The following is a 115,343-nucleotide window of genomic DNA, read 5'->3' as shown; positions in this document are numbered from 1 at the left end:
GCTTGTATCAATTCTTCTGGGGTAATGCGAAACATCTTCAAACGCTTCGCTAATTGTTTGCCATTGGTGTAGCCAATTCTTAGCTCATCTCCAAGTATTTCTCTTTTTTCTTTGGCCTGTGCTCCCGCTATTAAACCATAGTCCAAAAGCATCTGTCTAGGGATTTCGTTAAACTCTTCCTCGCTAGGTGTCACAACTTTCTTCAATGCTTCAAGAATTGCTTCATTGCTTGCGTGTTCAACACCTAAACTGCCCTTTTTCTTTGGCTGAGCTTGCTTCCGAGGTAAAAAGGCGTGTTTCGCTTGGGGCACGACTTCCATAATTGTTTTACGGATTTTTTCGCCTGAAAAATCTGGGTCCGTAAAAACAATCACCCCTCTTGTTTCTTGTGCATGCTCGATCTGCATCAAAATCGCTTCATTGATTGCGGAACCAATTGTTTCAATCGTATCTACATTCACGACTTCTTGCAATCGTCTCGTATCGTCTTTTCCCTCAACGACTACAATTTCTTCAATAGTCAATTTACTCATTTTCTGAAATCCCGAATAAACGATGTGCATTGTGCCATGTTTGTGTTGCAATTTCTTCAAAAGGTACTTGACGAAGTTCCGCAATTTTTTCGACCGTATAGTGAGTATACCCAGGTTCATTTCGTTTACCACGATAAGGTACTGGTGCAAGATAAGGTGCATCCGTTTCTACCAACATACGATCTAAAGGAACATTCATTGCAGCTTCTTGGACGTCTAACGCTTTTTTGAAAGTCACAACACCACTAAAAGAAATATGCATACCAAGATCAAGAAAACGCTGCGCCCATTCATAATCCCCACTAAAACTATGCATGATTCCACCAATATCATGAACTTTTTCTTCTTTTAAAATTTGGTACGTATCTTCTATCGCATCACGCGTATGGATACTAATCGGTAAATTCATTTCTTTTGCAATCGCAATTTGACGACGAAAAATTTTTGCTTGAACTTCCTTTGGATCTTCCATCCAATAATAATCCAAACCAATTTCTCCTAATGCCACAACTTTAGGTAACGTCAATCGTTCTTGTAATTGTTGTTCAACTTCTTTCGTATAACTGCCAGCCTCAGTTGGATGCCAGCCAATGATACTATAAATAGTTTGGTAGTCTTGACTAAGCTGTAAAGATTTTTCAATCGTTGGTTGATCAAAGCCAACTACAGCCATTTTTGTCACGCCCAACTCCTTAGCACGCTCAATCGTTTCGGGAATATCTTCATTGAATTGTTCCGCATTTAAGTGAGTATGAGAATCAAATATCATTCAAATCGCTCCTTTTCTTTCCTACTTTAGCACATAAACGGTTGAGACAGAAGTCAGATGGAAAAAAAGATGATAAGAGCTTCGCAACTTCCAGTTTTTTCATTCTAGCAAACAAAAATTCTTTCTAAAAATCATTCCTTTTTTTATTTTTCAGGTAACTGCCTACTGAACACCATTCCGTTTCAACACTTTTGATCACGAAAAAAGGGTGCTAAAACAGGAAATTCCAACACCTCCACTTTAGGTTTAATCATCCATTGAACAAATGAAAAAGAGATTGAGACTTAGCTCAACCTCTCATGATTATTTTTTATTTTTATATAAATAAACTGGAATTCCTAATAACGTTACACCGATTCCAATCATCGCCAGTGTTGTTTGCGTTAAGATCGTCATTCCTAAGATAAAAATCGCACCAATAATCGCAATTAGCGGGATTACCGGATAAAGTGGTACTTTGTATGGGCGATTCATCTCTGGTGCTTTCTTTCGTAAAACGAAAACAGCGATAAATATCAGTAAGCTAAACAACCACATTACAAAAATCAGCATATCTGTCAAAAAATCAAATGAGCCCATCGTCATCATGATACAAGCAATCACTAACTGAAACATTGCCGGCACGTAAGGAACTGTGAATTTCTTTGATAATTTTGTTAACTGATTACTAAATGGTAATTCGTTTTCCAAAGCCATCGCGTAAGGAACACGAATTCCTGTCAATGTGTACCCATTCAACGCACCATAAACAGAAATCAGGATACCAATCGTAACTAATTTCCCACCAAATGAACCAAAAATTACTGCTGAAGCATCCGATGCAGCGTTCAAGTTACCGGCAATTCCTTCGATTGGTAAAGTCTTCAAGAAAACAAAGTTAATCAATAAGTAAACCACGGTCACAAAACTTAATCCTAAAATAATTGCTTTAGGCAAATCTTTTTCGGGCTTTTTCATCTCACCGGCAATTGCTCCGACACCTAACCATCCATCATATGCGAACAAAGTAGCCAGCAACGCACTACTCAATCCTTCCATAAAAGAAACATCTTTCCCTGCTTCAATTGGAAAAAGTTGAACCGTACCGGAACCAGGAACCATTAATCCCCAAACAACAATAACTGCAATCGGGATCAATTTAATAATAAGGGTAGCCGACTGAACAGTCGCACCAACTTTAGTCCCCAATAAATTCAATCCTGTCACTGATAAAGCAGTTACAGCTGCAATCAATACCAGATAATCAGTGGATAGCTGAAAAAGATTTGTCAACTGTGTAGCAAAAATAATTGAAAGAGCTGCAATGTTTGCTGGAAAATAAATCAGACTTTGCGCCCAACCTAATAAGAAACTTGGTAATTTTCCATACGCAGCCTCTATGTATTTGACTGCTCCGCCTGTTTCTGGAATCGCTGTGGCTAATTCTGCAACAGTCAACCCAGCACAAATGGTCAAAAAGCCGCCCAATAACCATACAAAAAGTGTCAAACTCGATGATTGTGTGCTGGCAGTTACCGAAGCGGTCTTAAAGAAAACTCCTGCCCCAATAACAGTTCCCATAACCGTTGCTAATGCGCCAAACAAATTAATTTCACGTTTTAATTTATTTCCCATTCCTCATCCTCTTTCCTATTTTTTTATTAATATAATTGCTAGTATAACCGAGTTTTTTCCCCTTGGCTATGCACAAATCCAATAAAGGGTTTTCAAAAAAATCCCCCTTAAGTCGGATGCTTTTTCTTTTATTTTTGATTACAATTTAGCTAGTTTTTATTTAAAGGAGGTTTTGCTTTTGGACTTTCAGCATTCACATCCAAAATTGGCAAATTTTCTCACAAATCATTTTTCGATTACACGAAAAGAACAGCAACAATCCCGTTGGCACTGGGCTACGTTGATTCTTTTTGGTCTTTTGACTATCGCTTCGTTTAGTCAACAACTCCTTCTTCTGACAGGTCTAGTGATTTTGGTTGCGTTATTCAGAGGTCCAGGCTTGATTCTATGGAGCATCGTCTATTCTTTTTTCGTCGGTCTTTTCCCACCATTAGGAATTGTTTTATCCGCAATTTTCTTTTTGCTCAACATTGGAACCTTTACTAAAAATTGGCGCATCACTTTCGTTGGAATCTACTTTTACCTTTATCCGGTGTTAGTCATGAGCTTACGTTATTTCAAATGGGATAATCAGTGGTTTCTCGCTGGTTCATTGATTGTTGGCTTGTGCTTACTTCACTTAATGTTAACAAATCTCTATCAGCGATATGGTATCGGGCGAACGATTTCTTGGTATATCTTTGCGATTCCTTTTGCTGTCTTAAGCGCCCTATTACCAACTTGCTTGAAAAAGCGAGTGAAAAGATATCCTTCAATAAAATGACACTAGGTAACCTCTATGTAAATACAAAAAGGAATCCAATCATGATGATTGGATTCCTTTTGTATTTACGCGATTTCTGAACCGTTTGGCATTCCTTTTGGCGCTTCAACTACTTGTAATGAACCATCAGGTGCTTCCGCTGAGAGAATCATTCCTTGGCTGATTTGGCCACGCATCTTACGCGGTTTTAAGTTTGCCACAATCACAAGTTTTTTACCGATTAACTCACTTGGATCAGGATAATATTCTGCGATTCCAGATAAAATTTGACGGTCCTGATTATCCCCTGCAGCTAAACGGAATTGCAATAACTTATCTGCACCTTCCACTTTTTGACAGTTGATTACTTCAGCAACTTTCAATTCAACTTTGTCAAATACATCAAATTTGATTTGCTTTTCTTTTGAAGAAACAAATTCTGTTTCTTCTGGGTCCCACTTCACTGTGTCCTCTGTACTTTGTGTACCTTCAGACATTTTCATTTGGATATAAGCAACTTCTTCGTCCATATCTAAACGTGGGAAAATCGGTGTACCTTTAGCAACAACTTTTGTTTCAGAAGGAAACTCACCAAAGTGTAAGCCTTCCAAGTTCATGGATTCAGCATCTAATCCTAATTGCTTAAAGATCTTGACTGGTGTTTCAGTCATGATTGGTTGCAACAAAATAGCTGCAATTCGTAAGGTTTCAGCCAAATGAACCATTACGCTATCCAATTCATTTTTCTTTTCTTCGTCTTTTGCTAATACCCAAGGCTCTGTTTCATCGATGTATTTATTCGCACGGGAAATCAATACCCAGATTTCAGCTAAGGCCGTGTTAAATTCCATTTTTTCCATAGCATCATGGTAACGTCCAACTACGTTTGCAGCTGTCGTTGACAACTCGCTATCAAAAGGTGTCACTAATGAAGCATAATCAGGAACAATCCCGTCACAATATTTGTTGATCATCGCAACAGTACGGTTCAATAGATTCCCTAAGTCATTAGCTAGATCGTAGTTTACGCGAGAAACAAAATCTTCTGGTGTGAAGACCCCGTCAGAGCCAAAAGGAACTGCACGTAATAAATAATAACGTAATGCATCTAAGCCATAACGTTCAACTAGCATTTCAGGATAAACAACATTTCCTTTTGATTTAGACATTTTACCGTCTTTCATCAATAACCAGCCATGTCCAAAAACTTTTTTAGGCAATGGCAAATCTAGTGCCATTAACATAATTGGCCAATAAATTGTGTGGAAACGAACAATTTCTTTCCCAACCATGTGAACATCTGCAGGCCAGTATTTTTCAAACAAGCTATCATCATCTGAACCATAGCCTAACGCTGTAATATAGTTTGATAATGCATCGATCCAAACATATACGACGTGTTTTGGATCACGTGTCACTGGGATTCCCCAGCTAAATGTCGTTCTTGAAACAGCTAAGTCTTCTAAGCCAGGTTTGATAAAATTGTTGATCATTTCTTTTTTACGTGATTCAGGTTGGATAAATTCAGGATGCGCTTCGTAATACTCAAGCAAACGATCAGCGTACTTACTCATGCGGAAGAAATAAGATTCTTCTTTGACCAATTCCACTTCGTGTCCACTTGGTGCTTTCCCACCAATCACATTGCCTTCATCATCTTTGTAAACTTCAGCAAGTTGGGTTTCTGTAAAGAATTCTTCATCAGAAACTGAATACCAACCTTCATATTCACCTAAATAAATATCGCCTTGTTCTAGTAAACGATCAAAGATTTTTTGAACAGCTGCTTTGTGATAATCATCCGTTGTTCGAATAAATTTATCGTAGCTGATATCAAGTGTTTTCCATAATTTTTTCACGTCTGCAGCCATTTTATCCACATACTCTTGTGGTTCAACACCTAGTTCAGCTGCCTTTGTTTCGATTTTTTGACCGTGCTCATCCACCCCAGTAAGATAAAACACATCAAAGCCCATCAACCGTTTGTAACGTGCAACAGCATCGCAGGCAATCGTTGTGTACGAGTTACCGATGTGCAGTTTGCCACTTGGATAATAGATTGGCGTAGTAATATAAAAAGTTTCCTTTTCTGCCACGGGGCTCCTCCTCCTTTATCGCATGATGCGAATTCGTTTCCTTGCTAGTATACCACAAAATAATCTTAATGTTAGCGAATTTTTGAAAAGGAAATTCGGCAGCAACGCTTGTCTTCCTAGCTGGAAAAGAGGACAAATTCAGGACACTTTGTACGTTTATTCAGTTACGTTTTTTTGGAAAATTTTTCCTCGCTATTTTTCTAAAAATGAATCATGTATAATAGGAACTGAAAAACCAACGAACAAAGGTAGGAATGATTATGCAGAAAAAACACACGATTTTTATGATCAGTATCGCAGTACTGACAATTGTTCATTTATTTTTTAGTTATTTTTATATAAGGATGTATGGTTACTTTAATTTAAACGGCAACTTGAATAGTTTCCTTCTTGTGTCCAATCTCTTCCGCATCGCATTAGATCTATTTATTATCATTTGCGGATTTCTTGCACTTCGTGAAGAAAAAATGAAATTTTTGCCTTTTTATTTACTGTTCTTTTTAGTCAACTTAGTTTTGCCCTTCCTCTTCCATCTTTGATAACCACGAAAGTTTGCGGGAAGTCCTTGGTTTTTTCCGAGAGTCTGCTACAATAAAGTAAAATGTACTTTTATCGGCAGTGGAGGTGTCAGAATGAAAGAATTTACTTCTAAAGAAGAAGAAAAATTATATTATGAACAAGAAGCCAGTGAAGAAGATTTTTTAACTTGGTATCAAGCACAAGAACGTCCTGAATACGACAAGCCTTCTTTGACTGTCGACATCGTTTTGATGTGTTACAACAAAGAAGAAGATCAGTTGAAAATTCTTTTGATCCAAAGAAAAGGACATCCTTATCGAAACTCTTGGGCATTACCTGGTGGCTTTGTCCAACGAGATGAGTCAACTGGTGAAAGTGTCTTACGCGAAACACAAGAAGAAACGGGAGTCATTATTTCTAAAGAAAACATTGAACAACTTCACACATTTAGCACGCCTGACCGTGATCCACGTGGCTGGGTCGTAACTGTCAGTTATCTTGCCTTTATTGGTGAAGAACCTTTGATTGCAGGAGATGATGCCAAGGAAGTCCGCTGGTTCACTCTAGAACGACAAATGAATCAAATCCATTTGACCAGTGGCGATGTCTCAATCGCGCTTGATTTAACAACTGGCCAATCAACTGGAAAAGATAAGTTGGCATTTGACCATAGCTTTATCGTGTTAAAAGCCTTTAACCGCATCGTCAATAAAATGGAACACGAACCACAAGTCCTCCAAGTATTAGGTAAAGATTTTACAATTACTGAAGCTCGCAAAGTGTTTGCTAAATTTTTGGGAATTGATTTTAAATCCATTGACCACTCAAATTTTAAAAAAGCAATGTTGCAATATTTTGACGAAATTGGTGAACGCCCCGTTGGAATCGGTCGTCCATCAAAAATCTATCAGTTGAAGCCTGAACACCATCCAAAAATGGAAGATTAATCGATAAAAACCAAGGACTGTAACAAAAATCATTACTGATTTAAGTTACAGTCCTTGGTTTTTGGTTTCTCATAATTAGTGAGCTTTTCCTTTAAGCGAAAAGAAAATTCCTAGAAACAAAAGTTTAAAAACTTTTTATTAACAAGGCGAACTCTGGCGCTCCTACCAGTTCAGACATCAAAAAGTAATTGTTTCCCAATTCGTTCCAACAGCCGACTCTTTTCTTGCGCAGAATGACTGTGGATGTCCTGTGTATTAATCAAGATAAAGGTTTTCTGATACCATTCTGCTTTATACCTCAATTTGGTCAACAGTTTGTGCCAATCTTGTACGGAAAAATCAGAAGCAAGCTTCTCATCTGGCAATGATTCAATAAACAAATAATCAAATTTATTCACCAGAACAGCCGAAAGTTGTTCTAAGTAATCTTCCCGTTGATATTTTTGTTTTTGATAAAGATTCAGCACTTTTCTTTTTTGTTTTTGATAATTTTTTGCTCGTTCTAAAGCCTTTTTTCGTTGTTGAGCTGCTTTTGCTCGAATACTCAATTTTCTTTCTGCTACAGCGATTTTTTGATTTGTCACCAAAAGTTTAGGTGCAATAACCTCGATTTTCTGCGAAGTTTCGACTAATCCTTTGGGGCAATACGCGATTCCCACCCATTCATTGGTTTTCTGTCTTTTATTCAGCGGAACTTCACATAAAAAGGAAACATAAAACTCTTCATTATATCGTGAAGAAATCGTAGCTGAACGAATCGTACCTTCGATTGGTCGGTGGACATGCACGTTGAACAACTTTTTTTGTTTTGGTAATTTCAATTGATTTCCTTCTAAATAAATGGTGTGTCCTTGGTTATTTGTGGTATAAGACTGCCACATACTCTTCTTACTTTTCAACTTTGGAAAGCTCGCTCGTCCTTTAAAATAATTGCGAAACGCACGATCCAAATTCAACTGAGCGTTGGCTAATGCCAAGCTATCTGCCTCTTTTAAAAACGCATAACGCTTTTTCAAGGCAGCTGGCGTCAACGAATAATCAATCACACCTAGTTGCTTATAGGTTTCTTGTCGTGAAAGTAATAAGTGATTATAAGTGAAACGAACACAACCAAAATTTTGAATCAACCATTTTTTTTGTTCATCGGTGGGATACATCCGGAATTTAAAGGCTTTGAGCATCAGCACTTACCCCCTAGTTTGCTACGAGTAAGTTTTCTTTTTTTCGTTGCAATTTTTTCGCGTAATAAGCAACTTCTTGTTCTGTTGCGTACACAAAATGTTCTGGTGCAATCTCTCTTAACGTACGTACTTGATTATCATCTGGCTCTGGCTGATATTTGATCCGACGACGTTGTCTCTCATGATCTGGATCTGGTAATGGAATAGCAGACAATAGACTTTCTGTGTAAGGATGAACACCAAAGTTGTAAATTTCATCACTTGTGCCCATTTCCAACAATAAGCCATTATGCATAACGCCAATGCGATCACTAATGTGTTTCACCATTGATAAATCATGGGCGATAAATAAGTAAGTTAAATTTTGTTCTTCTTGTAAATCTTGTAATAAGTTCACTACTTGAGCCTGAATCGACACATCTAGTGCAGAAATAGGTTCATCACAAATAACAAACCGCGGATTGACTGCTAACGCTCGAGCAATGCCAATCCGTTGCCGTTGTCCACCTGAAAATTCATGAGGATAACGTGTTCCGTGACTGGGATTTAACCCAACTGTTTTTAGCAACTCATCAACTTTTTGCGCACGTTCTTGCGGTGATTTTGCTAAACCGTTCACATCAATGCCTTCAGCAATAATGTCACGAACTTTCATTCTCGGATTTAAGGATGCATAAGGATCTTGAAAAATCATTTGGACTTCATGACGAAATTTCGTCATTTCTTTTTTTCCTTTGATTTTCGTTACATCTTGTCCATCAAATAAAATCTCACCGTCAGTTGGTTCATTTAAACGAATGATCGTCCGACCAGTCGTCGACTTTCCACTCCCAGATTCACCAACTAACCCAAACGTTTCCCCTTCATAAATGTGGAAACTGATATCGTTCACCGCATGCACTTCATTTTTTTTGCCAATGTTGAAATATTGTTTTAGACCTTTAACCTCGAGTAGCTTGTTTTTCATCCACTATTCCCCCTTGGCTCCCTTGTTTTTCTTTAAAAATTGCCCAACGACGTTGAATTTCTTCTGGTGGCAGAACTTTTGGTGCTTGTGGTGCTAACAACCAAGTTGCTGCTTTGTGTGTCGCAGATAATTCAAAAAATGGTGGTTCTTGCTCTGCATCAATTTGCAAAGCATATTCATTACGTGGATAAAATGCGTCCCCTTTTGGTGGATTCAACAAATCTGGAGGTGAACCAGGAATTGCATAAAGCTGTTTACTTGCGCTTTCCAACGTCGGCATTGAACCAAGTAAGCCCCAAGTATAAGGATGTTGTGGATTATAAAAAATTTCTTCCGAAGTTCCTACTTCGATGATTTTCCCACCATACATAACAGCCACTCGGTCAGCGACATTTGCCACTACACCAAGGTCATGGGTAATAAAAATAATTGATGTATCAATTTTTGTTTGAATTTCTTTTAGTAATTCTAAAATTTGCGCTTGGATTGTTACATCTAACGCGGTTGTTGGTTCATCTGCAATTAGGATTTCTGGATAACAAATCAAAGCAATCGCAATCACTATCCGCTGACGCTGTCCACCTGAAAACTGATGGGGGTAGCTTTTGATTCGTTTTTCAGCTTCTGGAATTCCAACTAAATTTAGTAGGTCAAGCGCTGCTTTTTCGCCATCTTTTTTCGATACTTTATTATGTTTACGTAAAGATTCTGCTACTTGCTTTCCAATTGTCATCGTTGGATCTAATGATGTCATTGGATCTTGGAAAATCATTGCAATTTCTTTCCCGCGAATTTTTTGCATTTCTTTTTCGGATTTGTTCACAATGTCTTCCCCTTTAAATAGGATCTGACCAGCATCAATGTTGGCATTACTTGACAGAAGTCGCATGATACTTCGAGTTGTAACAGATTTCCCACTCCCAGATTCACCAACGATTGCCAAAGTTTCCCCTTTATTCAAGTGAAAATTAACACCGCGAATTGCTCGAACTTTACCAGCATAAGTGTCAAAAGAAATTTCTAAATCTTTCACTTCTAAAATTTTCGTCATAATTCTCACTCTTTCATTTTAGGATCGAAGGCATCACGTAATCCATCAGCTAATAAGTTAAAGCCAATCATGATAACCGATAAAGTTGCTGCCGGAATCCATAATAGATACGGCAGATATAAGAATGTTTTGTAACCATCACTTAGCATGGTTCCTAATGAAGCAGACGGTGGTGTTAAACCTAACCCGATGAAACTTAAAAAGGCTTCGAAGAAAATAGCAGATGGGATACTAAACATCATTTGAATAATAATGACACTTGAGATATTCGGTAAGATATGTTTGAATGCGATTTTCAACTTTGATTCACCCAAAGTCAAACCAGCTAAAACATACTCTTGATCTTTTAATTTCAATGTCTGTGCACGAACAATCCGTGCCATCGGAATCCAGTTCGTGATTGCCATCGCCGCTACGATTGAAAAAATTCCTGGTTCAAATACAACCAACATCAAAATCATTACAACTAAGTTCGGAATCCCAGATAAAATTTCTAAAAAACGTTGCATTGCATTATCTACACGTCCGCCTAAAAGACCAGAAACCAGTCCATAAGCAACACCAATTGTCACGTCTAAAATGGCTGCAATAAATGCAATCAATAGAGAAATTCTCGTCCCCATGAACAAGCGACTCAACACATCACGACCTAGGCCATCTGTTCCCAAAAGAAAGTTCACATTTGCTGGGACATTTGCCTGTGCGTATTTATCGACTAACTCGCCACCAACCATTGCTTTTCCGTTTAGACCATCAATGCTAATACCAGGAATACGTGGCGGTAAGTTGATATAATCAACATTTTGTGCAGTTGGATTATGTGGTGAAACAAAGATTGTCACGATTGAAATCAAAATGATTGTCGTTAATAAGACCATCGAGATCACTGCGGCTTTATTTTTCTTCAATCGACGCCAAGAATCTTGTAAGAAATTCAGCGAAGGAGCAGAAATCTGTTCACGCTCGGCTTCGGTATTCTTTTGTAAAGGAAGAAACTCGTCTGCAGGAATCTCAGCAACTGTTTCATAGCGTTTCGGTACCATTTCCATTTATCCTCGACTCCCTTCAGAAACACGAATTCTTGGGTCAACTAACCCGTACAATAAGTCAACGACTAAGATAACAAAAATCAACATAAATGAGTAAAGAATAGTCACAGCCATGATTGTCGGGTAATCATTTGTAGTAATTGACTTCACAAATTGTTCCCCGATTCCAGGAATGGCAAAAATATTTTCAACTACTAATGAACCAGTCATTAACGCAACAGCCAGTGGTCCTAATAAAGTCATCAATGGAATCAAACTGTTTCTTAAGCCATGTTTGAAGGCAATTTCCCAACGACTAAGCCCTTTTGCTCTAGCTAATTCAACATAATCGCTATGAAGAACTTCAACCATTTCGGTCCGAATAAAGCGGGCGGAATCGGCAAGTGGCGACATCGCTAAAGCAATTGTTGGTAAAATGGTATAGACGAAACCATCCCATTTTGCGATTGGTAAAATGTGTAACTTCATTGCAAACACATATTGGAGTAACACTGCAAACACAAAGTTAGGAATCGAACGTCCCAAGATTGCAATTAAGGTCGATGAACTATCCACCCACGTGTTTTGCTTCATTGCAGAAATCGTTCCTAAAATCGTTCCAACAAACGTCCCAACGATAATTGCTTGTAATCCTAATTGTAAAGACGGTCCAATTCTGCCTGCTAATAAATTAGCCACAGGTTGGTTTTTAAATTGGAAAGAAATACCAAAGTCACCCTGAAGTAAATTAGAAAGATAAATTCCATATTGAACAAGTACCGGTTTATCTAAACCTACTTGTTTATTCAACATTTCAATCGTTTCAGGACTCAAACGTTCCTGATTGGTATACGGCGTTCCTGGTAATAACTGCATTAAGAAAAAAGTGATTGTGGCAATCAGCCACAGCGTGATCATCATGAAGAAGACACGTTTTAAAACATATTTGATATAACTATTCACAAATGTTTCCCCCTAGCTTTTGACTTCTGACAAATGTTTCGCTACATTATTAAGTAATGAACCAACTGATAAAGGAGCAAAAAAATGAACAAAAAGTATCTTCCTTATGCCATTTCCATTTTGTTGATGGTCCTCATTTTCATAAAAAATTTTTTAACCAATCAATTAACTTTTCTACAATTATCAAATGATTTTTTCTTATGCGCGTTGCCGTTTTTGATTATCGGCGGATTTTTATGGGTTTTTTCCTCGGGTTTCTTTGATCATTTTCAACGATCGATTCATCTAGCTAGAACAAGAAACCGGAAGAAAAAACCAGAGTTCTCGCTGCTTTCATCTGCCAGCCATGGTATGTACAGCTTTTGGCTGATTATTGCCGGGATATTACTTATTTTTTCCATTCTCTTCATGTTTTTCGCTCTTTTATAATTGTTGATGAGAACAGGGTGTGTCGTTGGATCAATGACCTACCCTGTTTTTTCTCATCTTCAATTGTTAACGAATAGAAGTGGTTATTCTTCGATATATGTCCACTTGTAATCCCATGAAGCCCCAGCTGCGTGATGCACGATTCCTTTGACTTTTTCATTAACTAAATGACCTTCAGCCTTTTGGTAAACTGGTGCAACACCCATATCGTCAGCAATGATTTTGTTTGCTTCTTGCAAATCGTCCCAACGCGCTTGTTCATCGCCGGCATCAGCTGAAGAAGATGCTTTGACTACTTTGTCATATTCTTCATTGCTCCATTGTCCGCGGTTATAAGAGTTCCCTGTTACGAATAGATCTGTAAAACTACTTGGATCTGCGTAATCAGCACCCCAACCACCTAATACTGTATCGAAATCACCTGATGATGAACGATCCAAACGAACAGAGAATGGGACTGGAACTGGTTTGACTTTCACGCCATCTAAGTTTTCTTGAATGGAGTTTTGGATATACTCAATCACTTTCTTCGTTGAGTCATCATCTGATGCCATCAATTCAAATTCAAGTGAGTCAATGCCTAGTTCTTTCTTTGCTTTTTCCCAATGTTCTTTTGCTTTGTCTTTATCATAAGAAACTAAATCGCCAGCTTCTTTTGCAAAGTCTTCGTTTGTATCAGGATTTTTTGTCATATCTGCTGGAATTAGTCCAGTTGATGCAACTGAGCCATCCCCCATCACTTGTTTTACTAACGCATCGCGATTGATGGAATACGAAATTGCTTTTCGCAAATCAGCATTATTGAAAGGAGAGTCTTCTTCACGTTGATTAAACTCGAGATAACTTGTACGAGCTTCTTTCACAGATGTATAAGCTGGATCATTTGCATTTTGTTGTGCTAACTCACCTGATAAAATGACATCATCTGCTTGTCCATCTTTAAAGAGATTCAATGAAGTAGAAGATTCTTTTACTACACTTACTTTGACTTCTGATAGCTTCACTTCATCTTTATCCCAATAGTTATCATTTTTCTTGTATGTCCACTCTGTATCAGTACCAGGGCCATCAAAGTCTTCTAATGTAAATGGACCATTGTAAACTGCTTTGTCACTTGCTGAAGCATAAGCATCACCATTTTCTTCAACAACTGCTTGACTTTGTGGGAAGAAAGATGGGAAAGCTAATAAATATTGGAAATAAGGTGTTTGTTTTGTTAGTGTGATCTCTAATTCATGATCACCATTTGCTTTGATGCCTAATTCTGATTTATCTTTTTTACCAGCGGTAATATCTGCTGCATTAGCAACTGGTTCAAATAGATACGCATATTCAGATGCTGTTTTTGGATCAACCGTACGTTGCCAGCCATAAACATAATCTGCTGCCGTTACAGGTTCACCGTTCGACCATTTTGCATCTTCACGTAATTTGATTTTATAAGTTAAACCATCTTCGCTGACATCTGCCAACTCACTTGCACCTGCAGGCTGTGGTTTACTATCTTTATCAAGACGATAAATTCCTTCATATACATTATTCAACGCTGTAAAACTAATTGTATCTGTCGCAACAGATAAATCAGCTGTTGGCATTTCTTGAGGTACAACTAAATTAAATACGCCGCCTCCACTAGCAGAACCACTGCTTTTTGTATCACTGCTCCCTGTATCTGAACTACCACCATAACAGCCAGCAAGGACAAGGCCACAAACCGCAACAAAACCAAAAGTTACTTTCTTCTTCATCTTTCGTACCCCTTTTATCGGAATTTTCAGAATAATTAAATATTTCTGAAGTTGTTTAAGAGTTTAATGAATAATTATTAAAAAAGCAACTACTTTTTTCTCTTTTTTCTAAAAATAATCTCTTTAATCAGTATTTTTCGTTATATTTTTCAGAAAATTCCCTTTATTTATAAAGAAAATAACAATTTTTTGTTTTCAATAAAATAATACGTAAAAAAGATTTGATTTCTTCAAAAAATGCTTTAATGTTCGGTTTTTGCACAAAAAAAAGAGTCGTACAAGTAATTTTCTTGCACGGCTCTTTCTCATTTTTCTTCTTTTTATGTGGTTGGTCTCGGCACAAGACCTTTTGCCATCCAAATATCAGGTTTATTCCAGCCATTTGCATCTGGGATCACACCAACAATTTGATAACCCATTTTCTCATAAAACTCATAAGGGTGACTTTTTAAGTTTTGAATAGCTTGTGCTTTATCAAAAGTATGCTCAAATAAATTGTCATAACTTAATGTTGTTCCATGATCCAGGTCATCTGTACCTAAATACATCGTGATCCCACCTTTTGATGTCACTTCTTTTTCTAAATAGGTTACTAACCTTGTCCCAATTTGATTTCTTCTTCGAGTACTTTCTACTACTAAGGGATGTAATTCCCAGCCTGTGAATCGGTATTGAGGAATCGCTCCAACGAAGCCAATCAACATATCTCCATCTAAGGCAGAAACAGCAATACGATCTGGTTCCATCAACTGGTCAACTTCTTTTGTCGCATTGGTCCCGTATTCTTCTGGCCAAGTTAATCTTAAGAGATCTGCAAGTTGATCCCGCAAATCGAGATTGTCACGATCGAATTCAGTAATAATCATTTGTTTCCCCCCATTCCAGCTCATTTTAGCAATGATTATGAAAAAAACCAAAGATTTCTTCTTGAAGGGTTAGAACTGATCGTTCATTTTAGATCAAACAAAAGAAGACGTGAACATGACACGTCTTCTAAAATAAACAGTCGTTATTTGCTTACTACCTTTTTTTCTTTCTTCATTTGCTTACTACGCAATTGTCCACAAGCCGCATCAATATCTGTCCCGTGTTCTTTACGAACGACACAGTTGACGCCATTTTTCTTCAAGACATCATAAAATTTCAAAACATCCGCTTTAGGGCTCCGTGAATATTGATCATGTTCGCTCACTGGATTATATGGAATCAAATTGACATACGCTAATTTTTTCTTGTCTTGTAATAAATCAGCTAATTGCTGTGCATGTTCTGGTCGATCATTCACGTTGTTCAACATAATGTATTCAAACGTGATTCGACGATTCGTTTTCTCAAGATATTCATCAACTGCTTCCATCAATTTTTCAATTGGGAAGCTTCGGTTGATTCGCATGATTGACGTCCGAACTTCATTATTTGGTGCATGCAAGGAAATTGCTAAGTTTACTTGCAACCCATTATCGGCAAATTCTTTGATTTTATTTGCCAAACCACTCGTTGACACAGTGATGTGACGTGCCCCGATTGCTAGTCCCTTCGCATCATTGATAATATGCAAGAAATCCATCACGTTATCATAGTTATCAAACGGTTCACCAATCCCCATGACAACAACGTGAGAAACTCGTTCGCCCTCTCCGCGTTCATCAAAATAATGTTGAACCATCATGATTTGAGCAACGATTTCTCCTGCGGTCAAATCACGATTTTTTTTCAATAATCCACTGGCGCAGAAGGTACAGCCAATATTGCAACCAACTTGAGTTGTAACACAAACGGACAAGCCGTATTCCTGACGCATCAAGACTGTCTCAATCATGTTCTTATCTGGTAATTCAAATAAATATTTGACTGTTCCGTCAGCTGCTTCTTGTACAACCATTTGTTTTAATGGATTAATCACAAAGTTTTCTGTTAGTTTTGCAATCAGATTTTTTGATAAATTGGTCATTTCTGAAAACTCAGTTACCCGTTTTTGATAAAGCCATTCCCAGACTTGGGCAGCACGGAATTTCTTTTCGCCGTTGTTGATAAACCAATTTGTTAGTTCTTCATTCGTCAAGCCATAAATGGACGTTTTTTCCAAAATTATTTCCCTCTTTTTCTCAAAGTTTCGCTACATACTATAACTGATTCTATCTGGGAATGCAAGGAAGTTTGCGAGAACCTTCACTTGTTCTTTTGTAATAAAGGTTCACTAAATAAAACCAGCCAACACAGGAGTATTCTCTGTGTTGACTGGTTTTTTGTGTACATATAACTTTTTGTTTCTATTAATTATAGACGATCTTCTGGCTGCCCTTCTGGTAAATCGTTCATAGGCTCTTCCAATTGTTCAATAAAGACTTTTCTTGGCTTACTTCCTTCTGATGGTCCTACCACACCATGCGTTTCTAGTTCATCTACTAGACGTGCTGCACGATTATAGCCAATTCTGAATCTTCTTTGTAATAAAGAAATACTTGCCGTTTGCATCTCAACAACTAAAGCTTTGGCTTCGTCATATAATTCATCTTGTGGTTGTTCTGGAGTACCGGTTGACTCCACTTCATCCGTTGGCATCATTTTTTCTTCGTAACGTGCTTCTTGTTGGGATGTTACAAAGCTTACAACGCGCTCAACTTCATGATCCGAAATAAAGGCACCTTGCACGCGGATTGGTTTATTTTCTCCCATCGGTAAGAAGAGCATATCGCCACGTCCAAGTAATTTTTCTGCCCCATTTGAATCAATGATCGTACGAGAATCAGTTCCACTAGAAACTGCAAAAGCCATTCGCGAAGGAACGTTGGCTTTGATAATCCCCGTGATAACATCCACACTCGGTCTTTGTGTTGCTAAAATCATATGAATCCCGGCAGCCCGAGCCATTTGTGCCAAACGAATGATTGCATCTTCCACTTCATTACTGGCAACCATCATCAAGTCTGCTAATTCATCAACGATCACCACGATAAATGGTAAGGTCGGATGCTTCGTGCCATCTTCTACATTCTTTTGTTGAATAAATTCATTGTACCCAGAAATATTTCTAACTCCTGTAGCGGCAAACTTTTCATAACGTTCTTCCATTTCTTGAACCACTTTTTGTAAAGCTTGCGCTGCTTTTCGTGGATTTGTCACAACGGGTGTTAAAAGATGCGGAATCCCATTGTACATATTCAATTCAACCATTTTTGGGTCAATCATCATCAATTTGACTTCATGTGGTTTTGCCTGCATCAAGATGCTTGTGATAATACCATTGATTGCAACAGACTTCCCACTCCCTGTAGAACCTGCCACAAGTAAGTGAGGCATTTTGCTTAAATCAGCTGTCTGTACGCGACCAGATACGTCACGACCTAATGGTACTTCCAACAGTTTATCTGGATGTTTTGGTTGTGCTTCGATCACTTCTCTAAAGGAAACCATACTGATTTTGCCATTAGGAACCTCGATCCCAATCAAAGATTTACCTGGAATTGGTGCCTCCATCCGAACATCTTTTGCTGCCAAGGCTAAGGCAATATCATCAGTTAAGTTAACGATTTTACTTACCTTTACACCTACAGCAGGCTGTACTTCGAATTTCGTAACGGATGGACCAAGACTCGCTTTTACCACTTTGGCATCTACGCCAAAACTTTGGAAAGTTTGTTCTAGCACACCAATGTTTTTTTCGATTTTCTTATATTCATCACTTTGGTCAACCGCTGGAATTGAATCTAGCAAATCAACAGATGGTAATTCATACGCATGATTTTCTTCTTCAGCGGCAATTTCAAATTCTAAAACAGAACCATCATCTTCAGGCACTTCTTGTTCAAGGCCTTCATGCCCATCAATTGGTAGCGTTGTTTGTGTGGGTGTATGTTCAATCGGTGGCTTTGTCTGCATTTGTTCTTGGAAGCTATTGATTGGTACAAAATTTGCTTCGTTGGTTTCTGTCGCTGGTAATTCATCTGGTTCGTCGTATCTTGTTTGTTGACGTTCCCGATTTTTTTCCATTTCGGCTATTTCTGCCTCTGCTGCTTCTTGAGCGGCCAAACGTTTTGCTTCTCTTGCCTGTGCTCGTTGTTCTTTTCTCTCTGCTTTTTCGGCTTGTTTTTTTGCTTGTTTTGCTGGATCGCCTTCCAACAATCCTTGTAGTTTCTCCCCTAATGTTTGGATGCCTTCCAGTAATTGATACCCTTCAAGATTGCTAAATAAAAATGCGCCGACAATCAATAGTAAAACAGCAACCAGATAACTGCCTGGCTGAGCAATCAGAAAGTAAGTGAAATGATATAAAATAGCTCCAATCATCCCACCACCGACATTACGACTGACTTGACTTTGCTTAATATCACTTGCTAATAAATCCCAAGTAGTGCCAAGAATATTTGGTTCTCCACTGTGGAGTTTTCCAAATAAGTGAGCGTGGAAGAAAAGTAAGATTCCTAGATAAAAGAAAATTCCTCCTACCAAACGTCGAGGTTTACCAATCTTTAACTCCGTATTCTTGATAATAATCCAGAATCCTGTGATGGCTAATAACAAACAAAGAATTGGATAAGTGTTACCCGCAAATATTCGAAAGCCGTTGGCAACTAAGATTCCTAAAAACCCTAATCTTAAAAAGCCAAACACAGCAAATAAAATCAATGTAAACCCGACAAAGATCGTCAAAAGTTGCTCTTGTTGTTGCTTTTGCTTTTTCGTCTTTTTCTTTTTCTTTGCAGGACGTTTTTTCTGCGCCATTATTTATCCCTCATTTCATTCCCCATTATACAAAAAAAAGGGAGGGAACTAAAGTTTTGTTTCAAAGAACTCGTTTCTTTCTTTTCATTTCGTCATGTTTTCATAAAAACGTGAAAGAAATTTGATCATACCGAAGAGCAAAGGGAATATTCTGCTACTTTTTGATTATCAAAAATAGATCATCTGTTTAAACTTATGTTCACTAAAAAAGTTGAAACAACAGCTAAACAGCTATCGTTTCAACTTCTTGATTTCGTTTTTTCTTATTCGATTGATTCGCCATTTTCTTTGATGACTGATTGATACCAATAGTAGCTATCTTTTTTGTAACGTTCAAGCGAACCTTCTTGTGTTTCATCTTGATCCACATAGACAAAGCCATAACGTTTTTGGTAACCATTCAACCAACTTAATAAATCAGTATAAGACCATGTACAGTAACCTAAAACCATTGCACCATCAGAGATTGCTTCTTTGATTGCTTTCACATGGTTGGCCAAATAATTAATTCGATACTCATCATGGATTTTTTTGTCTTCAGTTAACTTGTCGTATTCACCTAATCCATTTTCGGTAATCAAAATAGGTGTTCGGTAACGACTAGTGATTCGACGAAGAGCAATTCTCAACCCTTCCGGATCGATTTCCCAATCCCAGTTTGTTCGTTCAACAAAAGGATTCTCAACTTTTTTGTACATTCCTGGCACGCCTGTTTCTTCAGAGGAACCTTTTTTACCACTCGTATTCATTTTACCTGCGCCTACACCATCTAACGGGTTAAACGCATTTGTTGCTGTCTGATAATAATTGATACCTAAAAAGTCCGGTTTTGCTGATTGTAGCAGTTCTTCGTCTCCCGCTTCAATCGTTGGTGCCCAACCTTGTTCCTCTAAAAATTTCATTGCAGCAATTGGGTACTTGCCCCACATATAGACATCCATCCAGTAGTTTGCCATTAGGTCTTCTGCATTTTCAGCAGCTAAAATATTTTTAGGATCACTATTGATTGGATAGTTCGGCGTATACGCAAAACTTGGTCCAATCTTCCCTGGCATATTTAATTCATGGAATTTATTGATTACAGAAGCATTCGCTAAATTTGCGATGTGATTCACTGCATACATTCGTTTCGGATCTGTTACACCTGGTGGATGAACAGCCAATAAGTAGCCCAATGAAGTGAAGACATTTTGTTCATTCAAACTAATCCAATAATGAACTTTTCCACGAAAAGCTTCAAATAATGTTTCGGCATAATTGGTAAAATCCTCAATAATTTGACGTGATTCCCAACCTTTATATTCATCTTGCAATGCTTGTGGCAAGTCCCAATGATACAAAGTAACCATTGGTTCAATGTCGTTTTTGATCAATTCATCCACTAGCTCTTGATAAAAAGCTAATCCAGCTTGATTGACTTCTCCACGTCCTGTTGGAAAAATTCGAGTCCAAGCGATTGAAAAACGATAAGCTTTCAATCCTTGTTCCTTCATTAAAGCAATATCTTCTTTAAAACGGTGATAATGATCGACCGCTAAGTCACCATTGGTACCTTTAAATGTTTTACCTGGTATCCGAACAAACTGATCCCAGACCGACTCTCCTTTACCATCTTCTTGCCAAGCACCTTCGACTTGATAAGCAGCTGAGGCAGATCCCCATAAAAAATCGTTTGGAAACGAAGTTAATGTTTGATGTTCCATTGTCTACTTCCTCTCTTCCTTCATTCAATCCTTACAACCTTAGAATAACACGAAACCCCTTTCGCTTCAAAGAATTTCCCCTTAAAAGTCTAGACATTAAAAAATAATCAACTTCCTATTTCTTTACTACTAACTTAAAAAAGCTTCCTGATAGTTGTATATACATGATACAATGGTTTCAAGTAACAATGTTACCGTTTTCTTTCACTATAAAATAGAATGGAGTTACCATGATGAATCCTAATCCTCATAATATCCAGCTAGTTGCTGTTGATATGGACGGAACTTTTGCACGAAGTGACTATACGTATGATATTTCAAGATTTAAAGATATTTTAGCTAGAATGGCTGCTGTAGGTTGTCGATTTGTTGTTGCTAGTGGCAACCAGTATCATCAACTACGTTCACTATTTCCTGACGATGCTCACGAGTTGAGTTTTGTCGCAGAAAATGGTGCCTTAGTAATGGATCAAGAAGAACTTCTCTTTGCAGCAGATATTAAGGAAGAAGCAATCACGAAAGTGCTCTCCTTATGTAAAAAATATCCCGAAATAAAAAACGTGATGTGTGGATTTAACAGTGCGTATTGTGAACGTGGAAAAGTCAGCGAAGATTTTTTCAACTTAACAAATATTTACTACCACAAATTAAAGTGGGTCGATGATTTTTCACAAGTTGATGATCGTATTCTAAAATTTGCACCCACTGTTCCCGTAGAAAAAACTACCTATTACTGTGAATTATTTGGTGAAAACTTACAGGGAATGTTAGTTCCTACCAGTAGTGGTCATGGTTCAATTGATTTGATTCTTCCTGGTTGTCATAAAGCAGCTGGTTTGCAAAAATTGGTACAACGTTGGGGTATCACACCTGACCAATGCGTCGCTTTTGGCGATGGTGGAAATGATCTTGAAATGTTAAATTATTGTGGGCTTAGTTACGCGATGGCTAACGCGCCTGATGAAATTAAAAAATCAGCTAGCCACGTCTGTCCTTCAAATGACGAGGATGGTGTCTTAGTCACACTTGATAAACTATTTCCTAAATAAGTTTGAACAACTCTCCCTCAATCACTCTCTCTGACCGTCAACAATTACTACTGAATTAACTTTGTGTTTTCTACGAATTTTATTAATGATTCGAGCCAGATTTTATTCGCCCATTTCTTTTTCTAGATCACTGAATCATTTTAGCTAATACTTCCACACCAATAGCTAAACAATGGGTTAAAAATGGCAATGGTTGGGTTGGATTTTATTATCAAAAAGGTTATGATACTGGAAGAAAAGTCATAACAACAAAAGCTAAAACAGAAGAACTGGATTGAGGTCTAAAATGTCAATTGCATATAATAAATTCAAAAAACGCCACCCGTATCTCAACCTGATAATCATTTTTATTGTAGCTAGTTTACTAGGTATTTTGATCGAATATATCATCAATGGAGATTTCATTGGTTCGGGATTCTACACAGCTTTATTTTTAATGATCATTTATTTACTAAAAGCATGGCTTGAACAAAACAATAAAAAACGGAAAAATTAGCTTAACAAAAGCAAGTAACAAATGAAAAAGAGGAATCCTTATTGAAAGGATCCCTCTTTTTCATTTGTTTTAGATTCCTTGAGTCGTTTTCCTATCCACCGTATCAAATAAATGCCACGCCATTTCAGTAAACCTCGATTATGATAACTTTCAGCATAATAAATTACTCTATTAAGCTCCACTTAACTGGATGATAAAATTCCACATGCCTAATTTCATCATAATTCACTTTGCTAGAACCTACATAGATTCCTAACTCATCATGTCCTAAAACAAGACCAACAATATCGTTAGGATAATAGCCTTCAGAATCCCGTTCTTCGATTTGTATAGCAACAGATTCTTGTTTAATGATAGCAGTATTCAACACTTCTGAGATTGCTTCAGTTGTCATTTGTGTTTTTGCCACATTGACCTGAGCAGTTTCTTTCGTCTTACTAGCAATTTTTTCAGTATGGTCAGATAAATACATTCCTTGCCATTTGATAATCCCCCGATCTTCATAATCAAACATGGTCGATTCCTCCATTTCCCCCAGCATGCCCACCAACCAAATGACTTCGGTCAATACTTCTTGCACCTTCAAGATAAGAAGATGCATGAACAATTGAACTAAATCCATATTTCCCACGAATTTTATCAATGATTCGATCTAAATTTTCTTCTCTCATTTGTTTTTCTGGATCACTAAATAAATCTAGTTGCATGGAATCGGTGTACACCAACTTGCTATAAGCTATAGAAACATGTCGGACTTCTTGTCCATCATAAAATTTATGAAATAAATACATACAATACATTTGAAGTTCTTTTGTGTTATTTGTCAAAGGTATTTTCATTTGGCGCGAAAATCCCTCTTTTTCTTCTAAAATAGACGTACCAATCCCTACATGGATACAACTGGTTTTACAACCCTGTTTTCTAATTCTGATTGCCACTTGTTCAGCCATTTCTTTCACGACAATCTCAATCTCTTCTTTTCTAGTATAATCTCTTGGCAAAACTTGAGAGTTTCCATAGCTCTTTTCTTTTGTTTGAGGTGGGACGACTGCGATGTCTGTACGATCAATCCCATTAGCATGGAAATATAATTGTAATCCCATCACACCAAATTTGTTTTTAAGTGAATAAGGTTTCCAATTTGCTAACCCTTCAATCGACATGATCCCCATTTGATTCAATCGTTTTTTGGTGCGTGAACCAATCCCCCAAAAATCAGTCATTTCTCTGATACGCCATACTTTGTTAGGAACATCTTGATATGTCCACTCAGCGATGAATCCTTCATTTCTTTTTGCTTCATTATCTAATGCTAGTTTAGCAAGTAAAGGATTATCCCCTATTCCTACAGTGGCAATCAATCCCATTTCTCGATAAACATGTCGCTGAATTTTTCGAGCCAATTGTTTCCGTTGGTCGCTACGACTTTTCCCTTCCGTCGTAAATAATTTCATTGAGCTAGTGACTTTCAAAATCGATTCATCAATTGAATAAATCAGTAAGTCCTCATCTGCTACATACTTTCTAAAAATATCATTTACTTCCATATTTCTTTTGATGTACAAATTCATTCTAGGCGCAGCAATAATCAAACTGTCAGGAAAAGGGGAAGGCAAATCTCTTGGTCGGCTAACATTAGAGATTCCATACTGTTGTTTAGCCATTGGCGAAGACGCTAGAATCAGACCTGAACCAGTATTATCAGCTTGACTCATAACAACCAGTTCTGTTGTCAAAGGATTCAATCCACGTTCGATACATTCAACTGAAGCATAAAAACTTTTCATGTCGATCATGAAGTAATCATTCACAGGTTCATTTGAATAATCTAGCATGTCGTTACACCTCACTTCATGCTCATTATACAAACGTATGTTCGCTTTGTAAACTAATTATACTAACTTTTTTCGTGAAAAAGTAAAAACGAAGGCACATAGTTTAGTCCTTCGTTGTTGTTTTTTTATTTTTTATTTTTTATTTCTATCACAGCTATTCCCTTTGTTCTGCTGAAACAATCCTTTTATGTTCGTATGTTCTATTATTTTTTAAGAGGTTCTTTTCGTTTTAGTCAATAAATTGGAATTATTTTACTAATCGTTCATTCGTGATTCAATAAAATTTTTTTGATTTGTTCCCAGTAAGTGTTCTTTCCGATAATCAGCGATAACTCCCCCGTCAGACCATAACGATCCACTATTTTTTTATTTGATTGTAATCGCCCTTTGATCAAGTAAAAAACGCCTTGTTCGTTTGTAGTACTAGTTTCAGGTATTTCTGTTATCTCTCCATCAAGTGTTGTTGCTACAGCTTTTCTATCTAATTTGAAGTGAACGAGCATTCCTGTTTTGATATGTGTCATTTCATTTGCTGGTATCCTAGCAGTAAATGGTATTTCATTGTCTTGCATGGGTGGATAAATTTCTGCTAAAAGTGTTCCTTTTGGTAGGAAGGTTTGTTCATTTACTACATCATTCAAATGGAGAATACCGTCTTTTTTGGCTCGTACTGTTCCTAAATCGATTTGTTCGTTTACATTCTCTAAAAGTATTTTCTTTTTCTTTTCAAACTCATCTAATTCAAGTATCTTTTGCTTCGTTTTCGCCAAAATTTCTTCCTTACTTTGTGCCAACCTTTCACGTTGTGAGTTGATTTCATCCTCCGGTGTAACAGGTTTGACAAGCGTTTCTTGTTCCATTTGTAGTTGTTTAACTTCTTTTTTTAAGTGGCTGATTTGCTCATCAATGGCTGTCAAAGTAGTTGCTTGGATTTGCTCTTTTTTATCTTCTGAATCATTTTTTAGTTCCATTTGCCATACTTGATATTTAGCTTCGATTGCTTCTGAAACATCTCTAATTGTTTTTTGATCTTTCCATGCTGTTCTTACTTTTTCCCACTCAGATTGTTCATTTTTTCGTATAATAATCTCCTGACTATGCTGGTCCATATTTTTCCGATATGTTTCTTGCTCTTTCTGATTTGCTACCAGCATTTGTTTTGATAAAGACTCACTAGCTTCTTTTTCTGCAAAGAAACTTTTTAATTGGTTGCTATAACCAAAAGCATCCTCTACTTTAAAAAAATTTTTTCCTTCAGCTAAGCTATCAAGAAAAAGCTGCGCTGCTTCTTTTTGTTTTATAAAGTTCTCAATTTCTGTTTCCAATTGGGCTTTCTCATTAGCTAATTCCTTCGTATTAAAAATAACTAGAGATTCTCCACTTTTCACTGTTAAGTTCTCTTGTAATCTATTTTCTTTAATCTCTGCTTCTATCGGTACTTGAATCTTTTCTGTGGATAAAGGAGTTATTTGTCCTTGTGCTCGTACAACGATTTCATGTTTAGCAAATGCTAAGAACAAGCCAGCGAACAGAAAAAAAATCATAATAGGATAGAGGATCCAACGATAAAAAGTTTGATGTTGTTGTCGATATACATTTGAGTGCTCAAGCCAATCTTTATTTTTCATTACTTCCCCCACCATTGTTAAATCTCCCATAGTTTTTGATACATACCACGATTTGATCTTAGCTCCTCATGCGTCCCTTCTTCAACAAGTTTACCTTCGTGAAGTACAAGAATCTGGTCACAAGCTTTCGCAATTGGCAAATGATGAGCGATAAAGAGGATTGTCTTTTCTTTTAAACCCAGCAGATATTCTAAAATAGCATGCTCTAATAATGTGTCTAGTCCACTGGTTGCTTCATCTAATATTAAAATATCTGAATTTTTCAATAATGCTCGAGCAATTGCTAGTCGTTGACGTTGCCCACCTGAAAGATTCGCGCCCCCTTCTTCTATCATCATTTCAAATCGTAAAGGTTGTTGATTAATATAGTCATTTAGTTGAACAACCTCACATACTTCTGAAATCCGTTCAAAGTTCGGTATATTCACTAACCCAAATGTCAAATTTTCAAGAATAGTACCACTGAAAAAAAATGACTCTTGTGGAACATAGGTCACATTCTCTCGTAATTGTGCGTAGTCAATATCTAAATGATTGATTTTGCCATAACTAATTGCTCCATCAGTAAGCGTGTAAAAATTCACAAGTAACTTTGCCAACGTGGATTTTCCTGAGCCGCTTACGCCTACTAAAGCGACTTTACTGCGTGCAACAATGTGACAGGAAATATTTTTTAATACTGGAGTTTTCATAGTATAGGAAAAAGCTACGTTCTCCAAATGAATCCCATTTTGAAATATTTCTTTAGTGATTGTTTGTTTCGTTGAGCTTTCCTTTTTTTCAGGCTCAATTGCTAGTATTTCGTTCAATCGTTTATTTGCTACCTGAGCCGTTTGCATTTTGACCTGTAAATTAATAATATTCTGCAAAGGATCTGTAAAAAAAATCAATAATGCGTTATAGGTAATTAACTGACCCAAACTAATTGTTTCATCCATCACATAAAATGAACCTAACCAGAGAATAAGCGCACTACTAATCAATTGAATGCTATGTTTGATTCCTTGCTGTAGATTATTCAAAGTCACTGTGCGAAAAGATTTTTTCATCAACTTAACGAATTCATGATCAACTCGATGATAAACTTTTTCTTCACTGTTATATGCCTTGATTGTCTCAATTCCTTTTAGACTCTCTATTATACTTGAATTTAATGCTGCACCTGCCATCATTTCCTCTTGATTTGCGCGTTCATAACTTTTGACAAAAGTAAAAATCGTCAGAACATAAAACGGTAACGTTCCCAAAGTAATCACGAAAAGCATACTGTTTTGAATAGCTAGTGTAACGCCAACAAGCAAAACCATTCCGATATCTAAAAAGATTGAAAGTGTCGCACTTGCTAAAGCATCAATAATCTTATTTGCATCAAGAAATCGAGAAATAATTTCCCCTGACTTTCTGGTAGCAAAAAAATTCATTGGTAGTGAAAGAACATGTTTAAAATAGTGTAACATGATAGCTATACTTAAGCGCTGACCCAAAACAACTAATAAATAGTTCCTACTATACTCAAAAAGAACGCGAAATAAGTAGACAAAAATCAGACCAATGGAAACAATCGTTAATGTCGATCGCGCTTGATTTGGGATGAAATAATCTAAGATTCCTTGAAAATAATAGGAGCTTCCTATTCCAAATAGCGTAATAAATAATGAAGCAAGTATGATATGTGCAACTAAATTTTTTTGTTGCCAAATAATTGGGAAAAAAGAACTTAGCCCAGCAACTTTTTCTTTACTTGGCTGATAGGAATCCTTTGGTGTTGGTAAAAGTAAAACACCTGTCCATTCTTTTGAAAATTCTATTATCGTTTTCTTTATTTTTCCTTTTGCTGGATCGGCAATCAATAAGAAATCATTTTTCACACCATATACAACTACATAATGCATATAGCTGTTATTGACACAAATGTGTGCAATTAGTGGCGTGGGCAACTCTGTTTCCTTCCAAACTTCACTATCTGCTTGAACAGCTAAGCAATCAAATTCCACTTTTTCCAAAGCCATTTTCAAGCCAAAAGCTGAAGTTCCTTCTAAATCTGTTCCAGAAAATTCACGTAATTTATAAATAGGAACTTCTGATTTATAAAAGTTTAAAATCATTGCCACACAGGCAACGCCACAATCTTTTTCGTCTTGCTGTTGAATCCAAGAAAAACGCCTCATATGACTTTTCCTTTCTCAAAAGTATACATTTTTTTTATGTAGGTGAATGTTTTATCAAACTTGTCACATTAATCGAATCCTGCGATAAATCATTTACCATTTAACATAACTAACTAACACTAGTATGCCATTTGCCTTAAACTGATAATCAATTATGTCTTGAATCATGGGAAAAATACTCCTGAGTAAAAAAACAGCTGGTTTCTCTTTTATTCAAGCTAGAAATCATATACTTCAAGACATTTTTTATCGATAGAGAAACTTCTGTGCTATATTTTCAGCGTAGTAAAAATCGCTGTATAAAGGTCGAGATAGAATCATGCAAAAACAACGCATCTGCTATTTAAAAAGACAAATGCACATCGTTAACTGCATACAAAATGGAAATTTTCAAATAACCGATCTGATTAATCTGAGGTGTACTCAATGATAGAAAGAATCTGGCAAAAATATCTATGGCTAATCAAAATCCTCTTAAAAAGAATCATTTGAAGCTCTTTCACTTTTGGACATTCATGAGGCAAATTATGTGAAGCTATTTGATAGCGTCACCATGTGATGAGTGCCGATAAAAGAATGGAACAACTCAAGTAATTTGCAAATTTCCTTGCTGTATCCTCTTTTAAAAAAGAAAGATGACACAAAAAGAAGAAACCGACTGGCAAACTGAATCCCCGGTCGGTTTCTTCTTTTTTGATCTACTTATTCTCTCGGCTAAATTGATTAAATCGAAATTTTTTTATGTTCTAAAGGCTTGCGAGTGCCTCTTTGATCTTTTTAGCTTTTCCAATTGCAAACGTTCTGAAAAGGTCTGGGCTAAAATAAACAAATCGATTTTTATAGTTCACTTCTTTGACGTTGTTTAAGTTAACTAAACATGATCGGTTTATCTTAAATAAAGTTGGATACTTATCCGACAATTCACTCAATTTCCCATAAAATTCATATTGACCATCTGCAACATAAAGAATTAAGCGATGGGGAATGTCTGAGGTCTCGATAAACCAAACTTCCTCTAAATCTAAAGTAAACGTTTGGGAACCTATTGAAAAAACAAAATAGTCAGAGACATGCAAAATAAGGACAGAGGATCTTAGTACTTCTAATTTTATCTCGCTTGGCAGCTCGTCTTCTAAAATAGCTAATAATCGTCGCACTGTTTTCTCTGAGGAATGAATATGTTTCGCAGTAGCTTGTATGGTTTTTGGGCCTGTTAATAAGTAATTCAGCATTGCCATCTTTCTTTTAGTCGCCTTGTTCAGCACTAAACGTCCGCCAATTTTATACATGTCGTTTCCTCCTTACTTGTTTACTTTCCATAACCCATACCAATTCTTTCTATTTTGTGTAGACGTTTACACGACTCCTAAAATTATCATACCATGAAATAGGATAACCCTCTTTCATTAAGGCTTGTTGGTAACTATCTTTCTGTGACTCACTTCCTAACAAATTAGAGATAACACTAAAATAGCCATAGCTAAGATCTTAGATGAAAGTTTTAACAACCGATCATTAGCTATGGCTTCTTCGATACTACTTTATGGTCTTGCTAGTTGATCTATTTATGGTTATCGCATGGATTTATGTTGCTTTCCAAGAAATTACTCAACGAATCAAACCACACGTTTATTTGATTCATTTCCTTAACTTTTTAAAGTATTCATCGGTCGTAAAAAAGAATACATCTATGGGCCCGTAACTAATTGCCAATGAACAGTTGTTTCGTAACTATTGACCCCGGTTTTTCCTGGTACTCTGAGAGACATTGGATTTTTTTCGCTTTCCATGCCCATTGAGACAATTCCCGCTGGATTTGGTTGCTCAGTGTTTGTTGTTCCTGCGAAGCGTTGAGGCGCATCATTTAAAACTAACTCTGAAGACGCTTCTATGAGCAAATTGTCTTGATTGGCTTGATGAACATATGGATTTATCACTATTTCTGCCCCATTCATAAATAGCGCATCCTGACTCACCAACAATTCCCAACCCGAACGTTCTGCTATAGGGCGCATGTCTTGCACAGTTACCATTGGTCGTTGATCTTGATTAGCTAATAATAGCGTTTGATCAAGTAAACTAAACGGTGCAGAATTGAAATGCATGTCACTTGCATAACGAATCGATAATCCTTCAATATCCGGATTCACTTCTTCTGGGAATACAGGAGGCTCACTTGGATCAATCGAGGGGATTTCCGGTTCCATTTCTGGCTTTACTTGTAGCTGTAAATCAGGAAAGATCATTCCATCGACGATTGCTCGATAGACGCCACTGTCTGATTCTTGCACATTTACCAGTTCTAAAATGGTAGAAGACGCACCTTCAATAGTCGTTTCATCTTTTTCCCATTGTACGTCAGGTGTGTAGCTATCCCAGACTCGGCTTTCAGTTGAGCGAAGTTGATATTGTGGTGCAATCGCAAAACCAACTGTTTCTCCAACAAATACAGATTTTTCATTTTCTGTCCCTACTTCATAGTCTAAGGCTCGAAGGATTGTTCTTTCAGTAACTCCTGTCATCGCAAGTTGGGTTAATCTAATTCTTAAGCTATTTACATTCCCTGCAGAAGTCTCTACATAATGTAATGGATTATCCTCAAAAATTTCACTCTGCATTAAAAGAATATTACTCGGAATGAAAATATTTGTAAGATTATTTCCACTAAACACTCTCTCTTCCAAGGTTTGTAAACTATTTGAAAGTGTTAGACTTGTGAGATCATTGTTTTGAAATGCTTCTATCCCCATATGAGTGACACTATTAGGAATAATCACCGATGAAAGTTTATTCCCAGCAAAAGCCTGTTCACCTATAGTTTCAATACTATTCGGGATGTCGACACTCGCAAGATTTTTATTATAAAATACCTCATTTTTGATTTCTGTCACTGGCGAAGGCTTGTCCCAACCTTCTTCATTATTCAGAACCTCTGATGGAATAATAACGTCTCCACCTTCGCCGTTATAACGGATAAGAGTTGCAGTTGACTCGTCCTCTGTTCCACTAAATTCAAAGTCAAATTCAGCTTGCTCTATGCTTTCGTCTATTACTTCCAAGGTAAGATCAGGAAATCGTTCTCCATCAACTACCGCATGATACACGCCACTATCTCCCGGTGTAACTGATTCAAGTTGTAATAACGGATTTGTTTCTCCAGATAAACTAGTATCATTCTTGAACCACTGGACTGTAGGTGTATATTCTTCCCAATTAAGGGGAAGATTTGCACTTACTCGGTACTGTTGAGAGATTTCGTAGTTTACTTCTTCCCCTTTTGTTAGCACTAGTTCTCGTTCAGTTTCCGATTTGTAATCTACTACGCGCAAAATCGTTCTCTCCGTAGCACTTCCTCCTATCAAAGCCAATATTCCAACACCTGCTAGCACCTCTACATTGTTTACTTCCGTCTCCATATACTTCAAAGGATTATAGTCAAAGATTTCTCCCCCCCCTGAATTAAAGGAAGGAGGGATTGTAACCCTCGTAATATTGTTCATCCCGAACGCTCGAGCCCCTATAGTAATTACGTTATCTGGGATTACTAACTCCGTAATAAAGTTATTATAAAATGCGTTATCAGCTATAATTCTTAGACTAGATGGTAGAAACACATCGCTTATATTAGTAGATTGAAAAGCACTCGGACCGATTTCTGTCACATCGTAGTCCCAGTTCTTCCAAAAAACAGTTGCTGGAATGTCCACCTGTCCACCCGCGCCGTGGTAAGCTGTGACCTTTGCTGTGTCATCTGTTTGGTTTAGTTCAAACTCAATTCCATTCTCTATGACAGCAGTTACCCCTACAACTGTATCAGAGTCACTTAGTTCCTCTTCTAGCGTTTCGTCTAGTGATTCTGCATCCCCCATTTTCTCTGGCACATCACTATTTTCTTCCTTGTTGGTTGGCTCTTCCACAATGGTTGGATTCTCTTCCTCTAAAACAACTGGCTCATTTTCTTCAACGACAGGCTCTATTTGCTGATTCCCCTCTTCGATAGATAGTTTCTCATTAGATACTTGAACATCCTTAGAAGTTTCTTCTGCCATTTTCTCAGTGCTTACTTCTGTTTCACTTGTGGTAACGATTTCTGTTGCTTGCACGATACTTGGCATCATCAAAGCTAAAACCATACATAGGACGGAGACTTTCCGCCAGATTTTCTGTTGCATTTTTTCACCTACTTCGTTTTTCGTTTTGAATACACTAACCAAGCAATCACCAATAACAACAACACAACCACACCACTGGCTATTGCCAAGTAAAGACTGGTTTGATTCGTTTCTAAATTCACCGCTTGCTCATTTAATTCTCTCGCTTTTTGTGCGGTGATGGTAAAATCCTTTTCAAATTCCCATTCTTCTTCGCCAGAAGCAACCACCATTTTTAATCGATAATTACCGGCCTGTAATGGTTTCGTGCCTGTGCTAATCCCAAAAGGTAAGGTCGAATTAGGAGCCATGCGCATATCTCCTCGTGTTTCTACATAAATGGGTGTCTCATTTCCTTCTTCAAACACTTGTGCTTCCACCTGCACGTCATTCAAAATCATCGGCGCTTGATTTTGAATCGAACCAACGACAAAACTTCGTCGATTTCGTTGGTCAACGGTTACTTGTGTTAAGTCCACTGTCGGCGAGACGTCTTGGTCTGTTTGGTTAATAACCACCGCTAAGGAATAGGAAAAGCGATTTGTGATTTGGCTTTCACTTTCTGGCACTTGTTCAGAAACTGTGATTCCACCCAGCAAGATACCATCAAAAGATTGTTCTGGCATTATCACTTTCGCTTCAATCGTACGTGTCTCCTTTGCATCTAGTGTGATTGATTGTTCTTCAAGTTCAACGATTTCAGCAAAATTGATTGGCAAGGTAGCATCTGGTTCTGCTTCATTAAATCCATAATTGATTACGCCATTGCTATTGGTTGTTGCGGTATTCACACCGATGTCCAGTGCCATTTCTTCTTCTGAATTGTTTGTCACTTGAACTGCCAAAGTCTCTTCTTGTTTTGGCTCTAAGGTGAGATCAAAATACGAAACGTCTTCATTTGTTTGGCTTTCGGGCAACACTGCTTGTACACTAAAATCAGGTGAACTTGCTTCTACTAAATTGCCTCTAGTCAAAAACAAACCTACTACAGAGGCTAAACAAATCAATCCCACTACTACTCGTCGCACGTATGCATCTTCCTTTCTTTTTTAGCTGTGTTTTTTACTGATGAACAGAACAGGGACAGCTCTCTTTCCCTGTTTTTTGTCTTACTCTGGTCCGTTTGTCAAATTCCACATCAAGGTTGTTTCGTATGCACCAACACCTGCACGTGCAGGCACATCTAATGTGACATTCCCCATCCCCATCGAAATCACACCTGCATCTGCCTCTTGATTATCTGCTTGTGCAAAAACTTCATCTTCTGTATTTACGATTAATGAACCTGAGGCAGTCGTTACACCAAAGTCATTTTCTACCACATGAGGATTTATCGACATCACAGACCCGTTCATGAATTCCGTTGCTTGACGAACCGTCAATGTCCAGCCATCTCGTTCACCACGAATGTCTTCTACCGTGACCATGTTTTCAAATTCTTGTTCTTCCAACTCTTCATCGATTCCAGAATCAGGTTTTGCAGTTAGACGTTGTGCTTGCGTTGAAAATTCTGCGCTTCCAAAATCAAGTGAGGAAACATATCGAATCGATAATCCATCTCCACGATCCGGATTCATCTCCCCCGGATCAATTGGTGGTTCTGGTTCTCCCGGGTCAACGGGAGGAATTTCTGGATTTCCCGGATCAACTGGCGGAATGGTAATTTCTGCTGTGACAGAAGAATTGGCATCAAGAGGACCATCATAAGTTGCAGCTGACACTTGGACACCAATGCCTACGAATGTTGCTATTAAAGTGAACGTACTGAATAATTTGATTGATTTCATCTTATTTTCTTCCTGCTTTCTGATCTTTATTTTTCTAATTTCAGTATTAGTCTTTTCCTAAACAGTTCTTTCATAAGGAGTTTTAATGTGAGTGATCAAGTATTTAGCCCAATGGACCATCCGTTAATTCCCAGACAATCGTCGTTGTATACTCTCCTGAAGCATAATCTTCACCAGGAATAACTAATTGAACAGCTTGATCTGGTTGCGCCATTCCCATAGAAACAGTGTGACGGGCGTACGGTACTTGACCAGCTTCCGCAAATATTGTTGCGTTGGTACTTAATGCAATTTCTCCACCAGGATCAATACCAAAATCTTCCTGATTGCCACTATGAATATATGGATTCATTTTGATTTCTGCACCATCTAAAAAATCATCTTCATACCGAACCGTTAAAGTCCAACCCTGACGTTGAGCATCTGCTCGACGATCTTGAATTGTGACCATTGGCGAAAATGATTGCCCCGCTGTGTCTACGTCATCTGCTGCAGCAATCACTTGTTCTTCCCCATTAATCACAACTGTGCCAAAGTCTAAAGGAGATACGTATAAAATATCTAATAAACCCGGCTCTAGATTTGGGTTACCTGGATCAATCGGTGGTTCTGGGTCTCCTGGATCAACCGGAGGAATGATTACTTCGCCATCATCTTCAATCAATACGCGTACTGAACTTTCTGCTTTTCCTGCATCTGGAAATTCTGTTGTGGCTTGTACAACAACATTACCACCTGTAATAGCTAAAATACCGACTGCTGTTAATCCTACTTTTTTCATCAATTTTATTCCTTCTTTCTTTTTCTATTTTTGATTAAATATGCTCCGCTTAGCAGTAGTAAAATACCACCAAAGAAAAGCTTGTTATTTGCAACGCTTCCTGTTTTGGGAAGCAAGTTGTTCTCATTATTGACCAACTCGCTATCCTGTGGGTTGACGATTCTCACACGCACTTCGGATTCTTTTTGGACAGCTGTTCCGGCGTCTGCTTCTATGGCATAACCCAAGGTCAGCGTACAAAGAAATACTAGAAAACATGTACGAATAAATTTACACACTGTTTTCCTCCTGTCTTCTTTTTTAACACCTTAGTGAAATTAAGTTACCAATATATGACATCTCGCTCGATTTCATCAATATATTCAATGGCTAAGATTCTCCCCATACGAGTAAGCAAAACCGTTTTGATTTCTAACTCAGTCATCTCTGGCTCAAATGCAAAAGCTCGTTCTAAATGTAACAACCCACCACCTTTTCTTTGACTACAAAATCCCACACGATAGACGTTAATATTTTTCATTTCCATTCCCATGTTGCTTTCCCCCTTTCACTTTATGGATGGTTGACAAATCAAGCATCTTAACTCTAGAATTTATGTTAACAAGCTCTGGAAATACCCGCATTTTTCTTTTGTCCTAAATTGTCCCTTTTTCTGTAGAAAGCAGGAAATTTGCTTTTTTAACGACCAAAACCAGCCATTTATTCCTAAATAGATGGCCAAATGATTTTAAATGGAATTTCTTCAGTAAGGACTAGTAAGATAATCCATTTTTTTCTACAAAACAAAAACCTCTTTTGCTCACACAAAAGAGGTTCCAGACTGTAAACAAAGTCCCAAAAAAGGGATGACGTCTACAGTTTTTTATTTTACGCTTAATATACGAAAGTGCTTTAAAGAAACGCGAAAGAAACATGTCAAAACACGCAATGAATGAAATAAATCAATACATGATGGTTTCCTTGTTGGAAAAAGTCGCAGTGCATACGAGGCTAATTTTTGCTGCCATGAATTTAAAGAAGTTGGCCCTATGGGGCTAAAAGAAAAGCTTTCACTTTTCTTTTTTTACTTTGATACTAAGACAAAAAAATACGTTCAACACTCTATTTTCTAAATGTTGAACATATTTGTCTACAGTCTGAGGGACTATCTATTGAAGGTAGTTCCTTTTATCACGTAATACATAAAGACCTTAGCATCTAAATCAGCTAAACTCTTTCAATACCATCTATTCTTGCAAACTTACCTTTAAAGCTTTAACCTCAGTAAGTGTCATCAAAACTAGCAAACTAACTAGATAAATACTACTTAAAAAAATGATAACTGCGGTCAAATCATAATGATCCATCAAAAAACCAATAATAATAGAAGAAAAACCACCAACTGCACGTCCTAAGTTCATAATGAAATTATTCGCAGTTGCTCTAATTTCAGTTGGATATAAACTACTAATAATTGCACCGTACCCGCCATACATGCCGTTGATAAAATAGCCAACGACAACTGCAGCTGCGATTAAACTCCATTGACTGTGAGCCATTACCAGTAGGAAGACTGACAATGAAGAACAAATCAAAAATAACGTAAATGCAGTTCTAGGTCCTAATTTGTCCATAATGATACCAAAAGTCAACATTCCTAGTGACATCCCTGCAATCGTACTAACCATCCATATGGAAGAACCTGAGACAGATAAACCTAATTGTTTCTGCATAATGGAAGGTAACCAATTCATCAAACCAAAGTAACCAGCAATTTGCACTGGCAGTACCCCAATAACATACAACATTTTCCAACCGAACAAAGGAATAACGAGAGCTGCTAAAATAGCTGCTAAAGCAGCCCCTACCTGAGCGCCAATTCCTGCAATCGAAGAAGCTCTTCCAATTTGTTTTTTCGAAAAGCTTTCAGAAATTAAGGACATACATGCGCCATATTCTCCCCCTGCACCAATCCCTGCGATAAAACGAAAAAGATAAACGAGATAGATATTTGAAGCAAAAAACATCAATAATGAAGCAATTGAGAATAAAATGACTGTTTGTGAGAATACTTTTACTCGTCCATATTTATCTGCCATGAGCCCAAAAAAAATACCTCCAACGAGCATCCCCAAATTAGTGATTGTAGCGATCATTCCCGCCTGTGTGCCACTAATATGAAAAGTTGCAATCATTGAAGATAAAGAAAAAGCTAAAAACATGATATCCATATTTTCTAATGCGATTCCCGCTGATGTTGACAATAAAACTTTCCGTTGATACTTTGACATTTCACCTTACCCCTTTTCCTGAAAAATAACCCTAAATTATCGAAATTATACATATAAACGAAAGAAAATGCAAGTATTTTTGAATTTTCAAATGAGTATAATTTTAGCAGTCCAAGTTGAATAAACGACTCACTCATAACTATCGCTAATTAGTGCTTTAACTGACTAAATTGTCAATGAATTGTTGCAAGCTTGTCGGTATAGTGATTTCAACTAAAAAAAGCTTTTCACTTGAAGTTTCCTCCTCTCCTAACTGATTATTCTATTAAATAAATGAGTATGGTTGAATTAACTGTTGCGTAATTCAACCATACTCATTTTCTCATTATATATTGCGGTAAACTGCTAATCTTAGCTGGTGATTTTACACCTTCATCACCAGCGATAGTTGTCCTTAAATCTACATAATTTTGCAAAGAAACATCTTTTAAATAAAATGAAGTTTTCCATCACTAACTTCGGCATTTAGAATCAAAATTTCAAACCCTGTAATCGAATTGGCTAAGCCAATTTTCCCAGTTCGTTTTTTCAGGATCTACATCATTTAATCACCTCAAAAATTGTCCGATTGTTTCTCGCGATTCTACATTCCAATTCTAGCTGTATTGCTATTTTCGTCTGCTATATCACTAACTATTAATCTTAGATACAAAATACATCATTAAAATAATAGCGTGTTGAGCGTGTTTGTCTACAGTCTGAATCTCTTTTGCTCACACAAAAGAGATTCATTCTTTTCTTAATTAATATTCAAATTGACGATAATAACGACGAATATCTAGTGGATGACAATTTAGTTTTTCAACGTGAGCATCTATTCGTTGCGTCACGCAGTGCATCAATAAATGAGATAATACTCTCCCTCTATTTTTTTCACTAATTCCTTCGATAGGATAGTCTTTTGAATCAATAAACGTATAATTTCCACAGATACGTGGTAATAGTTTTTTTACGCGTTCAGCTAGCGGCCGTTGCTCATCTTCGCCTAGGAATAAAGTTACTGGTGTTGTTTCATCAACGATTTCTAATGTGCCATGTAAAAATTCAGCTGCATGAATTGACTTGGATCGCAACCAACTTTGTTCTTCCCAATAACACATTGCATACGAATATACACCTCCCCATTGATTACCAGCACCAATGAAATAATGCATTGTATCGTGGCGATGTTTTTCCGCGAATGCTTGACCAAAAGTATCTGCCTGCTTTTCTGCCTCAACTAATCCTTTGGCTAAATGACCTTCTAGTTCCGCGTAATATTCTTCATAGTCAGGAAAATCACCATTGTTATTCATTAGTCGATCAGCTACCATAAAGAATTTGATTTGTTCTGTACCAGGTGCAGGATAAGTGATTACATAGTCACAGCTTTCAGCAAGTGGTGTATCTTTTGTATCAATAAATCCTACTAATGTTGCCCCAACTTTTTCGATTTCATTAACTGCTTTAACGACTTCTTCCGTTGTTCCAGTAACAGATGACAAAATCACAAGTGAATCTTTCGTTAATCTCCGATTTCCTGTCGTATAATATTCGGCAGCGTGTTGAACGTAAACTGGTAAATTACTATGTCCCTTAATGTACGTTTCCGCTTGTAGTGCTGAAGCGTATGTTCCTCCAATTCCTAAATAAAAAATGTTATCATATCCTTTTTTGCAAATCTTATCTACGATGTGCTCTACGTGTGGACGTAAGTTTAATGCACCTTGAATATCATCAACTTGTTTTTGTTCATTAAATTTCAACATTTTTAACTCTCCTCAACTTTTTCTATTTTACTTTTTAATATTGAATCAAAATCATTAAAAATTCGTTTGCTTAAATCTATCCCTTTGGTTGTGGCTATACGATAAGCTAATACTTGAAACGGAATAACTAGTAGTAGTGGAGAAAACTCCTCAGAAACAGCAATATTCAATGCCAAAGTATCACTATCAGGGCTGTCCTCTGTTGTAATCTTGAACAATTTACCAACATAATTAGCCATATAATTTGCTAATGCGTATGACCGACTTTTGTTACAACTTGGCGTTTCAACAAAAAACAGCGTATGTTCCCAGTTTGCCTCCAAATAAGGACCGTGCATGTATGACTCTAGCTCAAATCCTTGGCTAGGACGACGAACTGTTTCAGTGAATTTCGTTTCAAATTCTTTTACCGTTCCCCAATTCGGTCCATAACCTAATGCAACGAATCTTCCACCAAGTTTCAATATTTTCTCGTGTTGTTCAAAAAAAGCATTCGACTGGTCAATCACTCCTTGAAAATGACTGATTAGCTCATATAATTCTTTTTTTAATTCGTTTAGTCGGTGACTATCAATCTGTTTTTTAGAAACGCCAACACGAATGGCAAGTAGCATAAGATGTAGCACCGTTGCTGAAAAACCTTTTGTCACAAACCCTACTGTCTCAACTCCCATATTCAAATCAATTACATAATCAGCTATTTGTGCAATGGGACTTGTTAAATCACTTGTTAAAATAATTTGTTGTATCTCACTACTTTTTAAGTTTTTGATAGCATCCACAGTAGAAGCACTTTTCCCGCTTTGTGAAACACCGATAATCGTATCTGTTCCCGCTATTAGTCGTCCATAATGATTAAAATGATACGGCTCTTCAATCACAATCGTAGCATCAGCTATTTTTTCAAATGCCATTTTAGCGGATAAACACGCATTATACGAAGATCCTGTAGCCAAAATTGTCACTGTTTTCAGCTTTGTCAATCTGGGATCTAACGTAAAATCATACTCATCTAAAATTTTAGACAGTGCTTTTTGTTCCTCATTGATATAGTGAAGCATTGTCATTGGTTCCATTTTATTTCCCCCATTCTAAAAAAAGCCGACCCATGAACCAAAAATCCCAAAGATAGCTAAGCCTAATAAAATCGTTAATGCTTTGACTTCCTTTTTAAGTAAGTAAAAGACCACACCGAAAGCGCCAAGCGATAAAATTTGAGGAACAATATCGTCAAAAATACTTTGAACTGTTACTGCATTTTCTCCTGTGCCAATTTTTAATGGAATATTGATATCAATCATTGAAGCTGTCATTCCTCCCACTACCATCAAACCAATGATCGAGGCTCCCAATGTCAAACTTCCCATCATGCCATTTTCTTGAATTTTCTTTAAGAACCCTGTTCCCAACTTATATCCCCAAGATGTTGCAAAATAACGAAATAGTAAATGAGGTATGTTGAAAATAAGTATAAATAGAATAGGTCCTAATATATTTCCTTGCATTGCTAACGAAGTACCTACACCAGTAGCAATTAAACGTAGTGTTCCCCAAAAGAAAGAATCGCCGATGCCTGCCAATGGGCCCATAAGTGAGGTTTTGATATTATCAATCGTGGACACATCAAAATTGGGATCATTGGCATTTTCTTCTTCCATCGCTGCATTGATTCCTAAAATCAGCGTAACAATGTGTGGTGTTGTATTGAAAAACTCCAAATGGCGTCTCAAAGCATTGGCCATTTCATTCTTAGTTTTGTAAAGTTTTTTCAAAATAGGAATCATTGCATAACAATAAGCAAGATTCATTTGTCGCTCATAATTCCAAGAAAATTCCATCTGAAATGAACGCCAAAATACTTTGCTCAGTTCTTTCTTAGTGATTTTCAACTCATTATTCTCATTAGAAGTCCTCATCAACTATCCCTCCTGTTGAAGTTTGGGCGCTGTTTTCTTGATTACCACGTACATTCATAATGTTAACAACTACGACCGCTACGATAGCGCCAAAAATTGCGATTCCAGTAACTGGAATTTCTAGATAAGCAGCTAAAGCAAAACCTAGGAAAAAATACGGTGCTACTTCTTTATTGATTAAAAGTCGTGCTAGCATAGCAAATCCAAGTGCTGGAATCAATCCCGTTGCTACAGATAATCCATGCTGAATGAAATCAGGAATCATGTTTAATAAATCACCGATTGTTTTACTACCCACCACAAATGAAACCATGACCACTAAACCTAGCATCAATGATAGACCAAACCCTGCAGTCAAATGCATTCGCTCAACACCTTTATAGTTTCCTTCTAGAGCGTATTTGTCCGCTTTTTGGTTCATGATTGGAATCAAAAGACCAAGATAGACGTTCTTTAAAATCAAAGTCAATGTCGCAATAGGTAAGCCCAATAGCAAAGCTGTTTCTGGTCCCGCATCAGCAGTAATGGCGAAAGCTGTTCCTAACACACCACCAGTAACGACATCTGGTGGAATCGCTGCACCAACAGAAAATGAACCGATAAATGCTAATTCTAGCGTAGCTCCCATAACGATTCCAGTCTTCAAATCACCTAATACTAGTCCAGTAAATAAACCTGTAACGATTGGCCGTGACAGTAACGATGTTCCTAATGCATATTCCGACTGGGCAATAAATGCAACAAGTCCGAGTAAAATTGCTTGAATGAACATTTTTCTTCAACCTTTCTTTTAAAGAACTTCAGTAACAATAACTTTTTTATCAGAGGGTACTTGTCGTATTTCTACTTCGATTTCTTTATCGACCATTTCTGCTAATAGATCTTCTTCTTCCGGTAAAACATTGACTGCTTTACCCAGACTTCGTGTTCCTTCTTTTGCTTTGATTCCACCCAAATTGATTTTTTTGATTTCTGGATAGCCGTCTGCTAATTTCTTGGCATCAGCAATTGACTCCACTACAATAAAAAGTTTGTACTTATCTGTCACACCACTTTGTAATGCTGAAATTGAATCTTCGATATTTTTGATAACCAACTTTACTCCTTGTGGTTTAGCTAACTTGATTGTCGTTTTCCGAATTTCATTTGTTGGTACATCATCATTTGCGATCAAAATACAATCTGCCCCCAACCCTTGTGTCCAAGAAAATGCCACTTGTCCATGTAATAAACGATGATCCACTCTTGTTAATAAAATCATTATTTTTCCTCCATTTATTTCATGATTTAAAACTCTTCTTCCTCTACTTCGTTGCTGATTAATGAATTACAAAACAGAATCGTTTGTTTCGTTTTCTCTAAAGTTTCTTTAATTAAACTTGGGAGTGATTCTGTTATTTGAAACTGCATAGTTAACTCAATTAAAAAAGGTAAATTCATTCCTGTAACTAAATAAAAATTATCTTGTTGAATATACGTTAAAAATTCATTGTTCACACTCCCACCAAATAAATCCGTCACAACTACTAACTGATGATCTTGGTGGCGTTCCATTATTTTTTTGACTTCCTTTTCTAAATTAAAATCTTCACTCAAGTAGCAATCTAGTGTTTCAATTTCTTTTTCTCCACAAATCAAATCCAAAGAAGATTTTATCCCAGATGCTAACTTTCCATGTGATGCTAAAATCAGCTTTCTTTTCAATAGTTTTCACCTCTCCGTCCTTTACAGTTAAATAAAAGCAAGCAGTGTGCCAACTTTTAGTGGCGTACTGCTTGCTTTTCTAAAATTCTTTAGTTTTCATTGAGGTGTCAGTGTTTCTATAGACAATATCAAAAATATAAGCAACTTCAGAATCTGGAATCACGACACTATAATCACGTTCAATGACACTAAAAGCTTTTTTAAGGCTCTTCAAGTGTTCCTTTTGACACTGATCAAATATCAAGGGCCCCTCATAAGTTTCGATTGGGATATTTCGAATCAAACGCTCAATCAGACAGCTAACATGGACATATAGTGCTAATTTTTTTGCATTTGATAACTGAATCAAGTTAACTAATTCCAGGTCACGTATAAATAAATCAATTTCACTCATCACTTTATCCGTATCAAGAATTGTGACTGAATCAATCACTCTTTCTAATGAAAAATTTCGGACGATGTTTGTATTAAAAATCTGCTTTTCTTCTGGTGTCATCACTTGACTTAGCCATTCATTCAATTTCTGATGCTCATCTCCTGAGATCAGTTCTTCTAAAGATAGGTATGCTACACCTTCAATTGCTGGATCATCTGTACCAATAATCCCTAAGACGTCATAAACAGAAAAAACAATCTCATTTACTTTTCTTTCATTTAAAATCCGATATTCTTGTGGCAAAATTTTTAGTTTGCAGGAATTAGGTAAACTTTTTTCTAATAACTGACTAATCTTAGTTGCCGTTCCGATACCTGTTTGACAAGTGGTTAACAAGGCTTTTGGTCGATTTTCCTCTGGATAGATGATTTCCCAATCAAAATGTACTTTATCAACAGACTCACTTGCTATTTCATTTAAAGTTCGTTGGTTCTTAATGTTTTCACCTACTAAAATCGCTAGTGGCGTTGTCACATTGTTCATAATGACAATTGGTACATTGATTTGCTTCGGAAAATACTGATAGATCTCTTTGAGGCTGCCCATATCCACTAAAATGACTAGTCCATTAGAAATATCATTGTTTTCACTGTATACTAGGATTTCTTCTGCAATTTGCTGTGGTGTTACATCTAAAGACATATCAAATGATTCAAAAATATTATGTTCTAAAAAACGGTTCGCAACATTTGCAATACTACTAGCTGTCGCATAACCATGGGCGACAATAATTGCTTTCGGTATTCCCTGTTTTTTGATCCAATCTGCTTTTTTTAAATATAGGGTCAGAACGATTCGATCCATTACTGATACTTCAATATCAACCTTTGGTTTGCATAACTCAAGGATTCTTTCAACATAATGATAGCTTGCTGGATAGGCTTCCAAGAGCTGTGCTTCCAGTTGATAGACTAACCCCATAATCTGTCGATCCTCAGGTATCCAACGACTAGCACCACGTTGAAATAAATAATACCCAACTGCGTATACGCTATTCCCATTAAACTTTATCTGATAAGCATTTTCCATTTGTTGAAAAGTTTCACGAATATATTGCGTTAGGTATAGCAATGTCTCATGTTTTTGGTTACGGTCTGTTTTAAATAGCAAATAGTCAAATAACCGATCAACTATTTCTTTTAATTTTAAATGGCACTCGTTCAAATGCCCATGAGCTTTTTGATATTCTAAAATGATAGTTGATAAAAAGTCATCCACTTTTTCTTGATTGTGCGTATTTGGCATCATTAAATTTTCTACTTTAGATTCACTATGAATGTCTATTTCTTCTGGAAATGATGTTTGTAAGTTGTAACTATGTTGCGAAAACAATCTTTCTGGTAGCTGATAAATGGTCAATTTGAGTGGCTGTTCTTTCATCGATTCAGAGAAAGCTTTAGCCACCATGACCTTAATAATATTTTTTAATTCCCCAATATTCCCTTTAAATTTTCCATTAGCCAGTAATTCAAGTGTTTGACCACTAATCAAAAGATCGCGTTTGATTTTTGTTTGTTCATTAATCAGAAAAGAATAAATTAACTCGACTCGTTCATTCTTCTCTCGCTGTTGTAGTGAAGGAATTGTCACTTGGATCGGGATTCGCCGAATAAATGTATTTAAGAAATTACTAGTTAGCTCTTCTGTTGTTGCAAAAAATAACCTTGTTTGAACATTAATTGGATTACTTGTATCTCCCATTCGATAAATTAAATGCTGATCTAAATAAGTAAATAATTTTTCTTGACCTTCAGCAGTCAAGCGATGCACTTCATCTAAAAATAAAATCCCGCCATTTGCTAATTCAAATGCGCCTTTGCGATCGTCATCCGCCCCAGTATAAGCTCCTCTCACATGTCCAAAAAGATTACTAGTCAGAAGTTCAGGATTATTCGCATATTGTGCACAATTCAATGTCACAAAAGGTGCGTCTTCTGCTATAAGATCATTTTGGATACAGTAATGATGAATCAATTTAACCAAATAGCTTTTTCCTGTACCACTTTCTCCATTAATCAGGACAGGTAATCCACCATCAGGATAGTTAAGTGCTGCCTTGATTTGTTCAATTACTTGATGCAAACTCTTATCGTGACCGATTAGAAGAGAAAATAAATCTTGTTTTTTACCAAACAAGGGTTGCTCAGATAAAACTTGTTTAGCGTTTTCATAATAGTTTGCGCGCAACGTAAAAAACTGTTTTTCGAATGCTTCTTTGTGAAAATAATAAACTGGACGTGAATTTATCTTCACTAACTCACCAGTTTCTGTCATAAGATTTAAATATTGACTAACTGTATTTCGTTTCACTTTAAATATTTCAGCCAACTTTGAAGCAGTGAAGATATCACTTAAATCATTCAAATTGAGAAATGCCGTTTGGTTCTTCAAATAATTCAACAATTCTTCTTTCATGTACTCCCCCCTTCTCTTTATAATAGAAAAAAAGCCTTCAAAGTCAATCCTTGTTTTTCTTTAGAAAAGTAGCTAATTATCATATATTAGTCGCTTCAAATGCGTTACTTTCCTATCCCCTTCTGGAAATAGATCCACAAACTATAACCATTCTCCTGCTCATTTTCAAGCGATTGCCTTTTAACTTTCATTTTTTTATTTTCAATCAGGTGGCTAATTCATAAAAGAATTGGACTGGAACAAAAAGTAACCTAAATAGAAAAACGCCCAAAATTCGTTTTGAAAACGATAATTTTAGGCGTTTTTTAAATTGGAAAATATGTTAAGAACGGCTGGATTTTAATTTTGTCCCTGTCTCGTCTTTTACTTATTTTACAACTACTGCATATTTTCTTGCATTGTAAATATTCTCAAATGTTGTTCGGCTTAACCAATATGACCCGCTGATTGGATCAGAAACATGAACTTGATTACTGCCTTTATTGTAGCCATCAAGTGTTACTGCATGGTTATTATTGGCAGCTATACCAAAATTCCAATTGCCCCAACGTATCGGTTGGAAATTAATCGTTACCCAAGCAACTACTGGGTTACCGCTTTTCACTTCATTTAAAAGAGTATTCATCGAACTTCCAGAAATATTTTGCACATTACCATACTTTTGTCCCCAAGTTGTTAGTGGTGCAGGATAGATTGCGGAATAGGTCCAAGAATTTTCCACAAAGGGGCTACCAACAAAACCTGTATTTGGATTTCCATTTGTGGATTTAGGAATCGTATTTAAAAATTGGGTTAAGCCCCAGTTGGTGATTTTTCCTTTGTATTGTAAAGCTTGTAATAGTGAAGCACCTTCACAACCACTTGGTGCGCCCAAAGCATATTGGTTGTAATTTTTTACACCAAGAAGCTTATAGTCATCATTCGTTTGTTGACCATTTCCTACTGCGTACCAGCCTACACCTTCATATGCCCAGCCTTGTTTACTAATCACATTTTTCTCGTTTTCGTCTAGCGTGTAGTGATGCCAATTGACTCGTTTACTATACAGACGACTAACAGGGATTCCATTTGAGCCAGTGTACGAGTACCAACCAATACCTTCATATTTCCAACCATATTTCGTGATGTTGTCGCGCTCTTTCGCATTTAACGTGTAAAAATGTTCCCCATTGTAACGGTTGTACAAACGATAGACAGGCGCACCCGTTGTTGGTGCTTGCCAACCGATTCCTTCATAATTCCAACCAATTTTTCTCAGTTTATCACGCTCACCAGTATCTCTTGTGTAAAAATGTTCCCCACTATAAGGATTGAACAAACGATACATTGGGAATGTTTTAACTGAACTACGTGCATAAAGACTTGGTCCACCTTCTTGTAGCTCTTCTTTTGGCGCCTCCGTTGCCTCTGCTTCAGCTTGCCCTTCTTTGGCTGGTTGTTCAACAGTTACTTGCTCCCCATTGACAATAGCTGTCTGCACTTCTTCATTCATTAGGTCATTCTCTGTAACTGTACTACTTGTCGTCTGTTTCTCCCCATAAGTAGACATTACCGTCTGCTCATCCGTTCCTGTATACGTTGTTGTATCCATTGTTTCTTCAGCAAAAACACTTGTCGTTGCTAACATCATTGTCGACAATAACGTCACACAGGCGAAATACCCTACACCCTTTTTCATTAAACCGTTCCTCCGTAAAAGATATGTTTCATTAATGATAACATTCTTTTTTATATTTATAAAAAAAGACACAAGTAATTCAAATGAGCGCCTATCTGTCCTCATCTCCCTAGGTTCAAATACTCTGGTCACTTTATATAGCGTAAACTTCCCTCTCTTTCTATTTATTTACTTAAATATAAAAATAGCTTAAGAAACCCCTCACTGATTTCTTAAGCTATTTTTCATTTAGTCATTTTGGCGTCACATTTTCCCCAAACCATCGCTTCGACAGTTTTTGAAATTCACCTGACGCTTCCAACTGGTCAAAGGCCTGATTGATTTTGGTCACTAATGTCCGATCTGACTTTCTCGCACCTACAGCAAAGTCCTCACTTGCATATTCCCCAGTTAAAATGTGATAATCTTGCAATTGATTTTTTTGTTTCAAATAATAATTTGCATACACACGGTCCATCAATAATCCATCAATTCGACCACTTCTTAAATCAATCAATGCTTCATTAAAGCTATCATATAACACAGCTTCCTGATCTTTTACATAATCTTTTAAAACTTCTGGTTGTTTCGTAAAGACATCATAACCGGATGAACCATTCTGAGCGCCTAAAATTTTCCCCTTCATGTCTGCAAAGTTTGCTATTTCAGAACTTTTAGGGGTTATCAAGACTTGCGCATTCTCCATGTATGGCTGCGTGAACTGCACTTTTTTTTCACGTGCAGGTGTCTTCGAATAGCCGTTCCAAATCAGATCGATCGTTCCATTGGTCAACTCAAATTCCTTCATTGACCAATCAATTGGTTGAAAGTTGACTTTGATTCCATATTCTTTGAACACAGCTTTAGCTAACTCGATATCAAAGCCAGTTAACTTGCCTTCTTTATCACGAAACCCCATAGGGACAAACGTATCATCTAAACCAATTGTTATTTCTTTTTCTTGATTGATTGTTGACCAACTGTCTTCTGTTGGCTTTCGTCCACAACCAGAAAGTCCGAGTAAAATAAAAAGAACTAAAAATAATGCCCGAGTAAATTTTTTCATCTATTTTTTCTTCCTTTCTTTTACTGGTTTGGTGTTACTTTTAATAACTGATCACTCACATTTTCTGCAAAAACTAAATCATGGGTCACGATAATCTGAGTTACGCCTTCTTCTTTCAAAGATACAATTAACTTCTCAACTTGTTGACGTAACTCGGGATCAAGTGCACTTGTTGGCTCATCATAAGCCAACACTCTTGGATTCATAGCTAACGCACGGGCAATTGCCACACGTTGTTTTTGTCCACCTGATAATTGGAAAGGATAGCTGTCTAATAAATCACTGATACCTAAAGATTCTGCTAGCTCTTTTGCCTTTTGGGTATACACTTCTTTCGACTGCTTTAATACATTCTTAGGTGCTAAAGTGATGTTATCAAAAATACTTAAGTGTGGAAATAATTGAAAGTCTTGGAACACAACACCCACTACTTGTTCTCGATTTTTTAGTTCTGCTGGATTAAATGGTTCTTGATCTAAATAAAACTCGCCACTATCTGCTTTTTCAAGTCCAGCTAATACGCGAAGGAGCGTTGTCTTCCCACCACCTGAAGGACCAACGATAGCGAGTGTTTTACCATCAGGAATGACTAAATCTAATTCTTTGATTACTTGCTTTTTACCAAATGTTTTACTTACTTTTTTTAACTCAATCATCTTTTTTTCCTCCTAGCGATAATAGTTCAACTTCTCTTCTACTTGTTTCATCACCAAAGTCAAGATTCCTGTTAGCGCAAGATAAATTCCTGCTACCCCAATCAATGGTAATAAACTAGCATCACGTTCCATAGCAATCTTCCCTGCACGCATAACATCTCCCAAGCCTAGAATATAGACTAACGAAGAATCTTTCACCAAGTTGATAACTTCATTTCCTACTGAAGGAAGAACAATTTTTATTACCTGTGGGATAACGATTTTCGTTACTGTTTGAAAAGGACTAAATTGTAAAACTTGCGCTGCTTCATACTGTCCTTGTGGAATAGATTGGATCCCACCGCGAAAGATTTCGGCAAAGTACGCCGCATAATTCAATACAAAAGCTAGTAAAGCTGCTTCAAAACGATCAAAAACAATTCCTATCGTTGGTAATCCATAAAATACAAAAATCAATTGTAAAAGTAATGGTGTTCCTCGCATAACCCAGACATACGTTTGAAGAAGATAACGAATTGGCTTAAAGTTGAGCGATAACCCCAACGCTAAAATCAATCCGAGTGGTAGCGAACCGACCAATGTCAAACAAAATAATTTCAAGGTTGTCAGTGCGCCAACTAATAATTGCGGCATAACTTCAATTAAATCTTTCATTGTTTTTCCTCCTTTAAATAAAAAAAGCCCTCTTGGCTTAATGCCAAGAGGACGTTCACACGTGATTCCACCTCTGTTTGCTTTTTCCTTGCAGAAAAAACCTCCAGCGGTCATGTTCCCAGAAAATAGTGAAAAAAAAAGCCTTCGGTCGTTATGACCAAAGGACGAATAAACGTGGTTCCACCTTTTTTTGTCGGCGCTTCACAGTCAGCCAACCTCATCTGGTCATCAAACAATGACCGCAGCTATAACGGGCTACCCGGGTTCTCCTACTTCTCGATTTCAGAAAACCGACTCCAAGATGTGTTTCACAATTAGTCGCTATCTCTTCGCACCAACCAGAGACTCTCTAAAAACTGCTAATGGCTACTCTTCTTTTCGATGTCATTTCATTTACTTACGTTGTAATTTACAGGATTAATTTTCATTTGTCAAATTTTTTTTACCTGTTAAAATAAAAAGAAATGAAGGAGGTCGAATGAGCCATGTCCCAAGCAACTGAACAAGAAGCATATGATTTACTTTCTCACCTCAAAATTTCTTATCAAAAAGTTGATCATCCAGCAATTACATCTGTCAAAAATTTGACATTTGATTTACCTGGTCCTCAAGTCAAAAATCTATTACTGAAATCAAAAAAAGGAAAGCAAATTTATCTTGTTATCTTGCCCGATGAAAAACAGGCTGATTTAAAAAAATTAGCCGATGAATTATCTGAAAAACGACTTTCTTTTTTATCGGAAGAACAAATGACTCAATTATTAGGGGTTCCTGCCGGTACACTCACTCCTTTAGCGCTCATGCATGATACCAAAAATCAGATTCAAGTAGTGATTGATGTAGCAATCGACCAAAAAGACACCGTTGGCTTTCACCCAAATGTGAATACAACGACACTAATCATTGACTTTGTAGATTTTCAGAAAATTTTGAAGTATTTAAATCATCCGCCGATTTTTGAAAATTTATAGAAATCTGAAGTTAAGTAAATAAGTCTGGTTCAAATTTTCTTTATCCCTACTAAACGATCTGCTAAAAACTAACAGAAACCTTCATAAAAAGCCACACAACTTTCTACATGAGAGGTTGCGTGGCTTTTTTGTTTTTCTTTTGTTCTTCAGCTGTTTAAATACTTTTGAGCAATTATTTTTAGAAAAGTGTTCTTACTTGTTTGAAGCGGGATGTTTTGTGCTACAACGCTTTGCGCCACAACCTTTTTCTACGGTGTTCAAGAAGTAACTCCTTCCAAATAAGCCTAAATTATTCAAAAATTTGGGAAGCAATTTCTGATAATTTTTTCTTATTTGTTGGAGCTGGGCACTTCTTTCACAACCTTTTTCTACTACTCTTTCATCGCAGCTCTTAAAGCAGCTGCTAACGGACTTTCTTCTGGCTCTTCTGCCTGCGAATATTTTTTCATCAAACGACGTTCCTCGTGCTTCGTCATCTTTTTCTTTTGCTCTTTTTTCCCTAACATTTTTTCTGTCGTTCCATCATACTTACAACGGAAATAAGCACCATTTTTTCCTTCAATGATTTCCATTTTTCGATGGCATTGTGGACAGCGATGGTTAGACACCTTAGGATCTTTTCGTCGACGGTAACTACAGTCCGCATTCGTACAGACATAGATTTTACCATCACGTGTATTCTTTTCTCGTAAATTTGACCCACATTCAGGGCATTTCTTTTGCGTAATTGAAAAATCTTGATAAGATTGCTTGCTTGTTTTGATTTCTTGCACTAAACGTTTCGTTTCCTTTTCAATTCCTTGAAGAAATTGATTGGACTGTTTCTTTCCAGCAGCAATGGCTTCTAAATCTTTTTCCCAACTTTCAGTCAATTCCGGTGTAACTAATGAAGGATTGACTAATTCAAGTAATTGCTTGCCTTTTGGCGAAACTTGTAACCCCACTGGTGTTCGCTCCATCAATTCTGATTTGATCAATTTCTCGATAATTTCTGCGCGAGTCGCTGGTGTACCCAAGCTATATTTCTCCATAAATCCGAGTAAACTTGCTTCAGTCAATGGTTTTGGTGGTGCTGACAGTTCTTTTTTCACTGTAAAGTTTGGCGCAATGCGCTGTCCTTTTTTCCACTCAACTTCGTTAGCCGCTTCTGCCGTTGATTGTTTCCACCCAGATTGAACTACTCGATTTTGACGAAAAACAAAGATTTCTGTTCCAAAACTTACGGTAATTTTTGTCTGGCTCACTTTATGTGGTTCCGCAAATAACATTAGGAAACGTGTGACGATCATTTGATAAATTTTCTGTTCTTCGTTACTCAATTTTTCATAACGCGGACGGTTTTCCGTTGGCAGCAACGCATGGTGATCCGTTACTTTGTTGTCTTGAAATACTTTTGTTTGTTTCACTACTGCGCCGTTTTTCAAGTAAAGTTTTACTTCTGGTGCAAAATCACTAACAGCTTGTAGACGCTCTTTCATCGTGCTTTTCATATCATTTGTCAAATACTTACTATCTGTACGCGGATAAGTTACGATTTTGTGTGTTTCATATAAACTTTGAACTAGGCTTAATGTTTTTTTAGCTGAATAACCATATCGTTGGTTGGCTTCACGCTGGATTTCTGTCAAATCATAAGGAAGCGGAGCAGGCTCGGTTTTTAGCTTCTCTTGAATCTCTGTTACCGTTCCATTCGACTGACTGAATGTTTTCACCAATGCTTGCGCTTCTTCTATTTTTTTCAATGCAAATTGATTCTTTTGAAGCATTTTCGCCTGTTCGTGGGCCACAGTTAAATGAATCGTAAAATAAGTTTGTGGTCGAAATTGTTCGATTTTCTTTTCTTGATCACGCACTAAAGCTAAAGTCGGTGTTTGCACCCGGCCCGCAGATAAATTATCTTGATATTTAACTGTCAATGCACGTGTTACATTTAATCCGACTAACCAGTCTGCTTTTGCCCTTGCCAAAGCAGAAGCATAGAGTGCATCGTATTCTTTGGCTGGCTTGAGGTGCTTAAATCCTTCTTTGATTGCTTTGTCTGTTTGAGAAGAAATCCATAAACGTTTCACTGGTTTACTAAAATGTACATATTCTAAAATCCAGCGCGCAACTAACTCGCCTTCTCTTCCAGCATCGGTCGCAATGACAACTTCCCCCACATCTTTTCGGGTTGCTAATTGTTTAATTGCCTTTAATTGATGCCCAGTTTTTGGTAGGGGTTTGATTCCTAGATTTTTAGGAATCATTGGCAATGTTTCCATCTGCCAGCTCTGCCATTCTTTGTTCAAGTCTTCTGGCATTTTTAAACTCAATAAATGACCAAGGGCCCAAGTCACGATCACCTTGGGTCCTTCGTAATAGTTTTTATGTTTTTGATTAGCTCCAAGCACCTTGCTTAGGTCTTTGGCAACGCTTGGTTTTTCCGCTAGAATTAGTTGTTTCATAAAATTCCTTTCCACTTTCTACGCTGAGTGGTTGATTCTCTTTTAATAAAGCTAACCCTTTATATTGTTGGAGATCATCATCACATTCTTCACACCAGCGCTCTTCTCCTTCATTCCAAAAGGCACTTAGAAAGTTGCTCTTCGCATTGATATATTCATATTTTTGATGGATTGCGATCCATTGTTTTTCATACTCAGCTTTGGCTTCTTCAAAAGAATCGAAGATTTTCTCATCTTGAATATCTTCTTCCCAATTTTCGAAAAACCACCATGGCTCATTATCACCAAACATGGTTATTACTTGATACATATTTGCGTTCCCTCTTTTCAACTTAGACGTAAGCATTTTGTTCTGCTCGTTTCACAATAGCTACATCTTAGTCACTTTTCAAAAAAGTTGCAAGAAATCACTCTTACAAAAATCTAGCGAATTTCTTTTTCATTTATCCAAACCTTTTTTAGATGACAATGTCGCAATAAAATCTTCAATCATCCAGCGGTAGCTTTCTTCTGGATCCACTTGTGGTTCACGCGTAAAATAGCCTAAAAAACGTAAAGATAAATAACCATGGATCAGACTTCTTAGCTCACGGCTGCGATGAACTTTTTCTTCATTTGTTAATTCGAACACTTCAAAAATCTGCAAGATGATTTGATTCGTTTCATGAATTCCATCCAGTAAAATTTCTTCATTTGTGTGAGGAATACTAATCAATAATTCATAGACTGCACGATTGGCAAAAGCAAATTCTTGATAAGTTTTTGCATATATTCGTAGTGCCTCAGCACCACTTTTCCCAACTAACGCTCGTAATAATTGGTCGTTCAGTTCACGTAAAAGCTGCGCGGTCAACGCCGTTTTCACCTCACGAATATTTTTAAAATAATTATAGAGTGAGGGCGATTTGATATCTAAACGTTTAGCTAAATGTTGAAAAGTAAGTTGCTGTACATCCATTTCTTCTGCTAGCGCACGAAAACAGTCGATGATTTTTTCTTGAGACAGATTTCTCTTTTTCATTTCTTTAATCTCCTCATAGGTAAAAAAATCCTTAACATTCATAGTTTAACACGAAAAACTCGGATAAAAAAGGGAGTTTTATTGATAAACTACAAGTTGTAGTTTATAATAATCGACTGTAGATGAAAATTTTCAGAAAGAAGGATTTTGTTTGACTACACAAATAAAAAGAAAATTATTTAGAAAAAGGGAAGTTTGGGAACGTAATCTACTCGTTTTATGGTTTGGAACTTTTATGGCTGGTATTGGGTTTAGTCTGGTCATGCCATTTATGTCACTTTACATAGATACGTTAGGTCATTACAGTACCGCTCAGTTGAATTTTTGGAGTGGCTTAACCTTTTCTTCTACTTTTTTGGTAACAACGATCATCTCACCATGGTGGGGCAAACTTGCCGATCAAAAAGGGCGAAAATTGATGCTGTTACGAGCTTCTCTTGGCATGGCAGTCGTGATTGCTCTAATGGGTTGCGTCAGCAATGTTTATCAACTTGTCGGCTTACGTCTCTTACAAGGTATTTTTTCAGGCTATATCAGTAACGCCACAGCTCTCGTTGCGACAGGAACTCCTAAAGAAAAAAGTGGACAAGTTCTTGGAACACTGGCAACTGGATCAGTTACTGGAACATTGCTTGGTCCGCTATTAGGTGGGATTTCTGCTTCAACATTTGGTTATCGCCCAACATTTTTTATTACTGGAATTATTTTATTTTTAGTTTTTCTACTTAGTTTATTTTTTGTTCATGAAGAATTTGTCCCTGTAAAAAAAGAAAACATGGTTTCTGCCAAACAAATCTTTCGAGAGCTTAAATATCCTCAGGTTGTCTTAGGAATGTTTATCACAACGATGATCATCCAAGCATCTAATAATTCAATTAGTCCAATCATTAGTCTGTATATCCGTCAGCTGTTGAATGGACACGGAAACGTGACCTTAGTTAGTGGAATCATCGCATCCATTCCTGGAATCGCAACTTTGATTGCTGCCCCCCGATTTGGACGGCTTGGTGATCGAATCGGTAGTGAACGAATTTTAGCAATTGGCTTAGGTTTCGCTGTTTTGGTTTATATCCCAATGGCATTTGTCACCAATGTTTGGCAGCTTGCTGGTTTACGTTTTTTGGTTGGGATCTCTGATGCGTGTCTTCTTCCAGCAGTTCAAGCATTGATTACTAAATATTCACCACATCATGCTGCAGGTAGAATTTTTAGTTACAATCAATCTTTCCAAGCAACAGGGAATGTGATTGGCCCAATGATTGGTTCAAGCGTTTCGAGTGCTTTTGGTTATCGTGGTGTATTCCTCTCGACTTCGTTACTGGTCATGGTTAATTTTGTATTAGTCCGTCATAATACACATGACATCCACGAAACAGTTGCCGAAAAAACGGCTCCTTTAGATGATTCAACATTAGCAGACCATTCTTTGAAAGAAAAACAGTTGCATTAAATAAAAAATGAAAAGATGAATTGATATCACTATCAATTCATCTTTTCTCACATCACTCTACTTTTCTGTGAGTGAACAACAAAAATAGCTACTCCTAAATTAGGAGTAGCTATTTTTTCTTTTTTGTTACTTAAAGTAATCATTATTGCTTGCTCAAAACGATGTACATTGTTTTTCAACAAACCTTCCTTATCTTCTCGGAGCCAAACGATTTGAGCCGAAATCACTGATATTCGGTGCTCTCAAATCAACTTCTTGCGATAGCTCTTGTTTGTTCAAAGCTACCAAACTACTTTCAAACAACATTCCTTATCCTCTTGGAGTTAAACAATTAGCCCGCAACCTTTAGATATATTGCAACACTTTCGCTTCTTGGAAAGCATTATCAATTAAGCCGCCACCCAAACATTCCATCCCATCATAAAAGACAACTGCTTGCCCTGGTGTGATTGCACGCACTGGTTCATCAAAAATGACTTCTGCGCGGTTGCCAGAAAGTAAACGAACTGTTACAGGAACATCTTGTTGACGATAACGGAATTTCGCTGTGCATTTGAATTCTTTTGGCATTTCATTGTTGGTTGTGAAATGAATTTCACTTGCTTCAAGACTTGTTGCATACAATGCTGGGTGATTAAATCCTTGGCCAACATATAACGTGTTTGTTGTCAGATCTTTTCCTACAACAAACCATGGTTCTTGTGTCTTTCCACCGCCACCAATTCCTAATCCTTGGCGTTGACCGATTGTATAATACATTAAACCAGCATGTTGTCCCATGACTTCACCATCAAGCGTCACCATGTTTCCTTTTTTCGCTGGTAAGTAATTACTTAAAAATTGTTTGAAATTCTTTTCTCCAATAAAACAGATCCCTGTTGAATCTTTTTTCTTTGCTGTCGCTAAGCCAGCACGTTCAGCAATGGCACGTACTTCTGACTTTTCCATACCACCTAGCGGGAACATTGTTTTTGCTAATTGTTCTTGTGACAATTGGCTCAAGAAATAGGTTTGATCCTTGTTGTTGTCCACACCACGAAGCATGTGAACGACACCATTTTCATCACGAGAAACTTGTGCATAATGTCCAGTTGCTACATATTCTGCCCCTAAATCCATTGCGTAATCTAAAAATGCTTTAAACTTGATTTCTTTATTACACATCACATCTGGATTTGGCGTCCGTCCTGCACGATATTCTGCTAAGAAATATTCGAATACTCGATCCCAATATTCTTTTTCAAAATTTACAGAGTAATAGGGAATCCCGATTTGCGCCGCAACCTTTGCAACATCTTTGTAATCTTCCGTTGCTGTACATACGCCGTTTTCGTCTGTATCGTCCCAATTTTTCATGAAGATACCGACTACATCATACCCCTGTTCCTTTAGTAAAAGTGCTGTTACTGATGAATCGACTCCGCCGCTCATCCCTACGACAACGCGTGTTTTGCTGTTGTCTGTCATACTATCACCATCATTTCAATTAGATTTTCTGAAACATCTACGAGTTGAAGGTCGCAACTTTTCAGTGCTTTCCATTATACGTCATTTTTTTGAAAATTTCATCTCTTTGTTCTTAAGTTTTCACCAAAAATAATTTCAACAACTCGCAATCAAAAAATCATCGTTTTATATAAAATGAACTTTTCTTATAATCGTTTGATTTTTGTTAGTTCTTCTTGCTTTGCTTGAAAAATCTCATCAATATTTGCTTCTGATAACGGCGAACCAAATGGCAATGCTTTGGCTAATAGTTCTCTTTCCGGAGCGTCCACACCAACATTTACATCGTTTCCAATTGGAACACTGTAATTATGGATGTGCCCATGCAAATTACGGACCGCGTCATTTTGTCCCAACAGTAAAGGATAGTGCGTTAAATAATATTGATGGTGATTAAATTTAACGATTGCGCCGACATCATGAAAATAAAACTTCTTGTCTTGATTCATCATTCCAGGATCATTTTTTTCTAAATAACGAAAAAAAGCTCGGCTATCATGGTTGCCTTTAATAAAATGGATTTTCCCATTTAATTGTTTCACTTGTTCCAGTATTTCTTGACTTCCTTTTTCATATTGGGGGTGCATAGCAAGATCGCCTAAATGATAAACGGTATCTTGCTCTTTTACGATAGCATTCCAATTATCAATGAGTTGAGCATTCATTTCATCGACTGTTTTAAATAAACGTGGAGCAAAATCATTTTGTCCTAATAGGGCCTTATGAAAAAAATGAAGATCACTAATAAAGTAATTCATGTTCTCGCCTCTTTCTAATCTTCTCAAGTTCTCTTTATTTTAGCGTTCTTTTGTTAAAATCACCAAAGTTAGAGCCAAATAAAGAGAAGTTGTTTTTCATTCATGCTAAACTGAACGTAGCTATTGCCCAAACTAAACAAGAGAGAAAGGTGAACATTATGACGATTTCATTCACTGGAACAATCAAAAAAGACCAAACAATTATCGAGTTAGCTGATGGACAAGGGACCTTAACAATTTCAAGTAAGAAAGTGGCACCTGCTGACAACTCTTTTAAACTGTACTTCCAAAATCGCCATTGTATTGGAATTGATTTTGCACCTAAAGAATTTGATACGCTCATTTTGGTAACGCTCCCTTGGGAAATGGAAGCAAATTATTTAAGCCATTCCTTTTTAGCACTTGCAGAAGAAAACCGCTTACCCATTTCAAAACCAAAGGAGACTGCAAAACAAATCCCTGCAAATGTTTTACCAAAGATCGAGGAAACACGTGAACAATTTTTACATTTATTAACAACACTTGGTTACTTCTTCTTGCCAGCAGAAACAAAGAAAAAGAAACCCGCCAAGGCACGTCATCGATGGACAAAAGAAGTCAGTGAAATTCCTTTTACCGTTCATTTTCGTGGGAGTAAAGCTACCCTTTACTGGAAAAGTCGAAATGAAATGTTAGTTAAAAAAGGAGCAACCATGATGGCAGAAGCCCCTCTCAATAAAGATGGCTCGGTGAGTTACGCTGCAAAGTATGGTGACAAATTACGTGCCGATCATCAAGAAAACATTTCTGGTAATAAAACAACTGCTGATATTATTTTGAAAAGTGTCAATGAAGTAAGTTTGTTTCTTTACTTTGGTGGGACAAACAGTTGGCTGGAAATTCTGGATGAGAACGGGAAAAGTCTAGATGAATGGACTAGAGTAGATTAGTTCTCTTATACAAACACTTGAAAGAAAAACTAGCATCAAAAATAGCAAAACAGGGGCTGTGACAAAAGGATTGTCGCAGCTCCTGTTTTTGAATAAGCCTAAATTTCACAAAAATTTGAGGAACAATTTCTGAAAATTTATTCTTATTTGTTGAAGTTGAGCACTTCTTTCCCAACCTTTTTCTCGGTGTTCACAAAACAACTCCTCGTAATAATTCACAATTGTCACAAAATATGAAAGGCTATTTTTGTCAGTTGGTCTTTATTTTTTCGGAGCTGATTGCTTGGCGCCACAACCTTTTTCTTAACGAATCAAATCTGCTTCTGGATGTTCCAGTAATTGCTTGACTTGTTTTCGCGTTGTTAGTGGCACATCCCCTTGGATTGCGTGCGCAAGTCGTGCATTAGCAATGGCAAATGCCACAGTTTCTTCCAAGGACCAGCCTTCAGCAAAACCAAGTATAATTCCCGCAGCATACGCATCGCCAGCACCAATTCGATCTAAAACTTCCAATCGTTGCTTAGGTAATTCGAATGCGTCTGTTGGCGTCATCAAATAGCCACTCAAAAATTTTTCATGATCAAACACTTGACGTTTTGTCCCAGCGAACCATGTAATATCATAATGTGCTAAAAATGATTGGATAAAAGCTGTTTCATTTTCTGTAACGGAGACTTCCGATTTCCATTGCATCAACTCAACCAAATCTCGGGTCGAACCAAAAACAATCGTACAATAAGGTAATATTTCTTCGTAACGCTGTTTCATTTGTTCTTTTTTCCCTAGTTCTTGATTTAAACTTGGACGAAAATTGAAATCAAAACAAACGATTTTCCCTGCTATATGTGCTTCTTTTGCCAACGTAATCGCCGTTTGCGCTGTAATCTCAGTCAAACTCAAACTAATTCCGCAGATATGAACCATATCCACTTGTTCAATGAATCGCTTCACATCATAAGTTTCGATTGAAGACAAACTAAACGAACTACTTTTCCGGTTTTGGTAAGTAACTTCGGTTGGTCTTGCCCCGAATCCCATCTCTGCAAAGTACGTACCGATGTGTTGATGTTGTTGAATGATATATTCTGTTTGAATGCCTAAACTTTTTAAATTAGCTAACGCAGCTTTTCCTAAACGATTGTCAGGTAAAGCCGTCAACAAATAGCTTTCCATTTCAAAATGTGCTAAATTTCCAACCAGATTCACACCTGTTCCCGTATATGCCATTCGCAACGTATGTGTTTGTTCTAATTGCAAATGTTCTGGAGGCGTCAAGCGTAACATCACTTCACCATATGCACCAATCTTCATTTTTTTCACTTTACTTCACCAGCTTCTCCATCATTTCCAATAACGTTTCAACATCTTTGACTTTTGTATCGCCTGTTTCTGAATCAATAATTGAGCTATAAACATGGGGAATAATTTTTTTCACGCCAGCATCAACGGCAATCTGCACGATCTCTTCGAAATTCGTTAAATCAATACCACCTGTTGGCTCCAACGCAAAATCGAATTTTGCACAAGCTTTTGCAACTGCTTGATATTCTTCTTTGTGCGCAAGCCCCTTCATAGGGAAATATTTAATGGATGTTCCACCCATATCTTTTAACAACTGAATAGCTGTTTCAATTGGTACTTCAACAAGCTTTTGCAACTGCTTGATATTCTTCTTTGTGCGCAAGCCCCTTCATAGGGAAATATTTAATGGATGTTCCACCCATATCTTTTAACAACTGAATAGCTGTTTCAATTGGTACTTCAGCTGCAGGTGCTTGTGAGCTTAATGGCCCAGTCGCGATATTGACATAGCCCACTTTTCCAGTCGGTGACACAAGACCATTTACAACGGTTTCTTCTTGTTGTAATAATGCTCGTGAAGCACCTACCCCCGTAAATACTTGGTTCACATGTTGTGGTTGCAAAACAGCTGATAATCTTGAAACCATTTGACTTTGATTGGGATCACCCGCACCTAAGCCAACGGATAAAGCATTCTTTGTTGCTTCTTGGTATTTCTTCATGTCAGCAATGGCTGCTTCATCTGTTTCATAGTTTTTTGAAAGAACGCCTAAAACAATATGACCCTCGGCAGCTTCATAACATGCTTTTGCATTTTCGACAGAGTTTGCTAAAACGTTTAAACAAATTCGATCGGCTAAATAATTTGGACTAAGTGACATTTTCATTCTCCTCATCAATTGGTTTTAGTTTAAAATTTCCGTTAATCGTGTAACGATTTTTAGCATTTCAGCTTCAGTTACTGAACGAATATCAAATTCGATCACACCATTGTTTGCCTGATATTCCCGAGTATAGATGGCAGGATCCTTTTCCTTCAATTCAGTAATCACTTCTTTAGCTGACTTTTCACCTGAAACTTTGATGCTTGCCCGATAAATATCTCGACCAGCGCCATCCTGTACAATTTTCGCTTCAATGTTTGGCAATTGGTTTATCGCATCAACAAAAGGAACTAACCTTTCTTTCATTGATGCTCCTGTTTCACTTCCTACAAGTAAATAGTCCTCAACTGCTTGGGTGAAGCCTAGTAAGTTATCTTTACCGATTTTCATCGCACGTCCGATTCCTTTACTTTGTAAACGAACCCATTCCACATACGTTTTCTTACCAATCACTAAGCCAGCACTAGGCCCTTCAATTGCTTTCGCACCGGAATAAATCACTAAATCGGCACCTAGTTGACTATAAGTAAACAAATCTTCTTCTGCTGCTGCATCGACAATTAAAGGAAGATTATGTCGATGTGCCACCGCCACAGCTTCTTGCACGCTCAGCATACTTTTTTGAACAGTATGATGGCTTTTGATATATAAAATGGCTGCCGTTTCTTCAGTAATCATCATTTCAAGATGATCAGGTGTACACATGTTAGCATAGCCTGCCTCGATAACTTGTCCACCACCTTGCTCAATCATTACTTCAACAGGAGTACCGTAATCAACATTATGTCCCTTGGGTAAAATGATTTCTCGCTTGGTAATTTTTTTAGTATATGGATGGTACACGTGATAGGCACTTCCTTGCCCAATAATGCCAGCAACTGATTGTGCGATCCCAGCTGAAGCACTCGAAACGATTTGAGTATCTTCGACTTGCAGTAGTCCAGCCAAGTAGCTCCCTGTTTCTTTTACCAATTCACTCATTTCAAAAAAGTGTTCACCGCCAAAACGTTGCGCTTCCATCACTTTTTCCGAAACCTTTGATACACCTAGAATAGTCATCTTGCCGGAAGCATTGATGACTTCTTTTAAGTGGAATTTTTCATAACTGACAGTCATAAATTTCCCCTCCAATAATGGTTTTGACTGGTTTGATTTGACTATTCGTCGTTCGAGTAAAACCATTGGAATCTGTTAACACTTTTGGTTCTTCTAGAAATTCAAAAATCGTTAGATCTGCATCAAACTGTTCTTTTAACTGTCCTTTATTTGCTAAGTGAAAGTTTTCCGCAGGTGCCTTTGTTACTTTTTCAATGATTTCTTCCCAAGAATAGCCAATGACATGTAACTTTTCCATTGTAGTTGCTAAATCATAAACTGGTCCATTTTCACGATTACGAATATAAATATCCGTACTAATTGATGACGCTTTGATGTTTGCCTGTTGCGCGACTTCTGCCACATGAAAATTAAAGCTATCTGTCCCATGACCAATATCAAAAATGATTCCTTTCGCAAATGCTTCTTTGGCAATTTCTTTGATATCATTTGATTCTGAATCAAGGATACCATTACTTTTTCCATTGAAACAGTGGGTCAAGACATCCCCTTTTTCCATTCTAGTTAAAACATCAGCTAATTCTGGTGGTGCTGAACCAATATGAACCATTAAAGGCAAATGTTGATTTTCATTTTGGATTTTTTTGGCTAAATCTAATGGGGTGATACCATTTTTTCCTACCACCGTTTTGCTCATTCGTGCCTTGATTCCAACAATAAATTCAGGAAGTTCATTAATTTTTTGCTTCACTAATGCTTCTTGCACTTTACTTAAGTCAGCTAGTTCGTCTTGTGTGACAATCCCCCATTTAGAAATGTTCAACAGCGCATAGACATTCGTTTTTGCTTGCTTAGCATAACTGTAAAATGTTTCAATATTTTCTGCACCAGTTGTTCCGGCGTCAATAACAGTCGTCACACCTTTTTCAACACCGATTTTATCTGGGTAGTCATAATAAAGCGTCATTTCTTCAAAGCAATGTACATGATCATCAATCCAACCAGCAGATAAATACTGCTGTGAGGCTAAGGTCAATGTTTCTTTCGTTTCTCCTATAATTTTGGACGCAATTTGACTGATTTTTCCATTTGCGATACCAATTTCAAAGGAAGGACCTTTAAGTTCTTTTGCATTTTTTATTACTAAATCAAACATGGCGACACCCTACTTTTCAATAAATTTAAATTTTGACCAAGGATGGATAAATGGCAATAAAATAAGCTCTTCTTCACGAATTGTCCCTACTTTATTTTTTCTTGGATCACTATGAGGCTCTAAAACAACTTGTAACTCATTTTTGTATTTGCCAAATTGATCATTACCAATCACAACGTCGCCCACTTGGAATTCAAAACTTGCATCATGAACAGGGTTGCTTTCATTTTTATATTTTTTTCGTACTTCAGTGGAACGAATCACCTGATTCGTAATATCTCCACGGCGAACATGCTGTTCATTCAATACGATTTGACGTTCTACTTCGTTTACTTCTGATACGAATTCAATCGCAAAAACACTTTGATAACGATCAATCTTGCCTAAAGCTTGCAGCTCTTCTTCTGAAGCATACGCATTTCCGATAATAACGTCATCAATCAAATCTGTCGCAAATAAATGTTTTGCAGCAACGTCAACAGGCAAATGACGATGCATTTCTAATGTTGGTAACCCATCGTTGATATCCCAAGGACCAATTTCTCCAACTTGCGAAGTAATGAATGCCGCTGTGCGAATGCCTTGACGTTTAAAACGTTGGCTACATTTTTCAAAAAATTCAAAAGGTAAAGCCGTACCTTCCTGAGGATAAAAATTATGACAACCATATAAGAATGGTGTATTTGCTTGATAAGTCAAAATGTTATCTAAGTAAGCAACATCATTACTCATATTTAATTCGATTGCTAACTCATAAGGATTATACGTTAGCATTGCTTCCTTATTTCCATCAAAGCCTAGATCTAAACGAATGCCGTCCGCACCTAATTCGTGGAAGAAGCTCAAATCATCATAAGAAATGCCAAGCTGTTCAAAAATCGTTGGTGCAACATCTAAAATCGTTTCATAACCAAGTGATTTGGCGAAAAAAATCAAATTTTTGAATTTTTCTTTGACAACTTCACTTTCTTCATTGATTTCTAACATACTCATAAAAATTCGACGGAAACCATAGCGATGTGCCAGTTCAATATAAGCACGATCTGTTTCACTGTCACTGTGATCTGGATAAACTGAAATACCTAAAACTCTCTTCATACTTCTTCTCCTCGTTCCATTTTTTCAAATTTTTTTCTGTACTTATAAGCAATACTTGTGGCAAAAAGAATGGTCACAATTCCCACAAGTTGATGTAGACCAGCAAAAAGCCCACTCAAAATAATCACAGCTGAAATACCAATGATTGCAATAACTAGAAAATAACGTAGTTTCATCTGTTCCATTTTTTGAGGTAATCCTTTTTTTTCCAAATAAGTATGTGCGACAATCAACACAACTATGCCAACGATCAGTTCCATTTTTTCACCACCGTTCACTTTTTCTAATTCAATTGAATAAAGGGCAGGACTGCATCCCGCCCTTCGTTGTTTATTGTTCTTGCGTGATTCCAGTATTCAATACTTCTTGTGTTGCTTGTTCTTGTGCATGTTCTTCAGCTTCTCTTGCTAGCTGTTGTTTTTCAAATACTTTAAAGAATGGATAGTAGATTCCTAACGTAATGAAGAAGTTCACTACTACTAAGATCCCTGCGGCTACGCTCCAATTCGTACTCATCCAAGCAGCAATTGGGGCAGGCATCGCAAATGGTAAGCGTGCAACCATCATTGGAACAACTCCACTGATTGTTAAGACATAAGATAAAGTCGTTGTGATCAATGGTGCTACGATAAATGGGATACCTAAAACAGGATTCATCACGATTGGCGCACCGAAAATCACTGGTTCATTGATGTTAAATAACCCTGGAAGAATCGATAATCGTCCTAAACTCTTCAAATATTTTGATTTTGAGAACATGAACAACACGACTAAAGCAAGGGTTGTTCCAGCGCCACCAATCCAAATGAACCATTGTAAAAATTGTTCTGTGAAAATATTTGGCATGTTTTGCGCACTTGCTCCAGCATTGAATGCATCAATGTTTTCAGCAATTGAAATATCCCAAAATGGACGAATAACTGGTCCCATGATTGCTGGACCATGAATCCCTAACACCCAGAAGAAACAGATTAAGAAAACAGTTAGTAAACCACCAAACAAGCTATTACCAGCTAGAATCCCTTTTAAAGGCATCAAAATTTGACTTAAGAACCCATTCAAATCAAACCCTAACATATGACGAATGACCCAGAAGAAAATCAAGATCACCGCACCTGGGATCAAAGCGACAAATGAATTGGTTACTTCAGGTGGCACACCATCTGGCATTTTGATGGTAATTTTCTTTTCAATAAAGAAACGATAAATTTCTACAGAAATAATGGCAGTTACGATTGCACCAAATAATGAACCTGAACCTAAATTAGCAATATTGATATAACGTCCTGCACCAATCACGTTATCCACATCTTCAAACACACGTGTTGGTGGTGCTGCAACAATCAAAAATGACATTAGTGCTAAAATTCCGGCTGTTAATGAATCGACTTTGTAGCTTTTTGCTAATGATGAAGCAATCCCAAAAGTCGCATATAATGCTAAGATCCCTACAGTATAACGAAATGGAATATCTAAAATTTCTCGGTATGGTTCGATCACTGCAGCAACTGATTCGATTGGAATATTTAACAAAATAGTGAAAAATGAACCAACAATCGTTAATGGCATTGTTGCGATGATTCCCTTTCTGATTGCAGTCATGTGTCGTTGTGTTCCAATTCGATTGGCTACTGGCATAATCTTTTGCTCAATGATGCCTACAAATTTATCCATGTTGCTCCCCCTCTAGTTACTTTTTGTTGTTATAACATTATAATGTTTACACAAAGAGAATAACACATCTCTTTCGCAATGTAAACGCTTTTTAGAATTCAAAAAAAGAAAAAGTGAAACGATTGACGTTCCACTTTTTCTTTTTGGGTTACATTCCTTACTTTTTGCTTCAGCACAATTACGTTTCGTAGTCGATATGGTAAGGATGCAAGGCCGTGTGATAAATAGCTTCTGAATACTCCACTAGCTGACCATCTTCTGTCAATGAACGTCTGATTCGTTTCATTCCTAGCGGTTCATTTGTTTTCAAGATTTCTTGTTCTTCTTCACTTAAAAATACCGCAGAAAAATCATCTGAAAATCGATCAATTGCATAACCTTTTTGAGTTAACAAACGATACAAAGATTCTTGATGGAACATTTTTTCATCTAGCTCGGTAACTGCTTTGGGCAAATAATGTACAAAATAAATATATGGTTTTTCATTGAGGTAATACAATCGTTTGAATCGTACTGCGTGATTTCCAAAAGAAGAAAATAGCGGATCTTTCTCAGCTAAATCAATTGAAGTAAGCTCTAATGTTTCTTTGCGTACCTCATGTTGTGAGTCTTCTAAGATTTGCGTAAAACTTGCTGCTTTCGATAAACGATTATAGGGACGATTACTTAAAACTGTTGTACCACGTCCACTTTTCTTTTCCACATATTCATCAGAAGCTAGCAATTCGATCGCCTTGCGAACAGTGATTTTACTTACTTGAAACATTTCTTCCAATTCATTTTCTGTCGGTAACATGGAGCCTACAGGATACCTTCCAGAGAAAATATCTGCTTTGATTTTGTCTGCAACTTCTAAGTATAATACCCGCGTTCTCTTCATAGTTTCACCCTTTATTTTACTCTTAGTAAAAGAATAGCATATAAAAAATAAAATACAAAAAGAAGAACATAAAAGTCTGGGATCTAGTAGATTTCCCAGACTTCTTTATTGTATAAACAGCAGTGATTCTGTTTTTCTTTTTGAATCATTTTGGAAAAAGTTTTGTCAATTGGAGTTGAGTATTTATGTTGGAGCATCTATTCGCGGTGCTCCAAGTAACTCCTTCAAGATGAGCCTGAATTTCTCAAAAATTTACGGAACAATTTTCGGTAATTTATTCTTATTTATTGGAGCTGACCGCTTGGCGCCACAACCTTATCCACGGTGTTCACCAAGCAGCTTCTCTCAATAACTCCCAACTGTTCAAAAATATGAAAAGCTATTTTTACCAGTTGCTCTTTATTTTTTCGAAGCTGACCGCTTGGCGCCACAACCTTTTCACAACTTTATACCCTTTCACCATTCGTCTTAATAACATCCTTATACCAATCAAATGATTTTTTCTTTGAACGGTTCAACGTACCCACACCATTATCATCCAGATCGACGTAGATAAATCCATAACGCTTGCTCATTTCACCAGTAGAAGCACTCACCAAATCAATACAGCCCCACGGTGTATAGCCCATCAAATCAACACCATCTGCCACCGCGTCCGCCATTGCATCAATATGTCGACGCAAATAATCAATGCGATAGTCATCATCAATCGTTCCATCTGGATTGACTTCATCAATTGCACCTAAGCCATTTTCTACAATAAACAATGGCTTTTCATAACGATTATATAATTCGTTCAATGCAATTCGAAGACCGTCCGGATCAATTTGCCATCCCCACTCACTTGCTTCCAAGAATGGATTTTTGACTCCACCTAATAAATTACCAATTGATGTGTCTGCTTCTGGACTAACTTCATCCACTGCACTAGACATGTAATAGCTAAAGCCAATATAGTCGACAGGATATTGTTTCAGCAACTCAAAGTCCTCCGCTGCTTGCTCTAAAAGACTAGCATCAACGCCATATTTTGCATAAGTTCGAGAAGTATACGCTGGATATTCCCCGCGAACTTGCACATCCGTACAAAAGAAATTAAATTCTTGATTTTGGACCATTGTTGCCACCTGATTCACTGGGTTCGAGTCAATACTATAAGTGGTAGCATAAATAATCATACACCCAACTTCAATGTCTGAACGTAATTCATGCGCAAGCTTAACTGCTTTACTGCTAGCAACAAATTGATTGTGCCACGCTTGGAAAATATTTTGATAATCTGCTGCCCCATTACTTTTAACAAGACCTTGACTTAAAGCAGGAAAGTGAAAAGCTGAATTGATTTCATTGAACGTCATCCAGTATTTTACTTTTTCGTGGTAACGAGTCAAGACTGTTTCTGCAAAGCGTTCGTAAAAAGTAATCAGTTCGCGATTTTTCCAACCACCATATTTTTTGGCTAAGTTCAACGGCATTTCATAATGAGAAATCGTGATTACAGGCTCAATACCATACTTCAAACATTCATCAATCAACTGATCATAAAAACGTAACCCGGCTTCATTTGGCGTCAACTCGTCTCCTTGAGGGAAAATGCGTGACCAAGCAATTGAGAAGCGATAACATTTGAAGTTCATTTCTGCAAATAAAGCAATATCTTCTTTAAAGCGATCGTAATGTTCGATTCCTCGATGATTTGGGTAAATATATTTTTCTTCATCAATCGTCCAATCAAAGTCTTCACTACCAATAATCGCAAATCTTTGCTTTCCACCCGGCATTGCATCAGCAACGGATAAGCCTTTACCATCACGATCAAATGCACCTTCTAATTGATTCGCAGCTGTTGCGCCGCCCCATAAAAATTCTTTTGTAAAACGTGTTGTCATCATTTGTATCCCCCTAATATCTTTATTTTACAATTGCTAAAAAATCCTCAGTCGAAATAATTTCTTCTTGATCTAGTTCCAAAACATCAGTAAATTGATCGGTATTCGTAATCACAATTGGTGTTACGATACTGTAGCCCGCAGCACGAATCGCGTCAATATCAAATTTCACTAATAGGTCTCCTGCTTTCACTTGGTCCCCTTGCTTCACAAACGTTTCAAAACCAGCACCATTTAATTCCACCGTATCCATTCCAATGTGCATCAAGATTTCAATTCCATCAGTCGTTGTCAAGCCAACCGCATGACCAGTTGGAAAAATCGTAGTGATTTCACCATCTGCTGGTGCAAGAAGTTCTCCTTTTTCTGGTTCAATCGCGATTCCTTTTCCCATCGCACCGGATGAAAAGACCTGATCGGCTACCTCACTTAATGGTAACACTTTTCCTGTCAATGGACTCTTTAGATTATGACGACCAGAAGAAAGTGCTTCTCCTGCTGTAGCCTCCGTCTTCTTTGTTTCTTCTGCAGGATCTTCAAATCCAACCAATAAAGTTCCTACAAACGCAAGAATGAACGAAATTCCTGTCGCAATGATCGCCATCGTTACATTGGACTCCACACCATCAACTGTACTAATGAATGATGGAATCGTTAGCAAGCTGACTAATCCACTAGCAAATGATTTTACACCTGCGAAACCGATTAATGCACCACCGATACCACCAGAGACACAAGCTACGATAAATGGTTTTTTCAATGGTAATGTTACACCATATACAGTGGGTTCTGTAATCCCAAATAACGCAGTAATTGTTGATGAAATACCTAACGAACGTAATTTACTATCTTTTGAACGAACCGCAACAGCTAATGCTGCACCACCTTGTGCTAAAACAGCTGGTAATAACATCGGCATCAAAATATCATAACCAAATTGATCAATATTCAAGAACATGATTGGTACAAATCCCCAATGCATCCCAAACATAACAAAGACTTGCCAAAAACTTCCCATGATCAAACCAGCAACAATTGGACTAAAACCATAAATCGAGTTGAATAGACTACCCAGTGCATTCCCAGCAACGGTTCCAATTGGCCCTAAAGCTAAGAAAGTCAAAGGAACCATTACTACCAAAATAATCAAAGGAACTAAAATCATTTGTAAAAATTGTGGAATGATTTTTTTCACAAGTGGTTCAAATTTACTTTGCACCCAAACAGCCAAGATAATTGGGATAACAGAAGAGGTATAACCAGATGGTGATAAAATAACCGAAATTCCAAAGAAATCTAATGCTGTTCCTGCACCAGCTGCCGCCGTGATTGCTGGATAAACCAATGCCATCGCAATGGCTACTGCTAAAAATTGATTTGTTTTGAATTTTTTAGCCGCTGTGAAAGCCAACATTACTGGTAAAAACGTGAAAACCCCATCCGCCGCTGCAAATAAAATCTGATAAGCTCCGCTATCTGCAGCTAGCCAGCCAAGAACAGTTGCCAAAGATAGAAATCCTTTTAAAACTCCGGCTGCTGCCATCGCACCCAAAAACGGTGTAAAAATACTTGAAATAATATCAATAAACTTACTTAAAACATTCCCTGATTTCTCTTCTTCTGCTGACTGATCCGCCAAACCTTCTTCATCCACAATTGCTTGATAGACATCAGCCACATTGCTGCCAATCACCACTTGGTACTGACCACCACTTTGGACAACTTGGATTACATCCGGATCATTCTTTAATTTTTCTGTTTCTGCAATCGACTCATCTTTCAATTTAAAACGTAATCGTGTTGCACAATGGACTAGACTATTGACATTTTTTTGTCCCCCGACTGCTTCCCATACACGTTTACCAACTGCTTTGTTATCCATCTCTTCTTCCTTCTTTCTACTAAATTTTGATAAAATAAAAAACCTAGATTGAAAAAACGGCCACGAATTGCTTACTCGTGTCCATATTTTCAATCTAGGTTTTGCCTGCCTGACAGTAACAATCCTTATGATTGGATCTGTTTTTCATTCACTACACGTTGAATATGAATCGTCAAATAGATTTGCTCTGCAACTTCCATTTCTTGTTGTTGCGTATGAACCAAGTAATCATTGATTCGTTGCACACAACGAAAAGCTTGTGGATATTTTCCCTGAACTAATGCGTAAAGAAACTCATCTTTTTCGTCAGAATTTTCACCTTTTAGATAACGTTGTGCAAAAAATTGCAGATGTGTGATGATTCGCTGATAATTCAATGATTCTTCATCAAAAACGACACCAAAAAATTTACTAATGATACTTAAGATATCACGTACCATGGTTGTTGCAGTCATCGTCACTTGCATATCACCATTTCCTTGCTGGCTATTCACAAAATGAAAAGCGATAAATCCCGCTTCATCTTCAGGAAATTCAATGCCAGTTTTTTCTTCAAGAAAATGCAAGGCTTCTTTAGCAACCTGATACTCTTTAGGATAAAACTTTTTTGTTTCAAATAATAACGGATTTGGTAATTGGATTTTTTCTTTTGCTCGCCCAATCGCGTAATGAACATGGTCCGTTAGTGTTAAATAAATATTCGGTGAAAAGTTCACAGCCAATTTTTCCTCTGCTAAGTCAACAATTTGCTTGACTAATTCGACTTCTTCAGAAGGAATGTCAGCCATTAGCTGTTGAAATTGGCTTCTCGAAAAAGAATCTTTGAGTACAAACTCTTTTTGGATTGCTTCAGGTGAAATCGAATCGCCAGGCCTCTTTTGAAATGCCAATCCTTTGCCCATGTAGACAATTTCCTCACCTAATTCATTTTTCGAAATGACGACATTATTATTCAGCACTTTTTCAATAATCATCTCGTCTTCTCCTTTCCAAAAAATAAAAAAAACCTAGAATTCGCCTGTCAATCCACAGCTGAATTCTGGTTTTGCCTGCCGAGCAGTAACAATCCATTTCTTAACTGAACTTATGATAACACTTTCTTTTTCTCTTTGCAACCCCTTCCAAGTTTTTTTATTTTGACTTTCTTCTATTGTTAGCCGTTGACAACGGTTAAAACAAAAAAACTGAGAACCTGCGCTCTCAGTTTTTAAACTTTTCTATTCTCCCCCAACTCTCACACTTTTACTAGTTTTTGCATTAAAAAGTTTTTGTTTCTAAATGAAAGGCTTGTTTCATTTCATCTGTTGCATCTTTCATTGGCGTTACTTTTTCCAATGCTCCTTGTACAACCAAACGAGTTACTGCATTGTTATCTCCACAAGTAATCAAGGTCACAATTTCTTTGCCATCTACTACATCTAATAGCTCGGTTTCTGTTGGTGCCACTTTTTCTTTGAAAAAAGCTTTATACGTGTACACATTTTCTAAATCAGTCAAATAAATCGTTGCCCCCATTGAAAGGTTTTCTAAAGGAGTGAACAATAGCTCTGGATTGGTGGAGCGATGACTAGCCAACGCATAATTTCCTTTTCCCATTTGTTGATCAGGTGATAAAGTTCCTGCACCGTACAATAACGCTGTGTTTGAGAGGCCCTTAAAAATCGGCAAGTTAATCGACACAGATGGAACTGCCACACTAGCTATCACTGGCAAGTCCTTACTTTCTGAACTGGCCTCTGCTCGAATCACCCGTTCAGAACTCATTGGTTCAACTGCATCAAAATCAAACGTTGTTTCTCGGTCATTATTTTTTTGTAAATCTTCTTTCGTTACATTGGCTATCGCGTATTGATCACCAGTATTCTTAACAAAAAAATCTTTGATTTGTTCATTAAAAATCAGAGCAATTCCTACTAGCAAGAGCAACAACAAAAGCAAATTCATCAACCATCGTCTCACTCGGTTGCCTTTTTTCTCTTTATTCGTGTTTTTGTCAGTCGCCATTTTACGACCTCCTCTTCCCACACCATATTTTCTTCATTTTAATGGATATACCTACTTCTGTCTATCATTCAATCATAGATTACTATCCATTCTCTTTATAGTTCCGTGTATTTTTCGCGCTTGCCTACACTCTTTTCGACAGGGTATTTGATATTATTTTTGATTAACTTTTCTTCGATGATCTCATCCAAATCAAAATTGAGATTGTCTGCTAACATGTACGAATAGATTAAGACATCTGCTAGTTCTTCCTTGATTCGTTCCACTTGATTTGCTGTGACTTCCTCAGGTTGTTTCCATTGGAAAAGCTCTAGTAGTTCTGAAGCTTCCAAAGAAATCGAAATTGCTAAATCTTTTTCGTTATGAAATTGTCGCCAATTCCGATCATCACGAAATTTATTTACTTTTTCCATACTGTTCATCTGTCAAACCTGCTTTCTTTTTATCACTAAGTTTATTTAGTAGACAATCTTTGATAATTGATTTTCATATTCTTGATGCCATTTTTCGCTGACTTGTCTTGTTCCTGGTTCAAAAAAAATTGTTTCTGTTCCAACTTCATTTGCTTTTTGATAATACCATTTCTTCCAACGTAAAAAAGCCAAATTAGCTTCTAATACTTGGATTTTTGCTTCTAAAATCGTTTCTTGCTCCACGATAAAAGCGTAACGATCAGGCAGTGTTCCATCCCCTTGCATGCACCACTCCATGAATGTTGCGATATCTTTTACTGAAATAGCTGATTTTTTTAAACACTCAATGACATTCAAGTAGCCTAAATCATCTTCGGTAAATACACGTCGCCCCGCGGAATTTTTCTTCACGAATGGTAACAAACCTTCTTTATCATAATAGCGTAAGGTATCTGTTGATAATTGATATTTTTCAGCAATTTCGCCAATTGTATAAGTTTTCATTTTTCCTCCTTGACTTGGAGCTAACTCCAAGTTGTATACTACGTTTATCTTAACAGAAGAAAGTAGGAAATGAAATGAATAACCCTTAATCGTGATTACTGGAGCAAGCTCAGGCTTTGGAGCAGAAATCGCTAAATTATTTAATAAAGAAAACTATCCCATGTTATTATTAGGTCGCCGTACAGAAAAAATTTATGCTTTACCGCTTGATTTTGATCAAGTCCTTGTCGACTCTGTCGATGTGACCGATGAGCAAGCTTTTAAAGCCAGTATTGCCGTAGCAGAAGAAAAATTTGGAAAGACTGATTTATTAGTAAATAACGCTGGTGTGATGTTATTAGGAAATGTTCAATCACAGTCTCCATTGGAATGGAAAACGATGATGGACACAAATGTTTTAGGTGTGTTAAATGGTATGCAAGCTGTATTAGCAGATATGGTTGAAAGAAAACACGGTACGATCATCAATATGTCTTCATTAGCTGGACGTAAAACTTTTACAAATCATGCCGCTTATGTTGCCTCAAAATTTGGTGTCCATGGCTTAAGCGAAACGATTCGCGAAGAAGTTTCAAAAGATAATGTTCGTGTAAGTTTGGTCGCTCCTGGCGCTGCTGAAACAGAGTTATTAACTCATGTTACAGATACTAGTGCTTTGTCAGATTATCAAGCATGGAAAGAAACAATGGGCGGAATTACCCTTGACCCTGTCCATGTCGCAGAAGTAGTTAAATTTATTTATGATATGCCACAAGAAGTGAATATCAGAGAAATTGATATTGCGGCAACACGCCAAGATGGCTAATCATTCCGATAATAAAAAGGTTGGAACCAATGGTTCCAACCTTTTTTTATGCAAGGAATAGCTTCTTCAAAATAAGTCTAAATTTCAAAAAAATTTGAGGAACAATTTCTGGAAATTTATTCTTATTTATTGGAACTGGGCACTTCTTTCACAACTTTTTCCTCGGTGTTCCCAAAACAACTCCTCCACATAGCTTTCATCCACTTCAAAACATGAGGTACTGTTTTGAGTGACTGCTCGCTATCTGTTCGGAGCTGAACGTTTTGCGCTACAACCTTTTCTACGGTGTTCACCAAGCAACTCCTCGCAATAACTCTCAACTGTCCAAAAATATGAAAGGCTGTTTTCGTCAGTTGTTCTTTATTTTTTCGGAGCTAAACGCTTGGAGCCACAACCTTTTTCTTAATAATTCAAATAACCCCCGTGCGTATGTAAAAGAGTAACTGATTTACCTTCTTCTTGCTGTTTCTCAATTCGCTCTTCACCCCAAACAGACATCGCAACCAAAATCTCCCGTAATGATTTTCCTTCTTCTGTTAATGAATATTCTACTTTAGGAGGCACTTGATTATAGATTTTTCGATGAACGATACAGTCTTGCTCTAACTCACGCAGTTGTTGTGTCAACATTTTTTGGGTAATCGTTGGGATTTTCCGCCGGAGTTCACCTGTTCGAATGGCTCCATTTCCTAAATGGCAAAGAATAATTGGTTTCCATTTTCCACCAATCACTTCCAAAGTTGCTTCGACACCAATATGATAAATTTTTTCCATTGTCTTACTCTCCTCCAAAAAAGATACGTCCAAATACTAGCACCTTCTAACCACTTTTCAAAGCAAAAAACTTTTTGCAAGGATTATAAATTGGCAATCAGTGTCTTAAATGAAAAATGAAAATTTTCTAATGGCGCAATGAAGTGATTTTTTTCGCGTACTTACGCAAATGTTACCAAAAAGTGCCTATTGCACTAAAAAGTAGGTACTTTCTACTTTCATAAATAAGGTCTATATTTTCTATTCGTCAGGTCACAAACTTTTAGGAGGAAAAAATGAAAAATAAAATCTCACCCACACTTACATTGATGGCATTAGTTATCAATGCCTTTGCAATTGGTTCAACTGAATTTATCAGTGTCGGTCTCATGCCTTTAATTGTTGAGAGCTTTCACGTTAGTTTGGCACAAGCAGGACTGACAGTTTCCCTTTACGCAATTGGCGTTACTGTTGGTGCACCATTCTTAACTATTTTAACTGGAAAATGGAATCGAAAATTTTTAATGATGATGATTATGTCTTTATTCATTATTGGAAATCTCTTTGCTGCGTTTGCTGCAAGTTTTACCATGTTACTAATTGGTCGTGTTATTTCTGCCTTAGCCCATGGTATCTTTATGTCAGTTTCAAGTGTCATTGCAGCAGATGTTGTTGCACCACATAAGCGTGCCAGCGCAATTGCTATCATGTTTACTGGATTAACCGTTGCTACTGTGACAGGCGTTCCATTAGGTACATTTATTGGTCAACAGACGAGTTGGCACATGACATTCATTTTTATTGCAGTTGTTGGAGCTATCGGGTTACTCACCAATTTATTCTTGATTCCAAGTGGTTTACCCATCCCAGGTTCGGTAGATTTAAGAGGTATTCTACGAATTTTTAAAAATAAATTTTTAGTTGGTTCCTTTTTGGTTACCGCTCTCGGCTATGGCGGAACTTTCGCTGCCTATACTTACTTAACACCCATTTTACAAGATAAAATTGGTTACTCTGCCCATGCTGTCGTTATCTTACTAGTTATTTATGGGCTAATGGTAGCCATTGGAAATACAATTGGCGGACACTATTCTAATCAACAACCTTTGAAAGCTCTAGGTATTATGTTTGGTTTGCTAGTGCTTTCTCTTCTATTTCTATTTTTTGCGATTTTAAGCGGAAATAAATTATTAGCAACAGTCGCCACTCTCGTCTTGGGACTGTTCTCATTCATGAATGTTCCCGGGTTACAGTTTTATGTCGTCCAGCTGGCGGAAAACTATACACCAAAAGATATTACCTTGGCCTCAGCATTTAATATTTCTGCATTTAATATTGGAATTGCACTCGGTTCATTTATTGGAGGTCAGGTAACTAAAACAGTCGGTGTTAGCTATACGCCAATTTCCGGAGCAATCATCGTCTTATTGGCTGTCTTCTTAGTTCTCAAATTGATTACCGAAAATAAAAAAACAGAACAACTTTCTTTACACATAAAGGAATGAATCCTAAGCATTTGATTGCTGGCACAAGATAAAGAAGAGGACGAGCTTAGCGTTCGTCCTCTTCTTGCTGTTTTATTTACTTAAGTGGTTAATCGATACTTTTATCGATGATTGCTCGCAATACCTTTTCTCTTAACTCGATTGAATCAACGTTATTTTTTCTTTCATAACCTTGTACTAGAATATCGCAAAGATAAAGCTGAGAAATTTTTCCAGCTAAAGAAGCTCCATTCAAAAATTCTTCAATAGCCGTTTGCAGAACAAAATCTGCTGTCCGACCAATTGGCGATTGAAGATAATTCGTAATTACCAAAATTTTGGCGCCATTTTTTTTTGCAAGTTTCATTGAGTCATACGTATCTTTTGTTTTTCCCGACAATGAAAAGACAATGACTGTGTCTCCTTCATCCAATAGTGAAGCAACCTGTGCTTGGATATGCGGATCTACTACTGCATGCGCTTTTACACCAACACGTAGAAACATAGTGGCTAAATCTAAACTAGTCGTTCCACTAGATCCCACCCCAAAAATATAAATGTTCTTTGATTGACTAATCAATTGAATAGCTTCTTCTAACGTTTGCTCATTAAGTAGGGATTCGGTCGCATTCAATGCTTCTTTTACGCCACTAGCAATTTCAGTGAAATAGGTTGTTTCTTTTGGCTGCTCTTTTTTTTGGCTAAAATCCTCTTTCGCAATTTCGATTTTCAAATCAGAAAAACCAGAAAAACCTAATTTCTGACAAAAACGAATGATTGTTGCATCCCCAACTTGCGTTTTCGTTTTGATATCACTCATCGTATTGTAAATCACTGATTTTCCAGCATCCAAAATGTAATCAGCTACTTTTTTCTCAGATTTTGTTAAAAATGGATAATGCTCGCGGATTAGGTATATATAATTCATCGGTTCTCCTTTGCTCCAACTTATTCATTTTATTATACTCCAAAACAGGTAAATAAAAAAATCTCCAAAATTCTCCATTTTGGACTTTACACAAATGTAAGCGGATGCTATACTTCAATCGGAGTTAAACTCCAAAAATAAAAATAAAAGCGGAGAATTAAGGAGAATGGAAAAACAACTATTTTTAGAAACTATTTCTCATGGATTGATTGTTTCTTGTCAGGCTTTACCTGGCGAAGTATTTTACAGTGAAACAGGAGGTTTGATGCCATTATTTGCTTTAGCTGCCCAAAAAGCAGGAGCTGTCGGGATTCGCGCAAATTCTGTTCGTGATATTTTAGAAATCAAAGAACAAGTTGATTTACCGATGATCGGTATCATCAAGCGTGATTATTTACCTGAGGAACCATTTATTACTGCCACAATGCGCGAAGTTGACGAACTGGTTGCAACTGGCGTGGAAGTAATTGCCCTCGATTGCACGTTGCGTAAACGTCACGATGGCTTAACGATTAATGACTTTATTTCTCAAGTCAAGGATAAATACCCTAATCAACTATTGATGGCAGACATTGCCACATTTGCAGAAGGTATCAATGCTGCTGAAGCTGGTGTTGATTTTGTTGGAACAACATTGAGTGGTTATACAGCAGATAGTAATCACCAAAACGGACCCGATATTGAGCTTATCAAAAAACTAGTTGAAGCAAATTTATGTGTTATTGCAGAAGGAAAGATCCACACACCCGAACAAGCAAAAAAAATCAAAGATTTAGGTGTTGCTGGAATTGTTGTTGGTGGTGCAATTACGCGACCGCAAGAAATTGCTCAGCGTTTTGTTGATGGATTAAACTAGGAGGAATCACTATGTTCAAAAAATTTTCACAGCTTGGTCGTGCGTTTATGCTCCCGATTGCTATCTTGCCTGTTGCTGGTCTTCTTCTTGGACTAGGAGGCGCGTTAACAAATGAAAGCGCCATAAATGCCTATCCCCTTTTAGCTCAACCTTGGTTACACACGATTTTAAGTATCATGAGTGTTGCTGGTAATGCTGTCTTTGCAAATCTAGCGTTGATTTTTGCGATCGGTATCGCAGTTGGCTTAGCAAATGGGGATAAAGGAACGGCCGGGTTAGCTGGTGGTGTTGCCTATCTCGTGTATACAGCAACAATTAGTGGATTTCTAGAACTTTTTTCTCCTGAAGGTGCCACACTTGATACTGGAGTCGTTGGTTCGATTGTCATCGGTGGCACGGTCGCCTTCTTGCATAATCGTTATCGAAAAATCGAATTGCCGCAGTTTCTTGGTTTCTTTGGTGGCTCTCGTTTTATCCCAATCGTTTCGAGTTTAGCTGCAATTCTCATCGGCTCATTCTTTTATTTAATCTGGCCTCCAATACAAAATGGCTTGGTTATTGCTGGTGAACAAATTGCACAAATGGGCAGTCTAGGTACATTTTTATATGGTTTTTTACTTCGTTTAACTGGTGCAGTTGGCTTACACCACACGATCTATCCATTGTTCTGGTATACTTCATTGGGTGGAACAGAAACCGTTGCTGGTTCAACGATCTCAGGTGCACAAAATATTTTCTTTGCTCAGTTAGCAGACTCAAGTCACACAGGTCTTTTCACTTATGGAACACGCTTCTTTGCAGGAAGATTTGCTACGATGATGTTTGGGTTACCCGCTGCATGTTATGCAATGTACCGTGCAATTCCTAAACAAAACCGTAAAAAAAATGGCGGATTGTATTTTAGTGGTGCGTTGACTTCTTTCTTAACTGGGATTACTGAACCTATTGAGTATATGTTTTTATTTGTAGCACCGTGGCTATATGTCATTCACGCATTTTTAGATGGCCTCTCTTTTTATTTTGCTGATATCTTGAATATTCGGATTGGTAATTCTTTCTCTGGAGGACTCATTGACTTCTTATTATTTGGTGTTTTACAAGGAAATGACAAAACAAATTGGTTGAAATTACTACCTTTTGGTCTTGCTTGGGCAGTTATTTATTATATTGTCTTTTCATTTTGTATCAAAAAATTCAAGGTCGCGATTCCAGGTATGGAGTTAGTTACAGATGAACCATCGAACGAATTTGAGAAGAAAAACGAAAAGAAACCAACTACTTTATATGAAGAATCACTAACTATCATTACCGCACTTGGAAATCAAGAAAATATTGAATCAGTCGAAGCTTGTGCTACTCGTCTACGTGTTTCTGTCACCGATGGTCAGCTTGTCAATAAACAAGTTATCCAGGAACTAGGTGCTACAGCTGTTTTTGAAGTCAAAGGTGGTATTCAAGCCGTTTTTGGTGGTAAAGCCGATCTTTTGAGTCAAGAGATCAATCAAATTTTAAATAAAGATAATTAACAGTTTACAACTTGTTGACTGCATAAAAAAGAAGCTCAGCTGCCCCACAATCGACAGCTGAGTTTCTTTCAATTTACTAAATACTTATAAAAACAACTCTTTTTTCGCCAAAAAATTTCTCGCTTGCAACAAATCATGAAACTGATAATCTGCTGGTGCAGGACGTTCGCGTAAACGTGAAAGATCTTTTTTCAGCGGGTAGCGTCCTTTTCTAACTGGCAAATCTGTGATATCATCTTCGACTAAAACAGAACGAATTCCTGCACGACGCGCTGCTTCAATTCCAACTCTTGAATCTTCAAAAACAAGAGCATGTGCTGGATCGATACCTGCTTTTTGACTCGCTTTTAAAAAAATCTCTGGATTTGGTTTCCCTGCTTCAACTTCGTCTCCTGCCAATATCACATCAAAATAGTCAGTAATTCCTTCCATCTCTAAATAAGTTAAGACTTTTTCTCGCTTTGATGACGAAGCAACAGCGATTTTAACTCCTTGTTCTTTGGCAAAATCTAGCAATGGCACCAAGCCATATTTTTTATGAACAGTTTTTTCTTTAGTCAGTAGTTCATTTTTAAACACATTCATTGAGTCACGCCATTCATTGTAAGGAACATCCTCACCATAGAGCTCTTTCATCCCCAAACGAATATCTGGATCTGTTTTTCCTGTCAAATAATAATAAACATTATGGTTCAATTCATAATCATGTTTTTCTGCAGAATTGAAATAGCCTCGATAACTAAGACGACCTGTATCAAACATGAGTCCATCCATATCAAAAATAAATAATTCGATTTTATTCATATTAGCCTCCAATAACTTGAGTTGGTTCATTCTACCTCAAAAAGAAAAGAAAGGACAGCAGTAAGCGACGAGGGAAATAGCTAACGAAAAAGCAAAACAGGTTATTGAAAACTTTTCCTCGCCTAATTCACCAAGTAGTCATTCTCGTCAAAAAGGTGGGCAAAACGCCTATTCGTTTTGTCCCACCTATTCCTTACCTTTTGGATACGTTTCACAACCTTATCCACTTATCATGAAAGATTTTCCTTTGATTGTTTCTATTAATTCGTTCAGGTGCTGACTGGCAGTTACTCCGTCATCTTGTTTCAAACTCGTTTCTGAAAGAATAAATGACCCGCCAACTGCTATTACCTGAGGATGGTTCAAGTAATCGAGAACATTGATTTCATCAATGCCACCTGTTGGCAAAAATTTCACGTCATAAAACGGCCCACTCAACGCCTTGATTGCCTTTAGCCCACCATAGATATCTGCTGGAAAAAATTTGACGATATGAATGCCATAATCCACTGCTTGTTGGATTTCACTAGGTGTTGCTGTTCCAGGAAATACAGGAATACCTTGAGCTAAACTATATTCGATGACTTCTGGGATCACAGCTGGTGACACAATAAATTTCGCACCATTTTTAATTGCTGCCTTTGCCTGTGTCAATGTTCGCACAGTGCCCGCACCCACCATCAGTTTTCCAGATTTTGCTAATTTTTTGATGGCTGTTTCTGCCAATTCACTACGAAACGTGACTTCAACTATTGGTAACTGACTTGTTAACAGAATTTCTTCCAAGCGATCCAGATAGTCAAGATTCGTTGCAGTGTAAAGCGGCAATAGCTTTGCTTCCTCGATTTTTTGATAAACTTCGCTTTGAACTGTCTGCATTTTCAAACTCGCTCCCTCACAAAACGTGATCTATTTTTTTGCTTTTGTGATTGCTTCGTATAACCCTTGCATATAAGTGATTCCCATCGCTCGGTCATATAAACCATAACCCGGCATCGCTACTTCGCCCCAGATCGTTCGACCATGGTCTGGGCGAATCACGCCATCAAAACCAACAGCCACTAATGCTTGCATCAACGCATACATATCAAGCGAACCTTCTGTTGACAAATGTGCTGTTTCTTTGAATTTTCTTTCTCCCATAAAACCAACATTTCTAAAGTGGACAAAGTTGATTCGTTCTCCAACTTCATGAATGATTTCAACCAAGTCATTTGCTGGATCTGCTCCCAATGAACCAGTGCATAACGTGATTCCATTATAAGGAGAATCAACAATTGATAAAATTCGTTTTAAGTCTGCTAGGTTTTTTGTAATGCGTGGGAAGCCAAAGATTTCCCATGGTGGATCATCCGGATGAATCGCCATTTTCACATCCATTTCCTCACAAACTGGAATAATTTTTTGCAAGAAATAGGTTAAATTGTCAAATAGAATTTCTTCCGTTACACCTTCATAAATTTCTACCAATCGATTGAATTTATCTAGGCGTTCTTTCTCCCAGCCAGGTAACCGAAATCCTTTTGATTGGCTATGGATCAATGTATACATTTCACTTGGTTGCATGTCATCCACGACGGACTGATCATAAACTAATGAAAAGCTGCCATCTGTATTTTCATAAAACAAATTGGTCTTTGCCCAACCAAAAATCGGCTTAAAGCTATAACAAATCAAATGCACGCCACACTTCGACAAATTTTTGATTGTCTGGATATAATTATCAATGTAATGATCTCTCTCAGCAGTCCCTGCTTTGATTGCATCATGAATGGCTACACTTTCAATCCCCAATAATTCTAAATTCCCAGCTTCAACCGAATCTTTTAATTCCTGAATTTCATCAACTTCCCAGACATCACCGGGTAGCTTATCTAACAAAGTGCCTACGATTCCATTGATACCCGGAATTTGGCCTACATTTTCCAGCGGAATCGAGTCCCCTTGACCATACCATCTAAATCCCCACTTCATCTTGGCTTACGCCTCCTTTAAAAGTCATCTTCTTCATCATTTTCTTCAGTCATTGACACGTGCCATGCTTGTAAACTATCTACGCCTTGAGCAAGCACAGCTGGAACGATTTGTTCTAGTGGTGTATTGATCAATTGATGATTGATTGTTTCCAATAGCATCGGTAGGTTAACACCGCCAATGACATACACTTGTTCTTGAAGTGCTGGTTCTAATTGACTAACAGCTAATACTGACTGATTGTAAGGACTAGCACTTACTAAATCTGTTAGTACAATGACGCCGTTTTCTTGATTGACTTCATGAATTGCTTCTCCGATTTTTTTACCTAACAGTTGTACATCATCTGCTTGGTTCAAACTAACTGTTGCTGTATTATTCGTTGCCCCAATAATCACTGTGGCTGCATCTTTTAATCCTTCACTCAACGTACCATGTGTTGCAATCACGATCCCTAACATGATGCTTCCTCCTCGACAGACAATTTTGATTCATTTTTTTTAAAAAAAGTCATCACTTTTGCGATATTTTCCATATTAAGTTCTTTTTGATCGAGCATCGCTCGACTTAAATAAAAGTCAGTTGTTTCCGCTTGATTTTCACCACTAAATAAATACATTGGCTGTTTTTCTAACAATTGTTCGGACACAACTACGATGCCGGCTTTTTTAGCAGCTTCACTGGTTTTCTTAGGCGCACCTAGTACTCTCAATGGTGCCTTTGCCCCAACACTATCCAATACGTACACTTCACAATTTTTCTTGATGACACTTTGTAATACAGCAACTCCTTGCTCACCAAAACATCCTTCATCAAGCAATGCGTAGGCTGTTTTTTCATCTGATTCTTCCATCATTGCTAGCAGCGTCAAGATAGATGACGTGTTCCGAACAAGATTTTTACGGTTCGATAACCCTTGAGTGACCTTGCCTAAAAAATAAAAATAACTAGCAAAGACAGCAATTACGAGCCAAGTACTCAAAGTCGTCACATCAAACGTCAATGTTTGTTTCATTAAGTAAAGAATCGTCGCTATTAAGCCGATAAAAATCAGACTAACTGTGCCCAGTAAAATAAATTTGGTCGTAGCCTTCGCTTGTTCTTTTCGCTGAAACAAAGCATATGCCCCAGCATGTCTAGGTGGGGTGTCATAATACGTGCAAATCACTCGCTCGGCATTTTCAACATCGCCAATGTAAATATTTCTGGAAGAAGTTCTTTTTTGCTGGTTATATTCAATGACTTGTACGTCTTCTCGCATCGGTAAAATATCTGCAATGATGGCTGAGATAAATCTTGTTTTTTGTTTGTGTGTGCGCCGTAAGCGATAGACATATTGGTAACGAAATAACCAATCTTGAAAACGTTCCTTTTTTTGCATCGTACTCCCACCTATTCTTGCTCCTTTATTTTAAGAGTCTGGTGCTCAATCCCAGACTCCATTTGCTTATCCTTCTACGTGATTTTACAAATCAAATTTGCTTAAAATATCTTTTAACGTTGATTTTGGTGCAGATGGTGTTGCTTGGAAATAAATGTTCTCAACCCCATAGTCTTCGTTCAATTCTTTTAGTTTTTGCGCATCTTCTTTATTTAAATAAACTGATTTGGTTACTAATAAATCTTTTTCTGGATCCTTTTGAGCAATCCCGCCAATATTTAGTTCTTTCATTGGCACACCATGTTTGACTAAGTCATAAATCACACTAACTGTTTTAGCAATCAAGATACAGTTATACTCTTTAAATTCATATTCATCCCAGTAAAATTTAGCTTTATCACTTGTGATAACAATCGTTTTTTGACCTGTACGACTCCCCGCGTTTTTATAAAGATCGCGCATGAATTTATCTTTTGCTACAACATCATCCACTACAAAAATGGAATTGACACCACTCTTTTGTGACAAAGTCACCATTACTTGACCATGGATCAAACGTTCATCTACACGTGCTAAGTTTACTTTTCCCATCAAAAACACTTCCTTTAATTTTTATAAAATTCCGATACCTGCTAGGACAATCAAAATCAAGGTTAGCCAGAGTAATGCTTGGGTTACCTTCAATCCTTTCTTGGTATAGAACCAATACACACCCATCACGACTGCCAATGGCAACAAGCCTGGAACAATTTGGTCCAAGATATCTTGAATGACGAAATCTTTACCAGAAATAACAAACTTCAAGGTTGATTCTACTTTGACATAATTACCAGCTAAGACACCCATCATGAACAGTCCTAAAACAGATAATGTTTCAATTGCTGTTTGGATGCCGGTGCTTTGCATCAAACCAGTAGCATTCCGCCCCATTGCAAAAGCTTGTCTTGCAAAGAACACGCCTAAAATCGCTTGATACGTGGCAAAACAAATGAATGGGAACAATGCACCTAACGCGCTTCCTTGTTGTGCCCATGGAACTGCGATTGCGATAAAGATATATTGAACAGTTCCTGAGTCAATCGCATCCCCGATTCCTGCCAATGCCCCCATCAAACCAGCTTTTGTGTTGTACATCAAATCATCTTGCATCAAAACTTCGCTGTCAGTATATTCTTCTTCTGCGCGTTGTTGTTCCATCGAAGACATCAAACCAGTGATTACGCCACCACCCCAACTTAACTGGGTATTGAAGAACAACAATTGACGCTTATAAGCAGCTCTTCTAGCATCGTCATCTTTATACAATTTTTTCAAAATCGGCATCATTCCATAAAGTAAGGATGGTGCCAAATAGCGTTCAAATGAGTGCGGGATTTCATTCGCGAAATGCCAACGTAAATAGGCTTTCGTCACATCTTTTTTGGTGATTTCTTCTGGTGCTTGATTGTTTACTTGTGTTTTTTCAATTGCTTCTGTCATCATTCTTCCTCCTTACTTCACTTAGAATCCATCATCGTAGTCATCGTCATCATCATCGAATGTTGTCGTCGTTGCAGTACCATTACCATTGTCAGCAGCTGCTTGGACATGTTTTCCTTGTTGTGATTTCACGAAAATCAAAGCAATCAATACACCAAAAATTGCGTAAGTTACCATCGTGATTTCTAATGATTTGAAGACAACACTTAAGAAATAAGCCAAGAAGAAGAACACCATGTAATCTTTTCGACCAATAACATACACTGTTGTAGCAATCCCAATTGCCGCTAAACCGCCACCAACAACCTCTAAAATATGAATCACGACGGTTCCTTCTAAAGCCGTAATCACATCGGCAATAATTGGTGCCCCTAAGTAAAGCGCAATAAATACTAATGGTACGAATAATAGAAATGAAGCTAAGGTTGGATATAAAATGATCGAACGTTTAATTGCTTTATCGTTCAAATCTTCAACAGCTTTATCGGTATACTTTCCTAAAAATGTATTGATAAAAAAACGTAATTGATATAAATAACTTCCTAATAATCCTACTGGAACCGCCACTGCAATCGCTGCCTCAGGTGAAAGATCTCCTAAAAGTGCTACTGGAACGGCAACCGCTGCTGCAATGGATGGTTCAGCTGGCATTGAACCTCCAGGTGAAAAAACACCCATATAAATCATTTGTAATGATGCCGTGATAATCATTGCTTGCGCCACATTTCCCATAATGACTCCGACAACTAACCCTGTCATCAATGGCGAAAATCGAAGTGTTAATGTTGCCCCTCCGCCAAGCCATCTTGACATGATAGCTGCAACCCATAAGGCAATCAATAAGCTTTGTATGATACTTAAATTTTCCATAAGTCCTCCCCTAAACCTTCGTTCATTTTTGTTTTGACCTAACGACCTTTATTCCGAGAATTGATTTTATCAACTGATTTTTATACTAAATAATAGCTCTGACTTTGGACTGCTCGTTCAGGCAAACGACCAGCAACAATTCGCTCGACATCTTCAACACACTTTTTCCCCATCTCTTCTAAGCATTCCCTTGTATAAGCAGAGGTGTGTGGGGTCATTACAACATTTTCAAATGATAGATAAGGATGATCTTTTCTTCCTGGTTCTTCCTCCAAGACATCTGTAGCAAAACCAGCGATTTTTCCTGATTTTAGCCCTGCAACCAGTGCTTCCTCATCGATCAAAGCGCCTCTCGCACTATTCGATAGATAAACTTGATCCTTCATCTTTTTGATTTCAGCCGTTGAAATCATATGATAATTTTCTTCTGTGAGATTGGCACATAGACAGATTATATCGGCTGAAGCAAGCAATTCATCCAGTTCGACTTTTTTGGCACCAAAGCTTTGTAAATACAAATCTGATTTATAAGGATCATATGCCAGAACTTCACACCGAAAACCATTTCGTAAAATTTCGACCACACAGCTTCCTGTGTTTCCAACTCCGATTACGCCAACCGTTTTATTGAAAAGGGCCCGACCAATAAATTGTGCACGATCTTCCCAGTGATCCTTTTTCACACTAGAATCTGCTTCAACTGTACATCTTAAAATAGCTAACAAGTTTGTGATATTGTTTTCGGCTACAGCATCACGCTCAACCAATGCTGGAATGATCGAAACGATTGTTCCCTTTTCTTTTGCTGCTTCGAGGTCGATGTTGTTATATCCAATACCATGCCGAGAAATCAAACGTAGTTCATCTTTGTACTCAAAAAATTCTTTCGTAAAAAATGGGGTAACACTAGCAATAATCACATTGTAGCCGTGCAACACTTCTGCCAGTTCTTTTCCAGATATCTCACCATCTACAGTAAAATGTTTGACAGTTCCTAGCGCTTCTAATCGTTGTAAATGTTCAGGAAATATTTTGCCAAAACTACTCGAATTCACAATTGCGATTTGATACTTAGACATTTGCTTACTCCTTTCATTCTTTTTTGATTACTTCATGACCTCCAAAGCCATTTCGCAAAGCAGAAACTACTTTTGCGGAAAAACTGTCTTCTTCCTGTGACAGATTCCTCATGAATAAACTCATGGCAATCACTGGGACAGGGACATCCATTGCTAACGCTGTTTCTACTGTCCACTTTGCCTCACCAGAAGCAGCTACAATTCCGCGATAATCTGCCAATTCAGGACTTTGACGAAATTGTTCTTCTGCAATTTCCATTAACCACCCTCGAATAACGGAACCATGATTCCAAACACGAGCTACCTCTGCCAAATCGAAATCATAGTCGCTTTGTTCGACTAATTGGAAGCCTTCACCAATTGCTTGCATCATGCCATATTCGATTCCATTGTGAATCATTTTCAAAAAGTGACCACTTCCAGCTGGACCTGCATACAAGTAACCGTTTTCAATTGCAAGGTCTTTAAATAACTGCTCGATTGATAAAAAGATTGCTTTGTTTCCGCCAATCATCAGGCACGCATTGTTCCTTGCACCCGAAATCCCACCTGATGTTCCACAATCAAAATAATAAATACCACGTTCTTCAAAGATTGCTGCTCTTCGAACTGAATCTTGATAATTTGAGTTTCCACCTTCAATCACAATATCCTTTGGTGCTAACAGTGGTAACAATTGTTCTAACACTCGATCAGTTGGGGCTCCTGCGGGTAACATCAACCAAATAATTTTTTGCTTTAGCTTCTCTTCTTGATAAGAAGATAGTAAGTCTTCGACTGTTTGAAACGTTTTGATTCCTTCATAGCTTGCAATGTTCAATGTTTCTTCAGCTAAGTCTGTCCCCTTCACATCATAGCCACGCTCTTTCAAATTGATTGCTAAGTTCATCCCCATCTTACCTAATCCAACAAAACTCACTTCCATGATAGCGCCTCCATTTCTATAACTTCATTATACAAAAAAATATTTTTTTGTAAACACAAAAAATAAAAATTTTTTCGTTTGATTTTTTTAGCGAAACATTATATCCTTTATTTAGAGAGTAAAGGGGGAACACATATGTCTGTATCCATTCGCTTACAAATAAGAACGATGTACAATGATTTCAGTCCAAAGGAGCAAGCCATTGCAGATTACGTGCTAGAAAATTCAAGTAAAGTAGCTCACAGTTCCATTAGTGATTTAGCGAATGAACTTGGAATCGCTGACTCCACTTTTTTTCAATTTACGAAAAAACTTGGTTACAATGGATTCAAAGATTTCAAAATGGCGATGCTCATTCAAGAAAATGATTTTTCTGCGATCGCGATCCATGAAAATATTGATCAAAATGATACAGAACTGACTATGGCACAAAAAGTGTTTGATTCAAATATCACTACTTTGAATGACACTCAAAGATTATTACGACAAGAAGATTTAAAACAAGCGGTTGATTTGATCAACACTTCTGATCGTTTATTCTTCTTTGGTGTCGGTGGGTCTGAAATTGTTGCGACTGATGCTTATCACAAATTTTTACGTTCACCAATCTCAGTCTTTCACAGCACGGATTACCATATTCAATTAATGGAAGCTTCTCTTTTGACACCTACTGATTGTTCAATTTTGATTTCCCATACAGGTCAATCAAAAGAAACGATTCGTTTAGCAGAGACAGTCAAAGCTACTGGAGCCAAAGCAATTGTCGTCACAAGTCAGGCAAATTCTCCTTTGGCTAAGCTTGGTGATGTGGTCTTTATTTCCATTGCAGAAGAAACAGAATTTCGTTCTGAAGCTTTAGCTTCGCGGATTTCTCAACTAAGTATCATGGACTCGCTCTACGTTATTTTGATGTTCTATAATCAAGAAGAAGCGCGTGACTCGATTTCCAAAGTTCGTCGAGTCATTGCTCGTAGCAAACAATAAAAAAATCCACCAATCATTAGCAATCGACTAATGGTTGGTGGATTTTTTGTTTAGGTATTGGAGGTAGAGTGCTTGTTGTTTCAATCAATGAAGAAAGAAGATAAACAATTCCCACATCATAGAAAGTTGTGCTATTTTCTGATTCTCGTCTAAGTAGGCGAACAAATTAGCTAGCACTAGCCCACAAAAAAACAGGCAACTAAGTTTCCCATACCATTCTTCACTAGTTCGCCTGTTTTATTGAATTATTTTTACTTAATCAATCACTTGCTTCACCTTGAACTCTTTTGTCTGCTCCGATTTTTCTTCTTGGTTCGCTAATTCAAACAAAATATGTTCTCCACTTGATTCGTCTTCTACAATGACCAATTTTCCCAATGGCTGGCGTTGGTCTTTCACGATTTGTGCTTCACGAATCAATTCTTTTGGATCACGTTTAGCTGCTAACGCATTTCCTAAATTAAAAAAAACTGTTTCTTCCATCCTAATCCCTCCCATTTCCACCGATGTTTGGTTTGTTCTCAAAGATTGAACTCTTGACGCGTTGGAACCTATCTATTGAAAGTTTTATAGCTTTATTATACCATGCGTCAGAAAAACAATGTGTTTTGGGCATACTCATTCATTTGCAAAAAAATAAATTGATTCTAATAGTAGAAAAAAATGGAGCAAAACATTCTCACGTTTTGCTCCGCTCTTATCTTTAAATTTCAATCTTCATCCCATCATAAGCTGTCAACATTTGATACTCATCTGCTAATTCTTTCATTTCTTGATGTGTCAAACCGCCATTATGAGAGAAATGACTGAGAACATAAGTCGTCTTTTCATCACATAATCCTCTTTCAGACAACGCTTGGATCAGTCGTAAATTTTCGCCTAAGTTCATGTGAATCCCACCTACATACGTCATGTTTTGTCCTGTACAATCCAAGGATATCGCATCTAGTTTCAATTGATTCGCTTCTAAATAATCCAAAACTTCATTGGTTGGAAAACCTGTATCCTGTGTATAAAATAATCGCTTTTCTCCGCGTTCGATCACATAAATGAAGCAATCCCCATTTTTTTGACCATGTACAGCTGGTAATGTATGAACTTGATACTCCCCAATTTGATACTTTTCAAATGGCGCTAATTCTTGAAACTCAATCCGTTCAGGTTCAATCATTTTTTCCAGTTCAAATGCGCGATCAAAGAAGCGATGAACAGTTGCATTGCCATAGACAGTTAGCTTTTTATCCAAATCATTGGCATAAGAGCTCATCCGAAAAGCTAAATCTTCTGCATATAAATGATCGCTGTGCCAATGTGTGATCAGTAAATGTTCAATCTCATTGAAATTCAACTGATGTTCCCGTAAATGAAAATAGCTATCTCCAGGAAAATCAATTAATAAATCTCCCTCATCTATTAAGGTTTGCGTCTGAGTTCGTAAGTCTTTTCCACCATGTTCTCGTGCATAGCGACAAATACGACAGTTACAAAAAATACCAGGAACTCTTTCCGCAGCCGCCGTGCCTAAATAATGAATTTTCATGTTGTTTCCTCCTACCAATAAGTTGCCCAACTTCGATATAAACGTGTCAGTGCCTCAAAATAAAAATAGTCTCCCCACATAGTGCATTCATCAATGCCTGTCCCGCCAGGCTTAGAGTACACGCCTTGAACTAACAAACCATTTGATTCAGGATCATTTTTTGTCGTGTAATTCATCAGATTAACCATGATTTCTTGCGCAACCTCTTCATATTTTTGGCGTCGTGTATCCGTTAATGGTAACTGTTTTGCCAACTCCAACAAACCACAAACCGTAATTGCTGATGCAGATGTGTCTCTTTCTTCGTCACCATCTACAAAAAAAAGATCCCAATACGCAATTTTATCTTCCGGCAAATGGGCTAAATAATAATCTGCTAAATGACAAGCAGACTCTAGTAGCGTTGCATCTCCTATATGAGTAAAACTAATTGGAAATCCATAGATTCCCCACGCTTGGCCTCTTGCCCAACAGGAATCGTCCGCGTAGCCTTGCGCTGTCGCGCCAAAACGAGGGTTCCCTGTCTCAATATCCATATAATACGTGTGAAAAGTCGAATAATCCTCACGAATCAAATACTTCTGTGCCAACTTCACATGATTTTTAGCCGCTTCTCGATAACGCGCATCTCCTGTTTCATCCGAAGCAAAATACAGTAAAGGCAAATTCATATTGCAGTCAATAATCATTCGACCTTGTTGTTCTTTATCAGATAGGTCACCCCATGCTTGAAAAATCTTCGCTGTTTCGTTATAACGTCGCATCAAAACATCCGCGGCTTGAAGCGCCATTTTTCGTGAAGAAGCTGTATTGTTTTCGCGATAGTCAGCCACTGCTGCTAAGGAATATAGAAAGCCAATATCATGATGGTTCAAAACGATTTCTTCGTCTAGTCGTTGCTGAAACACTTCTAGCTGTTTGGTAATCACTTGTTGGATTCGCTCATCTGGGCGATAGCCTTGAGCCAGATGTAGCATACCGATCCAAAAGCCATCTGTCCAATCCGCATTTTCAACAGCTGGATAACGATAATTTTTAGAAACTGCTGCTGGCACTAAGGTTTCAAATGTTGACAGATTATCAATGATTTTTTGATAAACAAATTCAAGTTCTTGTGCAACTTTTTCTTTTGTTAGCATATTGCCCTCCAATTTAATACAAAACGATTTTTTCTTGGTCGGTAGCTACGACTACTCGACCATAATAGTATGCTCCCTCAACAAAATACGCTCTTCGCCCATGGGCAGGTTCTTGATGTTGGATCAGAATTAGTTTTTGCGTGCGATCTTTCAACTGAATTTTGATTGCTTCCACTACTTCATCTGGTTGTTGCTCTGCTTCTGAGTAAATGGGTAGTTTCTCAACTTTTGTAATCAGTCCCTGCGGATTTAGAAGATAAGTTGTTGCAGTTGTTCCTTGGATGTTTTTCTTTGAGACAGCACAAGTGATTTTTCGTAATTCATTGTAGGTTGGTGCGCTATTTTTTTCGTAGCATTCCCACTGTGCTTCTTTCGCCAAACATGAAATCTCATAATCTAATTCTGGGAAAATCAGTGTCTGTTGTTTTTGTTGAACTACTGATGAATCAACATGAAAAAACGTTTCAATTTCATGATTTCCGTGACAAATATAGTTGTCACTAACGAGGCTGAATCCTTCCGGAAAATGAATCACTTTACGATCAACGTACACTGGATCAGCTAATGTAAAGTAACCTAGATGACCACCTTCAAAAAACTGGATACCTGACTTTTCGCTGGCTTTTTGATTGATTGGGGTCGCAACTTTGATGCTGTCCCACGCATCTGTATGTTGATTAAAGTTTTCTTGATCAATCACGATGGTATTATGCGCTGTTGCTTCTTTGAAAGCCAGTCGATGTTTACTTAATTCATAGCTGTATCGACCTGAATCAATCAAGATGTCTTTACCTTGATAAGCTAAGTCAATATGGAGTAAATCATCATGTCCATGTCCGCCGCCCAGAGGTCCGCACTTAAACAAATGATACGTCAGCGGACTTTTCGCAATCATAATCCCTGCTTGTTCAAAATGATGAAAAGCTTCTTTCAATAAAAAGCGATTGGTAATCGGAAATTGTCCTCTTCCTAATGACATTTTTGCAAAAAAGGTTAAATTTGCTTGATTTTTTTTTGTTTGTTCTTCTGGATTAGTTAAAATAACTTCTGCATATTGCAATAACCCTGTCATATCTTCTTGGTCGCTATCGCCATACATAGGTTGCTGACCGTTTGGTTTCACAAACAAGCTGGCCGCTTTTGCTAATTGTTTCGCATAGTCAACAATTTGTTCTGGCACATCCGTTTCTGCCCTTTGTGCGAGTTGTAAAATTTCCAATAAATAAAGCAAAACTTCATTGTGATACAGAAAAGATTGTTCTCGTTGCATGCCATCTGCTTCCACTTGTAAAGCTAATGAATGCGTTAAATAAACGAGACTTTCTATTCGCCATAAAGCTGCCTTCTCGAACGTGGGAAAAGCTAGACTTAAACTATACAACCCTGCAATTTCTAAAATCTGCCAGTTGCTCTGTCCTCTTTCAATCGATAAATTTTCGTAGAGATATGCTCCTTGACTTTCGAGAGCTGCTTCCAATTCCTGCTTCAATTCGTCCGAAAAAAGTGGCAAGAAGCGATTCATTTCAATTAATTTCAACCAATTAACCACACGCAGCCCCACATCAATTGTTCGCCAGCTAGACTGTTTCGTTGTTTGATTTAGTGGATTATGTTGAAGAAATGCGTGTAAAAAACATTCAAGATATTCTTGATACGCTGGCTCTTCTGTTAACAAATAGGCCACTCCTACATCAACTAAAAAGCGATGGCGATGCAACATATAAAGCCATTCCATATCCCCATTTGGACTAGTTGACCACTCAATGTCTGCTACTTGCCAGAAAACAGGTTCGTGCGTTCTTTCCATATCCCAGGCGTTATCAAAAAGATATTCCCCAGAAACAAACCGTTGACTTCTTACAAGTAGTTCTTGACACCCATTTTCATCCTTTTTCAGTAATTCTTCTCTAAATGCAAAGAGTTCTTCTTGACTTGTACAATTGAAAAAGCCTTTAAAATTTTTCTCCATGTCACTGACTCCTACGCCATGATCGGTGTTTCAGAAAAATGGATTTCATGAATTGGCACGCCTTCTGTTTCAAAAATAATGACTTCATTTATCCCTTTTTTCCAGAAGAAATCAGGAATGAATAAAGAATGAGTCGGTCCTTCTTGCCAATAGCGCCCCATGTTTTCCCCATTCACGAAAACGACGCCTTTACCAAAAGTACTACAATCTAAAAATGTGTTTCCTACTTCTTCTAGCAATAGCTCAATCTTATAAAAACTTGGTGTTTTTGCGATTGTCTCCTTGGTAAAATCAATTTTTGCTAACTGTTCTGGTCGTAATTCTAACGGATAATGTTCCCAATCAGAGATGTAATGGATATCCTCCATCACTCCACTTCGGATCCCTTTTCTTTGACTATCCGCAACTAACTTAGGACCATAATTATTTCGACCCATGTTTTCAACTAACAAACTCAATTCATTTTTTTCTTGGGTCAAATCACATGAAAATTCTTGTCCTAATTCTGCCTGATACTGAGTAGCAATCAACTGTTGATTCATGAAAAATTGCACACGATCCAAGCCATCAACGACTTTCATTTTGGCAATATGACGTTTGTTCAATAATTGGCTACGATACAGGGTATATCCCAAATTCTGACCGATTTTTTCCATAGGCAAGGTATAGTCATTGATTATCGGCTCACTGATTTCTTCCAAAACAGAAAATAAACTGACGCTTTCCTTCACTGCATAAGAACCTAAGTAAGTTGTCTTTGGATAAACAGGCTTTGAAGTTTTAGCTGTTGGTACTTCTTCTTGAATCACTTTTTGAATAGCAAAATATTTTTCCGTCGGCATGCCCCATTCCGTTAACGGCGCATCATAATCATAAGAGGTAATCTGTGGTTCATTCGTTGCTCCTGCATCTGAACAACCATTATAAAATCCAAAGTTCGTGCCACCTTGAAACATATAGAAATTAATACTCCCTTTTTTTAACACTTGGCGTACTTCTTCTGCTGTTTCTTGTGGATCACGACGAATAATTGGTTTCCCCCAAGAGTTGAACCAGCCATCCCAGAACTCCATACACATGTAAGGTTCCTTCAACCCATTTTTTTCCTGATAATTCTGTAACCATTTAAAGTTTTCATTTGCATCAGATCCAAAATTGGCTGTCGCTAAAATACCTTCTTGTGGTAAAGTTCCAGCTTCTAACACTTCTGCCCAGCCACCATCTGAAGTTACTAAAGGAACATCAAAGTAGCGTTGCAGTTCTGCTACTAAAAATTTCAAATACGTTTTATCTTCGCCATAAGAACCATATTCATTTTCTACCTGAACAAGTAATAAATTTCCTCCGCGTGTCACTTGATATGGCGCTAATTTTGGTAACAACACTTGATAATATTCTTTCACAGCCTGCAAATAACCTGGATGTTGACTACGAATGCGCATGCTTGGATCTGTCAATAACCAAGCTGGCAACCCACCAAAATCCCACTCTGCACAAATATATGGACTTGGTCGAACGATGATATACAAACCTAATTCTTCCGCAATATCTAAGAACTTCGTTACATCTGCAATTCCAGTAAAATCAAATGTTCCTTTTTCCGGTTCATGTAAATTCCAAGGGACATACGTTTCCACGCAATTACAGCCCATCGCCTGCAAATTTTGTAATGTTTGACGCCAATGTGTCGGGGCAATTCTAAAATAATGAACGGCACCAGAAATCAGCTTGATTGGCTGCCCATCCACGTAAAATTCTTCTTTGATTTCGAAATTCATCCTGCAGTTCCTCCTAAAATTCTTATTTGATTGCAGAGTCTAGACCATTTGACTTGAATTTTGATTGTAAAAACATATAAAGCAAGACAATCGGAATAACTGAGGTCGCTAAAACAGCCATCAGTGCACCATAATTCAAAGGATCATAGTTGTTTTGTGTCATGTTTTGAATAATCAATGGAACAGTGAATTTTTTTGAATCGGATAAAACGATCAATGGAATCAAGTAAGAGTTCCAGTAACCCATAAACGTCAAAAGCGCTGTCGTGATAATACTTGGTGTCAATACTGGAACAGCAATTTTCCAAAAAATCGTCCATTCACTAGCACCGTCGATCCGGGAAGCTTCCATCAATTCATTGGGAAACTGCTGTGCATATTGACGCATCATAAATACGGAAGTTGTCGAAGCAACACTGGGAATGATGACCCCAGCAAACGTGTTCGTTAAACCAAATTTACTCAAAATATAGAAAGTCGGAATCAATGTCGCAAAACTTGGGATCATTCGAGAAATCATCACTAAATTAAAAATAAGATTGCTACCTTTGAAACGATATTTTGCCATAACGTACCCAGCTAACGTGGTCACAATCGTAGAAAGTGCTGTCCCTACCAATGTGATGACAGCCGAATTGAACAACACCCGAATGTAATTATATTTTTCTTGTATCTCACCAAGGTTTTTCAAAAAATGTGGGCCAATCGTAAAATTGATTTTTTCCCCTAAAATCACATCGTTCGATTGAGTCGAAGCAATGAGCATATAAACATAAGGTAAAGCAAAGATCACTAAACCAATCAGTAAAACGAAATAAATAAGTAATGGGCTCAATTTACGCTTCATTGTTTTTTCCTCCTACAATAAACTGAATAATGGATAGGATTGCTGCAATGATCACCATCGTCCAGGCAATCGCAGAAGCTTTCCCAAAATCAACCATTTCAAAACTTGTTTTATACAAATTCACACCAACTGTTACTGCAGAAGATTCTGGACCAAATCCATTTTTGAATAAAATATTCGGTACTTCAAAGGCTCCTAATCCATTGATTGTCGAAAGAATCATTCCCATCAACACAACTGGTTTCAACAAAGGAATCGTGATTTTAAAGAACTTGTGAAAACTATTGGCTCCATCGATATCTGCGCTCTCATAAATTTCTGAAGAAATATTTTGCAATCCAGCTAAAAACAAGACTGTGTAATACCCAACATTCAACCAAATCGAGATAATGATGATTGATACTCGTGCCCAAAATGGATCTGTTAGCCAAGGAATCGGCTCCATCCCAAAGGTTGTTAACACAGTATTGAATAAACCTGTTGGATTATAAAAAGTTAAGAACACTGATGACACTGCAACAATCGATGTGATTGCTGGTAAATAGTACACGGTCCGGAAAAAACCTTTCCCTTTAATCGTTGGCTTATTTAACAAAACAGCAAAAATCAAAGCAAAGAAAATTGTGATCGGAATTGAAAAAATCATAAAAATAAACACATTGAAATACGATTTAAAAAACAATGGATCTTTAAAAATAGCTGTAAAATTATCTAAGCCGATAAAATCAATCGATGTCGACACTTTTGAAAAACTAAATCCTAATGACATCACTGCGGGAATCAATAAAGTAATGATGAAAAATGCTAAAAATGGCAACAACATGATATAAGCTGTTCGGGAATAATTAGTAATGGCTTTTTTCTTTTTTGGAAATTCCATATCCAGATGCTCCTTTTCTGTTCTAAAAATAGGTTAGGACAGTATGGCAGCCCTCACTATCCTAACCCGTTTCATCTACTCGTTTATTTCTACATTGTATTTCGAAGCAAAATCTTCTGCTTGTTTCTTCAATGCTTTATCAACAGACACGCCATTATTCTTGATGTCATAGCTTGCAGCTTCAATATAATTGTCTAAATCTGCTGAGTAAGGGAATGCATAACCTTTGATACTATTTTGACTGATTTCATCTAGCGTCAATAAAATCTTTTGATTTCCATAATATGGAAACTCTTTTTGAGCAACTTCACTTTGATATGCAGTTACGTTTGCAGGCAAACCACTTAGTTCCATATAAGCATCCAACGCATCTTTATCCGTTAGTGCAAAGGTGATGAATTGTAACGCTGCTAACGCATTATCTGATTTTTTAGGTACATAATAACTAGATCCACCACTCATTGGTGAAAAGTTTTTTGATTCGTCTACTGCAGGAATCGCACTGATTCGCCAATTTCCTGCATCATCTGGATAATCCGTTGCTTGATAAGAAGCTAACCAGCCTCCAGCAAAGATTACACCACATTCTTGCCCAATCACTGTATAGTCTTTCGAATTACCGTAAGCTACTAAATCTTCATCTTGAAGTTTTTGAATGATTTCGTATGATTTTTTAACCGCGTCATCTAATAAATTCAATTTTCCATTTTTATCAAATAAAGACACACCTTGTTGTTCCGTCAAATATTTAACAAGATCCAATTCTCCTGTATCACGCATGAATAATAGCTTTTTGCCTGTTTTTTCTTTTAATTTCTTCCCTGCATCAATCAATTCATCCCAATTTTTAATGGTTGCTACATCGATTCCAGCTTCTTTAAAAGCGGTTTCATTATAAAACATGCACGCATTTCCCCAATCATTAGGAAAACCAAATACTTTTTTCGATGGTGCAATATTCCCCAACATGTTCATCTTTGCATCATAAAAATCTTTGCCGTACTCTTTTACAAAACCAAAGTCTTCAGATGAGTAAAATAAATCTTCAAACTTGTCAAAAACTGAACCAGCATTACTATCTTGCAAGAAAATCAAATCTGGCATTTTTTCATTTGCAACTAATTTTGGTGTTACCTTTTGAACCATCGGAATAGCGGGAGCTACATCCACTGGATTCAATTCCAATTCTGTATCATATTTCTGATTGTAAAGCTCAACGGATTTTTGCAAGTAATCGGTATTCTTACCTTTGGGAACATACACCTCAATATTTGCTTTTTTCACGCGTTCTTCTTTTGCCAAATCCTTAGCAGAATCTGCTCCTGCTTCTGCTTTTGAATCACCGCCACCACAAGCTGCCAAACTAACTACCGCTAATAATCCTAAAGCACCGCTCAACAATTTTTTGTACTTCATAAAGTACCTCCTAAATTTTTGTAAACGCTTTATTCATTCGTAGAATACACGAAAGCCAGGAAAAGGTCAATAAGTTTAGTGAACTTTTTTATTTTATTCACTAAACTTATTTGAGTTGATTTTCATAAGGCTTTCTCGCATAAAAAAAGGGAGGACAAAAAACTTGTCCTCCCTTTTTTCGAATAGCTAGTAAAACAATCAGCAACCACTAATCGATTTTAATCACCTGTGCTCCCGCGCAAACTGAGTTCCGTCGCAATAATTAATTTTTTAGCCACTTGTCTTCCAGTTTCTAATTTCTCCAACAGTAACTCCACACTTGCTTCGCCCATCAGTTCTGTATGTATTCTCACTGAACTCAACGTTGGAAAAATATGTTTAGCGACACTCGTATCATTGAACCCAATTAACGATACTCTTTCAGGTACCTTGATTCCTGCTTCCAGCAACGCTCTTAGTGCACCAACTGCCAAAGGATCATTTGCGATAAAAAATGCGGTTGGCAAATGTTGCCCTAACGTAGCGATTGCTTGTTTCATCATCTCATAACCACTTTCGACATCAAAACCGCTTTGGAATACATTTTCCTCCCGATAGACATCACGGAAACTTGTGTATTTTTCAAAAGCAATGGTTCGTTTGTCTTTTCCAACAGGATGGTTAGGCAATGTTTTACCGTAGTCCAAGCCACCGATGAACCCAATATTCTTATGACCACGTGCACAGAAAAAGTCAATCACACTATTCACAGCTTGATCAAAGTCTAGGGACACAGAATCATATTTTGTTGAAAGAATATCCATGCCAACAAAAACTAGGTTATCTGTAAAATCAATTAATGATTGTTGCTGCTCTGGTGTACATTCGCCAATCGAAATAATCCCAATTACCTCTTCATCAAATATACGCGTATTGTTATAAAAATAGCGCACAATCTCGTAGCCTTCATCCAAAATCTTCTTTTCAGCACTCATTCTTAGCGAAAGATAATACACATCATCCAATTCATCTTTTTCCGTCATCCATTGAACGATTGCGATTTTTCCTTTATCAATGACGCGATTCCGTTTATATTTGGTATATTCTAGTTTCTCTGCCGCTTCAAAAATTCGTTTTTTTGTCTCATCACTCACTGATAACGTTTGATCAAAATTCAATACTCGAGAAACAGTTGTCTTAGAAACACTTGCTAAATCTGCAATGTCTTTAATTGTTGCCATGTTAGCACCTCATTCTTCCATCCTTCGTTTTAATAAAAAATCTAAAATATACGAGTTCAGTAAACTGAACAAAATACCTATCACTACTGATTTTACCCCATAAGTCAAAAATCCCAAAGCCAGTACCATTACATTTATGTAACGGATTCCTCTAGCAATACTAAATTCTGGATGTTTTTTATTGATTGCTAAAGCAATGACATCCATTCCTACCGTAGAAGCATTCGCGGAAATACAACAATAATACCCAATCGCGATAAAAATACAGGCAAAAAGAAAATCAACAACCAAATTGATTTGCACATTGAGTTTAAGTAAATAAAACATCGTAAAGAACAGATTGTAACAAATACTACTAACGATTGATTTAAGAAAATTCCCTTTACCCAAAAAGAACCAACAAAAAATCAATAGTAGGACTGTTACACCAGAAGTTAAATAAAAAATCGGTATGTGCGAGATTTTTTCTAAAATCATTGCCACACTTGTTACCCCACCATTGATAATATTATTCGGTTTCATCCAATTTGCGTAAGCAAACCCTAAAAAAACATTTCCAATAATGATTTTTAAAATGTTTTTTTGTTCTGTTGTCGTTATTTTACTTTGAATCACAGCTTTTCGCATTCCTATTCTCTCCCAACAAAGCGCTTTCATTTTATTCTAGTAGACTATACCATTGATTCACCTATTTTTTCAAATAGTTTAGTGAAAATTCAGTAAAATAATTAAGGTATTTGTTTGAACGTGTCTCTTTACACAGAAAAAGAAGAACGAGTACAAAACTGCTCGTCCTTCTTTTCTTCAACTTTTATTTACAGTGTTCACCATTCAAAACAAGTCTAAATGCCACAAAAATTTGGGAAACTATTTTTAGAAAAGTTTCCTTATTACTTGAAGCTAACTACTTTGCACCACAACCTTTTATTCCCACTCAACTTCCAACTGACTAGATTCACCTGTCATACTTGTCGTTTGAACTTGTGCACTTCTTCTATCTGCACTGATTGTTACATTTTCATCTGCATGAATAACTTTTTTAACTGCTTTTGAAAAACTCAGCGTCAGTGTTTCATTTGTTTGTAGCGGATTAGCGACTGTTACTTTCGCCTGATTTGATTGCTCTTTCACCAAAACTGAGGCTGGTTGATCCACTGTAATACCTGCCACTGTTTGATTGGCTGACCAAAGATTTGCCGCTGTTATTCCAGTGACTGTATCTTTGACACTTTGATTTTCCTTTTCGTTGGATAAAATTTCGATTCGATTTTGTTTTGCATAATTTTCAAGACCTTGCGTTGTTGCGTTTGGTAAGAGAACATACGCATACTTTTCATCAATTGGTTTTTGACCATGGTTAAGTAAAACTTTTTGATAGTCTTCGGTATACACTTGATTGTTTGGGAACCCTTCATTGATATCACTGTATTTTCCAGTACGCTCTTCCTTAACCAAAGTAATTGTTTCTTTTTGAGGGAAGTAATATCCAATACTCTGATTTTTTTGTGAAGATGACAAGAGGAGCCAGTCATTTGCTTGCATGATTTGTTCGCCATTGCCGGAAATCTCACCTTGATTTGTCATTAACTGGTACATACTGTTGGAATCAAGCATCCGGTTTTCAATCACTGTTTCAATCGAAGCTGACGTCGTTCCTTGAATGCCTGAGCCTAATGCAACAATTTGGTCATCAAACACAAACCAAGATTTCTGCGCTTTAAGATCCATTGGTAAAACCGTACCGTTATTTTTCGTACCCGCTTTGTTTAACGCCATACCAATAGCGGCATGCTTTCCATCTGTTGCACCCCCTACTTGTTTTTCTGACGAACGCACTGTTGTAAATGAACTTACTTCATCTGCTAGCTTGACTGTATCAACTGTCGTACCAGGCAATCGGTATGGGTCAACCGTTGGCCAATAACCTTCCCCATATTGCTGATCTTGATTAAATAAATACAACATGCCATCGGATGTATGCCAGCCCCGTTTATTCTCTTTATTACCTGCCTCGAATGAAGAAATTCGGTTCGAGTACATGCTAAGTCCAACACTAAAATCACCACTAGCATACACATAACGATCCATTGCACCATACAATTTACTTCCTAGAAACGGTTTTTCTTTTCCAAGTATTGTTTCATCACTCATCACTTGTTTTGTTAACAATAGATCTTTGAAATCACGTGCATTGGTATAGTAATAAGCTGGATTCTCCTTCAACCAATATTTGACACTTTCCTTCAACTGACTGTTTGCTGATGGGTCTGCAAACTCTGATACTAGCAATAAATTATACATCGTCGGTGAACCAAAACCAGTTGTTTTTGTCGAAGTTGCTCGCGAAATGGAACGACCATTCACCATTGGCATCATTTCGCCCTTCTCGATTAGCGGAATAAAGGCGTTATTCACATTGTTCACAAAAGAATCAGTTACTTCTTTAGGTAAATTCCATTTTGAATTGGCTAAAATTCCTAAAATCTTGCTTGTTCCTTTCACTAAAACATTTCCATATGAACCTGTATATGGAATATCACCATGTTGAATAAACGAGCCATCTTTATAGAATCCGTCTCCTTTTGTCACAAGCGCAAAAACTTCTTTGATACTTTCGCCGGAAACACTTAATTTATCTCCACTTTTTTGTAAAATACCCAACCCCATGACCGTTAATGCTAAATCTGTCCGATTCGCTCCTGTCGTTTGAAAATTGGGAATAAAATGCAAATCAACAAAGGTTCCTTGTGGCTTACCGTACAATTGTTTATAAGGATCTGGAACATACAGCGAAATGACTTGCGTGTATTTCGCTAATTGGTCCGGTGTCAGTTCGTCTTTCATAATCATTAGAATATCAATAAATTTTTGTGGCACACCAATCTGCCAATCCCACCAATTGCCATGATATTTTTTACCATCATATTTTCGAACATCTACCATAAAATCAAGCGCCTCGACAATGTCCGTTCCTACCTGTTGATTTTGGTAAAGCGCCGTTCCCTGTGTCCCGTAAGCCCGAGCCAAAACAGAAAGATTCGCAAATTGGGTTGTTATATCTGCAGATGCTGTGTCTGATGCAATCTTTTCCCACAAATACGTGCGATTGGATTCTTTATTTAGTTTCCCATATAATTCATTGGCTTGTTTTGAAAGCTTTTGCGTATACGCAATAACATCTGGATCATTTAATAATTCAGGATTTTTTTCAAAATCACCAACAAGATTGGTTTTCCATTTTTGTTGCAACTCTTTAGCTTCTGCCTCAGTTGGATCATTTGACTCTTCTGGATCTAAAGGAATCGAACCAATCTCCCCATTTTTTAGCGCCGCTACCTTCAACGTTATCCGATCACCAAAAAGACGAATACCGATTTTGCCTTGCCAATCCCCATCAATACTTCCATTACCATTAGGATAGTTGACTTCTTGATTTTCATATAATAAGTGACCATTCAAATAAGCAACAATTTTTTTCTCTTCATAGCGCACCAACAAACGATATGTTTTTCCTTTGACCAATGGTGAACCTTTAATTGTGGTAATCCACTTTCCACCCGGTTGCCCTAGCTGCCAGTCCCCATCTCCATTGTAAGCAAATGACTGCCAAGTCGCTGAATCAGTCTCACTACCTCTAAAAATCAGCCCGAAGTTTTTTTGTCCTTCATAAAGAAAAGTCATCTCAACTTCTCCAGTTTTCTTTAACGGTGCATCTTGTAAAACACTCACAGATTCAATCGAAGTGCCTTGTGTTGTATTACTAATAACTAATTGATTCTCACTGAGACTAGTCTTGGAAGTCCCTTTGATATCTAACCAATTCCCTTTTTCTTGACTAAAATTAGTTTCAAAAATCTCCGCTGCTTTTACTGTTGTACTCTGAAACATACCAATAGCAATGATACTTCCCACTAACGATAACCACTGAATCATCTTCCGTTTTTTCATCCAATACCTCCTAGATGACTTGCCCTCAGCATCTGCCTTTAATCCAATCGCGACACAACTAAATAAAGCGTTTTCAAAAAGCATGATAGCATAGTCTTTATTTTTAGTAAACATATAAGATAATTCACTAAACTAAACTTTTTTAATTAGGTATTCTTCAGCAAAATACGCCTTTTAAACTATTTTATGTCTATCCATAACACTTATTGCAGACAAAAAGCCAAACAGAATACGCCCCTGCTTGGCTCTTTTATTGTTAGAAAAACCTAATAGATTCGTTTATTGCCATTTTTGACAAACAGCCACTCTTCATCGACATTTCTGCTAACTTTTTTCAATAAATTTAACAAGGTTTCTTTTTCTTTTGCGGCAAGTCCAAATAGTGCCGCTTTTTCCGAATAAGCTTCTTCACGTTTTAAATAGTCGTAGAGCTCTTCTGCTTTTTCAGTCGCATATAATCGACGAATTTTTTTATTCTCAACATCAATTTCTTTCCGAACTAAACCAGCATTTACAAGTTTTTGAACAGACTTCGAGACAGTTGTCCGATCTTGTTTGACTAACTCTGCTATCGCGTCATTGATGATCCCTGGGTTCTCATAGATTCTTGTTAAGTACAGATATTGCTCTTTATTTAACTCTAATTCCTTGAACTCAACATTACTAATATATGATAACGAACGGGAAATGATTCCAATTTCTCTTAAAATCTCAGACATTTTTTACTCCTCTACAGGTAATAGATAGGTTTCCAAATTGAGCACTTCAATTATTTTATCTAAATCAGCTACTTTCACCACCATAGTTTGATCTGGACGTCCTGGTGCGAAAACTAATTTTTCATGTGCTAATAATTCTTCGTCAATAATCACTGGAACATGTGCTTCGTAGCCAAAAGGAGAAACTGCGCCAGGCTTTTGTCCCGTTTGCTCTTCCATCATTTCAGCAGAAACAACTGATACTCTTTTGCCAATCAACTTACTTAATCGTTTAAAATCACTCTTTTTCGTCGTAAAAGTCAGAAAAATATAGTTATTTTTTTGCTTATCTTTTAGGTATAAACTTTTAGTCTCAGTGCCAGTAAAACCTTGCTCTGCTTTGACCACTAGCGCATCCTCATTCGTGTAAATCGCGCGATGATCATACAGCTCAAAATCAATTCCAGCTTGACTAAATACTTCTTCTAAATTAATCAAAATGATTCACTCCTCAAAATTGTTGAAAATTCTACATTAACTAGTTATAAACTTAACGCTTTTTTGTTGGAAAATCAACATTTTTCTGTTGGTGGATTAGTGATTTTTGGATTGTTTTAAAATGTATATTATAATAAACTATTTTCTTCTATTACTGTTGGTTTACGCGTGGGAACAGCGTAAGTTAGGGGAATTAGCTGAAAGTTTTGAGTATGGACTAAATGCATCTGCTAAAAAATTTGATGGAAGTAATAAGTATATTCGTATTACTGATATTGATGATATCAGTCACAAGTTTAATCAAAGTGGAGTAACTTCCCCAGATATTGATTTTGCAAGTGCTGATAATTACAAACTTAAAAAAGGTGATATCCTTTTTGCGAGAACTGGAGCAAGTGTTGGGAAAACATATATGTATAGGGAAAGTGATGGACTAGTTTACTATGCAGGATTCCTCATTCGAGCCAGAATAAAATCTAAAATTAGCTCAGAATTCGTATTTCAAACAACTTTTACTGATAGCTATAACCGGTTTATTAAGATTACTTCGCAACGTTCCGGTCAACCAGGAGTTAATGCTGAAGAGTATTCCAATTTTAAAATTATGATTCCAAACTATGAGGAACAAAACGCAATTGGATGTTTTTTTAAAAAAATTGATGACACTATCACTCTTCATCAGCGTAAGTTAGATGCGTTAATGCAGATGAAGAACGGCTTTTTAAAGCAGTTGTTCCCAGTAAATGGAGAAAAATTGCCAAGAGTGCGGTTTGCTGATTTTAAGGAAGAGTGGGTGGAGCGTAAGTTAACAGATATAGTAACACGTGTTAATAAAAGTTCAAGTGATAATGAATTACCTAAAGTAGAATTTGAGGATATTTTTGCTGGAGAAGGTCGTTTAAATAAAGATGTATCTACAAAGTTCGATAATCGAAAAGGAATTAAATTTGAATCTGAAGATATTTTATATGGGAAACTTCGACCTTATTTAAAGAATTGGCTAATGACCGATTTTATGGGTATAGCATTAGGTGATTTTTGGGTTCTTAGAGCAAAAGAAAGTATTCCTAGTTTTATTTATGCTTTAATTCAGGCTGATAAATATCAAAAAGTGGCAAACGATACAGCAGGAACAAAGATGCCTCGTTCAGATTGGAAGAAAGTTTCAAATACAGATTTTTTAATCCCTAAAAATATTGAAGAACAACAACAAATAGGTGTGTTTTTCAACCAAATAGACAAAGGGGCTAATCTTCATCAACAAAAACTAGACCAACTCAAAGCCTTAAAAAAAGCTTATCTTCAAAACATGTTCATCTAAGCAATATTTACACTCCAACTAACTCCCTAGATAATAAACAAAGATGATGTACTCATCTATCAATTATCTGGGAGGTTTTTTATGAAAGCAAAAAGAAGAAAAGAGCAAATGTTTCATGAGTATTTTAAAGAATGGGTGAATCTCTATAAGGTGGGAGCTATTCGTTCTATTACCTTACAAAAATACTATGTAGTCGAACAAAAATTACAAGAACTTGCACCAAATTTAAAACTAAAGGAACTAGATCGATATAGCTATCAACAATTGTTAAATGATTATGCGCTTACCCATGAAAAGCAGACTACTATGGATTTTCATCATCATTTGAAAGGTGCTATTTTAGATGCAGTGGATGAGGGTGTTCTTACGCAAAACCCTACAAGAAAAATCATTATTAAAGGAAAAGCTCCTCGACCCAAAAAAGCAAAATTTCTAAATCAATTTGAAGTTCAAGCTTTATTAAAAGAGCTGAATTTGACAGAAGAAATTAATTGGGATTGGTTTATCTTGTTAGTTGTTAAAACAGGTCTTCGCTTTTCTGAAGCATTGGCTTTGACACCGTTAGATTTTGATTTTTCCAAACAAAAAATAGACATTAATAAAACTTGGAATTATAAAAAGACAACTGGCTCTTTCCAACCAACAAAAAATGAATCATCCAATAGAAAAATTCAAATCGACTGGCAATTAGCCATGCAATTTTCACAATTAATTAAAGCGAAAGAACCAGATAAACCAATTTTTGTTAAGAGCAGAGTATTCAATTCCACTATTAATAATCGTTTGGGAGTATTGTGCACTCGTGCAAACATCCCAATTATTACAGTTCATAGTTTGCGACATACTCATGCATCTTTACTTTTATTTGCAGGTGTTTCAATTGCCAGCGTTGCAAATCGGTTGGGACATTCTAGTATGACGACGACTCAGGAAACATATCTGCATATTATTCAAGAATTAGAAAATCAGGATAACGATAAAATTATCCGACATTTATCCATGTTGATGTGATAGCAAATCCCCATCAAGCTAAGGTAGAAGCTGGATGGGGATTGTTTTATATGAACATGTTTTGGAGGTAGGCTTTTTTTACGGTTTTTAGTTTGTTCAATTGATCTTGATGAAGGGTGAATAAATCATCAATACTTTTGAAAAACTTTCCAATCTTTTTCTGTTCATCAAAATTTGGAACAGAAATTTGAAAGTCACCATACTCTTTTGCATTAACACCTGGCTGACCAGAACGCTGTGATGTTATTCTAATAAAGTTATTGTATCTATCGGTTAGTGTATTTTGAAACACGAAATCAGAGTCAAATTCTGGTTTAATTCGAGCTCGAATCAAGAAACCTGCATAGTAAACCAAACCATCTTTTTCTTGATAACGATATGTTTTCCCGACGCTTGCTCCAGTTCTCGCAAAAAGTACGTCGCCTTTTTGAAGTTTATAATTATCTGCTGAAGATAAATCAATATCTGGCGAAGTTAAACCATCTTGAATAAATTCTCGGCTGTTATCATCAATATCTGTAATGCGAAGATACTTATTTTCTCCATTGTAATCAGTCGAAGTAGCATTCAATCCATATTCAAATGACTCTGCAAGCTCGGACAGCTTACGTTGTTCCCACTTTTCTTCAAAATCAGCGAACCGTCCCCTTGGAACCGATTCTTCATTTGTTGGGAACATCTGCTGTAGGAAGCCTTTCTTAATCTGCTGTATAGCTTCTATCTTACGCTGATGAAGGGTGATAGTGCCGTCAAGTTGTTTGAAGAAACTCCCAATCTGTTCCTGTTCCTTTATATCCGGAATACAAATTGGCATTTGCGCCATTTGCTTGCCAGAAACTTCAACAAAAGTTGAACCAGCGCCTGTCACTTCTCCGTAACGTTTTAGCTCCCCTGTTCTTGAATATATAAAATATGAATCAAGTACATTTTTTCTAGGAAGAATTGACTGAAATCCCTGATTAGTGGCTCCCTCTTTTGCTAAAATCGCAGTACTTCCAATCCCGGCTCTGGATGTAAAAAGAACAGTACCCGCAGGAAGAATTTTGGCAGAACTTTTTTGTAATCCAAGGTGTGTAATTTTCTTCTGGCTGCCTGAGACATAGTCTTGATCGCCAATTTCTGCTGGAGAGTACCAGTCAATATCTCTACCCCAATATTCTGGGTTTCCTGTGCTCGGTGTTCCGCCACCGACTATTTCTGCAACCTCCCCAAGCTTACGCAGTTCCCACGCGTCAAAAAAACCAGCAAATCGAATCACAGGGGTATTTTTTCTCTCATCTTTCATCGAAATACCGCCTTTGTAGCTTCAATTATTTCTTTTGTCTCTGGCGTTACAGCTAATTCATCTAACAACGCCAAAAACTCACTTTCAGTTTTTTCAATCTCAGTATTTAATGTAACAATTTCCTTACTTAGCGCTATTAAATCAATTGGTTCCTCTTCTTCAAAAGTGTCCACATATCGTGGAATATTTAAATTGTAATCATTTTCTTTGATTTCTTCTAATGATGCAATGTGAGAATATTTATCAATTTCTCTATGGTTAATTACTGTATCAACAATTTTTTCAACATCTTCTGCGCGTAAGCGTTTTTGATTCTTCAATTTTTCAAATTCCTTACTTGCATCAATAAATAAGACATCTGAATCCATTCGATTTTTTCTTAGAATTAAGACACAAACTGGGATAGATGTATTTAAAAATAACTTATCAGGGAAGCCTATTATTGCTTCAATCTGATGTTTATCAATTAGCGTCTTACGAATTCGTCCTTCTGCTGCCCCACGAAATAGCACACCATGTGGCAGAATAATCGCCATACGACCATTCTCTTCTAAATGATATAAGCAATGCAGCAAGAATGCGTAGTCTGCCTTTGTTTTTGGAGCAACTCCATATTCACGCCACCGTGGGTCATCTTCACGATCCTTATTATTCCAATGAGCTGAGTATGGTGGATTAGCCATAACCGCATCAAACATTCGTGGAGAATCTTTTCCTTCCACTACTCCGTCTGGCCAGTCGCTCTCAAGCGTATCGGCATGGTTGACATTAATGTCATTATATTCAACACCATGCATCATCAAGTTCATTCTGGCTAGTCGGTAAGGCGTAGCGTCTTTTTCCTGACCAAAATACTTTATCATTCCACGTCTATTTGAATTTTTCATATAACTAGCTGTTGTAAGTAAAAGAGAACCTGATCCTACTGTAGGATCATAAATAGAGAAGCTCTCTTTATCTTCCCGTCCGTGTGTCAAAATTCGAGCCATTACATCTGAAATTTCTTTTGGTGTATAATACTGTCCCATATCAGAAGCTAGTACCGTAGCAAACTGGGCAACTAAGTATTCATAGATATCCGAAACCGTATCTTCACCACCTGATAAATCAAATTCTGGCGAAGATAGTAGCTCAATCATTGAAATCATTACACTAGCACGTGCTTGTGCGTTAGCACCTAGATCAGCACTATCAAAACGCATGCCATCAAAAATCCCCTCAAAATCTCCCTTTGCGTTAAATGCGATTTGTTGATTGAAATGGCCAAAAGAGTCCGTCATCATTCCAATATTAAATCGATCGCCGTCAATTGCTTTCTTCCAATCTTCAAAAAAATCATTTGGTTGAATGGCATAACCAAGATTTTTGTTCATGTAATCCAGCGCTTTAGCAGAATCCTGAGAATAAACACTTTCCCAAGTTTCTCCACGTAAAACGTTTTCTAGCCAGCGTGTCGCCTTTTCAGATAGATATTTATAAAATAAGATGCCAAATATATAATCTTTATATGCTGTTAATCCAATTTGTCCTCTTGTTTGATTAAGCATCCCCCACATTTTTGTTTGTTGTTCATTTGATAACGCCATTAGTCTTTCCTTCTTTCACTCAGTCTTCAAAATTAAAATGTACTCTCTACAAAGAATTAAAAAAGTTCATTACTGATTCTTCAAAATCTGATGACTCAAAGAATCCGATGTTCTCTTCCTCCTCAATTTCATGCAGAAGATCTGCTAATTTTTGGTTTTCAATCAAGTTATGTCCAGGTAAAAATAAATCAAAAGCTTCCACAATCCGGTTGCCATTGACATGTTGATTTGCTGCCCAACGGCGAAGTTTTAATTCTCGAAGTTCTGTGCGATACTTCTTTCGCGTTTTTTGAAGAGATTCTGTTGTAAAGTGTGTAGTAATTTCTCCAGACTCAATGTCATCCACAATCGCATGAATTTCTTTGCGGCTTTCATCATCCATCGGTGTAATATGTTTATTGATTGCTTCTTTATTTGGTTCAGTTTGTTCATCAATGAATGTATTCAAAAGTTCCACTAACATATCGTAATCAATGATTTGATGACTATACAATTCAATTCCTATTTTAATTTCAGTTAAATCAGGACGTTCTGGTTCAGGTAGTTTTTCCCTAGCATCATTTAATCGAGCTTGTAATGCACCAAATTCTTCTATACTTGAAATATTAAGTCGAACCATCTTACCAGTTGGTTCACATTTTTCATTCAATTCTTCAATTTCGCTCTCCAATTCATACCCCTGTTGTACTAATCGTTGGATTTTATTTTGTGTAGACAAACCTACGTTTACAAACTCTTTTAGATTATTTTGTCCTCGTGGAATTTGACTAAAATCATTGCCTGCTAACTCTTTTAGTCTGGAAACATCTTCTTCTAAATCAATAATCTGATGACTTTGTGGTTTAGCCAAAATATCATCAGTAACCAAATCTTTGGGAAGATGGTTTCCGGTCTCTTCTTCTGCCTCTTGGAGTGTATCATTTCCACCTTTTGTATAAATGCGCAATGCGTTTTCAACAAAGCCTTGCATCTCATCTCCCTGACGGTAAAAGCGTACTTTACCATGAGGTTTACTATTGCGATCTAGGGTTCTATTTGTACGAGACATTGCCTGAATAAGCATTCCTTCTTTAAGCATTTTATCCATGTAGATCATATTGATATACTTCGAGTCAAATCCTGTTAACAATTGATCAGATACTATCACTAAATCTAATCGTTCATCTTCTTTACCTTGATTATATGGTTTCTTACGTGCCAAACGTTTAGTGATATCTACCATATAAGCACGAGCTGGATCTTTAGCATCTAAAATGCTTGGTACATTAAACTTTTTCGTATAGCTAGCAATAGCTTTCTTCAATGCTTCATTTTGTTCTTTGGTACCATATTCATTTGATTCGCCTCGAGAAAACGTCATTGCGACATTTAAATCTGGTGCTTTTTCTTTAAAAATATTGTAATAGTGAATAACAGCTTGCTTACCAGAAACAGCTAACATTGCCTGAAAAGCATTCTCTTCTCTCTTCCCTGCAACCAATGCGCCACTAGATGTCTTCTTCCAATTATCTAGAATATCCTGTACTACTTCTTGACGATAAACATCACTTTGATAGACTTCCTTTTCATATTCTTTTTCTGAAAATCCTTCCTGAGCACGTTCAATCACCCAATGTGGTTTGAAATATGAAACGTCAAAGCCCAAAACATTTCCGTCTCCAATTGCATCTTTAATCGTATACGTATGCAGTCGCTTTCCGAAAATATCATGTGTTGAAACATCTCTGGTTGTTTTCACATCATTTATTTCATCACTATAAAAGTTAGGCGTTCCTGTAAAACCAAACCACGTAGTTTTTTTAAATGCTTCTTTGATTAATCGTACCGAATCACCACTTGCGCTTCTATGTGCTTCATCCATAAGAATAACGTTCCATTCGTCGTTTTTTAGCCCCTGTCTAACAGCTTTTGTTAATCCTTGAACAGATATCAATAAAATTTGTGACGCACCTTTATGTTTTAACTCTTTTTTCAATTCTCGGCCTTTAACTTTTTTAATACGTTTTTTAAAATGCATATAGGCAAAATCTTTAAAATTCTCAAGAGTTTGGTCAATCAAATCCACGCGATCGACGATGAATAAGACATTTCGGATTCTAGGAGTTGCAGCTAATAATTGTGCAACCTTGAAAGATGTAACCGTTTTCCCGGATCCCGTTGTATGCCAGATGTACCCACCTTCTTTTTGAATCAAATCGTTTGCTGCCATTTCTTTCGTTCGTTGTAAAATTTCTCGTGTTGCTTGAATCTGATAACTACGCATAACCATCAAGTTGTCATTTGATGCATCTGGTATCATATTAACAGTGACTAAACGATGCAAGGCGGGGATTCCCATTACCTGATGGGCAAACTCAAACGCATCCGTTATATCCTTATTATTTTCATCACGCCAGCCAAATACAAAAGTCTTGTTGTAATTTTCAAAAGCATTTGGTCGAGCAAAATAATGTGCTGAATGTTGACTCATAATAAATTGTACTTGTACAAATGCAAACAATCCTTTATACAAACCATCACCGTGATAGCCTTTTAATTGCTCAAACGCATGCCACTGATTTTGCAAATGCTCGTCTTTTTCTTCGATATGAACAACAGGAATTCCATTTATAAGCAAGGCCACATCAATTATTCGTTTCGTCGTTAATCCTTTAGGTAGATCATCAAATGTTACTTGATTGACAATTTCATATCGAGAACGACCACCCGCTACATCGTCTTCATAAAAAATTTCAACTTCTAAGCCAGAACCATCATCACGAGTAATAGGAATTGAACCTACTCCACCCGCTCCTACCAATAGAAGTTGTGCATCGTAAGGTGTTCGGATACGTCGTACTTCTTGAATAATTAATCCGAACTCGATATCTGATAGCGGGTTCCCATTTAACTTATGTGCATTAATTTCATTTAAAATATCTCGCCAATGTTGTTCAAGCTTCCTTATACTAACATTGGAAAAATCTTTTCGATAAGTCCAGCCTTCATCTTCCAGTTTTGCAATTAAAGCCTCTTCAAATTTTGCCTCTGCCAATTAAATACTTCCCTTCATCATTTATTACCTGTCCGTTTTTACTTATACACAACTCAAGCGTAAGCAATTAATATATGTTTTCATTATATCATGAATTATAAATTGTTATTTAAAGTTTTAGAATATTGACCACGTACTACATTATACAGACTCTTCAAATAAGCCATTTGAGTAAGTAGACAGAAAAACTTTGATGAACCAACTAGGATTAAATAAAAAAGCTAGAACTATCACGTCAGCGATAGTTCTAGCTTTTCAAACTTTTTAATAATTTATTCTTTTTCGTTTTACTACTCATGCCTAAGGCAAAATATCATAATGCTTATACTTTTCATTTTATATCTAAGCTTTCTTTTGTACTTACCAAGTTCATGAGATTTTTAAGTTTCTAGAAAAATAGGTTTATACTTATCAACAAGCCACTTTAAGTTATTTTCTTGTCAAAAAATTTTAAACTTTCGTTTTATACATTTCCCACAATTTCAGTAAATCCATCTTTCAATTGCTGATTCTCTGTTTCCTTGAAGTATAAATAATTGTCAGGATTTCCTTGATTCTGACTCGTCACCAAGACTTTAGGGACACCTGCATCAATTGTAAAGAAATAAACATGCTTAGCTAACGATGCTTGCGTCTCCACATCAGAATAGACCGCTACTAACGCATAGCCAGCAGCTTCACCATTTTCCGACCAAGTTAAAGTGATTGGCACATTATTAACTGTCGCTTGCCAGCCATTTGTGTTAGCGAGAACTGTATCAGGAAGCTGTAAACCATATAAATTAACGTTATTTCCAGGACCATATTCTTTATAACTTTGTTTCATGGTTTGTCCCCAGCTAGCCATAAATGTGTTTAATTGTTGTGCTTTAGCCTTACTCCACAAAACATTCACCACTTGACTTTCTCTAACCGAAGAACTACTGCTTTCCATGGTCATCTGCTGGCTACTTGATTCTGTAGAGACAGAGCTTTTGCTTGTACTCATTTCCGTTGTAGTAGCTGAATGTTCTGTAGAAGTGATCGTTGTTTCTTGACTAATTTTAGTAGACGAGGACGTAGAACTCACCTCTTTGTTTTGTTGGCAAGCAGTCAACAATAACGTTGTAAACAATAAACTGATGATCGACACTTTTTTCATTTTATAACTCCTCATAAAATAACTTTAATTTATCATTACAAAGTTATTATAACGAACTATATCTATTACTACAATTACCTGCGTAATTATAAATAGTGAAAACTTATGCTGATTTGAAAAAGGTAATAATGAAGACAAAACAACTTGTTCTTTCCTTCATAATTTATCCTTGTCACAATAATAAATAATTAACAACTTATCCTATTAAGGATCTATAGTAATTCTGCTCTGAAAAGTAAGTTCTTTCTGCTCATAGTTTTTGTCAGATATTTTTTCTGATTCACTTATTAAAATCAATAAAATAAGTAATTAATTCAGTAACTACGCTCTTGGTTCAAGTAAAATCAAAGTCGGTTCCGCTAGCTTTTTCAGTTATACTTGAAATAAATCAAAGACTTTTTGTGTAACCTTCAATGATAATGGTAAAATGACATAAAACGATATGGAGGAATAAAACTTGGATAATGAAAATGGCAATAAAAAGTTTTTCATTGTAACACTCATTCAGTTTATAATCTATGGAATTTCGGTAGTATGGGCGTTTTTAGATAGAGGAATCACACCAAACTGGCCATTTTATCTCTTGTTGATAGGGATATTAATAGGGAATTTTAGCCCACTTAAGTATCGTAGTAACTTTTTTTCAACTGAACCCGGTTTCTTTTTTAAAACAAAGACACGAAAATTTGAAAACATTATGTATATGACAGTTACTTGCATAGTTATTTTTCTAGTCATATTTTTAAACATCTCATAAGACACTGAAATCACTTGTTCATATACTTATTAAAAATTCTCTAGCAAGTTACTTCTATAGTTGGTCGTACAGAAACAATATTTTTTTCTTTATGGTTATCACTAAAATCAATCTTCTAAATCATCACCAGTGAAGTTATCTTACATATTATCCCACAAAAAGACCCAAGGACTCGAA

Annotated in this window: 101 protein-coding genes, 2 pseudogenes and 1 other annotated feature (1 of these 104 running past the window's edge); of the genes and pseudogenes, 16 read left to right on the top strand and 87 right to left on the bottom strand. The window is 37.1% G+C overall.

Annotated features, from left to right (window positions below; all coding sequences use genetic code 11):
- The 3 genes from rnmV to JZO71_RS03635 all read right to left on the bottom strand — a co-directional run.
- Window positions 1-533, bottom strand: partial view of a ribonuclease M5 gene (gene rnmV, locus JZO71_RS03645; RefSeq protein ID WP_206898238.1) — the 5' portion only. The gene continues 31 nt to the left of window position 1, outside the view; 533 of the gene's 564 nt are visible here — the first part of the coding sequence; it begins with the start codon at window positions 531-533; the stop codon falls past the left edge of the window.
- Complete coding sequence (locus JZO71_RS03640; RefSeq protein ID WP_206898237.1) at window positions 526-1,302, bottom strand: TatD family hydrolase; 777 nt, start codon at window positions 1,300-1,302, stop codon at window positions 526-528. Before JZO71_RS03640 ends, rnmV begins: the two co-directional genes overlap by 8 nt.
- A 303-nt stretch (window positions 1,303-1,605) precedes the next feature.
- Window positions 1,606-2,916, bottom strand: a complete 1,311-nt coding sequence (locus JZO71_RS03635) for an APC family permease (protein ID WP_206898236.1) — start codon at window positions 2,914-2,916, stop codon at window positions 1,606-1,608.
- A gap of 178 nt (window positions 2,917-3,094) precedes the next feature.
- Here JZO71_RS03635 and JZO71_RS03630 point away from each other — a divergent pair, with 178 nt between their 5' ends.
- Window positions 3,095-3,679 (top strand): hypothetical protein, encoded by a 585-nt coding sequence (locus JZO71_RS03630; protein ID WP_206898235.1) that lies wholly within the window; start codon window positions 3,095-3,097, stop codon window positions 3,677-3,679.
- 65 nt (window positions 3,680-3,744) lie between these two features.
- Here JZO71_RS03630 and metG read toward each other — a convergent pair whose 3' ends face one another.
- Entirely contained in the window at window positions 3,745-5,754 is a 2,010-nt protein-coding gene (metG, locus tag JZO71_RS03625; protein WP_206898234.1) for a methionine--tRNA ligase, read from the bottom strand.
- Between the two features lie 260 nt (window positions 5,755-6,014).
- Here metG and JZO71_RS12575 point away from each other — a divergent pair, with 260 nt between their 5' ends.
- Together JZO71_RS12575 and JZO71_RS03620 are read left to right on the top strand one after the other, a co-directional pair.
- Window positions 6,015-6,293 carry a hypothetical protein gene (locus JZO71_RS12575; RefSeq protein WP_347401328.1) on the top strand — a complete coding sequence of 93 codons (279 nt, stop codon included), beginning with the start codon at window positions 6,015-6,017 and terminating at the stop codon, window positions 6,291-6,293.
- A 93-nt stretch (window positions 6,294-6,386) separates the two neighbouring features.
- The gene (locus tag JZO71_RS03620) at window positions 6,387-7,220 is read left to right on the top strand and encodes an NUDIX domain-containing protein (RefSeq protein ID WP_206898233.1); all 834 of its coding nucleotides are present in this window, start codon (window positions 6,387-6,389) and stop codon (window positions 7,218-7,220) included.
- Between the two features lie 170 nt (window positions 7,221-7,390).
- Here JZO71_RS03620 and JZO71_RS03615 read toward each other — a convergent pair whose 3' ends face one another.
- The 5 genes from JZO71_RS03615 to opp3b are packed head-to-tail and all read right to left on the bottom strand — an operon-like array spanning window position 7,391 to window position 12,410.
- Window positions 7,391-8,401, bottom strand: a complete 1,011-nt coding sequence (locus JZO71_RS03615) for an RNA-guided endonuclease TnpB family protein (RefSeq protein WP_206898232.1) — start codon at window positions 8,399-8,401, stop codon at window positions 7,391-7,393.
- 13 nt (window positions 8,402-8,414) lie between these two features.
- On the bottom strand, window positions 8,415-9,368 hold the full coding sequence (locus JZO71_RS03610) for an ABC transporter ATP-binding protein (RefSeq protein ID WP_206898231.1): 954 nt from the start codon (window positions 9,366-9,368) through the stop codon (window positions 8,415-8,417).
- Window positions 9,343-10,419, bottom strand: coding sequence for an ABC transporter ATP-binding protein (locus tag JZO71_RS03605; RefSeq protein ID WP_206898230.1), 1,077 nt, complete (start codon window positions 10,417-10,419; stop codon window positions 9,343-9,345). The genes JZO71_RS03610 and JZO71_RS03605 overlap by 26 nt, the downstream gene beginning before the upstream one ends.
- A 5-nt stretch (window positions 10,420-10,424) precedes the next feature.
- A complete protein-coding gene (locus JZO71_RS03600) occupies window positions 10,425-11,468 on the bottom strand; it encodes an ABC transporter permease (RefSeq protein WP_206898229.1) in 1,044 nt (347 codons plus the stop codon).
- Entirely contained in the window at window positions 11,469-12,410 is a 942-nt protein-coding gene (gene opp3b, locus JZO71_RS03595; protein WP_206898228.1) for an oligopeptide ABC transporter permease, read from the bottom strand.
- 84 nt (window positions 12,411-12,494) lie between these two features.
- Here opp3b and JZO71_RS03590 point away from each other — a divergent pair, with 84 nt between their 5' ends.
- A complete protein-coding gene (locus JZO71_RS03590) occupies window positions 12,495-12,839 on the top strand; it encodes a DUF3899 domain-containing protein (RefSeq protein WP_206898227.1) in 345 nt (114 codons plus the stop codon).
- An 83-nt stretch (window positions 12,840-12,922) separates the two neighbouring features.
- Here JZO71_RS03590 and JZO71_RS03585 read toward each other — a convergent pair whose 3' ends face one another.
- From JZO71_RS03585 to JZO71_RS03565, 5 genes are all read right to left on the bottom strand, one after another.
- Window positions 12,923-14,587, bottom strand: coding sequence for a peptide ABC transporter substrate-binding protein (locus tag JZO71_RS03585; RefSeq protein WP_206898226.1), 1,665 nt, complete (start codon window positions 14,585-14,587; stop codon window positions 12,923-12,925).
- 320 nt (window positions 14,588-14,907) lie between these two features.
- Window positions 14,908-15,453: an aminoglycoside N-acetyltransferase AAC(6')-Ii gene (gene aac(6'), locus JZO71_RS03580; RefSeq protein WP_206898225.1), complete on the bottom strand. Its 546-nt coding sequence runs from the start codon at window positions 15,451-15,453 to the stop codon at window positions 14,908-14,910.
- A 143-nt stretch (window positions 15,454-15,596) separates the two neighbouring features.
- Window positions 15,597-16,673 (bottom strand): dual-specificity RNA methyltransferase RlmN, encoded by a 1,077-nt coding sequence (gene rlmN / locus JZO71_RS03575; protein ID WP_206898224.1) that lies wholly within the window; start codon window positions 16,671-16,673, stop codon window positions 15,597-15,599.
- Window positions 16,674-16,864: 191 nt separating this feature from the next.
- On the bottom strand, window positions 16,865-19,309 hold the full coding sequence (locus JZO71_RS03570) for a DNA translocase FtsK (RefSeq protein ID WP_206898223.1): 2,445 nt from the start codon (window positions 19,307-19,309) through the stop codon (window positions 16,865-16,867).
- A gap of 263 nt (window positions 19,310-19,572) precedes the next feature.
- Window positions 19,573-21,012: a glycoside hydrolase family 1 protein gene (locus JZO71_RS03565; protein ID WP_206898222.1), complete on the bottom strand. Its 1,440-nt coding sequence runs from the start codon at window positions 21,010-21,012 to the stop codon at window positions 19,573-19,575.
- 233 nt (window positions 21,013-21,245) lie between these two features.
- Between JZO71_RS03565 and JZO71_RS03560 the strand changes: the two genes are divergently transcribed.
- Together JZO71_RS03560 and JZO71_RS03555 are read left to right on the top strand one after the other, a co-directional pair.
- The gene (locus tag JZO71_RS03560; protein WP_206898221.1) at window positions 21,246-22,061 is read left to right on the top strand and encodes a Cof-type HAD-IIB family hydrolase; all 816 of its coding nucleotides are present in this window, start codon (window positions 21,246-21,248) and stop codon (window positions 22,059-22,061) included.
- 286 nt (window positions 22,062-22,347) lie between these two features.
- Window positions 22,348-22,557, top strand: coding sequence for a hypothetical protein (locus JZO71_RS03555; RefSeq protein ID WP_206898220.1), 210 nt, complete (start codon window positions 22,348-22,350; stop codon window positions 22,555-22,557).
- Between the two features lie 163 nt (window positions 22,558-22,720).
- Here JZO71_RS03555 and JZO71_RS03550 read toward each other — a convergent pair whose 3' ends face one another.
- The 23 genes from JZO71_RS03550 to JZO71_RS03440 form a co-directional block, all read right to left on the bottom strand.
- The gene (locus JZO71_RS03550) at window positions 22,721-23,071 is read right to left on the bottom strand and encodes a hypothetical protein (protein WP_206898219.1); all 351 of its coding nucleotides are present in this window, start codon (window positions 23,069-23,071) and stop codon (window positions 22,721-22,723) included.
- Window positions 23,064-24,392, bottom strand: a complete 1,329-nt coding sequence (locus JZO71_RS03545) for a Y-family DNA polymerase (RefSeq protein WP_206898218.1) — start codon at window positions 24,390-24,392, stop codon at window positions 23,064-23,066. The genes JZO71_RS03550 and JZO71_RS03545 overlap by 8 nt, the downstream gene beginning before the upstream one ends.
- A gap of 263 nt (window positions 24,393-24,655) precedes the next feature.
- Window positions 24,656-26,035, bottom strand: a complete 1,380-nt coding sequence (locus JZO71_RS03540; protein WP_242590377.1) for a bacteriocin secretion accessory protein — start codon at window positions 26,033-26,035, stop codon at window positions 24,656-24,658.
- 2 nt (window positions 26,036-26,037) lie between these two features.
- A complete protein-coding gene (locus tag JZO71_RS03535) occupies window positions 26,038-28,188 on the bottom strand; it encodes a peptide cleavage/export ABC transporter (protein ID WP_206898217.1) in 2,151 nt (716 codons plus the stop codon).
- Between the two features lie 746 nt (window positions 28,189-28,934).
- Window positions 28,935-29,477: a LytTR family DNA-binding domain-containing protein gene (locus JZO71_RS03530; RefSeq protein WP_206898216.1), complete on the bottom strand. Its 543-nt coding sequence runs from the start codon at window positions 29,475-29,477 to the stop codon at window positions 28,935-28,937.
- Window positions 29,478-29,876: 399 nt separating this feature from the next.
- On the bottom strand, window positions 29,877-32,360 hold the full coding sequence (locus tag JZO71_RS03525) for a leucine-rich repeat protein (RefSeq protein WP_206898215.1): 2,484 nt from the start codon (window positions 32,358-32,360) through the stop codon (window positions 29,877-29,879).
- A gap of 8 nt (window positions 32,361-32,368) precedes the next feature.
- Window positions 32,369-33,367, bottom strand: coding sequence for a WxL protein host-binding domain-containing protein (locus JZO71_RS03520; RefSeq protein ID WP_206898214.1), 999 nt, complete (start codon window positions 33,365-33,367; stop codon window positions 32,369-32,371).
- Window positions 33,368-33,448: 81 nt separating this feature from the next.
- Window positions 33,449-34,126 carry a WxL domain-containing protein gene (locus JZO71_RS03515; RefSeq protein WP_206898213.1) on the bottom strand — a complete coding sequence of 226 codons (678 nt, stop codon included), beginning with the start codon at window positions 34,124-34,126 and terminating at the stop codon, window positions 33,449-33,451.
- Window positions 34,127-34,229: 103 nt separating this feature from the next.
- Window positions 34,230-34,907 carry a WxL domain-containing protein gene (locus JZO71_RS03510; RefSeq protein WP_206898212.1) on the bottom strand — a complete coding sequence of 226 codons (678 nt, stop codon included), beginning with the start codon at window positions 34,905-34,907 and terminating at the stop codon, window positions 34,230-34,232.
- Between the two features lie 5 nt (window positions 34,908-34,912).
- The gene (locus JZO71_RS12570) at window positions 34,913-35,185 is read right to left on the bottom strand and encodes an LPXTG cell wall anchor domain-containing protein (RefSeq protein ID WP_206898211.1); all 273 of its coding nucleotides are present in this window, start codon (window positions 35,183-35,185) and stop codon (window positions 34,913-34,915) included.
- 44 nt (window positions 35,186-35,229) lie between these two features.
- A complete protein-coding gene (locus JZO71_RS03500) occupies window positions 35,230-35,439 on the bottom strand; it encodes a hypothetical protein (RefSeq protein ID WP_206898210.1) in 210 nt (69 codons plus the stop codon).
- Window positions 35,440-36,133: 694 nt separating this feature from the next.
- Window positions 36,134-37,177, bottom strand: a complete 1,044-nt coding sequence (locus JZO71_RS03495; protein WP_206898209.1) for an MFS transporter — start codon at window positions 37,175-37,177, stop codon at window positions 36,134-36,136.
- A gap of 743 nt (window positions 37,178-37,920) precedes the next feature.
- Window positions 37,921-38,925, bottom strand: a complete 1,005-nt coding sequence (locus JZO71_RS03490; protein ID WP_206898208.1) for an SIS domain-containing protein — start codon at window positions 38,923-38,925, stop codon at window positions 37,921-37,923.
- A gap of 2 nt (window positions 38,926-38,927) precedes the next feature.
- On the bottom strand, window positions 38,928-40,001 hold the full coding sequence (locus JZO71_RS03485; RefSeq protein ID WP_206898207.1) for an SIS domain-containing protein: 1,074 nt from the start codon (window positions 39,999-40,001) through the stop codon (window positions 38,928-38,930).
- A 15-nt stretch (window positions 40,002-40,016) separates the two neighbouring features.
- Window positions 40,017-40,841: a PTS system mannose/fructose/sorbose family transporter subunit IID gene (locus tag JZO71_RS03480; protein ID WP_206898206.1), complete on the bottom strand. Its 825-nt coding sequence runs from the start codon at window positions 40,839-40,841 to the stop codon at window positions 40,017-40,019.
- On the bottom strand, window positions 40,828-41,613 hold the full coding sequence (locus JZO71_RS03475) for a PTS mannose/fructose/sorbose/N-acetylgalactosamine transporter subunit IIC (protein WP_206898205.1): 786 nt from the start codon (window positions 41,611-41,613) through the stop codon (window positions 40,828-40,830). The genes JZO71_RS03480 and JZO71_RS03475 overlap by 14 nt, the downstream gene beginning before the upstream one ends.
- Before the next feature lie 18 nt (window positions 41,614-41,631).
- The gene (locus tag JZO71_RS03470) at window positions 41,632-42,102 is read right to left on the bottom strand and encodes a PTS sugar transporter subunit IIB (protein WP_206898204.1); all 471 of its coding nucleotides are present in this window, start codon (window positions 42,100-42,102) and stop codon (window positions 41,632-41,634) included.
- 26 nt (window positions 42,103-42,128) lie between these two features.
- The gene (locus tag JZO71_RS03465) at window positions 42,129-42,545 is read right to left on the bottom strand and encodes a PTS sugar transporter subunit IIA (protein WP_206898203.1); all 417 of its coding nucleotides are present in this window, start codon (window positions 42,543-42,545) and stop codon (window positions 42,129-42,131) included.
- 79 nt (window positions 42,546-42,624) lie between these two features.
- Window positions 42,625-45,396 carry a sigma-54-dependent transcriptional regulator gene (locus JZO71_RS03460; protein WP_206898202.1) on the bottom strand — a complete coding sequence of 924 codons (2,772 nt, stop codon included), beginning with the start codon at window positions 45,394-45,396 and terminating at the stop codon, window positions 42,625-42,627.
- Window positions 45,397-45,763: 367 nt separating this feature from the next.
- Complete coding sequence (locus JZO71_RS03455; protein ID WP_242590376.1) at window positions 45,764-47,074, bottom strand: C39 family peptidase; 1,311 nt, start codon at window positions 47,072-47,074, stop codon at window positions 45,764-45,766.
- Window positions 47,075-47,306: 232 nt separating this feature from the next.
- Window positions 47,307-48,119, bottom strand: a complete 813-nt coding sequence (locus JZO71_RS03450) for an amino acid ABC transporter substrate-binding protein (RefSeq protein WP_206898201.1) — start codon at window positions 48,117-48,119, stop codon at window positions 47,307-47,309.
- Window positions 48,120-48,139: 20 nt separating this feature from the next.
- Window positions 48,140-48,775: an amino acid ABC transporter ATP-binding protein gene (locus JZO71_RS03445; protein WP_206898200.1), complete on the bottom strand. Its 636-nt coding sequence runs from the start codon at window positions 48,773-48,775 to the stop codon at window positions 48,140-48,142.
- 12 nt (window positions 48,776-48,787) lie between these two features.
- The gene (locus tag JZO71_RS03440) at window positions 48,788-49,429 is read right to left on the bottom strand and encodes an amino acid ABC transporter permease (RefSeq protein ID WP_206898199.1); all 642 of its coding nucleotides are present in this window, start codon (window positions 49,427-49,429) and stop codon (window positions 48,788-48,790) included.
- Window positions 49,430-49,586: 157 nt separating this feature from the next.
- Window positions 49,587-49,820 (bottom strand) — a binding site (T-box leader).
- Window positions 49,821-49,914: 94 nt separating this feature from the next.
- Here JZO71_RS03440 and JZO71_RS03435 point away from each other — a divergent pair.
- Complete coding sequence (locus tag JZO71_RS03435) at window positions 49,915-50,400, top strand: prolyl-tRNA synthetase associated domain-containing protein (protein WP_206898198.1); 486 nt, start codon at window positions 49,915-49,917, stop codon at window positions 50,398-50,400.
- 371 nt (window positions 50,401-50,771) lie between these two features.
- Here the strand turns inward: JZO71_RS03435 and JZO71_RS03430 are convergent, their stop codons facing one another.
- The 3 genes from JZO71_RS03430 to JZO71_RS03420 all read right to left on the bottom strand — a co-directional run bounded on the left by JZO71_RS03430 (window position 50,772) and on the right by JZO71_RS03420 (window position 53,865).
- On the bottom strand, window positions 50,772-52,844 hold the full coding sequence (locus tag JZO71_RS03430; protein WP_206898197.1) for a DNA topoisomerase III: 2,073 nt from the start codon (window positions 52,842-52,844) through the stop codon (window positions 50,772-50,774).
- Window positions 52,777-53,154, bottom strand: coding sequence for a DUF1033 family protein (locus tag JZO71_RS03425; protein ID WP_067482663.1), 378 nt, complete (start codon window positions 53,152-53,154; stop codon window positions 52,777-52,779). The genes JZO71_RS03430 and JZO71_RS03425 overlap by 68 nt, the downstream gene beginning before the upstream one ends.
- Window positions 53,155-53,283: 129 nt before the next feature.
- Window positions 53,284-53,865 carry a TetR/AcrR family transcriptional regulator gene (locus JZO71_RS03420; RefSeq protein WP_206898196.1) on the bottom strand — a complete coding sequence of 194 codons (582 nt, stop codon included), beginning with the start codon at window positions 53,863-53,865 and terminating at the stop codon, window positions 53,284-53,286.
- A 151-nt stretch (window positions 53,866-54,016) separates the two neighbouring features.
- On the opposite strand from JZO71_RS03420, the gene JZO71_RS03415 reads away from it, so the two are divergent.
- A complete protein-coding gene (locus tag JZO71_RS03415; RefSeq protein WP_206898195.1) occupies window positions 54,017-55,315 on the top strand; it encodes a multidrug efflux MFS transporter in 1,299 nt (432 codons plus the stop codon).
- A gap of 47 nt (window positions 55,316-55,362) precedes the next feature.
- Here JZO71_RS03415 and JZO71_RS12535 read toward each other — a convergent pair whose 3' ends face one another.
- The 3 genes from JZO71_RS12535 to JZO71_RS03405 all read right to left on the bottom strand — a co-directional run bounded on the left by JZO71_RS12535 (window position 55,363) and on the right by JZO71_RS03405 (window position 57,579).
- Window positions 55,363-55,494 (bottom strand): hypothetical protein, encoded by a 132-nt coding sequence (locus JZO71_RS12535; RefSeq protein ID WP_277988587.1) that lies wholly within the window; start codon window positions 55,492-55,494, stop codon window positions 55,363-55,365.
- 166 nt (window positions 55,495-55,660) lie between these two features.
- Window positions 55,661-56,782, bottom strand: a complete 1,122-nt coding sequence (gene mnmA / locus JZO71_RS03410) for a tRNA 2-thiouridine(34) synthase MnmA (protein ID WP_206898194.1) — start codon at window positions 56,780-56,782, stop codon at window positions 55,661-55,663.
- Window positions 56,783-56,967: 185 nt separating this feature from the next.
- Window positions 56,968-57,579, bottom strand: a complete 612-nt coding sequence (locus tag JZO71_RS03405) for a metallophosphoesterase family protein (RefSeq protein WP_206898193.1) — start codon at window positions 57,577-57,579, stop codon at window positions 56,968-56,970.
- A 158-nt stretch (window positions 57,580-57,737) separates the two neighbouring features.
- On the opposite strand from JZO71_RS03405, the gene JZO71_RS03400 reads away from it, so the two are divergent.
- Window positions 57,738-58,508: a hypothetical protein gene (locus tag JZO71_RS03400; RefSeq protein ID WP_206898300.1), complete on the top strand. Its 771-nt coding sequence runs from the start codon at window positions 57,738-57,740 to the stop codon at window positions 58,506-58,508.
- Window positions 58,509-58,811: 303 nt separating this feature from the next.
- On the opposite strand, the gene JZO71_RS03395 is transcribed toward JZO71_RS03400, so the two are convergent.
- The 15 genes and pseudogenes from JZO71_RS03395 to JZO71_RS03325 form a co-directional block, all read right to left on the bottom strand.
- Window positions 58,812-59,819 carry a sugar kinase gene (locus tag JZO71_RS03395; RefSeq protein ID WP_206898299.1) on the bottom strand — a complete coding sequence of 336 codons (1,008 nt, stop codon included), beginning with the start codon at window positions 59,817-59,819 and terminating at the stop codon, window positions 58,812-58,814.
- A 10-nt stretch (window positions 59,820-59,829) separates the two neighbouring features.
- Window positions 59,830-60,150, bottom strand: a pseudogene (locus JZO71_RS12530) (KDGP aldolase); the annotation flags it as partial.
- Between the two features lie 22 nt (window positions 60,151-60,172).
- Window positions 60,173-60,691 (bottom strand): annotated as a pseudogene (locus tag JZO71_RS12525) (KDGP aldolase); the annotation flags it as partial.
- A 24-nt stretch (window positions 60,692-60,715) separates the two neighbouring features.
- Window positions 60,716-61,810 (bottom strand): DgaE family pyridoxal phosphate-dependent ammonia lyase, encoded by a 1,095-nt coding sequence (locus JZO71_RS03380; protein WP_206898192.1) that lies wholly within the window; start codon window positions 61,808-61,810, stop codon window positions 60,716-60,718.
- Window positions 61,794-62,906 carry an amidohydrolase/deacetylase family metallohydrolase gene (locus tag JZO71_RS03375; protein ID WP_206898191.1) on the bottom strand — a complete coding sequence of 371 codons (1,113 nt, stop codon included), beginning with the start codon at window positions 62,904-62,906 and terminating at the stop codon, window positions 61,794-61,796. Before JZO71_RS03375 ends, JZO71_RS03380 begins: the two co-directional genes overlap by 17 nt.
- A 9-nt stretch (window positions 62,907-62,915) precedes the next feature.
- A complete protein-coding gene (locus tag JZO71_RS03370; RefSeq protein ID WP_206898190.1) occupies window positions 62,916-64,004 on the bottom strand; it encodes a DUF871 domain-containing protein in 1,089 nt (362 codons plus the stop codon).
- Entirely contained in the window at window positions 64,001-64,264 is a 264-nt protein-coding gene (locus JZO71_RS03365; RefSeq protein ID WP_206898189.1) for a hypothetical protein, read from the bottom strand. The genes JZO71_RS03370 and JZO71_RS03365 overlap by 4 nt, the downstream gene beginning before the upstream one ends.
- A 70-nt stretch (window positions 64,265-64,334) precedes the next feature.
- Window positions 64,335-65,678, bottom strand: coding sequence for a PTS sugar transporter subunit IIC (locus JZO71_RS03360; RefSeq protein ID WP_206898188.1), 1,344 nt, complete (start codon window positions 65,676-65,678; stop codon window positions 64,335-64,337).
- 178 nt (window positions 65,679-65,856) lie between these two features.
- Complete coding sequence (locus tag JZO71_RS03355) at window positions 65,857-66,558, bottom strand: GntR family transcriptional regulator (RefSeq protein ID WP_206898187.1); 702 nt, start codon at window positions 66,556-66,558, stop codon at window positions 65,857-65,859.
- 446 nt (window positions 66,559-67,004) lie between these two features.
- Window positions 67,005-68,447, bottom strand: a complete 1,443-nt coding sequence (locus JZO71_RS03350; protein ID WP_206898298.1) for a glycoside hydrolase family 1 protein — start codon at window positions 68,445-68,447, stop codon at window positions 67,005-67,007.
- A 22-nt stretch (window positions 68,448-68,469) separates the two neighbouring features.
- Window positions 68,470-70,329, bottom strand: coding sequence for a beta-glucoside-specific PTS transporter subunit IIABC (locus JZO71_RS03345; protein ID WP_206898186.1), 1,860 nt, complete (start codon window positions 70,327-70,329; stop codon window positions 68,470-68,472).
- A 125-nt stretch (window positions 70,330-70,454) separates the two neighbouring features.
- Complete coding sequence (licT, locus tag JZO71_RS03340) at window positions 70,455-71,303, bottom strand: BglG family transcription antiterminator LicT (RefSeq protein WP_206898185.1); 849 nt, start codon at window positions 71,301-71,303, stop codon at window positions 70,455-70,457.
- A gap of 283 nt (window positions 71,304-71,586) precedes the next feature.
- Window positions 71,587-72,333, bottom strand: coding sequence for a class A sortase (locus tag JZO71_RS03335; RefSeq protein WP_206898184.1), 747 nt, complete (start codon window positions 72,331-72,333; stop codon window positions 71,587-71,589).
- Between the two features lie 95 nt (window positions 72,334-72,428).
- Complete coding sequence (locus JZO71_RS03330; protein ID WP_206898183.1) at window positions 72,429-72,755, bottom strand: nucleotide pyrophosphohydrolase; 327 nt, start codon at window positions 72,753-72,755, stop codon at window positions 72,429-72,431.
- A gap of 36 nt (window positions 72,756-72,791) precedes the next feature.
- The gene (locus JZO71_RS03325; protein ID WP_206898182.1) at window positions 72,792-73,250 is read right to left on the bottom strand and encodes a MerR family transcriptional regulator; all 459 of its coding nucleotides are present in this window, start codon (window positions 73,248-73,250) and stop codon (window positions 72,792-72,794) included.
- Window positions 73,251-73,338: 88 nt separating this feature from the next.
- Between JZO71_RS03325 and JZO71_RS03320 the strand changes: the two genes are divergently transcribed.
- A complete protein-coding gene (locus JZO71_RS03320; RefSeq protein ID WP_206898297.1) occupies window positions 73,339-74,055 on the top strand; it encodes an SDR family NAD(P)-dependent oxidoreductase in 717 nt (238 codons plus the stop codon).
- 402 nt (window positions 74,056-74,457) lie between these two features.
- Here JZO71_RS03320 and JZO71_RS03315 read toward each other — a convergent pair whose 3' ends face one another.
- Window positions 74,458-74,829 (bottom strand): winged helix-turn-helix transcriptional regulator, encoded by a 372-nt coding sequence (locus tag JZO71_RS03315; protein WP_206898181.1) that lies wholly within the window; start codon window positions 74,827-74,829, stop codon window positions 74,458-74,460.
- A gap of 275 nt (window positions 74,830-75,104) precedes the next feature.
- Here JZO71_RS03315 and JZO71_RS03310 point away from each other — a divergent pair, with 275 nt between their 5' ends.
- The gene (locus JZO71_RS03310) at window positions 75,105-76,313 is read left to right on the top strand and encodes an MFS transporter (RefSeq protein ID WP_206898180.1); all 1,209 of its coding nucleotides are present in this window, start codon (window positions 75,105-75,107) and stop codon (window positions 76,311-76,313) included.
- Window positions 76,314-76,401: 88 nt separating this feature from the next.
- Here the strand turns inward: JZO71_RS03310 and JZO71_RS03305 are convergent, their stop codons facing one another.
- Window positions 76,402-77,220 carry a MurR/RpiR family transcriptional regulator gene (locus tag JZO71_RS03305; RefSeq protein WP_206898179.1) on the bottom strand — a complete coding sequence of 273 codons (819 nt, stop codon included), beginning with the start codon at window positions 77,218-77,220 and terminating at the stop codon, window positions 76,402-76,404.
- Window positions 77,221-77,386: 166 nt separating this feature from the next.
- Here JZO71_RS03305 and JZO71_RS03300 point away from each other — a divergent pair, with 166 nt between their 5' ends.
- Window positions 77,387-78,076: an N-acetylmannosamine-6-phosphate 2-epimerase gene (locus tag JZO71_RS03300; protein WP_206898178.1), complete on the top strand. Its 690-nt coding sequence runs from the start codon at window positions 77,387-77,389 to the stop codon at window positions 78,074-78,076.
- A gap of 11 nt (window positions 78,077-78,087) precedes the next feature.
- On the top strand, window positions 78,088-79,602 hold the full coding sequence (locus tag JZO71_RS03295) for a PTS transporter subunit EIIC (protein WP_206898177.1): 1,515 nt from the start codon (window positions 78,088-78,090) through the stop codon (window positions 79,600-79,602).
- Between the two features lie 84 nt (window positions 79,603-79,686).
- On the opposite strand, the gene JZO71_RS03290 is transcribed toward JZO71_RS03295, so the two are convergent.
- From JZO71_RS03290 to gnd, 10 genes are all read right to left on the bottom strand, one after another.
- The gene (locus JZO71_RS03290) at window positions 79,687-80,406 is read right to left on the bottom strand and encodes an HAD family hydrolase (protein WP_206898176.1); all 720 of its coding nucleotides are present in this window, start codon (window positions 80,404-80,406) and stop codon (window positions 79,687-79,689) included.
- A 219-nt stretch (window positions 80,407-80,625) separates the two neighbouring features.
- Entirely contained in the window at window positions 80,626-81,285 is a 660-nt protein-coding gene (locus JZO71_RS03285; protein WP_206898175.1) for a bifunctional 4-hydroxy-2-oxoglutarate aldolase/2-dehydro-3-deoxy-phosphogluconate aldolase, read from the bottom strand.
- Between the two features lie 30 nt (window positions 81,286-81,315).
- Window positions 81,316-82,380 (bottom strand): mannonate dehydratase, encoded by a 1,065-nt coding sequence (gene uxuA, locus JZO71_RS03280; protein ID WP_206898174.1) that lies wholly within the window; start codon window positions 82,378-82,380, stop codon window positions 81,316-81,318.
- A 17-nt stretch (window positions 82,381-82,397) separates the two neighbouring features.
- Window positions 82,398-82,841, bottom strand: coding sequence for a PTS sugar transporter subunit IIA (locus tag JZO71_RS03275; protein ID WP_206898173.1), 444 nt, complete (start codon window positions 82,839-82,841; stop codon window positions 82,398-82,400).
- Complete coding sequence (locus JZO71_RS03270) at window positions 82,835-83,761, bottom strand: hypothetical protein (RefSeq protein ID WP_206898172.1); 927 nt, start codon at window positions 83,759-83,761, stop codon at window positions 82,835-82,837. The genes JZO71_RS03275 and JZO71_RS03270 overlap by 7 nt, the downstream gene beginning before the upstream one ends.
- An 84-nt stretch (window positions 83,762-83,845) precedes the next feature.
- On the bottom strand, window positions 83,846-84,352 hold the full coding sequence (locus JZO71_RS03265; RefSeq protein ID WP_206898171.1) for a PTS sugar transporter subunit IIB: 507 nt from the start codon (window positions 84,350-84,352) through the stop codon (window positions 83,846-83,848).
- A 21-nt stretch (window positions 84,353-84,373) separates the two neighbouring features.
- Window positions 84,374-85,240: a PTS system mannose/fructose/sorbose family transporter subunit IID gene (locus JZO71_RS03260; RefSeq protein WP_206898170.1), complete on the bottom strand. Its 867-nt coding sequence runs from the start codon at window positions 85,238-85,240 to the stop codon at window positions 84,374-84,376.
- A gap of 21 nt (window positions 85,241-85,261) precedes the next feature.
- Entirely contained in the window at window positions 85,262-86,110 is an 849-nt protein-coding gene (locus JZO71_RS03255) for a PTS mannose/fructose/sorbose/N-acetylgalactosamine transporter subunit IIC (RefSeq protein ID WP_206898169.1), read from the bottom strand.
- Window positions 86,111-86,190: 80 nt separating this feature from the next.
- Window positions 86,191-87,189, bottom strand: coding sequence for a D-isomer specific 2-hydroxyacid dehydrogenase family protein (locus JZO71_RS03250; protein ID WP_206898168.1), 999 nt, complete (start codon window positions 87,187-87,189; stop codon window positions 86,191-86,193).
- A 13-nt stretch (window positions 87,190-87,202) separates the two neighbouring features.
- Entirely contained in the window at window positions 87,203-88,114 is a 912-nt protein-coding gene (gnd, locus tag JZO71_RS03245; protein ID WP_206898167.1) for a phosphogluconate dehydrogenase (NAD(+)-dependent, decarboxylating), read from the bottom strand.
- A 135-nt stretch (window positions 88,115-88,249) separates the two neighbouring features.
- On the opposite strand from gnd, the gene JZO71_RS03240 reads away from it, so the two are divergent.
- Window positions 88,250-89,098: a MurR/RpiR family transcriptional regulator gene (locus JZO71_RS03240; RefSeq protein WP_206898166.1), complete on the top strand. Its 849-nt coding sequence runs from the start codon at window positions 88,250-88,252 to the stop codon at window positions 89,096-89,098.
- Window positions 89,099-89,353: 255 nt separating this feature from the next.
- On the opposite strand, the gene JZO71_RS03235 is transcribed toward JZO71_RS03240, so the two are convergent.
- The 13 genes from JZO71_RS03235 to JZO71_RS03175 all read right to left on the bottom strand — a co-directional run bounded on the left by JZO71_RS03235 (window position 89,354) and on the right by JZO71_RS03175 (window position 105,031).
- Complete coding sequence (locus JZO71_RS03235) at window positions 89,354-89,581, bottom strand: hypothetical protein (RefSeq protein ID WP_206898165.1); 228 nt, start codon at window positions 89,579-89,581, stop codon at window positions 89,354-89,356.
- Between the two features lie 220 nt (window positions 89,582-89,801).
- Window positions 89,802-90,638, bottom strand: coding sequence for an MBL fold metallo-hydrolase (locus JZO71_RS03230; RefSeq protein WP_206898164.1), 837 nt, complete (start codon window positions 90,636-90,638; stop codon window positions 89,802-89,804).
- A gap of 11 nt (window positions 90,639-90,649) precedes the next feature.
- Window positions 90,650-91,777, bottom strand: a complete 1,128-nt coding sequence (locus JZO71_RS03225; RefSeq protein ID WP_206898163.1) for a glycoside hydrolase family 88 protein — start codon at window positions 91,775-91,777, stop codon at window positions 90,650-90,652.
- A 13-nt stretch (window positions 91,778-91,790) separates the two neighbouring features.
- Window positions 91,791-93,746 (bottom strand): alginate lyase family protein, encoded by a 1,956-nt coding sequence (locus tag JZO71_RS03220; protein WP_206898162.1) that lies wholly within the window; start codon window positions 93,744-93,746, stop codon window positions 91,791-91,793.
- Between the two features lie 11 nt (window positions 93,747-93,757).
- Window positions 93,758-95,524: a glycoside hydrolase family 35 protein gene (locus tag JZO71_RS03215; protein WP_206898161.1), complete on the bottom strand. Its 1,767-nt coding sequence runs from the start codon at window positions 95,522-95,524 to the stop codon at window positions 93,758-93,760.
- A 22-nt stretch (window positions 95,525-95,546) separates the two neighbouring features.
- The gene (locus JZO71_RS03210; protein ID WP_206898160.1) at window positions 95,547-96,371 is read right to left on the bottom strand and encodes a carbohydrate ABC transporter permease; all 825 of its coding nucleotides are present in this window, start codon (window positions 96,369-96,371) and stop codon (window positions 95,547-95,549) included.
- Window positions 96,361-97,251 (bottom strand): carbohydrate ABC transporter permease, encoded by an 891-nt coding sequence (locus JZO71_RS03205; RefSeq protein WP_206898159.1) that lies wholly within the window; start codon window positions 97,249-97,251, stop codon window positions 96,361-96,363. Before JZO71_RS03205 ends, JZO71_RS03210 begins: the two co-directional genes overlap by 11 nt.
- Window positions 97,252-97,326: 75 nt before the next feature.
- Window positions 97,327-98,667 carry an ABC transporter substrate-binding protein gene (locus JZO71_RS03200; protein ID WP_206898158.1) on the bottom strand — a complete coding sequence of 447 codons (1,341 nt, stop codon included), beginning with the start codon at window positions 98,665-98,667 and terminating at the stop codon, window positions 97,327-97,329.
- A gap of 218 nt (window positions 98,668-98,885) precedes the next feature.
- On the bottom strand, window positions 98,886-99,887 hold the full coding sequence (locus JZO71_RS03195; RefSeq protein WP_206898157.1) for a LacI family DNA-binding transcriptional regulator: 1,002 nt from the start codon (window positions 99,885-99,887) through the stop codon (window positions 98,886-98,888).
- Window positions 99,888-99,896: 9 nt separating this feature from the next.
- On the bottom strand, window positions 99,897-100,514 hold the full coding sequence (locus JZO71_RS03190; RefSeq protein ID WP_206898156.1) for a YitT family protein: 618 nt from the start codon (window positions 100,512-100,514) through the stop codon (window positions 99,897-99,899).
- A 297-nt stretch (window positions 100,515-100,811) separates the two neighbouring features.
- Entirely contained in the window at window positions 100,812-103,835 is a 3,024-nt protein-coding gene (gene hylB, locus JZO71_RS03185; RefSeq protein ID WP_206898155.1) for a hyaluronate lyase HylB, read from the bottom strand.
- A gap of 266 nt (window positions 103,836-104,101) precedes the next feature.
- Window positions 104,102-104,554 (bottom strand): MarR family winged helix-turn-helix transcriptional regulator, encoded by a 453-nt coding sequence (locus tag JZO71_RS03180; RefSeq protein ID WP_206898154.1) that lies wholly within the window; start codon window positions 104,552-104,554, stop codon window positions 104,102-104,104.
- A gap of 3 nt (window positions 104,555-104,557) precedes the next feature.
- The gene (locus JZO71_RS03175; protein WP_206898153.1) at window positions 104,558-105,031 is read right to left on the bottom strand and encodes a YbaK/EbsC family protein; all 474 of its coding nucleotides are present in this window, start codon (window positions 105,029-105,031) and stop codon (window positions 104,558-104,560) included.
- Between the two features lie 121 nt (window positions 105,032-105,152).
- Between JZO71_RS03175 and JZO71_RS03170 the strand changes: the two genes are divergently transcribed.
- Both JZO71_RS03170 and JZO71_RS03165 read left to right on the top strand, forming a co-directional pair.
- The gene (locus JZO71_RS03170) at window positions 105,153-106,352 is read left to right on the top strand and encodes a restriction endonuclease subunit S (protein WP_206898152.1); all 1,200 of its coding nucleotides are present in this window, start codon (window positions 105,153-105,155) and stop codon (window positions 106,350-106,352) included.
- An 81-nt stretch (window positions 106,353-106,433) separates the two neighbouring features.
- The gene (locus JZO71_RS03165; RefSeq protein ID WP_206898151.1) at window positions 106,434-107,363 is read left to right on the top strand and encodes a site-specific integrase; all 930 of its coding nucleotides are present in this window, start codon (window positions 106,434-106,436) and stop codon (window positions 107,361-107,363) included.
- Window positions 107,364-107,409: 46 nt separating this feature from the next.
- Here the strand turns inward: JZO71_RS03165 and JZO71_RS03160 are convergent, their stop codons facing one another.
- The 4 genes from JZO71_RS03160 to JZO71_RS03145 all read right to left on the bottom strand — a co-directional run bounded on the left by JZO71_RS03160 (window position 107,410) and on the right by JZO71_RS03145 (window position 114,409).
- Complete coding sequence (locus tag JZO71_RS03160; protein WP_206898150.1) at window positions 107,410-108,648, bottom strand: restriction endonuclease subunit S; 1,239 nt, start codon at window positions 108,646-108,648, stop codon at window positions 107,410-107,412.
- The gene (locus tag JZO71_RS03155; protein WP_206898149.1) at window positions 108,645-110,234 is read right to left on the bottom strand and encodes a type I restriction-modification system subunit M; all 1,590 of its coding nucleotides are present in this window, start codon (window positions 110,232-110,234) and stop codon (window positions 108,645-108,647) included. The genes JZO71_RS03160 and JZO71_RS03155 overlap by 4 nt, the downstream gene beginning before the upstream one ends.
- Window positions 110,235-110,280: 46 nt before the next feature.
- On the bottom strand, window positions 110,281-113,268 hold the full coding sequence (locus tag JZO71_RS03150) for a type I restriction endonuclease subunit R (RefSeq protein WP_206898148.1): 2,988 nt from the start codon (window positions 113,266-113,268) through the stop codon (window positions 110,281-110,283).
- Window positions 113,269-113,731: 463 nt separating this feature from the next.
- Window positions 113,732-114,409 carry a DUF4767 domain-containing protein gene (locus JZO71_RS03145; protein ID WP_206898147.1) on the bottom strand — a complete coding sequence of 226 codons (678 nt, stop codon included), beginning with the start codon at window positions 114,407-114,409 and terminating at the stop codon, window positions 113,732-113,734.
- Between the last annotated feature and the right edge of the window lie 934 nt (window positions 114,410-115,343).

This window comes from Candidatus Enterococcus courvalinii (assembly GCF_017315945.1).
GTDB classification, from domain to species: Bacteria; Bacillota; Bacilli; order Lactobacillales; family Enterococcaceae; genus Enterococcus_B; species Enterococcus_B courvalinii.
The sequence above is the reverse complement of the archived record's forward strand: the minus strand, read 5'-3'. Positions and strand labels throughout refer to the sequence as shown.

Bases quoted from the DNA above. Each gene is read 5' to 3' on its own strand.
- JZO71_RS03640 (WP_206898237.1), bottom strand. From the start codon at position 1,302: ATGATATTTGATTCTCATACTCACTTAAATGCGGAACAATTCAATGAA.
- JZO71_RS03635 (WP_206898236.1), bottom strand. From the start codon at position 2,916: ATGGGAAATAAATTAAAACGTGAAATTAATTTGTTTGGCGCATTAGCA.
- JZO71_RS12575 (WP_347401328.1), top strand. From the start codon at position 6,015: ATGCAGAAAAAACACACGATTTTTATGATCAGTATCGCAGTACTGACA.
- JZO71_RS03620 (WP_206898233.1), top strand. From the start codon at position 6,387: ATGAAAGAATTTACTTCTAAAGAAGAAGAAAAATTATATTATGAACAA.
- JZO71_RS03615 (WP_206898232.1), bottom strand. From the start codon at position 8,401: ATGCTCAAAGCCTTTAAATTCCGGATGTATCCCACCGATGAACAAAAA.
- JZO71_RS03610 (WP_206898231.1), bottom strand. From the start codon at position 9,368: ATGAAAAACAAGCTACTCGAGGTTAAAGGTCTAAAACAATATTTCAAC.
- JZO71_RS03605 (WP_206898230.1), bottom strand. From the start codon at position 10,419: ATGACGAAAATTTTAGAAGTGAAAGATTTAGAAATTTCTTTTGACACT.
- JZO71_RS03600 (WP_206898229.1), bottom strand. From the start codon at position 11,468: ATGGAAATGGTACCGAAACGCTATGAAACAGTTGCTGAGATTCCTGCA.
- JZO71_RS03590 (WP_206898227.1), top strand. From the start codon at position 12,495: ATGAACAAAAAGTATCTTCCTTATGCCATTTCCATTTTGTTGATGGTC.
- JZO71_RS03585 (WP_206898226.1), bottom strand. From the start codon at position 14,587: ATGAAGAAGAAAGTAACTTTTGGTTTTGTTGCGGTTTGTGGCCTTGTC.
- JZO71_RS03570 (WP_206898223.1), bottom strand. From the start codon at position 19,309: ATGGCGCAGAAAAAACGTCCTGCAAAGAAAAAGAAAAAGACGAAAAAG.
- JZO71_RS03565 (WP_206898222.1), bottom strand. From the start codon at position 21,012: ATGGAACATCAAACATTAACTTCGTTTCCAAACGATTTTTTATGGGGA.
- JZO71_RS03560 (WP_206898221.1), top strand. From the start codon at position 21,246: ATGAATCCTAATCCTCATAATATCCAGCTAGTTGCTGTTGATATGGAC.
- JZO71_RS03555 (WP_206898220.1), top strand. From the start codon at position 22,348: ATGTCAATTGCATATAATAAATTCAAAAAACGCCACCCGTATCTCAAC.
- JZO71_RS03550 (WP_206898219.1), bottom strand. From the start codon at position 23,071: ATGTTTGATTATGAAGATCGGGGGATTATCAAATGGCAAGGAATGTAT.
- JZO71_RS03545 (WP_206898218.1), bottom strand. From the start codon at position 24,392: ATGCTAGATTATTCAAATGAACCTGTGAATGATTACTTCATGATCGAC.
- JZO71_RS03540 (WP_242590377.1), bottom strand. From the start codon at position 26,035: ATGGTGGGGGAAGTAATGAAAAATAAAGATTGGCTTGAGCACTCAAAT.
- JZO71_RS03535 (WP_206898217.1), bottom strand. From the start codon at position 28,188: ATGAGGCGTTTTTCTTGGATTCAACAGCAAGACGAAAAAGATTGTGGC.
- JZO71_RS03530 (WP_206898216.1), bottom strand. From the start codon at position 29,477: ATGTATAAAATTGGCGGACGTTTAGTGCTGAACAAGGCGACTAAAAGA.
- JZO71_RS03525 (WP_206898215.1), bottom strand. From the start codon at position 32,360: ATGCAACAGAAAATCTGGCGGAAAGTCTCCGTCCTATGTATGGTTTTA.
- JZO71_RS03515 (WP_206898213.1), bottom strand. From the start codon at position 34,126: ATGAAATCAATCAAATTATTCAGTACGTTCACTTTAATAGCAACATTC.
- JZO71_RS03510 (WP_206898212.1), bottom strand. From the start codon at position 34,907: ATGAAAAAAGTAGGATTAACAGCAGTCGGTATTTTAGCTATTACAGGT.
- JZO71_RS03500 (WP_206898210.1), bottom strand. From the start codon at position 35,439: ATGGGAATGGAAATGAAAAATATTAACGTCTATCGTGTGGGATTTTGT.
- JZO71_RS03495 (WP_206898209.1), bottom strand. From the start codon at position 37,177: ATGTCAAAGTATCAACGGAAAGTTTTATTGTCAACATCAGCGGGAATC.
- JZO71_RS03490 (WP_206898208.1), bottom strand. From the start codon at position 38,925: ATGTTGAAATTTAATGAACAAAAACAAGTTGATGATATTCAAGGTGCA.
- JZO71_RS03485 (WP_206898207.1), bottom strand. From the start codon at position 40,001: ATGGAACCAATGACAATGCTTCACTATATCAATGAGGAACAAAAAGCA.
- JZO71_RS03480 (WP_206898206.1), bottom strand. From the start codon at position 40,841: ATGAGGACTTCTAATGAGAATAATGAGTTGAAAATCACTAAGAAAGAA.
- JZO71_RS03475 (WP_206898205.1), bottom strand. From the start codon at position 41,613: ATGTTCATTCAAGCAATTTTACTCGGACTTGTTGCATTTATTGCCCAG.
- JZO71_RS03470 (WP_206898204.1), bottom strand. From the start codon at position 42,102: ATGATTTTATTAACAAGAGTGGATCATCGTTTATTACATGGACAAGTG.
- JZO71_RS03460 (WP_206898202.1), bottom strand. From the start codon at position 45,396: ATGAAAGAAGAATTGTTGAATTATTTGAAGAACCAAACGGCATTTCTC.
- JZO71_RS03455 (WP_242590376.1), bottom strand. From the start codon at position 47,074: ATGAAAAAGGGTGTAGGGTATTTCGCCTGTGTGACGTTATTGTCGACA.
- JZO71_RS03450 (WP_206898201.1), bottom strand. From the start codon at position 48,119: ATGAAAAAATTTACTCGGGCATTATTTTTAGTTCTTTTTATTTTACTC.
- JZO71_RS03445 (WP_206898200.1), bottom strand. From the start codon at position 48,775: ATGATTGAGTTAAAAAAAGTAAGTAAAACATTTGGTAAAAAGCAAGTA.
- JZO71_RS03440 (WP_206898199.1), bottom strand. From the start codon at position 49,429: ATGAAAGATTTAATTGAAGTTATGCCGCAATTATTAGTTGGCGCACTG.
- JZO71_RS03435 (WP_206898198.1), top strand. From the start codon at position 49,915: ATGTCCCAAGCAACTGAACAAGAAGCATATGATTTACTTTCTCACCTC.
- JZO71_RS03430 (WP_206898197.1), bottom strand. From the start codon at position 52,844: ATGAAACAACTAATTCTAGCGGAAAAACCAAGCGTTGCCAAAGACCTA.
- JZO71_RS03425 (WP_067482663.1), bottom strand. From the start codon at position 53,154: ATGTATCAAGTAATAACCATGTTTGGTGATAATGAGCCATGGTGGTTT.
- JZO71_RS03420 (WP_206898196.1), bottom strand. From the start codon at position 53,865: ATGAAAAAGAGAAATCTGTCTCAAGAAAAAATCATCGACTGTTTTCGT.
- mnmA (WP_206898194.1), bottom strand. From the start codon at position 56,782: ATGACAGACAACAGCAAAACACGCGTTGTCGTAGGGATGAGCGGCGGA.
- JZO71_RS03405 (WP_206898193.1), bottom strand. From the start codon at position 57,579: ATGAATTACTTTATTAGTGATCTTCATTTTTTTCATAAGGCCCTATTA.
- JZO71_RS03400 (WP_206898300.1), top strand. From the start codon at position 57,738: ATGACGATTTCATTCACTGGAACAATCAAAAAAGACCAAACAATTATC.
- JZO71_RS03395 (WP_206898299.1), bottom strand. From the start codon at position 59,819: ATGAAGATTGGTGCATATGGTGAAGTGATGTTACGCTTGACGCCTCCA.
- JZO71_RS03380 (WP_206898192.1), bottom strand. From the start codon at position 61,810: ATGACTGTCAGTTATGAAAAATTCCACTTAAAAGAAGTCATCAATGCT.
- JZO71_RS03375 (WP_206898191.1), bottom strand. From the start codon at position 62,906: ATGTTTGATTTAGTAATAAAAAATGCAAAAGAACTTAAAGGTCCTTCC.
- JZO71_RS03370 (WP_206898190.1), bottom strand. From the start codon at position 64,004: ATGAAGAGAGTTTTAGGTATTTCAGTTTATCCAGATCACAGTGACAGT.
- JZO71_RS03365 (WP_206898189.1), bottom strand. From the start codon at position 64,264: ATGGAACTGATCGTTGGCATAGTTGTGTTGATTGTCGCACATACTTAT.
- JZO71_RS03360 (WP_206898188.1), bottom strand. From the start codon at position 65,678: ATGGATAAATTTGTAGGCATCATTGAGCAAAAGATTATGCCAGTAGCC.
- JZO71_RS03355 (WP_206898187.1), bottom strand. From the start codon at position 66,558: ATGAAGAGAACGCGGGTATTATACTTAGAAGTTGCAGACAAAATCAAA.
- JZO71_RS03350 (WP_206898298.1), bottom strand. From the start codon at position 68,447: ATGACAACACGTTTTACAAAAGAATTTTTATGGGGCGGCGCAACAGCT.
- JZO71_RS03345 (WP_206898186.1), bottom strand. From the start codon at position 70,329: ATGGATAACAAAGCAGTTGGTAAACGTGTATGGGAAGCAGTCGGGGGA.
- licT (WP_206898185.1), bottom strand. From the start codon at position 71,303: ATGATTATTGAAAAAGTGCTGAATAATAATGTCGTCATTTCGAAAAAT.
- JZO71_RS03335 (WP_206898184.1), bottom strand. From the start codon at position 72,333: ATGGCGACTGACAAAAACACGAATAAAGAGAAAAAAGGCAACCGAGTG.
- JZO71_RS03330 (WP_206898183.1), bottom strand. From the start codon at position 72,755: ATGAACAGTATGGAAAAAGTAAATAAATTTCGTGATGATCGGAATTGG.
- JZO71_RS03325 (WP_206898182.1), bottom strand. From the start codon at position 73,250: ATGAAAACTTATACAATTGGCGAAATTGCTGAAAAATATCAATTATCA.
- JZO71_RS03315 (WP_206898181.1), bottom strand. From the start codon at position 74,829: ATGGAAAAAATTTATCATATTGGTGTCGAAGCAACTTTGGAAGTGATT.
- JZO71_RS03310 (WP_206898180.1), top strand. From the start codon at position 75,105: ATGAAAAATAAAATCTCACCCACACTTACATTGATGGCATTAGTTATC.
- JZO71_RS03305 (WP_206898179.1), bottom strand. From the start codon at position 77,220: ATGAATTATATATACCTAATCCGCGAGCATTATCCATTTTTAACAAAA.
- JZO71_RS03300 (WP_206898178.1), top strand. From the start codon at position 77,387: ATGGAAAAACAACTATTTTTAGAAACTATTTCTCATGGATTGATTGTT.
- JZO71_RS03295 (WP_206898177.1), top strand. From the start codon at position 78,088: ATGTTCAAAAAATTTTCACAGCTTGGTCGTGCGTTTATGCTCCCGATT.
- JZO71_RS03290 (WP_206898176.1), bottom strand. From the start codon at position 80,406: ATGAATAAAATCGAATTATTTATTTTTGATATGGATGGACTCATGTTT.
- JZO71_RS03285 (WP_206898175.1), bottom strand. From the start codon at position 81,285: ATGCAGACAGTTCAAAGCGAAGTTTATCAAAAAATCGAGGAAGCAAAG.
- uxuA (WP_206898174.1), bottom strand. From the start codon at position 82,380: ATGAAGTGGGGATTTAGATGGTATGGTCAAGGGGACTCGATTCCGCTG.
- JZO71_RS03275 (WP_206898173.1), bottom strand. From the start codon at position 82,841: ATGTTAGGGATCGTGATTGCAACACATGGTACGTTGAGTGAAGGATTA.
- JZO71_RS03270 (WP_206898172.1), bottom strand. From the start codon at position 83,761: ATGCAAAAAAAGGAACGTTTTCAAGATTGGTTATTTCGTTACCAATAT.
- JZO71_RS03265 (WP_206898171.1), bottom strand. From the start codon at position 84,352: ATGGGAAAAGTAAACTTAGCACGTGTAGATGAACGTTTGATCCATGGT.
- JZO71_RS03260 (WP_206898170.1), bottom strand. From the start codon at position 85,240: ATGACAGAAGCAATTGAAAAAACACAAGTAAACAATCAAGCACCAGAA.
- JZO71_RS03255 (WP_206898169.1), bottom strand. From the start codon at position 86,110: ATGGAAAATTTAAGTATCATACAAAGCTTATTGATTGCCTTATGGGTT.
- JZO71_RS03250 (WP_206898168.1), bottom strand. From the start codon at position 87,189: ATGTCTAAGTATCAAATCGCAATTGTGAATTCGAGTAGTTTTGGCAAA.
- gnd (WP_206898167.1), bottom strand. From the start codon at position 88,114: ATGGAAGTGAGTTTTGTTGGATTAGGTAAGATGGGGATGAACTTAGCA.
- JZO71_RS03240 (WP_206898166.1), top strand. From the start codon at position 88,250: ATGTCTGTATCCATTCGCTTACAAATAAGAACGATGTACAATGATTTC.
- JZO71_RS03235 (WP_206898165.1), bottom strand. From the start codon at position 89,581: ATGGAAGAAACAGTTTTTTTTAATTTAGGAAATGCGTTAGCAGCTAAA.
- JZO71_RS03230 (WP_206898164.1), bottom strand. From the start codon at position 90,638: ATGAAAATTCATTATTTAGGCACGGCGGCTGCGGAAAGAGTTCCTGGT.
- JZO71_RS03225 (WP_206898163.1), bottom strand. From the start codon at position 91,777: ATGCTAACAAAAGAAAAAGTTGCACAAGAACTTGAATTTGTTTATCAA.
- JZO71_RS03220 (WP_206898162.1), bottom strand. From the start codon at position 93,746: ATGGAGAAAAATTTTAAAGGCTTTTTCAATTGTACAAGTCAAGAAGAA.
- JZO71_RS03215 (WP_206898161.1), bottom strand. From the start codon at position 95,524: ATGAATTTCGAAATCAAAGAAGAATTTTACGTGGATGGGCAGCCAATC.
- JZO71_RS03210 (WP_206898160.1), bottom strand. From the start codon at position 96,371: ATGAAGCGTAAATTGAGCCCATTACTTATTTATTTCGTTTTACTGATT.
- JZO71_RS03205 (WP_206898159.1), bottom strand. From the start codon at position 97,251: ATGGAATTTCCAAAAAAGAAAAAAGCCATTACTAATTATTCCCGAACA.
- JZO71_RS03200 (WP_206898158.1), bottom strand. From the start codon at position 98,667: ATGAAGTACAAAAAATTGTTGAGCGGTGCTTTAGGATTATTAGCGGTA.
- JZO71_RS03195 (WP_206898157.1), bottom strand. From the start codon at position 99,887: ATGGCAACAATTAAAGACATTGCAGATTTAGCAAGTGTTTCTAAGACA.
- JZO71_RS03190 (WP_206898156.1), bottom strand. From the start codon at position 100,514: ATGCGAAAAGCTGTGATTCAAAGTAAAATAACGACAACAGAACAAAAA.
- hylB (WP_206898155.1), bottom strand. From the start codon at position 103,835: ATGAAAAAACGGAAGATGATTCAGTGGTTATCGTTAGTGGGAAGTATC.
- JZO71_RS03180 (WP_206898154.1), bottom strand. From the start codon at position 104,554: ATGTCTGAGATTTTAAGAGAAATTGGAATCATTTCCCGTTCGTTATCA.
- JZO71_RS03170 (WP_206898152.1), top strand. From the start codon at position 105,153: ATGTATATTATAATAAACTATTTTCTTCTATTACTGTTGGTTTACGCG.
- JZO71_RS03165 (WP_206898151.1), top strand. From the start codon at position 106,434: ATGAAAGCAAAAAGAAGAAAAGAGCAAATGTTTCATGAGTATTTTAAA.
- JZO71_RS03160 (WP_206898150.1), bottom strand. From the start codon at position 108,648: ATGAAAGATGAGAGAAAAAATACCCCTGTGATTCGATTTGCTGGTTTT.
- JZO71_RS03155 (WP_206898149.1), bottom strand. From the start codon at position 110,234: ATGGCGTTATCAAATGAACAACAAACAAAAATGTGGGGGATGCTTAAT.
- JZO71_RS03145 (WP_206898147.1), bottom strand. From the start codon at position 114,409: ATGAAAAAAGTGTCGATCATCAGTTTATTGTTTACAACGTTATTGTTG.